General features: G+C 65.8%; 109 protein-coding genes and 1 tRNA gene (2 of these 110 only partly in view). 48 read left to right on the forward strand and 62 right to left on the reverse strand.

What is annotated here, in order from left to right; all coding sequences use genetic code 11:
- The 4 genes from ACSQ3Q_RS07945 to ACSQ3Q_RS07960 form a co-directional block, all read left to right on the forward strand.
- Nucleotides 1-212, forward strand: partial view of an HpcH/HpaI aldolase/citrate lyase family protein gene (locus tag ACSQ3Q_RS07945; protein WP_436133859.1) — the 3' portion only. 856 nt of this gene lie to the left of the window's left edge; the window shows 212 of its 1068 coding nt (coding positions 857-1068); its start codon lies off the left edge, out of view; it ends in the stop codon at nt 210-212.
- Between the two features lie 37 nt (nt 213-249).
- The gene (locus tag ACSQ3Q_RS07950; protein WP_436133860.1) at nt 250-876 is read left to right on the forward strand and encodes a hypothetical protein; all 627 of its coding nucleotides are present in this window, start codon (nt 250-252) and stop codon (nt 874-876) included.
- Between the two features lie 144 nt (nt 877-1020).
- Complete coding sequence (gene acnB, locus ACSQ3Q_RS07955) at nt 1021-3630, forward strand: bifunctional aconitate hydratase 2/2-methylisocitrate dehydratase (protein ID WP_436133861.1); 2610 nt, start codon at nt 1021-1023, stop codon at nt 3628-3630.
- 156 nt (nt 3631-3786) lie between these two features.
- A complete protein-coding gene (locus tag ACSQ3Q_RS07960) occupies nt 3787-6393 on the forward strand; it encodes an ankyrin repeat domain-containing protein (protein WP_436133862.1) in 2607 nt (868 codons plus the stop codon).
- 324 nt (nt 6394-6717) lie between these two features.
- Here ACSQ3Q_RS07960 and ACSQ3Q_RS07965 read toward each other — a convergent pair whose 3' ends face one another.
- From ACSQ3Q_RS07965 to cyoA, 7 genes are all read right to left on the reverse strand, one after another.
- A complete protein-coding gene (locus ACSQ3Q_RS07965; protein WP_436133863.1) occupies nt 6718-7269 on the reverse strand; it encodes a response regulator transcription factor in 552 nt (183 codons plus the stop codon).
- A 30-nt stretch (nt 7270-7299) separates the two neighbouring features.
- Nucleotides 7300-8637, reverse strand: coding sequence for an ATP-binding protein (locus ACSQ3Q_RS07970; protein ID WP_436133864.1), 1338 nt, complete (start codon nt 8635-8637; stop codon nt 7300-7302).
- A complete protein-coding gene (locus ACSQ3Q_RS07975; RefSeq protein ID WP_436133865.1) occupies nt 8634-9461 on the reverse strand; it encodes an SURF1 family protein in 828 nt (275 codons plus the stop codon). The genes ACSQ3Q_RS07970 and ACSQ3Q_RS07975 overlap by 4 nt, the downstream gene beginning before the upstream one ends.
- Entirely contained in the window at nt 9458-9886 is a 429-nt protein-coding gene (cyoD, locus tag ACSQ3Q_RS07980; RefSeq protein ID WP_436133866.1) for a cytochrome o ubiquinol oxidase subunit IV, read from the reverse strand. Before cyoD ends, ACSQ3Q_RS07975 begins: the two co-directional genes overlap by 4 nt.
- Nucleotides 9887-10531 carry a cytochrome o ubiquinol oxidase subunit III gene (cyoC, locus tag ACSQ3Q_RS07985; protein ID WP_436133867.1) on the reverse strand — a complete coding sequence of 215 codons (645 nt, stop codon included), beginning with the start codon at nt 10529-10531 and terminating at the stop codon, nt 9887-9889.
- On the reverse strand, nt 10524-12530 hold the full coding sequence (gene cyoB / locus ACSQ3Q_RS07990) for a cytochrome o ubiquinol oxidase subunit I (RefSeq protein ID WP_436133868.1): 2007 nt from the start codon (nt 12528-12530) through the stop codon (nt 10524-10526). The genes cyoC and cyoB overlap by 8 nt, the downstream gene beginning before the upstream one ends.
- Nucleotides 12531-12597: 67 nt before the next feature.
- Nucleotides 12598-13656 carry a ubiquinol oxidase subunit II gene (gene cyoA / locus ACSQ3Q_RS07995; RefSeq protein ID WP_436133869.1) on the reverse strand — a complete coding sequence of 353 codons (1059 nt, stop codon included), beginning with the start codon at nt 13654-13656 and terminating at the stop codon, nt 12598-12600.
- Nucleotides 13657-13908: 252 nt separating this feature from the next.
- Here cyoA and ACSQ3Q_RS08000 point away from each other — a divergent pair, with 252 nt between their 5' ends.
- The gene (locus tag ACSQ3Q_RS08000; protein ID WP_436133870.1) at nt 13909-15249 is read left to right on the forward strand and encodes an MFS transporter; all 1341 of its coding nucleotides are present in this window, start codon (nt 13909-13911) and stop codon (nt 15247-15249) included.
- A gap of 293 nt (nt 15250-15542) precedes the next feature.
- Here the strand turns inward: ACSQ3Q_RS08000 and tolA are convergent, their stop codons facing one another.
- The 12 genes from tolA to ACSQ3Q_RS08060 all read right to left on the reverse strand — a co-directional run bounded on the left by tolA (nt 15543) and on the right by ACSQ3Q_RS08060 (nt 25504).
- Entirely contained in the window at nt 15543-16538 is a 996-nt protein-coding gene (gene tolA / locus ACSQ3Q_RS08005; protein WP_436133871.1) for a cell envelope integrity protein TolA, read from the reverse strand.
- 33 nt (nt 16539-16571) lie between these two features.
- Entirely contained in the window at nt 16572-17000 is a 429-nt protein-coding gene (locus ACSQ3Q_RS08010; RefSeq protein ID WP_436133872.1) for an ExbD/TolR family protein, read from the reverse strand.
- 4 nt (nt 17001-17004) lie between these two features.
- Nucleotides 17005-17721: a protein TolQ gene (tolQ, locus tag ACSQ3Q_RS08015; RefSeq protein WP_436133873.1), complete on the reverse strand. Its 717-nt coding sequence runs from the start codon at nt 17719-17721 to the stop codon at nt 17005-17007.
- On the reverse strand, nt 17718-18137 hold the full coding sequence (gene ybgC / locus ACSQ3Q_RS08020) for a tol-pal system-associated acyl-CoA thioesterase (RefSeq protein WP_436133874.1): 420 nt from the start codon (nt 18135-18137) through the stop codon (nt 17718-17720). The genes tolQ and ybgC overlap by 4 nt, the downstream gene beginning before the upstream one ends.
- Nucleotides 18138-18172: 35 nt before the next feature.
- On the reverse strand, nt 18173-19369 hold the full coding sequence (locus ACSQ3Q_RS08025; RefSeq protein ID WP_436133875.1) for a pyridoxal phosphate-dependent aminotransferase: 1197 nt from the start codon (nt 19367-19369) through the stop codon (nt 18173-18175).
- 140 nt (nt 19370-19509) lie between these two features.
- Nucleotides 19510-20076, reverse strand: coding sequence for a transcription antitermination factor NusB (nusB, locus tag ACSQ3Q_RS08030; RefSeq protein WP_436133876.1), 567 nt, complete (start codon nt 20074-20076; stop codon nt 19510-19512).
- Nucleotides 20073-20537, reverse strand: coding sequence for a 6,7-dimethyl-8-ribityllumazine synthase (ribH, locus tag ACSQ3Q_RS08035; RefSeq protein ID WP_436133877.1), 465 nt, complete (start codon nt 20535-20537; stop codon nt 20073-20075). The genes nusB and ribH overlap by 4 nt, the downstream gene beginning before the upstream one ends.
- Before the next feature lie 6 nt (nt 20538-20543).
- Nucleotides 20544-21665, reverse strand: coding sequence for a bifunctional 3,4-dihydroxy-2-butanone-4-phosphate synthase/GTP cyclohydrolase II (gene ribBA, locus ACSQ3Q_RS08040; RefSeq protein WP_396503981.1), 1122 nt, complete (start codon nt 21663-21665; stop codon nt 20544-20546).
- A 171-nt stretch (nt 21666-21836) separates the two neighbouring features.
- Nucleotides 21837-23525 (reverse strand): DUF2235 domain-containing protein, encoded by a 1689-nt coding sequence (locus ACSQ3Q_RS08045; RefSeq protein WP_436133878.1) that lies wholly within the window; start codon nt 23523-23525, stop codon nt 21837-21839.
- Nucleotides 23526-23647: 122 nt separating this feature from the next.
- A complete protein-coding gene (locus ACSQ3Q_RS08050; RefSeq protein WP_436133879.1) occupies nt 23648-23941 on the reverse strand; it encodes a 2Fe-2S iron-sulfur cluster-binding protein in 294 nt (97 codons plus the stop codon).
- Between the two features lie 71 nt (nt 23942-24012).
- The gene (locus ACSQ3Q_RS08055) at nt 24013-24651 is read right to left on the reverse strand and encodes a DUF938 domain-containing protein (RefSeq protein WP_436133880.1); all 639 of its coding nucleotides are present in this window, start codon (nt 24649-24651) and stop codon (nt 24013-24015) included.
- 571 nt (nt 24652-25222) lie between these two features.
- Complete coding sequence (locus ACSQ3Q_RS08060) at nt 25223-25504, reverse strand: DUF427 domain-containing protein (protein ID WP_436133881.1); 282 nt, start codon at nt 25502-25504, stop codon at nt 25223-25225.
- 436 nt (nt 25505-25940) lie between these two features.
- Here ACSQ3Q_RS08060 and ACSQ3Q_RS08065 point away from each other — a divergent pair, with 436 nt between their 5' ends.
- Together ACSQ3Q_RS08065 and gshA are read left to right on the forward strand one after the other, a co-directional pair.
- Nucleotides 25941-26849, forward strand: a complete 909-nt coding sequence (locus ACSQ3Q_RS08065) for an SDR family NAD(P)-dependent oxidoreductase (RefSeq protein ID WP_436133882.1) — start codon at nt 25941-25943, stop codon at nt 26847-26849.
- Nucleotides 26850-26923: 74 nt separating this feature from the next.
- Entirely contained in the window at nt 26924-28450 is a 1527-nt protein-coding gene (gshA, locus tag ACSQ3Q_RS08070) for a glutamate--cysteine ligase (protein WP_436133883.1), read from the forward strand.
- Between the two features lie 188 nt (nt 28451-28638).
- Here the strand turns inward: gshA and ACSQ3Q_RS08075 are convergent, their stop codons facing one another.
- On the reverse strand, nt 28639-28809 hold the full coding sequence (locus ACSQ3Q_RS08075) for an oxidoreductase-like domain-containing protein (RefSeq protein ID WP_436136961.1): 171 nt from the start codon (nt 28807-28809) through the stop codon (nt 28639-28641).
- A 68-nt stretch (nt 28810-28877) separates the two neighbouring features.
- On the reverse strand, nt 28878-29129 hold the full coding sequence (locus tag ACSQ3Q_RS08080; RefSeq protein WP_436133884.1) for a hypothetical protein: 252 nt from the start codon (nt 29127-29129) through the stop codon (nt 28878-28880).
- A 199-nt stretch (nt 29130-29328) separates the two neighbouring features.
- On the opposite strand from ACSQ3Q_RS08080, the gene ylqF reads away from it, so the two are divergent.
- A complete protein-coding gene (gene ylqF / locus ACSQ3Q_RS08085) occupies nt 29329-30297 on the forward strand; it encodes a ribosome biogenesis GTPase YlqF (protein ID WP_436133885.1) in 969 nt (322 codons plus the stop codon).
- Nucleotides 30298-30405: 108 nt separating this feature from the next.
- Nucleotides 30406-32721, forward strand: coding sequence for a putative bifunctional diguanylate cyclase/phosphodiesterase (locus tag ACSQ3Q_RS08090; RefSeq protein ID WP_436133886.1), 2316 nt, complete (start codon nt 30406-30408; stop codon nt 32719-32721).
- 134 nt (nt 32722-32855) lie between these two features.
- Here the strand turns inward: ACSQ3Q_RS08090 and ACSQ3Q_RS08095 are convergent, their stop codons facing one another.
- The gene (locus tag ACSQ3Q_RS08095) at nt 32856-33002 is read right to left on the reverse strand and encodes a hypothetical protein (RefSeq protein ID WP_436133887.1); all 147 of its coding nucleotides are present in this window, start codon (nt 33000-33002) and stop codon (nt 32856-32858) included.
- A 168-nt stretch (nt 33003-33170) separates the two neighbouring features.
- On the reverse strand, nt 33171-33620 hold the full coding sequence (locus ACSQ3Q_RS08100) for a RidA family protein (protein WP_436133888.1): 450 nt from the start codon (nt 33618-33620) through the stop codon (nt 33171-33173).
- A gap of 158 nt (nt 33621-33778) precedes the next feature.
- Here ACSQ3Q_RS08100 and soxR point away from each other — a divergent pair, with 158 nt between their 5' ends.
- Nucleotides 33779-34276 carry a redox-sensitive transcriptional activator SoxR gene (gene soxR, locus ACSQ3Q_RS08105; protein ID WP_436133889.1) on the forward strand — a complete coding sequence of 166 codons (498 nt, stop codon included), beginning with the start codon at nt 33779-33781 and terminating at the stop codon, nt 34274-34276.
- Nucleotides 34277-34429: 153 nt separating this feature from the next.
- Nucleotides 34430-35452, forward strand: a complete 1023-nt coding sequence (locus tag ACSQ3Q_RS08110; protein ID WP_436133890.1) for an OmpA family protein — start codon at nt 34430-34432, stop codon at nt 35450-35452.
- A gap of 867 nt (nt 35453-36319) precedes the next feature.
- On the opposite strand, the gene ACSQ3Q_RS08115 is transcribed toward ACSQ3Q_RS08110, so the two are convergent.
- Nucleotides 36320-39532, reverse strand: a complete 3213-nt coding sequence (locus ACSQ3Q_RS08115) for a WD40 repeat domain-containing protein (protein WP_436133891.1) — start codon at nt 39530-39532, stop codon at nt 36320-36322.
- Between the two features lie 125 nt (nt 39533-39657).
- On the opposite strand from ACSQ3Q_RS08115, the gene ACSQ3Q_RS08120 reads away from it, so the two are divergent.
- Nucleotides 39658-40593, forward strand: a complete 936-nt coding sequence (locus tag ACSQ3Q_RS08120) for a succinylglutamate desuccinylase (RefSeq protein WP_436133892.1) — start codon at nt 39658-39660, stop codon at nt 40591-40593.
- Between the two features lie 97 nt (nt 40594-40690).
- Here the strand turns inward: ACSQ3Q_RS08120 and ACSQ3Q_RS08125 are convergent, their stop codons facing one another.
- From ACSQ3Q_RS08125 to ACSQ3Q_RS08140, 4 genes are all read right to left on the reverse strand, one after another.
- Nucleotides 40691-41230: a DUF924 family protein gene (locus ACSQ3Q_RS08125; protein ID WP_436133893.1), complete on the reverse strand. Its 540-nt coding sequence runs from the start codon at nt 41228-41230 to the stop codon at nt 40691-40693.
- Between the two features lie 107 nt (nt 41231-41337).
- Nucleotides 41338-41556: a hypothetical protein gene (locus ACSQ3Q_RS08130; protein ID WP_436133894.1), complete on the reverse strand. Its 219-nt coding sequence runs from the start codon at nt 41554-41556 to the stop codon at nt 41338-41340.
- 172 nt (nt 41557-41728) lie between these two features.
- Nucleotides 41729-42658 carry a DMT family transporter gene (locus ACSQ3Q_RS08135; protein ID WP_436133895.1) on the reverse strand — a complete coding sequence of 310 codons (930 nt, stop codon included), beginning with the start codon at nt 42656-42658 and terminating at the stop codon, nt 41729-41731.
- A 229-nt stretch (nt 42659-42887) separates the two neighbouring features.
- Nucleotides 42888-43400, reverse strand: coding sequence for an MgtC/SapB family protein (locus ACSQ3Q_RS08140; RefSeq protein ID WP_436133896.1), 513 nt, complete (start codon nt 43398-43400; stop codon nt 42888-42890).
- Nucleotides 43401-44028: 628 nt separating this feature from the next.
- Between ACSQ3Q_RS08140 and ACSQ3Q_RS08145 the strand changes: the two genes are divergently transcribed.
- On the forward strand, nt 44029-44619 hold the full coding sequence (locus tag ACSQ3Q_RS08145) for an NAD(P)H-dependent oxidoreductase (protein WP_436133897.1): 591 nt from the start codon (nt 44029-44031) through the stop codon (nt 44617-44619).
- 33 nt (nt 44620-44652) lie between these two features.
- Here ACSQ3Q_RS08145 and ACSQ3Q_RS08150 read toward each other — a convergent pair whose 3' ends face one another.
- Nucleotides 44653-45603, reverse strand: a complete 951-nt coding sequence (locus tag ACSQ3Q_RS08150; protein WP_436133898.1) for an NAD(P)H-dependent flavin oxidoreductase — start codon at nt 45601-45603, stop codon at nt 44653-44655.
- Between the two features lie 68 nt (nt 45604-45671).
- Entirely contained in the window at nt 45672-46466 is a 795-nt protein-coding gene (locus ACSQ3Q_RS08155) for a pseudouridine synthase (RefSeq protein WP_436133899.1), read from the reverse strand.
- 242 nt (nt 46467-46708) lie between these two features.
- On the opposite strand from ACSQ3Q_RS08155, the gene ACSQ3Q_RS08160 reads away from it, so the two are divergent.
- Both ACSQ3Q_RS08160 and ACSQ3Q_RS08165 read left to right on the forward strand, forming a co-directional pair.
- Entirely contained in the window at nt 46709-47302 is a 594-nt protein-coding gene (locus ACSQ3Q_RS08160) for a DUF6151 family protein (RefSeq protein ID WP_436133900.1), read from the forward strand.
- Between the two features lie 178 nt (nt 47303-47480).
- Nucleotides 47481-47816: an ankyrin repeat domain-containing protein gene (locus ACSQ3Q_RS08165; RefSeq protein ID WP_436133901.1), complete on the forward strand. Its 336-nt coding sequence runs from the start codon at nt 47481-47483 to the stop codon at nt 47814-47816.
- Nucleotides 47817-47935: 119 nt separating this feature from the next.
- On the opposite strand, the gene ACSQ3Q_RS08170 is transcribed toward ACSQ3Q_RS08165, so the two are convergent.
- The gene (locus ACSQ3Q_RS08170; RefSeq protein WP_436133902.1) at nt 47936-48400 is read right to left on the reverse strand and encodes a TerB family tellurite resistance protein; all 465 of its coding nucleotides are present in this window, start codon (nt 48398-48400) and stop codon (nt 47936-47938) included.
- Nucleotides 48401-48538: 138 nt separating this feature from the next.
- On the opposite strand from ACSQ3Q_RS08170, the gene ACSQ3Q_RS08175 reads away from it, so the two are divergent.
- The gene (locus ACSQ3Q_RS08175; protein ID WP_436133903.1) at nt 48539-49456 is read left to right on the forward strand and encodes a DHH family phosphoesterase; all 918 of its coding nucleotides are present in this window, start codon (nt 48539-48541) and stop codon (nt 49454-49456) included.
- 75 nt (nt 49457-49531) lie between these two features.
- Here the strand turns inward: ACSQ3Q_RS08175 and ACSQ3Q_RS08180 are convergent, their stop codons facing one another.
- Entirely contained in the window at nt 49532-50824 is a 1293-nt protein-coding gene (locus tag ACSQ3Q_RS08180; RefSeq protein ID WP_436133904.1) for an MFS transporter, read from the reverse strand.
- A 233-nt stretch (nt 50825-51057) separates the two neighbouring features.
- Nucleotides 51058-51495, reverse strand: coding sequence for a thermonuclease family protein (locus ACSQ3Q_RS08185; RefSeq protein ID WP_436133905.1), 438 nt, complete (start codon nt 51493-51495; stop codon nt 51058-51060).
- 545 nt (nt 51496-52040) lie between these two features.
- On the opposite strand from ACSQ3Q_RS08185, the gene ACSQ3Q_RS08190 reads away from it, so the two are divergent.
- On the forward strand, nt 52041-52592 hold the full coding sequence (locus ACSQ3Q_RS08190; RefSeq protein ID WP_436136962.1) for a DUF2242 domain-containing protein: 552 nt from the start codon (nt 52041-52043) through the stop codon (nt 52590-52592).
- 112 nt (nt 52593-52704) lie between these two features.
- Here the strand turns inward: ACSQ3Q_RS08190 and ACSQ3Q_RS08195 are convergent, their stop codons facing one another.
- Nucleotides 52705-53238 carry an RBBP9/YdeN family alpha/beta hydrolase gene (locus ACSQ3Q_RS08195; protein ID WP_436133906.1) on the reverse strand — a complete coding sequence of 178 codons (534 nt, stop codon included), beginning with the start codon at nt 53236-53238 and terminating at the stop codon, nt 52705-52707.
- A gap of 154 nt (nt 53239-53392) precedes the next feature.
- Here ACSQ3Q_RS08195 and ACSQ3Q_RS08200 point away from each other — a divergent pair, with 154 nt between their 5' ends.
- Nucleotides 53393-53839 carry an Lrp/AsnC family transcriptional regulator gene (locus ACSQ3Q_RS08200; protein ID WP_436133907.1) on the forward strand — a complete coding sequence of 149 codons (447 nt, stop codon included), beginning with the start codon at nt 53393-53395 and terminating at the stop codon, nt 53837-53839.
- A gap of 92 nt (nt 53840-53931) precedes the next feature.
- On the opposite strand, the gene ACSQ3Q_RS08205 is transcribed toward ACSQ3Q_RS08200, so the two are convergent.
- Nucleotides 53932-54474 (reverse strand): dihydrofolate reductase family protein, encoded by a 543-nt coding sequence (locus ACSQ3Q_RS08205; protein ID WP_436133908.1) that lies wholly within the window; start codon nt 54472-54474, stop codon nt 53932-53934.
- A gap of 141 nt (nt 54475-54615) precedes the next feature.
- Complete coding sequence (locus ACSQ3Q_RS08210) at nt 54616-55506, reverse strand: LysR family transcriptional regulator (RefSeq protein WP_436133909.1); 891 nt, start codon at nt 55504-55506, stop codon at nt 54616-54618.
- A 115-nt stretch (nt 55507-55621) separates the two neighbouring features.
- On the opposite strand from ACSQ3Q_RS08210, the gene gstA reads away from it, so the two are divergent.
- Nucleotides 55622-56230 carry a glutathione transferase GstA gene (gene gstA / locus ACSQ3Q_RS08215; protein ID WP_436133910.1) on the forward strand — a complete coding sequence of 203 codons (609 nt, stop codon included), beginning with the start codon at nt 55622-55624 and terminating at the stop codon, nt 56228-56230.
- A gap of 11 nt (nt 56231-56241) precedes the next feature.
- On the forward strand, nt 56242-56943 hold the full coding sequence (locus ACSQ3Q_RS08220) for a glutathione S-transferase family protein (RefSeq protein WP_436136963.1): 702 nt from the start codon (nt 56242-56244) through the stop codon (nt 56941-56943).
- A gap of 3 nt (nt 56944-56946) precedes the next feature.
- On the opposite strand, the gene ACSQ3Q_RS08225 is transcribed toward ACSQ3Q_RS08220, so the two are convergent.
- Complete coding sequence (locus ACSQ3Q_RS08225) at nt 56947-57492, reverse strand: pseudouridine synthase (RefSeq protein WP_436133911.1); 546 nt, start codon at nt 57490-57492, stop codon at nt 56947-56949.
- Nucleotides 57493-57747: 255 nt separating this feature from the next.
- Nucleotides 57748-58590, reverse strand: coding sequence for a peptidoglycan DD-metalloendopeptidase family protein (locus ACSQ3Q_RS08230; protein WP_436136964.1), 843 nt, complete (start codon nt 58588-58590; stop codon nt 57748-57750).
- Between the two features lie 246 nt (nt 58591-58836).
- Here ACSQ3Q_RS08230 and ACSQ3Q_RS08235 point away from each other — a divergent pair, with 246 nt between their 5' ends.
- Nucleotides 58837-60132, forward strand: coding sequence for a phospholipase D-like domain-containing protein (locus ACSQ3Q_RS08235; protein WP_436133912.1), 1296 nt, complete (start codon nt 58837-58839; stop codon nt 60130-60132).
- 84 nt (nt 60133-60216) lie between these two features.
- Here the strand turns inward: ACSQ3Q_RS08235 and ACSQ3Q_RS08240 are convergent, their stop codons facing one another.
- From ACSQ3Q_RS08240 to ACSQ3Q_RS08250, 3 genes are all read right to left on the reverse strand, one after another.
- Nucleotides 60217-60870: a nucleotidyl transferase AbiEii/AbiGii toxin family protein gene (locus tag ACSQ3Q_RS08240; protein ID WP_436133913.1), complete on the reverse strand. Its 654-nt coding sequence runs from the start codon at nt 60868-60870 to the stop codon at nt 60217-60219.
- 52 nt (nt 60871-60922) lie between these two features.
- Complete coding sequence (locus ACSQ3Q_RS08245; protein WP_436133914.1) at nt 60923-61432, reverse strand: helix-turn-helix domain-containing protein; 510 nt, start codon at nt 61430-61432, stop codon at nt 60923-60925.
- A gap of 91 nt (nt 61433-61523) precedes the next feature.
- Nucleotides 61524-61772, reverse strand: a complete 249-nt coding sequence (locus ACSQ3Q_RS08250; RefSeq protein ID WP_436133915.1) for a hypothetical protein — start codon at nt 61770-61772, stop codon at nt 61524-61526.
- Between the two features lie 254 nt (nt 61773-62026).
- Between ACSQ3Q_RS08250 and ACSQ3Q_RS08255 the strand changes: the two genes are divergently transcribed.
- Nucleotides 62027-62812 (forward strand): transporter substrate-binding domain-containing protein, encoded by a 786-nt coding sequence (locus ACSQ3Q_RS08255; RefSeq protein WP_436133916.1) that lies wholly within the window; start codon nt 62027-62029, stop codon nt 62810-62812.
- 146 nt (nt 62813-62958) lie between these two features.
- On the opposite strand, the gene ACSQ3Q_RS08260 is transcribed toward ACSQ3Q_RS08255, so the two are convergent.
- The 5 genes from ACSQ3Q_RS08260 to ACSQ3Q_RS08280 all read right to left on the reverse strand — a co-directional run bounded on the left by ACSQ3Q_RS08260 (nt 62959) and on the right by ACSQ3Q_RS08280 (nt 66940).
- A complete protein-coding gene (locus ACSQ3Q_RS08260) occupies nt 62959-63441 on the reverse strand; it encodes an SRPBCC family protein (protein WP_436133917.1) in 483 nt (160 codons plus the stop codon).
- Between the two features lie 169 nt (nt 63442-63610).
- Complete coding sequence (locus ACSQ3Q_RS08265) at nt 63611-63928, reverse strand: DUF2322 family protein (protein ID WP_436133918.1); 318 nt, start codon at nt 63926-63928, stop codon at nt 63611-63613.
- Between the two features lie 123 nt (nt 63929-64051).
- Entirely contained in the window at nt 64052-64381 is a 330-nt protein-coding gene (locus tag ACSQ3Q_RS08270) for a hypothetical protein (protein ID WP_436131139.1), read from the reverse strand.
- Nucleotides 64382-64445: 64 nt separating this feature from the next.
- A complete protein-coding gene (locus ACSQ3Q_RS08275; protein WP_436133919.1) occupies nt 64446-65432 on the reverse strand; it encodes an FHA domain-containing protein in 987 nt (328 codons plus the stop codon).
- On the reverse strand, nt 65429-66940 hold the full coding sequence (locus ACSQ3Q_RS08280) for a S1 family peptidase (protein WP_436133920.1): 1512 nt from the start codon (nt 66938-66940) through the stop codon (nt 65429-65431). Before ACSQ3Q_RS08280 ends, ACSQ3Q_RS08275 begins: the two co-directional genes overlap by 4 nt.
- 81 nt (nt 66941-67021) lie before the next feature.
- Here ACSQ3Q_RS08280 and ACSQ3Q_RS08285 point away from each other — a divergent pair, with 81 nt between their 5' ends.
- Nucleotides 67022-67969: a M14 family metallopeptidase gene (locus tag ACSQ3Q_RS08285; protein ID WP_436133921.1), complete on the forward strand. Its 948-nt coding sequence runs from the start codon at nt 67022-67024 to the stop codon at nt 67967-67969.
- A gap of 162 nt (nt 67970-68131) precedes the next feature.
- On the opposite strand, the gene ACSQ3Q_RS08290 is transcribed toward ACSQ3Q_RS08285, so the two are convergent.
- From ACSQ3Q_RS08290 to ACSQ3Q_RS08310, 5 genes are all read right to left on the reverse strand, one after another.
- Nucleotides 68132-68479 carry a HepT-like ribonuclease domain-containing protein gene (locus ACSQ3Q_RS08290; RefSeq protein WP_436133922.1) on the reverse strand — a complete coding sequence of 116 codons (348 nt, stop codon included), beginning with the start codon at nt 68477-68479 and terminating at the stop codon, nt 68132-68134.
- A complete protein-coding gene (locus ACSQ3Q_RS08295) occupies nt 68476-68766 on the reverse strand; it encodes a nucleotidyltransferase family protein (protein WP_436133923.1) in 291 nt (96 codons plus the stop codon). Before ACSQ3Q_RS08295 ends, ACSQ3Q_RS08290 begins: the two co-directional genes overlap by 4 nt.
- 261 nt (nt 68767-69027) lie before the next feature.
- A complete protein-coding gene (locus ACSQ3Q_RS08300) occupies nt 69028-69345 on the reverse strand; it encodes a hypothetical protein (protein WP_436133924.1) in 318 nt (105 codons plus the stop codon).
- A gap of 306 nt (nt 69346-69651) precedes the next feature.
- Nucleotides 69652-70065, reverse strand: a complete 414-nt coding sequence (locus ACSQ3Q_RS08305; protein ID WP_436133925.1) for a hypothetical protein — start codon at nt 70063-70065, stop codon at nt 69652-69654.
- 303 nt (nt 70066-70368) lie between these two features.
- Complete coding sequence (locus tag ACSQ3Q_RS08310) at nt 70369-72204, reverse strand: glutamine--tRNA ligase/YqeY domain fusion protein (RefSeq protein WP_436133926.1); 1836 nt, start codon at nt 72202-72204, stop codon at nt 70369-70371.
- A 172-nt stretch (nt 72205-72376) separates the two neighbouring features.
- Here ACSQ3Q_RS08310 and ACSQ3Q_RS08315 point away from each other — a divergent pair, with 172 nt between their 5' ends.
- The 6 genes from ACSQ3Q_RS08315 (at nt 72377) to ACSQ3Q_RS08340 (ending at nt 76649) form a co-directional block, all read left to right on the forward strand.
- Entirely contained in the window at nt 72377-72721 is a 345-nt protein-coding gene (locus ACSQ3Q_RS08315) for a hypothetical protein (protein ID WP_436133927.1), read from the forward strand.
- Between the two features lie 240 nt (nt 72722-72961).
- Nucleotides 72962-73432, forward strand: a complete 471-nt coding sequence (gene aroQ / locus ACSQ3Q_RS08320; protein WP_436133928.1) for a type II 3-dehydroquinate dehydratase — start codon at nt 72962-72964, stop codon at nt 73430-73432.
- 29 nt (nt 73433-73461) lie between these two features.
- Entirely contained in the window at nt 73462-73884 is a 423-nt protein-coding gene (arfB, locus tag ACSQ3Q_RS08325; RefSeq protein WP_436133929.1) for an alternative ribosome rescue aminoacyl-tRNA hydrolase ArfB, read from the forward strand.
- Nucleotides 73885-74025: 141 nt separating this feature from the next.
- Nucleotides 74026-74847 (forward strand): dioxygenase family protein, encoded by an 822-nt coding sequence (locus tag ACSQ3Q_RS08330; RefSeq protein WP_436133930.1) that lies wholly within the window; start codon nt 74026-74028, stop codon nt 74845-74847.
- Between the two features lie 48 nt (nt 74848-74895).
- Entirely contained in the window at nt 74896-75567 is a 672-nt protein-coding gene (locus tag ACSQ3Q_RS08335; protein ID WP_436133931.1) for an alpha/beta hydrolase, read from the forward strand.
- A gap of 179 nt (nt 75568-75746) precedes the next feature.
- Nucleotides 75747-76649 carry a DUF3014 domain-containing protein gene (locus ACSQ3Q_RS08340; RefSeq protein ID WP_436133932.1) on the forward strand — a complete coding sequence of 301 codons (903 nt, stop codon included), beginning with the start codon at nt 75747-75749 and terminating at the stop codon, nt 76647-76649.
- Between the two features lie 76 nt (nt 76650-76725).
- Here the strand turns inward: ACSQ3Q_RS08340 and ACSQ3Q_RS08345 are convergent, their stop codons facing one another.
- A complete protein-coding gene (locus ACSQ3Q_RS08345) occupies nt 76726-77919 on the reverse strand; it encodes an MFS transporter (RefSeq protein WP_436136965.1) in 1194 nt (397 codons plus the stop codon).
- A gap of 128 nt (nt 77920-78047) precedes the next feature.
- Here ACSQ3Q_RS08345 and ACSQ3Q_RS08350 point away from each other — a divergent pair, with 128 nt between their 5' ends.
- Entirely contained in the window at nt 78048-79061 is a 1014-nt protein-coding gene (locus tag ACSQ3Q_RS08350) for an AraC family transcriptional regulator (protein WP_436133933.1), read from the forward strand.
- 25 nt (nt 79062-79086) lie between these two features.
- Here the strand turns inward: ACSQ3Q_RS08350 and ACSQ3Q_RS08355 are convergent, their stop codons facing one another.
- Nucleotides 79087-79551 carry an Lrp/AsnC family transcriptional regulator gene (locus tag ACSQ3Q_RS08355; protein WP_436133934.1) on the reverse strand — a complete coding sequence of 155 codons (465 nt, stop codon included), beginning with the start codon at nt 79549-79551 and terminating at the stop codon, nt 79087-79089.
- 101 nt (nt 79552-79652) lie between these two features.
- On the opposite strand from ACSQ3Q_RS08355, the gene mdeB reads away from it, so the two are divergent.
- Nucleotides 79653-82352, forward strand: coding sequence for an alpha-ketoglutarate dehydrogenase (mdeB, locus tag ACSQ3Q_RS08360; RefSeq protein ID WP_436133935.1), 2700 nt, complete (start codon nt 79653-79655; stop codon nt 82350-82352).
- A gap of 109 nt (nt 82353-82461) precedes the next feature.
- Complete coding sequence (locus ACSQ3Q_RS08365; RefSeq protein ID WP_436133936.1) at nt 82462-82908, forward strand: GNAT family N-acetyltransferase; 447 nt, start codon at nt 82462-82464, stop codon at nt 82906-82908.
- Nucleotides 82909-82956: 48 nt separating this feature from the next.
- Here the strand turns inward: ACSQ3Q_RS08365 and ACSQ3Q_RS08370 are convergent, their stop codons facing one another.
- The 6 genes from ACSQ3Q_RS08370 to ACSQ3Q_RS08395 form a co-directional block, all read right to left on the reverse strand.
- Nucleotides 82957-83787: a zinc-dependent peptidase gene (locus tag ACSQ3Q_RS08370; protein WP_436133937.1), complete on the reverse strand. Its 831-nt coding sequence runs from the start codon at nt 83785-83787 to the stop codon at nt 82957-82959.
- Between the two features lie 36 nt (nt 83788-83823).
- The gene (locus ACSQ3Q_RS08375) at nt 83824-84636 is read right to left on the reverse strand and encodes a UDP-2,3-diacylglucosamine diphosphatase (protein WP_436133938.1); all 813 of its coding nucleotides are present in this window, start codon (nt 84634-84636) and stop codon (nt 83824-83826) included.
- A gap of 88 nt (nt 84637-84724) precedes the next feature.
- On the reverse strand, nt 84725-85231 hold the full coding sequence (locus ACSQ3Q_RS08380; protein ID WP_436133939.1) for a peptidylprolyl isomerase: 507 nt from the start codon (nt 85229-85231) through the stop codon (nt 84725-84727).
- A 47-nt stretch (nt 85232-85278) separates the two neighbouring features.
- Entirely contained in the window at nt 85279-85860 is a 582-nt protein-coding gene (locus tag ACSQ3Q_RS08385; RefSeq protein WP_436133940.1) for a peptidylprolyl isomerase, read from the reverse strand.
- Complete coding sequence (locus ACSQ3Q_RS08390) at nt 85857-87140, reverse strand: L,D-transpeptidase family protein (protein ID WP_436133941.1); 1284 nt, start codon at nt 87138-87140, stop codon at nt 85857-85859. The genes ACSQ3Q_RS08385 and ACSQ3Q_RS08390 overlap by 4 nt, the downstream gene beginning before the upstream one ends.
- A gap of 76 nt (nt 87141-87216) precedes the next feature.
- Complete coding sequence (locus tag ACSQ3Q_RS08395) at nt 87217-88338, reverse strand: L,D-transpeptidase Cds6 family protein (RefSeq protein ID WP_436133942.1); 1122 nt, start codon at nt 88336-88338, stop codon at nt 87217-87219.
- A gap of 215 nt (nt 88339-88553) precedes the next feature.
- Here ACSQ3Q_RS08395 and cysS point away from each other — a divergent pair, with 215 nt between their 5' ends.
- From cysS to ACSQ3Q_RS08430, 7 genes are all read left to right on the forward strand, one after another.
- Entirely contained in the window at nt 88554-89933 is a 1380-nt protein-coding gene (cysS, locus tag ACSQ3Q_RS08400) for a cysteine--tRNA ligase (RefSeq protein ID WP_436133943.1), read from the forward strand.
- A gap of 47 nt (nt 89934-89980) precedes the next feature.
- Entirely contained in the window at nt 89981-90652 is a 672-nt protein-coding gene (locus ACSQ3Q_RS08405; protein ID WP_436133944.1) for a DNA-3-methyladenine glycosylase family protein, read from the forward strand.
- 106 nt (nt 90653-90758) lie between these two features.
- Nucleotides 90759-91736 carry an acetyl-CoA carboxylase carboxyltransferase subunit alpha gene (locus tag ACSQ3Q_RS08410; RefSeq protein ID WP_436133945.1) on the forward strand — a complete coding sequence of 326 codons (978 nt, stop codon included), beginning with the start codon at nt 90759-90761 and terminating at the stop codon, nt 91734-91736.
- A 177-nt stretch (nt 91737-91913) separates the two neighbouring features.
- Entirely contained in the window at nt 91914-93764 is a 1851-nt protein-coding gene (locus ACSQ3Q_RS08415) for a methyl-accepting chemotaxis protein (RefSeq protein WP_436136966.1), read from the forward strand.
- 133 nt (nt 93765-93897) lie between these two features.
- Nucleotides 93898-94863, forward strand: a complete 966-nt coding sequence (gene tilS / locus ACSQ3Q_RS08420) for a tRNA lysidine(34) synthetase TilS (protein WP_436133946.1) — start codon at nt 93898-93900, stop codon at nt 94861-94863.
- An 88-nt stretch (nt 94864-94951) separates the two neighbouring features.
- Nucleotides 94952-96220 (forward strand): aspartate kinase, encoded by a 1269-nt coding sequence (locus ACSQ3Q_RS08425; RefSeq protein WP_436133947.1) that lies wholly within the window; start codon nt 94952-94954, stop codon nt 96218-96220.
- A 42-nt stretch (nt 96221-96262) separates the two neighbouring features.
- A tRNA-Ser gene (locus ACSQ3Q_RS08430) sits at nt 96263-96355 on the forward strand.
- Between the two features lie 191 nt (nt 96356-96546).
- Here ACSQ3Q_RS08430 and ACSQ3Q_RS08435 read toward each other — a convergent pair.
- The 3 genes from ACSQ3Q_RS08435 to ACSQ3Q_RS08445 are packed head-to-tail and all read right to left on the reverse strand — an operon-like array spanning nt 96547 to nt 99121.
- A complete protein-coding gene (locus tag ACSQ3Q_RS08435) occupies nt 96547-96972 on the reverse strand; it encodes an RNA-binding S4 domain-containing protein (protein WP_436133948.1) in 426 nt (141 codons plus the stop codon).
- A complete protein-coding gene (locus ACSQ3Q_RS08440) occupies nt 96969-98438 on the reverse strand; it encodes a sensor histidine kinase (protein WP_436133949.1) in 1470 nt (489 codons plus the stop codon). Before ACSQ3Q_RS08440 ends, ACSQ3Q_RS08435 begins: the two co-directional genes overlap by 4 nt.
- Nucleotides 98435-99121, reverse strand: a complete 687-nt coding sequence (locus ACSQ3Q_RS08445; RefSeq protein ID WP_436133950.1) for a response regulator transcription factor — start codon at nt 99119-99121, stop codon at nt 98435-98437. Before ACSQ3Q_RS08445 ends, ACSQ3Q_RS08440 begins: the two co-directional genes overlap by 4 nt.
- A 124-nt stretch (nt 99122-99245) precedes the next feature.
- On the opposite strand from ACSQ3Q_RS08445, the gene ACSQ3Q_RS08450 reads away from it, so the two are divergent.
- The 9 genes from ACSQ3Q_RS08450 to ACSQ3Q_RS08490 form a co-directional block, all read left to right on the forward strand.
- On the forward strand, nt 99246-100205 hold the full coding sequence (locus tag ACSQ3Q_RS08450) for a Bug family tripartite tricarboxylate transporter substrate binding protein (protein ID WP_436133951.1): 960 nt from the start codon (nt 99246-99248) through the stop codon (nt 100203-100205).
- Nucleotides 100206-100301: 96 nt separating this feature from the next.
- The gene (locus ACSQ3Q_RS08455; protein WP_436133952.1) at nt 100302-100820 is read left to right on the forward strand and encodes a tripartite tricarboxylate transporter TctB family protein; all 519 of its coding nucleotides are present in this window, start codon (nt 100302-100304) and stop codon (nt 100818-100820) included.
- A gap of 281 nt (nt 100821-101101) precedes the next feature.
- Nucleotides 101102-102619: a tripartite tricarboxylate transporter permease gene (locus ACSQ3Q_RS08460; protein WP_436133953.1), complete on the forward strand. Its 1518-nt coding sequence runs from the start codon at nt 101102-101104 to the stop codon at nt 102617-102619.
- 190 nt (nt 102620-102809) lie between these two features.
- Nucleotides 102810-103523 (forward strand): DUF2325 domain-containing protein, encoded by a 714-nt coding sequence (locus tag ACSQ3Q_RS08465; RefSeq protein ID WP_436133954.1) that lies wholly within the window; start codon nt 102810-102812, stop codon nt 103521-103523.
- A gap of 134 nt (nt 103524-103657) precedes the next feature.
- Nucleotides 103658-105169, forward strand: coding sequence for a sigma-54 interaction domain-containing protein (locus ACSQ3Q_RS08470; RefSeq protein WP_436133955.1), 1512 nt, complete (start codon nt 103658-103660; stop codon nt 105167-105169).
- Nucleotides 105170-105321: 152 nt separating this feature from the next.
- Nucleotides 105322-106518, forward strand: a complete 1197-nt coding sequence (locus tag ACSQ3Q_RS08475) for a substrate-binding domain-containing protein (protein WP_436133956.1) — start codon at nt 105322-105324, stop codon at nt 106516-106518.
- 184 nt (nt 106519-106702) lie between these two features.
- Nucleotides 106703-108175 carry an extracellular catalytic domain type 2 short-chain-length polyhydroxyalkanoate depolymerase gene (locus ACSQ3Q_RS08480; protein WP_436133957.1) on the forward strand — a complete coding sequence of 491 codons (1473 nt, stop codon included), beginning with the start codon at nt 106703-106705 and terminating at the stop codon, nt 108173-108175.
- 244 nt (nt 108176-108419) lie between these two features.
- Entirely contained in the window at nt 108420-109205 is a 786-nt protein-coding gene (locus tag ACSQ3Q_RS08485; RefSeq protein ID WP_436133958.1) for an ABC transporter ATP-binding protein, read from the forward strand.
- A protein-coding gene (locus ACSQ3Q_RS08490; protein WP_436133959.1) for an ABC transporter ATP-binding protein crosses the window boundary here: on the forward strand, nt 109202-109744 show its 5' portion. It continues 255 nt past the right edge of the window; the window shows 543 of its 798 coding nt (coding positions 1-543); the start codon lies at nt 109202-109204; the stop codon falls past the right edge of the window. The genes ACSQ3Q_RS08485 and ACSQ3Q_RS08490 overlap by 4 nt, the downstream gene beginning before the upstream one ends.

A 109744-nucleotide genomic window follows, 5' to 3' on the forward strand; every position in this document is an offset into this window, starting at 1 on the left:
CGCCGCAGCAGGATGATATTGAGAGTGCTTCAAAAATAATAGCGGCTGCCGCTGATGCTGATTGGGCTCCGATCAGCATGAACGGCACGCTGCATGATCGCGCCAGCTACCGGTTTTACTGGCAGGTCCTCGAGCGCGCCCACAGCACAGGGCGCGCACTTCCCCTCGCCGTGCGCCATTGGTTCGGCGCTCCGGCCGCCGCTTTGTCGTGAATTTTCATTCGTCAACATTTCCCCACGCAGGACTTCCATGAAATTGTTTATTGCCTCTGCCCTGATGCTGCTGGCCCCCGCCCTTGCCCTGGCGCAGACGCCTGCCAAGCCCGAAACCAAGGCAGCGGCCAAATCTGAGGCCAAGGCTGCTGCCAAGCCTGCGGCAAAGTCGGACGCGAAGTCTGCCAAGGGCTCCGAGAAGGCGTCTGCCAAAAAAGCCGTGGCCAAGAGCGAGCCCACCAGCAGCCGTACGCAGCTCAAGAGTGCGACCAATCAGGTGGCCGCCGGCATCATTGCTGCCGAGGCTGCACTGTCGCCCGCAGAGCTGGCCATTGCCGACCGCGTGCACACAGGCCGCATGCCCTGCGAGCTGGGCGCTTTCGTCACGGTGACGGCAGAGCCTGCGACACCGGGCCACTTCCATGTGGAAGGCAAGGGCTTCAAGTACTTCATGTCGCCCGTTGCCACCACCACGGGCACCGTGCGCCTGGAAGACCAAAAGGGCGGCGCGGTCTGGCTGCAGATCGCCAACAAGTCCATGCTGATGAACCAGAAAGCCGGCCAGCGCCTGGCCGACGAATGCATGAGCCCCGAACAGCAATTGGTGGCAGAAGCCATCAAGAAGAACCCGCCTGTCAGCGTGCTGGAGCCCATCTCCAAATAAGGCCAAGCCTGCCGACGACGTTCGCGACAAAAACAAGAACACGAATGCCTTGAACCGCCTGCGGCCCGCCGCGCTGTCGTCTTGACGGTGCTGGCCGTGGCCCATGTCGCCCCACTTTAGATAGAACGCAACCGGAGAAAAATGATGTTGAATGCCTACCGTGAACACGTGGCCGAGCGCGCCGCCCTGGGTATCCCGCCGCTGCCGTTGACCGCCCAGCAAGTGGCTGCAGTGATCGAGCTGATCAAGAACCCGCCCGCTGGCGAAGACGCCTTCCTGCTGGACTTGCTCACGCACCGCGTGCCCCCGGGCGTGGACGATGCAGCCAAGGTCAAGGCCAGCTTCCTGGCCGCCGTCGCGCACGGCGACCTCCAGGTGGCCCTGATCTCCAAGGCCAAGGCCACTGAGCTGCTCGGCACCATGGTGGGTGGCTACAACGTGCACCCGCTGATCGAACTGCTCGACGACGCCGAAGTGGCGGGCGTGGCTGCCAGCGCGCTCAAGAAGACGCTCCTGATGTTCGACTTCTTCAACGATGTGGCGACCAAGGCCAGGGCGGGCAACGCCAAGGCCCAGGAAGTGATGCAAAGCTGGGCCAACGCCGAGTGGTTCACTTCGCGCCCCGAAGTCGACAAGAAGATCACCGTCACCGTGTTCAAGGTGCCCGGCGAAACCAACACCGACGACCTGTCGCCCGCACCCGATGCCTGGAGCCGTCCCGACATCCCGCTGCACTACCTGGCAATGCTCAAGAACACCCGTCCTGACGCGGCTTTCAAGCCCGAAGAAGACGGCAAGCGCGGCCCGATGCAGTTTATCGATGACCTGAAGAAAAAGGGCCACCTGGTGGCCTACGTGGGCGACGTCGTGGGTACCGGTTCCTCGCGCAAGTCGGCCACCAACTCGATCGTCTGGGCCACCGGCCAGGACATCCCGTTTGTGCCCAACAAGCGTTTTGGCGGCGTGACGCTGGGTGGCAAGATTGCGCCCATCTTCTTCAATACGCAGGAAGACTCCGGTTCGCTGCCGATCGAAGTGGACGTGTCCAAGCTAGAAATGGGTGATGTGATCGACGTGTTGCCCTACGACGGCAAGATCGTCAAGAACGGCGCCACCGTCGCCGAATTCCAGCTCAAGAGCGACGTGCTGTTCGACGAAGTGCGCGCCGGCGGCCGCATCAACCTCATCATCGGTCGTTCGCTGACAGCCAAGGCCCGTGAATTCCTGGGCCTGCCAGCGTCCACCGTGTTCCGCCTGCCGACTCCTCCCGTGGCGACGAATGCCGGCTTCACGCTGGCGCAGAAGATGGTCGGCCGCGCTGTGGGCCTGCCTGAAGGCCAGGGCGTGCGCCCCGGTACTTACTGCGAACCCAAGATGACGACGGTGGGCTCGCAAGACACCACCGGCCCGATGACGCGCGACGAGCTCAAGGACCTGGCCTGCCTGGGTTTCTCGGCCGACCTCGTGATGCAATCGTTCTGCCACACGGCGGCTTACCCCAAGCCCGTGGACGTGAAGACGCACCGCGAACTGCCTGCGTTCATCTCCAACCGCGGCGGCGTGGCCCTGCGTCCAGGCGATGGCGTGATCCACAGCTGGCTCAACCGCCTGCTGCTGCCTGACACCGTGGGCACTGGCGGCGACTCGCACACGCGTTTCCCCATCGGCATCTCGTTCCCTGCGGGCTCCGGCCTCGTGGCCTTCGGCGCCGCCACCGGCGTGATGCCGCTGGACATGCCTGAATCCGTCCTGGTGCGTTTCAAGGGTGAAATGCAGCCTGGCGTGACCTTGCGCGACCTGGTGCATGCGATTCCGCTGTACGCCATCAAGCAAGGCCTGCTGACCGTGGCCAAGGCCGGCAAGATCAACGCCTTCTCGGGCCGCATCCTGGAAATCGAAGGCTTGCCAGACCTCAAGGTCGAGCAGGCGTTCGAGCTGTCCGATGCGTCGGCCGAGCGCTCTGCCGCTGGCTGCACGATCAAGCTCAACCCAGAGCCGATCAAGGAATACCTGACGTCGAACGTCGTTCTGATGAAGAACATGATCGCCGACGGCTATGCCGACGCCAAGACGCTGCAGCGCCGCATTGAAAAGGTCGAAGCCTGGCTGGCCCAACCCGACCTGCTCGAAGCCGACAAGGACGCCGAATACGCCGCCGTGATCGAGATCGACCTGGCCGACATCAAGGAACCCATCGTCTGCTGCCCCAACGATCCGGACGACGCCAAGTTCCTGTCCGAAGTCTCGGGCACCAAGATCGATGAAGCCTTCATCGGTTCGTGCATGACCAACATCGGCCACTTCCGCGCTGCAGCCAAGCTGCTGGGCGGCCAGCGCGACATCCCCGTCAAGCTGTGGGTGGCACCGCCCACCAAGATGGACGAGAGCGAGCTGATCAAGGAAGGCCATTACGCGGCCTTCGGCACGGCCGGTGCGCGCACCGAAATGCCCGGCTGCTCGCTGTGCATGGGCAACCAGGCGCAGGTGCGCGAGGGCGCGACGGTGATCTCGACCTCTACCCGCAACTTCCCCAACCGCCTGGGCAAGAACACCAACGTGTTCCTCGGCTCGGCTGAACTGGCGGCCATCGCCTCGCGCCTGGGCTACCTGCCTTCCAAGGAAGAGTACCTCAAGGAAATGGGCGTGATCGACGCCGACAAGGCCAGCGTGTACCGCTACATGAACTTCGACCAGATCGAAGAGTACGCAGAGGCCGCCAAGGCTGCGCCTGCGTCGGCGGCAGTCGCGTGCTGATGATGTTGGCAGGGCGCGAGCCCGACTAAAAAATGCGGCCCTTCGGGGCCGTTTTTTTTGGATGTGGTCTTTGAGAACACGACCGTCACAGAACTGACACACCCTCGTCACTAAGCTTGCGGCATCACCACAACAACAAAAAGAAAAGGAGGGGCCATGGCATCCACGATGGGTCGCGCTGGTGCGCTGATGATCAGCGCGGTTTTCGCTGTCGCTTTTGGTCTGGGTGGATATTTCGCCGGTTTGCAACCGTTGGCCCAGACGCTGCAGACCGCGTGGCAGGTGCGCAGCTGGCAACCGGTGCCAGCGCGCGTGCTCAGTGCCGAGGTGCGGCAACGCAGCGACAGTGAAGGGGGCACCACGTACGAAGTGCAAGCCCGCTACCGGTACCAGTTCAGTGGTGCCAGCCATGACGGGGCCCGGGTGGGGCTTGAGCCGCCCGGGCATTCCGACAGCGACCACGACTGGCACCAGCAATGGCACCGACGGCTTCAAACGGCGCAGGCCGCGAACCAGTCCATCACGGTCCGGGTCAATCCCCGCAACCCTACGCAAGCCCTGATCGATCCGGCCGTCCGCTGGCAGCTGCAAATTTTCCGCGTTCCGTTTGCGCTGGTCTTTACCGGGGTGGGGGTGGCGGCGGCTTGGGTCTTTGTGCTGGTGTTGCTCGGCCGTGGCAACGTGTTTGGCATGGGGCCCACAACGACAGAGGGGCGCTCGGCGCAGCCTGCCCAGCCAAAAAGCTCGCTGCACGGAACCGCGGCGGCGGCCTGGTTCTTCACCTTTTTCTGGTGCGGCATTGCGTTCCCGATGGCAGCCATGGTCTGGTCGCAAAAGGCTGCGCCGGGTTGGGCAAAGGGATTCATCAGCATCTTCGTCATGGTGGGCGTCGTATTGCTTTATGTGACGGTGGTGCAGACGCGAAAGGTGTGGCAATACCGCGGCTCTGCGTTCACCGCGCGGCCCCGCCAGCCGCAGGCGGGGGCCGTGGTGCAGACCACGCTGCAGCTGCCCGCAAGGGCGGTGGCCCAGGCGCCCGTGCAGCCGCAGCGGTATGACAGTGCGGATGCGGCGAAGCAGCCTTTGCGCCTGCAGCTGGCCCAGTACCGGGTGGACGAGTCAAGCTCCGGCTCGCCCGAGCGCAGGGTGCAGGTGGTGGATGGTGCCACGGTGCTTCAGCCCACCTCAGAAGGTGGCGTGCAGCTGGTGGCGCAGTTTGAAGTGCCACCGGACGCCGCGGCGCACGGCGCCCTGCGCTCGCGCGAGCGGGTGGACTGGCGGGTGGAGCTGCTCGATGCCGCAGGCGCGGTGGAGTTGTCGTACCCATTGCCGGTGCAGGCTGCGCCCCCGGGGCCGCAGGGCACCGCAGCCGACGACAGGTTTGACCGTTGGGTGGCCGCGGGTGTGATGCGCGAGGAACCCATCCTGATACCGGAAGAGCTCGGGCGCGACTCGGCAGAAGACGATGGTGCCATGGCGCACTGGCCCCCCGGTGCTGTTCTGCAGGAAGGGCTCGATGCTTTGCAAATCCGCTTTTCGCAACATGCCTGGCGTTGGTGCGCGGCCGTAGCCCTGGTGGTGATGGCAGCCGAGTGGCTGATCAACGGGCGTGTGGGCGCAGACGGCGTAGTGCTTCCACGGTCGCTGGGCGGGGTCGGGCTGACGGTGGCCTTGCTCGCGTTTGCGCTGCATGCTGCCACCCGGCACTGGACACTGTGGGTGCAGGACGACGGCATCGTGTCGCAGCGCGGCTCGTGGCTGTGGTCAACGCTGAAAACCGCACCGGGCGACGCCACCAAGGCGATGGTGCACAAGCTGCTGTTCTCCGTCGGCGGTGGGGGCAACTCCAACGAGTTTCGCGCTATATATGCACGCAACTCACAGGGGGCGATGGTACGGCTGACCCCGGGCTTGCCGGGGGCTCAGGCTGCAAACGCCGTCGGGCAGGTCATCGCGCAGGCATGGAGCGACCGGCGCGGCAGGTTTGCCGCAGGGGGAACACGCCCCTTGCAACGCGACGGCTCGCGCCCTGCCTGGGGGTGGGTGCTGATGGCGGGCCTGCTGCTGGCCTTGTGGTGGGGGCCGCTTGTGCAGCCGCCCACGCAGGGGCGGCCGTTGGGTGGCGCCACTTCAGCGCCCACCGCAGCGCCAGTGCGGGTATGGGCCGCAGTCGACACGCGCCTGCTGGACGCGCAGGACGCCGGCGACGCCGCCGCGCTGGAGCAGGCGCTGCGCGACGGGGCCAACCCCAACCTGGTGGCAGACAACGGCTCTTCGATGCTCATGCTGGCTTCAAGCCGCGGCCAACTGGCGCACGTGAACCTGCTGCTGCGCGCCGGGGCGCACCCGGATCTGCGCCAGACGCAAAAAGACAGCGAGCGCGGCGACACGGCGCTGCTGCGCGCCTTCTATGGCGGCCATCTGGCAGTGGCGCTGCGGCTGGTGCAGGCGGGCGCGAGTCTGCAGGCGCGCAACCGCTGGGACTGGGGGCCCGTGCACATGGCGGCGCAAAGCGGCTGCGTGCCGTGCCTGCAGTGGCTGGGCGAACAGGGCCAGGCCTTGGACGATCCCGCGCCTGCCAGCCGGGGCGAAACGCCGGCCATGCTGGCTGCGGCCAGAGGCCACATCGAGGTGCTCACGTGGCTGGAAAACGCCGGGGTGGACCTTTTGCGGCGGGATCCGCACGGCCAGCGGGCCGTGGACTGGGCCCGCTTTGGCAAGCAGTCGGATGCCGAACGTTGGTTGATGGAGCCCCAGCGCTGAGTGGCGCCCGGGCTGGCACTGCACGCGGTGCAGCGTTGCGCCGAAATGCGGACTCGGCCGGCCCCAATGACCTATTGCTATGCTATTTGTAGCAATAAAGTCATGTGTATCAAGCGCTAGGCCCTAATTTATGGCTAAAACCATTGCCACAGAGACGCTGTCGCACCGCGCAGCCTTAATGTGGGCGGGTGTTAGCCCCCGGCGCCAGACCGGACCGGACCGGACCGGACCGGCGCGGCGTGCAGGCTGTCGAGCCGTCGCCTTGGCACCGCAGCTCACGCGGCCCGCGAACCAGTGGTCGCTGACGCGATGGCTTGAGCCCCGCTATCGCACCTGCTTCTTCTCCAGCTTGCGCATCAGCGTGCGCCGGTGCATCCCCAAGCGCCGCGCCGCCTCCGACAGGTTAAAGCCCGTCTCCGCCAGGACCTCGTTGATGCGTTCCCACTCCAGCGTCTTGATGGAGCTGGAGCGGTTGGTCAACTCCACCTCCGCGTTGCCGGCCTTGAGGCCAAACGCGGCCTCGATGTCGTCGGTGTTGGACGGCTTGGCCAGGTAGTGGCAGGCGCCCAGCTTCACGGCCTCCACGGCCGTGGCAATGCTGGCAAAGCCGGTCAGCACGACGATGAGCATGTCCGCGTCCGCTGCATGCAGCCGCTGCACGCAGGCCAGGCCCGATGCCTCGCCCTTGAGCTTGAGGTCCACCACGGCGAAACCCGGTGTGTGGTCGGCCAGCAGCGCCTCGACCTCCGGCAGGCTCGCAGCGTGCAGCACGCGGTAGCCGCGCCGCTCGAACGACCGCGTGAGCGTGCGCGCAAAAGCCTCGTCGTCTTCCACGATCAGCAGCAGGCGTTGGTCTTCGTCGAGTTCGGTGTCCATGGGTGTTTCCTGAAGGCTTTGGTCAGGCTCTCAGCCCTTGGGGTCGGGCAGAGCGACCGCCGCCAGCGGCAAATCAATCGTCACTTCGGCGCCGCCCTCGGATCGGTTGCGGGCGCTGACACTGCCGCCCAGCGTGCGCGCGACATTGAGCACCAGGTACAGGCCCAGCCCGCGGCCGGGGCGGTTCTTGGTGGACTGGTACGGCGTGCCCAGCTTGGCCAGCATCTCGGGCGCAAAGCCCGGCCCGGCATCTTGCACGGTGATGCGCAGCACATCGGCATGCCGCGTCACGCCTAGGCGCACCCACTCGGGCGAGGCGTCACGGGCATTGTCCAGCACGTTAAAAACCATCTGCTTGAGCGTGGTGTCCGACACCATGGGCGTGTCGGCGCCAAAGTCGTTGTCGTACACAAAGCTCGGCATCGACCGGGTGCCGCGCCATTCCTCGGCCAGCGCATCGACAAAGGTGCGCACGGTGGTCTGCACCGATTCCTCGCCGCGGGCCTCGCCGGCCGACAGCAGGATGCCGCTCACGATCGCCTTGCAGCGCTGCACCTGGGTCTGCATCTCGTGAATCTCTTCCTGCAGCGCCGGGTCGGCGGCCAGGCGTTTGTCGTGCTGCCAGTCGCCCAGGATCACCGCCAGGGTGGACAGCGGCGTGCCCAGCTCGTGCGCGGCGCCGGAGGCCAGCAGGCCCATGCGCACGATGTGTTCTTCTTCCACCCGGCGCCGGCGCGCGGCGGCCAGGCGTGCATCGCGCTCGCGCAGGTTCAGGTTGATGCGCGTGATGAACACCACCACCAGGGTGGCGTTGAGCATGAAACACACCAGCAGCCCGATCACGTACAGGCTGGAGAGGCCCTGGTGCAGGTCCTGCGGCAGCTCCAGCGGCAGGTGGTGCCTGGCCAGCACGGCAAAACACGCCAGCGTGATGGCCACGATGGACCAGATGTACGCGCCGCGCAGCAGCACCGCGCCCAGCGTGATTTGCAGCAGGTACAAAAAGACAAACGGGTTGGTGGTGCCGCCGCTCAGGTACAGCTGCACGGTGAGCACCGCCACGTCGATCAACAAGGCCAGGAACAGCTCGACATTGCGCACCACCACACCGGTGCGCAGGCGCAGCAGGCTCACCACGTTGAAGAGCGCAAGGCAGCCCACCACCATCAGCATCTCGTGCACCGGCAGCGTGAGGTTCAGGCTGTAGTGCGCCATCTCGATGGTGAACACCTGCCCGACCATGGCGATCCAGCGCAGCTCGATCAGCTGCTGCAGGTTCTTGATGCCGGCGGCCGCGTCGGGCGCACGCGCAGCGCGCGGCGTGGGCGCTGCGGTGCTGCTGTCTGGGCGAGAGGAGGGCGGCGTCATGGACGAGGGCCGGGCGTTGCTGTGCGGTCGGGGATGCCACGCAAGCGGCGCTCGTAGCGTGCCACATACCAGGCGGCACCCGCAACCATGAGGGCCAGGCCGTACCAGGTCAGCGCATAGACCAGATGGCTGTTGTGAAACCGGACCACCGTCAGGCCAGCCCGCGGCCAGGCGGTTTCTGTGGCCGCGGCGGCGGTGGCGCCTTGCTTAGTTACCGGCAGCCCGGCGTCGATGAAAAACGGAGCCAGGTGCGTAAGCTGCAGCGCGTGGCCGATGGCGGCCACGTCGCGCGAATACCAGCGTTGCTGCGCCGGGTCGTTGGTGCGCAGAAAACCGCCGGCGGGCTCGGTTATGCGCAGCAGGCCCTGCACGGCAGTAGATGCGGCGGCGGATGCGGTCAGCGGAGTGGCAAGCCACTGCGCGCGCTGGTCCTGTGGCACAAAACCGCGGTTGACCAGCACCTCTGTGCCATCGTCCTGCTGCAGCGGGGTGATGACCCAGAAACCTGCACCCAGCTCGGTCACCGCCTGCGTCAGCACGGTCTTGTCGCCCAGCCACTGGCCGCTCAGCGAAACCGGCAAATATTCGTGGTCGGCGGCGTTCACCCGCGGCCACTCACTGCGCGGCGGCAGCGCCGCGGGGGCTGCATGCACACGCTGCTCTACGCGCTCCATCAAGGCCAGCTTCCACACACGGCGCTGGACCTGCCAGGTGCCCAGCGCCAGAAAACCCAGAAACAAGGCGACGCCCACGACCGCGAGCACCACCTGGCGCAGCCGCCGGGAACGGGCGCCCGGGGCCGAGTGTTTGGGGGCCTGGGTCAAGGCGTGGAGTGCCCCGGCGAAGCTTCATGCACCGGCGGCGTGGGCGTGGGGTGCGCGGGCATCATGTTGGCGTTCATGTGGAACATGACCCACAGCGTGCCACTGATCGCAATGGCCACGAACACCACGGTAAAGATAGTGGACAGCAGCGTCCAGCCGCCCTCGACCTTGCCGTTCATGTGCAGGAAATACACCATATGCACGAGGATCTGTACCACCGCGAAGCCGCCCAGCACGAGGACGGCGGTGTTGCGGTCGGCGATCACCTTGGCCATCACCAGCCAAAACGGAATCGCAGTGAGGATGACCGAGAGCACAAAACCGATGGCGTATTCGCGCAGGCTGCTGTGTGGCCCTTCGTCACCATGGTGGTGATCGTCATGCCCGTGGGCATGCTGGGCGTCGTGTGTGTGTTGTGCGCTCATTTACAGCACCCCCATCAGGTACACAAAGGTGAAGACACCGATCCAGACCACGTCCAGAAAGTGCCAGAACATCGACAGGCACATCAGCCGGCGCTTGTTCTCGTGGATCAGCCCATGTTTGCCAATCTGGACCATCAGCACCACCAGCCAGATCAGGCCGAAGGTGACGTGCAGCCCGTGCGTGCCCACCAGCGTGAAGAACGCCGACAGGAAGGCGCTGCGCTGGGGCGTGGCGCCCTGGTGGATTAGATGGGCAAACTCGTACAGTTCCAGGCCCAGGAAACACAGGCCGAAGAAACCCGTGACTGCCAGCCACAGCAGCGTGCCTTTCACGTCGCCGACCTGCTTGCGCAGCATGGCAAACCCGAAGGTGATGGACGACAGCAGCAGGAAGGCCGTGTTGATGGCCACCAGCGTGAGGTCGAACAACTGCGCTCCGGTGGGGCCCGCCGCATAGCTGCGGCCCAGCACACCATACGTGGCGAACAGCGCAGCAAAGATGAGGCAGTCGCTCATCAGGTAGAGCCAGAAGCCCAGCGCCGTGCCGTTTTCGGGATGCGGCTCGTGCGCGGGGTGGTACTGGCGCAGCGGCAGTGCCGCGCTGGCGGCGCCTGCTGCGCCAAGGGTGGTACGGATATCAGACATGGCTGGCACGCAGTTGTTGGGTGCGGATGTTTTCCGTCTCCGTCACTTCAGAGACGGGGATGTAGAAGTCGCGCTTGTAGTTGAAGGTGTGGACGATGGCCACCAGGATCACAGCCGCAAACGACACGCCGGCCAGCAGCCACATGTGCCAGATCAATGCAAAGCCCAGCACCAGCGACAGCGCAGAGATCACGGCACCCGAACCGGTGTTGGCCGGCATGTGGATGGAGGCAAAGCCGGTGAGCGGACGCTGGTAGCCGTGCTTCTTCATGTCCCACCAGGCATCGATCTCATGCACCACGGGCGTGAACGCGAAGTTGTAGTTGGGCGGCGGCGACGACGTGGCCCACTCCAGCGTGCGTGCGTCCCATGGGTCGCCGGTCACGTCGCGCAGCTCGTCGCGCTTGAGGTAGCTCACCACGATCTGGATCAGGAAGCAGGCAATGCCCGCGGCAATCATTGCGGCGCCGATCGCGGCGATCACGAACCAGATCTGGAGGGACTGGTCTTCAAAGTGGTTCGCACGCCGTGTCACGCCCATCAGGCCGAGCACGTACAGCGGGCCGAAGGCCACCCAGAAACCCACCACCCATAGCCAGAAGGAGCGCACGCCCCAGGTGCGGTCGAGCTTGTAGCCAAAGGCCTTGGGGTACCAGTAGTTGATGCCGGCAAACAGGCCGAACAACACGCCGCCGATGATCACGTTGTGGAAGTGGGCGATCAGGAACAGGCTGTTGTGCAGCACGAAGTCGGCCGGTGGCACGGCCAGCAGCACGCCGGTCATGCCGCCGATGGCAAAGGTCACCATGAAGGCCACGGTCCACATCATGGGCAGCTCAAAGCGGATGCGGCCCTTGTACATCGTGAACAGCCAGTTGAAGATCTTCGCGCCCGTGGGGATCGAGATGATCATCGTCGTGATGCCGAAGAAGGTGTTCACGCTCGCGCCCGAACCCATGGTGAAGAAGTGGTGCAGCCACACCAGGTACGACAGGATGGTGATCACTACGGTGGCGTACACCATGGAGGTGTAGCCGAACAGGCGCTTCTTGCAGAACGTGGCCACCACTTCCGAGAAGATGCCGAAGCACGGCAGGATCAGGATGTAGACCTCAGGGTGGCCCCAGATCCAGATCAGGTTCACGTACAGCATGGGGTTGCCGCCCAGGTCGTTCGTGAAGAAGTTGGTACCGACATAGCGGTCGAGCGACATCAGCACCAGCGCTGCCGTGAGCACGGGGAACGACGCCACGATGAGGGCGTTGGTGCACAGCGCCGTCCAGGTGAAGACGGGCATCTTCATCAGGTTCATGCCTGGCGCGCGCATCTTGATGATGGTGACGATCAGGTTGATGCCGGACAGCGTCGTGCCCACCCCCGCAATCTGCAGCGCCCAGATGTAGTAGTCGAGACCCACCCCCGGGTTCTGCGCCCCCAGGTTGGACAGCGCCAGCCAGCCAGCGGTCGAAAACTCGCCCAGGAACAGCGACACCATGACCAGCACGGCGCCGGCCGTGGTCATCCAGAAGCTGAAGTTGTTGAGGAACGGGAACGACACGTCGCGCGCACCAATCTGCAGCGGCACGAGGTAGTTCATCAGGCCCGTGACCAGCGGCATGGCCACGAAGAAGATCATGATCACGCCGTGGGCGGTGAAGATCTGGTCGTAGTGGTGCGGCGGCAGGTAGCCCATGTTGTCGCCAAAGGCCATGGCCTGCTGCAGCCGCATCATGACGGCGTCGGCAAAGCCGCGCAGCAGCATGATGAGGCCGAGGATCATGTACATGATCCCGATCCGCTTGTGGTCGATGCTGCAGATCCAGTCGCGCCAGAGCGGGCCCCACAGGCGGAACTTGGTGACGCCAGCCAGCACCACGAGGCCGCCCAGCACGGTGGCGATGAAGGTCCACAGCACGATGGGCTCGTGTGCCATGGGGATCGAGTCCCAGGTGATTCGGCCCAGGGCCCAGTGGGTGTCAGTAACGGTGACGGAGGACATATCGGGTCTCTTTTGGAGGTTGCCAGCAGCGCCAGAGGCGGCTGCCGGCTCGGCAATCAAGGACGGGTCATTGGGCGGCAGTGGCCGCGCGGGGGGCGTGGCGGGCTTCCAGGGTGGCGACCACCTGGGCGGCGTTTTGCGAGGTGCAGACGTCCTGCGGCAGGTTCAGCCCCATGGCACGCACATAAGCGTCGCCACCGTTCTCGTCGATGGCCATCATGTGGTGCATGCACATCTTGCCGTCCTCGACGCAGCGGTTGAGCACCTTGTCGTACAGACCGTCTTCCACGCTGGCAAAGCGCTGCACCGGGTCCCGTTCGCTCGGCTTGGCCAGGTCCATGTAGGCCTTGCGCGTCAGCGGCTTGCCTTCGGATTTGTTTTTGGCCACCCAGGCTTCAAAGTCGCCCTGGCTCAGGCCATGGAACTTGAAGGTCATGCCCGAGAAGCCCGCGCCGCTGTAGTGCGTGGCCAGGCCGGAGAACACGCCGGGCTTGTTGATCACGGCATTGAGCTCCGTCTGCATGCCCGGCATCGCGTAGATCATGCCGGCCAGGTCGGGCACGTAAAACGCGTTCATTGTGGAGGTGGCCGTGAGCTTGAAAAGGATAGGGCGGTCCACCGGCGCCGCCAGTTCGTTCACCGTGGCAATGCCCAGCTCGGGGTAGAAGAACAGCCACTTCCAGTCCATGGCCACCACCTGCACTTCCAATGGCGTCGACTGGGCGTCGAGTGGCTTGGCTGCAGAGATGCGGTCGAGCGGGCGGTAGGGGTCGAGCTTGTGGGTGCCGATCCAGGTCAATGCCCCCAGGGCGATGATGATCATCAGCGGCACGGTCCAGATCACCAGCTCCAGCGTGGTGGAGTGGTGCCAGTCCGGGTCATAGTCGGCCTCGGTATTGGCCGCGTTGTTGTGCCGGTACTTCCAGGCAAACCACAGGGTGAGGGCGATCACCGGCACGATGATGATCAGCATGAGCAGCGTGGCCTGGATGACCATGTTGCCCTGCTGCGCAGCGACGTCGCCCGCCGGGTTGAGGACGACCGCCTTGCTGCAGCCAGCCAGGGCGCCCAGGGCCGGGACAGCGGCCAGCCAGGCGAAGGCACGGGGTAGAGAGGTGTGGGGCATGGTAGGGCGCAATCGGTGCGTTTTTTAGGGGTAAACGCGGATAACGGAATAGCGCTGAATGTAATAGCCCTAGCTTTTTTGTACATTGGACATTTTGTCCAAGGTCAAACCGTGGCAAGTTGGCGGGGGGCCAGCGGTGTGCCATTTCGTCCCATGTCCCGCAGCCGCCAAGGTGAAACCGCACTTGTTTGCAATCGAAGTTGCGTGTAGAACGAAAATATCCACTTCCAACCACGACAAGGAACCCTGTTCATGAGCAGCCCCGCCTCTGCCACCTACCCCGCGGCCGGCTTTGAAGAAAACGCCGCGTCCCTCTCCCGGGCGGATACGCATGAAGACGTGACCCCCAGCGAAATTGCCGTGGGCGTGATCATCGGGCGCTCGTCCGAGTACTTTGACTTCTTCGTTTTCGGGATCGCCTGCGTTCTCGTCTTCCCCTCGTTTCTGTTCCCCTTCCTCTCCCGCCTGGATGGCACGCTGATGGCCTTCGCGCTGCTGGCGGTCGCCTTCGTGGTCCGGCCCATTGGCACCGCCATCTCCATGGCCATCCAGCGGCGATGGGGGCGGGGCACCAAGTTGACCATCGCGCTGTTCCTGCTGGGCGTGTGCACGGTGGGCATGGCGTTCCTGCCGGGCTACAAGGATGTGGGCATGGTCGCGATCGTGGCCCTGCTCATCCTGCGCATCGGCCAGGGTTTGGCGCTGGGGGGGTCGTGGGATGGCCTGCCATCGCTGCTGGCCATGTCGGCCCCCCGGGAGCGCCGCGGCTGGTTCGCCATGATCGGCCAGCTGGGCGCGCCCGTAGGCTTTGTGATGGCCGCCGGACTGTTCGCCTATCTGTACAGCAGCCTCAGCCTGCAAGAGTTTTTGGCGTGGGGCTGGCGCTACCCGTTCTTTGTGGCCTTTGCCGTGAACGTGGTGGCGCTGTTCGCCCGACTGCGCCTGGTGGTGGGCCAGTCGTATACCGAACTGCTGCAAGAGCGTGAACTGCAGCCCGTGCCCGTGAGCCGCGTGGTGCGCGACGAAGGCAGCAACGTGCTGCTCGGCGCTTTTGCGGCGCTGGCAAGCTTTGCGTTGTTCCATCTGGTGACGGTGTTTCCGCTGTCGTGGATCACGCTGTATTCCGAGCAGCCCGTAACGCAGATCCTGGGTGTGCAGATCGTGGGAGCGTTCCTGGCGGCTGGCGCCATCATGGTGTCGGGCTGGCTGTCGGACCACCTGGGCCGCCGCAAGCTGCTGGGCGGCATGGCCGTGCTGATTGGTGTCTTCAGCTTCATGGCGCCGGTGCTGCTCAACTCCGGTGAGGTGGGCAGCACCATGTTCCTGCTGCTGGGTTTTGTGCTGCTGGGCCTGTCGTACGGCCAGGCTTCGGGCACGGTCACGGCCAACTTCTCGCCCCAGTACCGCTATACCGGCGCCGCGCTCTCGGCCGATCTGGCGTGGATCATTGGCGCCGCGTTTGCGCCGCTGGTGGCGTTGTACCTGTCGTCCCGGTTTGGGCTGCTGGCGGTGACGGTGTACCTGCTGTCGGGTGTGGCCTGCACGCTGGGCGCGCTGAATCTGAACCGGCGCATGGAGCGTCGCGACCGGTAACGGGCTCGTGTCGGGACTGACTTGGTAGTTTGCTATTGAAAATATAGCTACCAGCGCTTATCCATCAAGCGCTGACGGCCAAAAAGGGCTTATATCAATAGTGCCGCGGCTCTACTTGGGGCTGCGGTGACCCGCTCGGGCTGGGCCTGTCGAGGCCAGGGCAGTCTTTTGCGGGCAGCCTCTCGGTCTTCGACAAGCGCAAGGCGAGCGGCCGGTCCGAGGCAAAAACTCAGTCAAGCACAGAAGTAAAAAAGCGCCCGGTTCAACCGGGCGCTTTTCTTTTTGGGGGAGGCTCAGTCCTGTGGCCTGAAGCCAATGGTCAGCGAGGGCGGCACGCGCCCATCCACATCGCGCGGCAGGGTCTCCGTCTTGTCCAGGGCCCGCAAAACCGCGTCGTCCCAGGCCTTGTTGCCGCTCGACTGCACCAGGCGCTTGCCCACGATGGTGCCGTCGGGTGAAAGGCGCACCTCCACCTCCGCACGCGGGTTGCCCGAGATCGCGTCGGGATAGACGATGTTGGGCTTGACCTTGGCCGCCACCTTGCCGCCGTAGCTGCCCGAGGGGCCCGCACTGCGCTGGGCCGTGCCCGTCGCGGTTTCGCCGCCGGTCGCGCCTGCCATGCCCTGGATGCGGCGCATATTGTCTTCGCGCAGCTTGGCCAGTTGTTTGTCGTCCGCCTCGGCTTTGCGCTTGGCAGCTTCTTCCGCCTTGCGCTTGTCTTCGGCCAGCTTCTTTTGTTTGTCCTGCTCGGCCTTCTTCTGCTCGGCCAGCTGCTTTTCGCGCTGTTCCTTTTCCTTTTCCTTGTCTTTCTCTCTGTCTTTTTCTTTTTGCAGGCGCTCTTTTTTCTCCTGCTCCAGGCGGTCGCGGCGTTCGTCTTCCTTGCGCTCACGTTCGCGCTTTTCGCGTTCCTGCTGCTGCTCGCGCGCCTTCTTTTCCTGCTCCAGGCGCTTCTTCTCGCGCTCAATCGCAATGTCGGCTTCCCGCGTGTCGGGGGGCTCCACCGCACGTGGCGGCGGTGGGGGCGGTGGCGGGGGTGGTGTGCGGACTTCCGGCACCGGTGGGAGTGGCGGGGGTGGCGGGGTCTCTGCGGCGCGCGGTGCGGCCTGCTGGGGCACGGCCGCCCAGAGCTCGGCTTCCACGGCGGGCAGGTCTGCGCTGCTCTTCCAGTTCACGCCCCAGGTCAGGGCGCCGATCAGCACCGCGTGCACGAGCACTGCCAGCGTGATGGCGCGCATCCGAGCGGGCGGGCGCGGCGGAGCAAACTGGTCGCGGTCGTTGTGGGCTTGCATGGCGTAAGTGAGAGCGGCTGGCGCAGGTTCGGTTCAACCGCCTTGTTTGACGGACAGACCCACGCGTTGCACGCCCGCCTTTTGCAAGGCGTCCATGGCTTTCACCACGCTTTCGTATTGCACACCCTTGTCGGCGCTGATCACGACCGCACTGGCGCTGTCAGCGCCCTGGGCCTTCTGCCAGCGGCTGGCGGCCTCGCCCACCTCGCGCTGGCTCAGCGTGCGTGTGGCGTCGGGTGTCTTGAACTGCAGCGAGCCGTCCTTGTTGACGATGACCTGCGCGACCACCTTGGGCATGTTCTTGCCCTTGCCCACGCTGGGCACGTCCACCACGCCGGGCGTCAGCATGGGCGCAGTCACCATGAAGATGATGAGCAGCACCAGCATGACGTCGATGAACGGCACCATGTTGATCTCGTTGATGGTGCGGCGGCCCCGGCCGCGGGAAGCCATGGCGGGCATGGTGTCAGTGCCCCGAGGCCGTGTGGCCGGTGGAGGGCGCGGGCTGGGCACCCAGGTTGCGCTGCAGGATGTTGGAGAACTCTTCGATGAAGGTCTCCTGGTGCGTGGCCACGCGGTCGATGTCACGCGCAAAACGGTTGTAGGCGATCACGGCGGGGATGGCGGCAAACAGGCCGATGGCCGTGGCCACCAGGGCTTCGGCAATGCCGGGGGCCACGGTGGCCAGCGTGACTTGCTCCATGCCGGCAAAACCGGTGAACGCATGCATGATGCCCCACACGGTGCCGAACAGGCCTACGTAAGGGGAGACCGAACCCACCGAAGCCAGGAAGGAAAGGCTGGACTCCACCACGTCCATCTCGCGCTGGAAGCTCGCGCGCATGGCGCGGCGTGCGCCGTCGAGCAGGGTGCCCGGGTCCACGATGCGGCGCTCGCGCAGCTTTTGGTATTCGCGCATGCCGCTGGCAAAAATGCGTTCCATGGGGCCGGCCTGCTTGGCGTTCTGCGCGGCGCTGGCGTACAGGTCATTGAGGCTGGTGCCCGACCAGAATTCGCGCTCGAAATCTTCGTTGAGCGTCTTCACACGCTTCAAGGAAAACAGCTTGCGGAAGATGGCCGCCCAGCTGGCCACCGACACGCCCAGCAGCAGCAGCATCACGAGTTGCACCACCCAGCTGGCGTGCAGCACCAGGGAGATGATGGACATGTTTTGGGAGTTCATGGTGTGAGTTGTTCCAGAAGGGTGCTCGGTATTCTTGCGGGGCGCATCGTTGCTGCATCCACCCATCCAATGCGGATGGTGCCTTCGGTCAGCAAGGTGGCGCCTTGGTCGTTCATCTGCTCTGGTTTCAGGAGCGCTCGCTGCACTATTGTCAGCGATGCCCGGCCTGCGACCTGCAGGCCGGCGGTAACAATGAGTTCATCATCCAGGCGTGCGGGGCGGTGATAGCGCAGCTGCGCATCGGTTACGACAAACATGCCGCCCGTTTGTTCCTTCAGAAGTTGCTGGCCCACGCCCAGCGAGCGCAGCCACTCGGTGCGCGCGCGCTCAAAGAACTTGAGGTAGTTGGCATAAAACACGATGCCACCCGCATCGGTGTCTTCCCAATACACGCGGATCGGAAATTCAAACGCCATGGTGTTTTGGCCCGATGTTCATTGCTCGCGCTGTCTTATCCGAGAAGCTTGCGCAACCGATCTACCGACTCCTGCAGCTGCGCCATCGAGTTGGCTGTCGAAAACCGGACGAAGCGCTCAGGCTCCGCCGTGCCAAAGTCGCGGCCCGGCGTCACGGCAATGTGCGCGCGGCGCATGACTTCAAACGCGAAGTCCCAGCTGCAGTTCTTGCCAGAAGGGACGCCCAGGCGCTGCGCGGCCTCGGTGCAATCGGCCCAGGCATAGAACGCGCCGTCGGGCATTACCGGCACCGCAAGGCCCAACGACTGCAGTGCGGGGATGAAGAAGTCGCGCCGGGCCTTGAACTCGGCGCGGCGGCGCTCGTATTCGGCAATGCTCTCGGCCTCGAAGCAGGCCAGGGCCGCATGCTGCGCCACCGTGCTGGCGCAGATGAACAGGTTCTGCGCCAGGCGCTCCACCACGGGCACCATGGCCTCCGGCACCACCATCCAGCCCAGGCGCCAGCCCGTCATGTTGAAGTACTTGCTGAAGCTGTTGATGCTGATGATGTTGTCGTCGATGGAAAGCGCCGTGTGGCCGAACTCTTCTTCGTACGACAGGCCCAGGTAGATCTCGTCGATGAGCGTGATGCCATCGTGCGCACGCACCACTTCATGAATGCGGCGCAGCTCGCCAGGCGCAATCGAGGTGCCGGTGGGGTTGGACGGCGACGCGAGCAGCACACCGCGCGTCTTCTCCGTCCAGGCGGCGCGGACTTTCTCGGCGGTCAGCTGGTAGCGCTCGGCCGCCGTGGTGGGCAGCAGCACGGCCTTGCCTTCGGCAGCGCTCACGAAGTGGCGGTTGCAGGGGTAGCTCGGATCGGGCATGAGGATCTCGTCGCCCGACTCGATGAGCGCCAGGCACGCCAGCTGCAGCGCGGCCGATGCACCTGCCGTCACCACGATGCGGCGTGCGGGCACGTTGACGCCAAAGCGGCTTTGGTACCAGCCGCTGATGCGCTCGCGCAGGGCATCCAGGCCCAGGGCGTTGGTGTACTGCGTCGCGCCGCTGTGCACGGCGCGGGCTGCGGCCTCTTGCACCAGGGGCGGCGCGGTGAAGTCGGGCTCGCCGATGTTCAGGAAGATCATCGGCTCGCGCGTGCCCGCCACCTCGCGCGCCAGGGCCTGCGCGGCCTTGGCGACTTCCATTACATAAAACGGTTCGATGCGCTCGGCGCGCGTGGAAAACTTCATGGCATGGGTTCCGTGGCGCCCGTCAGGGCCGGGCAGCGCGCTGCACAGCAGCAACGCGAAGGGAAAGGTGCTTAGCAGCGACTACCAAAAGCGTGCGAGGCGACAAAGCCAGCCGCGCCGTGCCGGCCGTACTGCGCCCATCAATCAGCTGCCGGACCGCTTGGGGCAACAGCACTTCCGCCGCCACCCGCAGCCTTGTCAGCCGCGACTTCGACGGCGCGCAGCTTGGGTGCCAGGCCGTTGAGCACGGCGTTCACATATTTGTGGCCGTCAGTGCCGCCAAACTCCTTGGCCAGCTCGATGCACTCGTTGAGCACCACACGCCAAGGCACGTCCAGACAGTGCTGGAACTCGTACACGCCAATCCACATCACGGCGTGCTCGATGGGCGAAATCTCCGCCATCTTGCGGTCCAGCAGCGGCGTGATCAGCGCATCCATCGCAGCGGCGTTGGCAATCGAGCCATGGAGCAGTGCGTCGTAGTGCACCGAGTCGGCTTTGTGGAACCCTGCCAGGTTGCGGGTGAAGGCGTCGATGGATTCGGCGTCGTTGCCACCCACCAGGTGCTGGTACAGCGCCTGCAGCGCGAACTCGCGTGCGCGGCTGCGGTTGGACTTGGAGGCCGCCTTGCGCGCGCCCGTGGTCTTGAGGCCGGTGCGGGGCTGCTTTGGTGGCCGGCTGTCGGAAGGGGTGTTCATATCGCTCATGACAGTTCGTCCAGCAGGTTGGCCATCTCGACCGCCACACGGGCTGCGTCCACGCCCTTGTCGGTCTGGCGTGCGATGGCTTGTTCCATGTTCTCGGTGGTGATGATGGCGTTGGCAATCGGGATCTGGTAGTCGAGCGCCAGGCGTGTGACGCCCGCGCCCGATTCGTTGGCCACCAGCTCGAAGTGGTACGTCTCGCCGCGGATGATGCAGCCCAGGGCGATCAGCGCGTCGTATTCGTCGGCCTCGGCCATGGCCTGCAGGGCCACGGGCACTTCGAGCGCGCCGGGCACGAGCACGTGCTTGATGTTCTTTTCTTGCACGCCCAGGTTCAGCAGCTCTGCGCGGCAGGCGGCGGCCAGGGCGTTGGTGATGCCTTCATTGAAGCGGGCCTGCACGATGCCGATGTGCAGTTTCTTGCCGTCGAGGCGGTCTGCCGTGCCTTTTTCTGCGCCAAACATATTGCGTTATTCCTTGGGGATGAAACCGGTGATCTCGAGGCCGTAGCCCGCCATGCTGGGCATGCGGCGCGGCTGGCCCATGAGGGCCATGCGGTGCACGCCGCACTCGCGCAGAATTTGTGCGCCCACGCCATAGGTGCGCAGGTCCATGCGGCCGCGCTCGGGGGCTTGCGCTGCGCGGGCCGTGCCTTCGAACTGGGCGAGCAGCTGGTCAGCCGTCTCGCCGCAGTTGAGCAGCACCGCCACGCCCTTGCCCTGCTCGGACAGATATTGCAGGCTGGTGTCGAGGCTCCACGAATGCATGGAGCGGTTGACCTCCAGCGCGTCCAGCACCGACAGCGGCTCGTGCACACGCACGGGCACCACGTCGTCGGCGCCCCATTGGCCCTTGACCAGGGCCAGGTGCAGCTCCTTGCTGGGCTTGTCGCGGAAGGCGTGGGCGGTAAACGCGCCAAAGGCCGTCTGCAGCACGCGTGTGCCCACCTTTTCGACCAGCGACTCATTGCGGCTGCGGTATTCGATGAGGTCGGCGATGGTGCCGATCTTGAGGCCGTGCTCGGCGGCAAAGAGCTGCAGGTCTGGCAGGCGCGCCATGGTGCCGTCGTCTTTCATGATCTCGCAGATCACCGACGCGGGGCTGCAGCCGGCCATCACGGCCAGGTCGCAGCCGGCTTCTGTGTGGCCTGCGCGCATGAGCACGCCTCCTTCGACCGCCTGCAGCGGAAAGATGTGGCCGGGCTGCACCAGGTCGGCGGCCACGGCGTTGGGCGCCACGGCGGCCTGCACGGTGCGGGCGCGGTCGGCGGCCGAGATGCCGGTGGTCACGCCTTCGGCGGCTTCGATGGAGACGGTGAATGCTGTGCCCATCTTTGTGCCGTTGCTCGCCACCATGGGCGGCAGGCGCAGGCGCTCGCAGCGCTCGCGGCTCAGGGTCAGGCAGATCAGGCCGCGGCCAAAGCGGGCCATGAAGTTGATGGCCTCGGGCGTCACGTGGTCGGCGGCCAGGACCAGGTCGCCTTCGTTTTCACGGTCTTCTTCATCCACCAGGATGACGATGCGCCCGGCGCGCATCTCGGCCACGATGTCCTCGACGGGCGAGATCGGCACAGGGGTCAGGGGGGAGGTCATGGAGACGGGCTTTCGGTGAGCGGCGCGGGTGGCGTGACCGCACGCTGATCCGGCCACGGCCCGGTAGAGCCGATTCCAAAGAGCGTGCAGTGCGGCGCCAGCCGCACGGTGCGGGAGCGCTCTGCGCCCCAAAGCGTGGATTTTAGTGCAGTTGGGGCGCGGCGACACGGGTCACGCGGGCGGGCGGCCACCCTTGCGCCCGGCCAGGGCGCCAGCCATGATCACCCAGGCCAGCACCAGCAGGGACAGCAGTTTGATGGTGCTGGCCCCGGTCAGCACCGTAGGCCAATGCGGGAGGTGCATGTGCAGGGTGGCGCAGTTTTCCACCAGGTCCGACACCACCAGAAGGCCCATCGTCCAGTGCGCATGGCGGTAGAGCCAGCCCAGGGCCCGGCCCGGCGGCACGGCCCGCGCCACGCGCCGCCGCAGGGCCCACGCCACCGGGTAGGCCAACCACAGGGTGTAGCTGGCAAGCAGCGCCCAGTCCCAGGTGATGGCGCGGCGCACGCCCTCGGTGCCTCCGCAGGCCACACCCCAGCCGTTGTGCCAGTGGGCCGACACTTGAAAGCCCGACGGCAGGGCCTGCACCCACCCCGGCGCTGCGCCCAGGTCACAGGCGGCGCGGTCTATCTGGAATGTGATGGCAAACAGCACCACCGTGGCGACCGCCAGCGCCATGCCCAGCCAGCGCCAGGGCTGCGTGCGGGGGACGGTTCCCGCGGGCACGGCGCCACCCACCGGCTGGGCCGTGGGGTCGATGAAGTCGTCAGCAAAGCGCTCGCGCGCGTTGAGACCCGTCCAGACCCAGTAAGGGCAGTCGTAGGCCTGATCGTGCATGGCGGTGAGCGGGTTGCCGGGCTGCAGCCGGCTGCGGTCTACGCGCAGGCCCTGGGCCAAGGCTTCGTCCACCATCCATGCCAGGGTGAGGTTGGACAGCCCGTCGCGCGCATACGAGCCGCCCACATCGCTGTGCACACCGCGGAACCAGCGCTGGTCGTAACTGCGCCAGGCCTGCTCCTCGCTGGTGAAGTGCGGATCGGTGTAGCGCCGCGGCGCGTACTTGCTGCGCGATTCGTGCAGCGACAGGGCGTGGCGCACGTGGGTAAAGCGTTTGCAGGCGAAATCGGTGGAGTTGCTGATCTTGATCCCGCCCAGCAGGCCGCTGCCGATGGCCTCCACCGTGTCCCACACTCCCACAAAATGCACCAGCGGCGTGCGGCCGAGCGAGAAGTTGTCGATCACATCCCGCGCGAAGGACTCGCGGCTTTTGGTGCCGGCCTGGTTCTTTCGGCCGCTGGGCGCGAAGTAGGTGCGCACCAGGGTCTCAATGAGCGGCAGGCCCTCGGTGTGGATCAGGCCGTACATATTGAGCATGCCGGCCACCGCCCGCGCCGTGAACGCGCCGCGCGAGAAACCAAACAGGTAGATGCGGTCGCCCCGCTGGTAGGTGTTGACCAGGAACCGGTAGGCCTCGGCGATATTGGGGAACACGCCGCTGCCCAGTGCCAGCCCCGCCAGCTGCCGCAGCTGGTTCTTGGCCTTGGACACGATGCCGTCCGCCGGAAACTCGTTCGTCGTGCCCACGCCGGGGTCGTAGTAGACCAGTTGCGTGGGCCCGCTGCCCGAGGGGTCATGGCCTTTGCCGAGCATGCGCAAAAGCTTCACCACGTTGGTGTCCTGCGGGTTGCCCAGGATGTTGCCGGTGCCGTCGAACAGCAGCACGAGGTTGCGGCCGGGGTGGGCTGCCCATTGCGTGTTTGCTGCGATGCACTCGGCCAGGACGGCCTCGCGGGTCGGGGCGTGGGTGCCGCCGCCCGGGGTGTGTACGGCTGGCGCAGCCGGCGTCTCTGGGGCGTTCATGGCGTCCTCCCTCCCGTGGCGATGAATGTGGAGAGATTCTGGGCGAGGAACGTGCGCCGCAGCAAGCGGGCCGCTCACCCGGCCGCGACGCTGGCCCCGGGGTCAGACCATGGTGGCTGGCGTCAGAAGCTGAACGCTTCCAGCCGCACGTCGCTGGTTGGATAGGCCACGCAGGGCAGCACGCAGCCTTCGGCCTTTTCTTCAGCGGTCAGGCCGGGCCATTCGATGGCGTAGCGCACCTCACCTTCGGTCAGCATGCCGATGCAGGTGCGGCAGGTGCCGTTGCGGCAGGAGCTGGGCCAGTCGATGCCGCCTTGCTCCATGGACAACAGCAGCGGCTGCTCGGGCCAGGCGTCGCACTGTTGGCCATCGGGTTCAACCTTGGCGATGAAGAAGGGGGCGGCAGGAGTGGTCATGGAGGCTCAAGCGGTCGGTCAGTCAATCAGCCAACTAACTAGTTAATCATTCAATCAGTCAAAACAACGCTTCACGCGTCTGGGGCGGTGGCGCGTGACCATACCAGCAGGAGGTTGTTGGCGGGCAGGGCGTGGCGCTGTTGCAGTGCCAGCCCGGCGTCGGCGGCGGTCGCTGCGACGTCTTCGATCCGGCGGATGCCCCAGGCGCTGTCCTGCGCGCGCAGGCTGGCGTCAAAGGCCAGGTTGCCGGGGGCCGTGGGCACGGCGTCTTCCAGATACGGCCCGTAGGTGACGAGCCGGCCCCCCGGCGCCAAGTGGCGCGCTGCCCCCTGCATCAGCCCGGCGCAGCAGGCCCACGGGGCAATGTGCAGCATGTTGGCGCAGTAGATCAGGTCGAACCCGGCACCGAAGGCCTCGCCCTCGGCCGGCCACCGCGACTGCACCACGTCGAGCCGAACCGGCGCGCGCACATTGCCGGCCCCGGTGCTGGCGGCCCAGCCGGTGATGGAGTCGAAATGCGTGCCCTCCAGGTCGGTGGGCTGCCAACTCCAGCCCGGCAGCGCAGCGGCAAAGTGTGCTGCGTGCTGGCCGGTGCCACTGGCGATCTCGAGCGCGCTGCCTTGCGGCCGCAGCAGGGCGAGCAGGCACGCAAGGATGGGCGCGCGGTTGCGCTCGGCGGCTGGGCTATGGTGGAGGGCGGGGTTGAGCATATTTAAGGCCCTAGCGCTTGTTCTATAAGCACTTGTAGCTATCAATTAAGGAGCAAGAGGCGGCGGTTCCGGTCGCTTTGGCCTTCCGCATTGCACCGCTGTAGCTGCCTTGTTTTTGAGCACCACAACGATATGTCTTGTAAATCAATGACTTATGGATGTCATACAAGGCTTGTTCAGGCTTATCCACAGGATTGTCCATCGTCGACAGGGATAACACAGTGTTTTTGCACCCTTTGGGGCGGGTTGCTGACCGCGTTATGGCGCTGGAGCCGGTGTGCCTATTTTTTGTGCGTTGCAATTAATACTCATATGAATCAATAACTTAACTGCATCATACAAAGCTTGTGCCCACTTATGCACAGGATTGTCCAGTGCTGGCAGGGATAACCGGAGGCTGGTTTGTAACTCTGTGCTTAAAAATTAAGCAGCGTAGTGTCGTTCTTTATGAATCAACCACTTGCAGTTGTCATACAGGGCTTGTCAAAACTTATCCACATGATTGTCCAGTGCAGGGAGGGACAACCTTCCGGCGCCGCCAGCCGTGTGGGCGAGGCCCCGGACAAATGCCTCAGGCGGTGACCTTCACACCCTTCCAGAACGCCACGCGGCCCCGGACTTCGTCGGCTTCGGGCTTCGGGTCGGCATAGAACCAGGCGGCGTCGGTGTTCATCTCGCCGTTGACCAGGAGCGATAGGTAGCTGGCCTGGCCCTTCCAGGCGCAGGTGGTCTTGTGGTTGCTGAAGGTGAAGTAGTCGCGGTTAAGCGCGCTTTCGGGAAAGTAGTGGTTGCCTTCAACCACCACGGTGTCGTCGCTCTCGGCCACGACCACGTCGTTCCAGACTGCTTTCATGGGGTTTCCTTTGTCAAAATGCCTTGTAGCGCTTGATACGTAAGCGCTGGCTGCTATGAAATTGTGATTTTTGGTGCACCGGTTTTTTGGGGTGGCGGCCCCCCGGCCTGATTTTTGGCCCTGAGCACCTTACCCGATTGCAGTCCCGGATGATCGGTGGCTTGCGTTGTGTAACGGAATTTCCGTTGCGAGGGGAGGGTGTGGCGGCTGTGCGGGGTGCCGCAGGGGGACGCAGCTTTCGGCCCACCCCGGCAACAGAGGAACACGCTCCGCCGTCCAACGCCCCGGCCGTGGCTTGAGCCCTCGGCCCCATCGAAGTCCGAAGTCGCGCGCGCAACCACCCCCCGCACCCAACTCGCTTACAGTCCCCCGCGCAGCGTGCCTGCGTGGCACCCACCCGCATCCTTTCCAACACAAACCTACAGGAGCAGCATTCATGGCTATCGACTTCAACGGCCGCGTGGCCATCGTTACCGGCGCAGGCGGGGGCCTGGGCCGCCAACACGCGCTGGCCCTCGCAGCGCGTGGCGCCAAGGTGCTGGTCAATGACCTCGGCGGCGCGGTGGATGGCAGCGGCAGCACGGTGTCGGCCGCGCAGGCCGTGGTCGACGAGATCCGCGCAGCTGGCGGCGAGGCCCTGGCCAACGGCGCATCCGTCACCGACTTCGCAGCGGTCGAGGCCATGGTGCAGCAGGCCATCGACGCCTGGGGCCGGGTGGACATCCTGGTCAACAACGCCGGCATCCTGCGCGACAAGTCGTTCTCGAAGATGAGCATGGACGACTTCCGCCTGGTGGTCGACGTGCACCTGATGGGCGCAGCCCACTGCTGCAAGGCCGTGTGGGCGCACATGGTGGCGCAGCAGTACGGCCGCATCGTGATGACCACGTCGTCCACCGGCCTGTATGGCAACTTCGGCCAGGCCAACTACGGCGCGGCCAAGCTGGCCCAGGTGGGGCTGATGCAGACCCTGGCCATCGAAGGCGCCAAGTACAACATCCACGTGAACGCCCTGGCGCCCACGGCCGCCACGCGCATGACCGAAGGCCTGATGCCCCAGGAGGTGCTGGATGCCTTGAAGCCCGAGGCCGTGGTGCCCGCCATGCTGGTGCTGGCGCACGAGAGCGCGCCCACGCGCACCATCCTGTGCGCCGGTGCAGGCACATTCGAGGCGGCCCACATCACCCTGACCCAGGGCATCCACGTAGGCATCGGTGCTGACGTGCCCGAGCAATTGGCGGCCCGCCTGGCCGAGGTGACCGAGCGTGCGGGCGAGCAAGTACCACAAAGCGGCGCTGCCCAGGGCACCAACGAGGTCGGTAAGGCCATGGCGTCGAGGGTTTAAGCCAGGTCCGTACGTGCAATCGTGCTCCGTGCTAAGTTCCGGGCCGACAGAAGAAGACGGATCGGTATAAAGATATGAGCAAATTGCACGAGAGACTGGCGGCCTACCCCGCGGACGCCCTGGGAGGGATTCGCCGCGGCATTGAAAAGGAAGGCCTTCGGGTGCTGCCCCACGACGGCCTGGCCCTCACGCCGCACCCGGTGGCGCTGGGCTCGGCCCTCACGCACCCGCTGATCACGACCGATTACAGCGAATCGCAACTGGAGCTCATCACCGGCGCCCACAAGGGCGTGGACCAGTGCCTTGATGAGCTGACCGAGGTGCACCAGTTTGTGCACCACACCCTCAAAGACAGCGGCGGCGAGCTGCTCTGGGCGTCCAGCATGCCCTGCGGGCTGCCCACCGACGAGACCATTCCCATCGGCCGCTACGGCAGCTCCAACGTCGGCCGCGCCAAAAGCGTTTACCGCATGGGCCTGGGCCACCGCTACGGCCGGCGCATGCAGACGATCTCGGGCATTCACTACAACTGGTCGCTGCCCGGCGTGGACAGCGAGCAGTATTTCTCGCTCATCCGCAACTTCCGCCGCAATGCGTTTGTGCTGCTGTACCTGTTTGGCGCATCCCCCGCGCTGTGTCCCTGTTTTGTGGCCGGGCGCGAACATGGTTTGCAGCAACTGCCCGGTGGCAAGGCGCTGTACCTGCCGCACGCCACTTCCCTGCGCATGGGGCGCCTGGGCTATCAAAGCGACGCGCAGGCCACGCTGGCCGTGAGCTACAACGGCCTCAAGGGCTATGCCAATTCGCTGCACGAGGCGCTGACCAAACCCTATCCCGCCTACGAAATGCTGGGCGTGCGCAACCCCGGTGGTGACTACAACCAGCTGGGCACGAGCCTGCTGCAGATCGAAAACGAGTTCTACGGCACCATCCGCCCCAAGCGCACCGTGCGTACCGGCGAGCGCCCACTGCACGCCCTGCGCGAGCGCGGGGTCGAATATGTGGAAGTTCGCCTGATGGACCTGGACCCGTTCGTGCCCGTGGGCATCACGGCGTCGACCATGCGGCTGCTGGACGTGTTTTTGCTGCACTGCCTGCTGTCCGACAGCCCGCCCGACACGCCGGCCGAGATCGCTGAACTGAAGCACAACCAGCACCTCACGGCCGAACGCGGCCGCGAGCCCGGGCTGCAACTGGCGCGCAACGGCCAGAGCGTGGCGCTGGCCGACTGGGGTGCCGAGGTGCTGGCCGAATGCGCGCCGCTGGCCGCCGCGCTGGATGCCACGCACGGCACCGACGACTACAGCCGTGCCCTGCGCGATGCGCTGGCCTTGATGGCCGCCCCCGCCGATACGCCCTCGGCCCGAGTGCTGAAGGCGATGCACGAGGCGCACGACAACCGTTTTGAAGACTTTGCGCGCCAGTCTTCGGTGGCCGCGCGCGATGCACTGCTGGCCCTCCCTTGGTCTGCAGACCAGCAGGCGCGCTACCTGGCCCTGGCCGACGAATCGGTGGCTGCGCAAAAGGCCATCGAGGCGGCGGACACGCTGCCGTTTGAGGCCTGGCTGGAGCAGTACATGGCGGTGAAGGAACTGGGGTGATGCAGCCTTCAGGAGTGGTTTGCTCCTGATTTAATAGCTGCTAGCGCTTATGCATCAAGCGCTGGCGGCCAATTTGGCTTGATTTTTGAGGTGGTTGTGTCTCTGTGCGCCACGAGATTGTGGATGGGCGGGTGACACAGGCGCCCTGGCTTCCACAGGCTCAGCCCGAACGGCGCGGAAGTCGGGATTCACGCTTCCAACCGCAGCAACGCTTCCTGCCGCCAGTACTCGGCGGCGTTCAGAAAACCCTCCCACACGCAGCCGTTGCAGCCGCGCCCGCAGCAGGTCGTGGGCTCCGGCGGCGGGTTGCGCAGGGCGATGCCGGCCGCCTGCGCCCGGCTCTGCAGGGTCTGGAACATGACCTGGGCCGAGGCGCCGTCCACAGCGCGGGCGGGCAGGGCAGGCGTGTGCAACGGAGCGGCGAGTGTCACGGTTGCCCGCGCCCAGCCTTGGCGCGCCGCAGCGCGAACTGTACCACAAAGGCCACACCCAGCGCCAGCGCAAACCAGCCCACCAGCGCGGCTTGGCCCATCAGTTCGCGCACGCTGGTCGAGCGGGCCACATACGGCGCCAGCAGAATCACCAGGCCGATCAGGGCGCAGGTCACGCCCTTGAACAGCACTTCCTTGTCGGCCTTGGCGATCGCGGCCTTGCGCGGGGCGGGTGTGGGGGTGGGCATGGTGGTCAAAAAAGGCGCAGCGGCCAGGAGCGGGAAGACCGCGATTATCCTTGGCGCCTTCACGCCGCTCTTTGGGCGGCCCGCGCCGACACCGGTCTGCTGCACGCCAAGCCCGCCCACCCGCAGCCAAAACACCGGCCGCCCGGCAATCCGGCGGCGCCGACCCGACAACCCGACAGACACACAGAAAGAATCCCGCATGGCCATCCAGTGGTTCCCCGGTCACATGCACCTGACCAAGAAAGCCATCACCGAACGCATCAAGGACATTGACGTGGTGATCGAGGTGCTGGACGCGCGCCTGCCGGGCTCCAGCAGCAACCCGCTGCTGGCCGAGCTCACCGGCCACAAGCCGACGGTGAAGATCCTGAACAAGCAGGACGTGGCCGACCCCGCGCGCACCCCGCTGTGGGTGGACTGGTACAACGCCCAGAGCGAAACCCGCGCCGTGCCGCTGGATGCATCCGACGCGGCACCCGCGCGCAAGCTGATCGATGCCTGCCATGCCCTGTCGCCCAACCGCGGCGGCATGGCCAAGCCGATGCGGGTGCTGATCTGCGGCGTGCCCAACGTGGGCAAGTCCACGCTGATCAATACGCTGTCGAACAAGCGCCAGGCCAAGACGGGCGACGAGGCCGGCATCACCAAGATCGAGCAGCGCATCACCCTGGCGGACGACTTCTACCTGTGGGACACCCCCGGCATGCTGTGGCCGCGCATCATCGTGCCCGAGAGCGGCTACAACCTGGCCGCCAGCGGCGCGGTGGGCCGCAACGCCTACGACGAAGAACTGGTGGCGCTAGAGCTGCTGCGCCGCCTGCAGGCGGACTACGCGCCGCTGCTGGAGGCACGCTACAAGCTGGGCCTGCCGACCGGCGCCATGGCCACGATGCAGGACGACGAGCTGCTCAATGCCATCGGCAGAAAACGCGGCGCCATGCTGGGCGGCGGCCGCGTCAACCTGCAAAAGACGGCCGAAATCCTGATGACCGACTTTCGCACCGCCATCCTTGGGCGCATCACCCTGGAGACGCCTGCCGAGTTCGAGGCTTGGCGCGCCGCCGGCCTGGCCGAAGATGCCAAGCGACAGGCGAAGAAGGACGCGCGGACCAAGTCCAAGGGCAAAGGCTCGGGCGTGCGCGAGCCCTCGTCGGGCGACGCACCGTAGCGGGCAGAGCGGGGGCGGGGCGCGCCCCGTAACCAAAAGTTCGATAGCTGCGGTATATCGGGGTACCATGCCCCAACATGGCTCTCATGGCCGCCAACACATGACCGCATGACCGCAGCTGCAGCAGTTCCGCCCGGGCCTTTCGATCGAAACGATGCCACCACTGCACTGCTGGTGCGCACGGGCTCGTGGACGGCCATGGTCACGGGCACGCTCATCTCCGCGCTGCTGCTGCTTGACCAGCCCATCAGCTGGCCCCAGGTGCTGCTCAATTTCGCCGCTGGCGCCATGGGCGCAGTCGCCCTGCTGCTGGGCCGCGCGGGCCGCTGGCACCAGGCGGCGCTGGTGCTCATCTGGGGCGTGTGGGTGGTGGTGTCGATGGTGGCGGCGTTCAACGGCGGCCTGCGCGGCCCGAGCCTGCTCAACTTTCCGGTCCTCATCGTGTTCTCGGGCTGGATTCTCGGCACCCGGCCCACACTGGCGCTGACCGGGGCCACGGGCGCGTTGTTCCTGTTTTTTGTCTGGAGCGACCTCAACAACTGGCTGCCCGCGGCGCGCTATGGCAACCGGGCGGCGTATGTCACGTACCTGAGCGGCATCCTGGCCGTGACGGCTGCGGCCACGCTGCTGTCGCGGCGCAGCTACGTACGGCGCACGCGCGAGGCGGTGCACACGGCATCCAGCCTGGCCGCCCGCGATGCCGAGTTGCGCAAGCTGCTGCGCGCGGTGGAGCAAAGCCCCGAGAGCATCGCCATCACGGACCTCGAAGGGCGCATCGAATACGTCAACGCCGCCTTTCTGGCGCGCACGGGGTACGCGCTCGACGAGGTGATCGGCCAGCCATCGTCCACGGTGTCGAGCAACGGCATGGCGCTGGTGCAGTGGATGAGCCTGCGCGACACGCTCTCGCGGGGCGAGAACTGGGCGGGCGAGCAGGTCAACCGGCGCAAGGACGGCGGCACGATCACGGAGGCCGTGGTGGTGGCCCCCATCCGCCAGCCCGACGGCCACATCACCCACTACGTCGAGATCAAGCAGGACATCACCGAGCGCCGGCGGGCCGCGGCCGAGATCCATCGCCTTGCGCACTTCGATGCGCTCACCAGCCTGCCCAACCGGGTGATGCTGATGGAGCGCCTGGGCGCCTTGCGCTGGCGCGGCGCGGCCGGGGCGCAGCCGCTGCATGCCCTGCTGCTGCTTGACCTGGACCGGTTCACCATCTTCAACGACGCCCGCGGCAGCGAAATGGGCGACCGCCTGCTGCGCGCCGTGGCGCTGCGGCTGTCGCAGACGCTGCCTGCGCAGGGCCTGCTGGTGCGGGTGGCGGGCGATGAGTTCGCCATCGTGCTGCACGACCTGGGCGCGCTCCCGCCCCAGGCCAGCCGCCGCGCGCTGACGTTTGCCGAGCAGGTGCAGTCGTTGCTGCTGCAACCCATGCGCCTGGAGGGCTATGTGGGCGAGGCCCAACTGGGCGCCAGCGTCGGCATCACCCTGTACCCGCAGAGCGCAGAAGACACGCCCCACGAGGCCCTGCGCCGCGCCGGCACCGCGCTGCACCGCGCCAAGCAGGCCGGTGGCGGGCGGGCAGCTTTCTTTGAGCAGGGGATGGGCGAGGCCGCGGAGCAGCGGTTTGTGGTCGAACGCTCGCTGCGCCAGGCAATTGCGGCCGATGAGCTGCGGCTCTTTTTGCAATCGCAGGTGGACGTGCAGGGCCGGCTGACCGGCGCCGAAGTGCTCGTGCGCTGGCAGCATCCGCGCGACGGGCTGCTGACGCCCGGCGCCTTCATTTCCATCGCCGAAGAGTCCGACCTCATCGTGAGCCTGGGCACCTGGGTGCTGGCCCGTTCGTGCAAGCTGCTGGCGCTGCCGGTGATGCGCGAGCGCCGCCTGCGCCTGTCGGTCAACCTCAGCGCGCGGCAGTTCCGCCAGACCGGCTTCATCGCGCAGCTGCGCTCGCTGCTGCAGTCGTCGGGGGCCGACCCCACGCTGCTCACGCTGGAGGTGACGGAAGGCTTGGTGATCGACGACTTCGACGAGGCTGTCGCCAAGATCCGCGAGCTGGCCGCGCTGGGCGTGGAGTTTTCGCTAGACGACTTCGGCACGGGCTATTCCTCGCTGGCCTACCTCAAGCGCCTGCCGATCCAGGAACTCAAGATCGACCGCTCGTTCGTCCACGACGCGCCCACCAACGCCGACGATGGCGTGCTGGTCGAAGGCATCCTGTCGGTGGCCCGCCACTTCGGCCTGCGCGTGGTGGCCGAGGGCGTCGAAACGCGCGAGCAAGCGGACTTCCTGTGCCAGCGGGAGCCGGGCATCGTGTACCAGGGCTACCTCTTCGGGCGGCCCGAGCCCGACGTGGACTGGCTGGCCCGCCTGGCGGATGAAGCCGACCCGGCTGACCCGGTCGGGCCGACGCGGGCGTGAGCCCAAACTTCGGAATTCACAAGCAAAAATAGCTGCCAGCGCTTGTCTATCAGGCGCTGGCAGCTATTGTTTTTATAGCAATCGCGGGGTGCGGGCGGAGGCTGTGTTCACGCCCGCGCCGCGTTGCTACACGGTCACTTGTTCTTCTCTTTGCCGCGTGGGATCACGGACGTGACGGGGGGCATCGGGCGGTCGGAGCTGCCGCTGCCTTCCTTGGGCAGCGAAGTGTCCTTTTTGGGTTTCTTCGCCATCTTGTTGCTGCGTTGTTCGCCTTTGGCCATGGAGCCTCCTGTAAGGGTTAGGGATGGGACGGTGCAGGATGGTACGTCACAAACCACCCGCTCCGGGCGCTCAGGGGGCTTCGGAGGTTCTGGGCGCAGCCATGCGATGCAGTCTGTCACGATGGATCCATTGCAATGCGGTGGCTTGGCACACCGCAGCGCGGTGGCTCACGCCGCCGCCACCGCGGTGGCCTCCACCTCTACGAGCATGCCGTCGAGCGCAAGCCGGGGCACGGGGATCAGCGTGCACGCTGGTGCGGCACCGTCGGGCCAGAGGCTGCGCACCGCCTGACTCAGCAGCGCGAGCCGCTGCTCGGTGTGGTCGACCACCAGCACGGTGAGCTTGGCCACATCGTGCAGACCGGCATCCGCCGCACCGAGGGCTGTGCGCAGGTTGGTAAACGCCTGGCGCAACTGCTCGCCAAAGTCGGGCGAGATCTGGCCTGCTGCGTTCTCGCCACCCTGGCCCGCCACAAACACCGTGCGCGCCTGTGCGGGTGCGATCACCACATGGGAGTAGCCATTGGGGCGTGGGTCGTACAGACCGGGCGGGTTGATAAAGCCGAGCGCAGCGGCTGCGGGCGCAGGGCGGGGGATGGGGGCGGTGTCAGGGCGCATGGTGCACAAGTCCATCAGTAAAAGGTAAGAAGAAAAGGGTGGGGTGCCTGCATTGCCCGAGCGAGCCAGCGGCAGTGAGCAATGACGGCCGCTGCAGTATCAAACCTCAAGTTATATTGAGGTCAATACCCGGTGAGAAAACCCTTGCAGGAATTGCCATGAAACCCCACAAACCCGCCATCACTGCCATCCCCGTCACCCGCGGGCCCGCCAGCGAGGCACCTGACCTGTCAGTGGGCGAGGTCGCCAGCCGCAGCGGCCTCGCTGTCTCGGCGCTGCACTTCTATGAATCGCGCGGTCTCATTGCCAGCGTGCGCAGTGCCGGCAACCAGCGCCGCTATCCGCGCTCGGTGCTGCGGCGCGTGGCGGTGGTCAAGGTGGCCCAGCGCATGGGCGTGCCATTGGCGGAAATCGCCCAGGCGCTGCAGGCCCTGCCCGACAGCCGCACGCCCACCGTCTCCGACTGGCGGCGGCTGTCGGCGCGCTGGCATGCCGATCTGGACGAGCGCATCCGCACGCTGACCGCGCTGCGCGACCAGCTAGACAGCTGCATCGGCTGCGGCTGCCTGTCGCTCAAGGTCTGCCCGCTGCGCAACGCGCAGGATGTGCTGGCCCAGGAAGGGCCGGGGCCGCATTTCGGGGCGGTGGATTCGTGATCTTTTGCGCACGCCGGGCCTCGCCATATGCCCAGTGGTCTGAGCACCGCAGGTCGGCCGGGGGTGCTCGCCTATGATCCCATCGCCGCCCACACGCGGGTGTTGCGCCCGCGGTGGCAGGGCGCCAGGATTGGTTTTCAACCGGAGATGTTCATGACCATGAAACTGTTTCGTCGGTGGGGCGCCTCGCTGTGCCTTGCGTTCCTGGCCGTGGCCAGCCACACGTCAGCCAGCGCGCAGGACCTGGCCGGCGCCAAGGACCACCCGGCCGTCAAGCGTTTTGGGGGCAGCACCATCGTGGGTTATGAGGTGCGCAACTTTGATGGGGTGGAGTTCCAGACCTCGACCTTCAAGGAGTTCGATCTGCAGACCTACAAGCGGCGCTATGCGCAGCCGCCGTTGGCGCTGGAGGGCAAACTTACCCGCCTGTGGTACGAGGCGCCCGGCGCCACCCGGTCGCTGGAGCTGTTTCGCAACTACGCCAACGACCTGACGGCGAACGGCTTCACCGCGCTGTACGACTCCACCCGCGACAGCGCGGCCGGCAGCTACAACAACTTTCTGGCCAACTTCAGCAGCGGCCAGCGCGACCTCATCAAGAACAACCGCAGCGAATACGTGATGTACGCGGCCGACTCCAGCACGGTGCGCACCGGCACCTTCCAAAAGGGCAACACCACCGTGCGCGTGATCACCATCGACTGGCCCAAGGAAGACGCCACCTACAAATCCAGGCAGGGCGCCTATGCGGCCGTGGACATCCTGGAGACCAAGGCCATGGAGCAGAACATGGTGGTGGTCAGCGCGTCGGACATCAGCAAGTCCATCACCGCCAACGGCAAGGTCGCCATCTACGGCATCCTGTTCGACACCGGCAAGGCGGATGTGAAGCCCGAATCCAAACCATCGCTCGAGCAGATCGCCGCGTTCCTGAAGGCCGAGCTGGCCGTCAAGTTGCACGTGGTGGGCCACACCGACAGCGTGGGCGGGTTTGACAGCAACCTGGCACTGTCCAAGCGGCGTGCGGAGGCGGTGGCTGCGGCACTGGCCAAAGACTATGGCATTGCCGCCAATCGCATGGTGGGGAACGGCGTGGCGTCGTTGGCGCCTGTGGCAAGCAATAGCAGTGATGAGGGGCGTGCGAAGAATCGGCGGGTGGAGTTGGTGCTGCAGTAGCTGTTGCCGAAGGAGTGGCTGGCGCTTCAATGCATGTTGAGCGGCCGTGGGGGCGTCAGCAAATAGGTGCTTGGGCCAAAGGCGATAGTGACGGTCAGTCTCCAATCCGGTCATTGATGTGTACCCACCCGTTGGTTACAACGCCAAACGTGTCAGTCGAGAGCCCTCGCTCTGCGGGTTGCAGGCTATAGTTTGCTGGTATTTTTTACTTGGCTATTTCGACAGCTCTACGCTTGGAAATCCAGGCTCTAAGCCTCTTTGAGGAGGAATGAATGTCCAGAATATCACGCACGGTTCAGCTTATTCCGCAGGTGCTGCGGTCTAAATCACGGTAGGCCTCGGAACCCAAACATGTGGTTCGCCTCATCTGTTGGCGCTGTCATTGAAGTCATCGGCCTCATTGGCGCGCTTCTCCTAGCAATGGCTCAAGCTGGCTCTGGGTCCGGCGTCGTTCTCGTCTTCGCGCCCCTTGCGTGGTTGGTAGCGCTACTTCGCATACGCGGCACGCTTTGGTTGTACTCCGACGTCGCGAGCAAGTTGCGCCGCACTTCTTGGAGTGCACTGACCGGTGTTGGATGGGGCGCACTCCTCTCAATCCTTCTTACTGCGCCGAACAGCTCATTCTTCGTCGTTGTTTGTGCCGCTTGCGCAGTAGCCAGTGGCTTTGCCGCTTTCGCAGCGCCGAGTCGTCGACCTGAAACCGAGGCCTAGCCTCTCGCTCAGCGCAAGCCGTTAAGCGTTCGCTTCGCTAGCAGCCACCGGCCGATCCTGGCACCTCCAGACGAATTCAAGTTCACGATTCGCCCGTTCCTTGGCCTATGCCTCCGGCGCTCGCTAGGTTCCCCGACTGGGCTATTCCCTTGTCACCTACCACCGCAGCGGCGCCGCTTCGCCACTCCAAAAGATCCATCGGCCCACCTCCACATACGGCGAAGTGCCGATGGAATACGGGTCCATGCCCGTCTCTGCCTGCTGCAGCAGCACCAGGTAGCCGCCGTAGCTGCCCACCAGCAGCTGGCTGCCGTCGGGCGAGACATCCACGGCGCTGATGGTGCTGCCGATGTGGTGGCGCCACAGGGCGTTGCCGCTGTCGTCGCGGGCGTGCAGGTAGCCGTTGGCATCGCCCAGGATGACCATGCCCGGCAGCGTGGCCGATGCGTAGACGCGCCACTCGGTGTTGATCGGCGTGCCTTCGGTGTCCTGTGCATCGCCCACATGCGTGGCCACGGTGCAGCCGTTGTAGAAGTGGCAGGAGTTGACCCACAGCTGCGTGCCGTCGTGCGTAAAGCGTGCGTGGTGGGGGTAGGACGACAGAGGCTCCATCGTGCGCAGCAGCCGGCCGTGCGCATCGAGCAGGACGTGCGCGCTGTCCTGGTCGCCGAGTGCGATGTACTTCTCGTCGGGCGATAGCGCCATGTGCAGCATGTCCAGCGCGAGTTGGCTGGGGGCGGTGTTTTTCGCCTCAGCGCTGCCATCGCCATGGCCCTCGCCGTCCAGGTCTTCATCTTCTTCTTCTTCGTCCTCCTCGTCCTCGTCCTCTCTGCGCTCCGAGCCCTCCTGCATCTGGTTCTTGGGCCAGCTGTAGGGGCCGTCCTCGTCAAACTCCTGCGGGTGAATGCGCTGCACGCCCTCGGGCGTGAGCAGGTACACGCCGGTGGGGTTGCGCAGCAGCGCGCGCTGGCCGTCGTTGAAGGGGATGACCTCGTCGCAGCGCTGGCCCAGCGTGCCGCCGGCCAGGCCCAGCGATGCAGGCAGCCCCTCATTGCCCTGGGGCAGCGGCCACTGCGCGATCTGCGGGCCGCCCAGGCCCTGGTGCGTGGTGATGCGTGTGCCATCGCTCAGCGCAAAGCAGCGCCCATCGTGGGAGCGGCCCATGCCCTTGAGTGCGGGCAGCGGTGTGAGCATGTGGCCCTGCAGCCGCACCCATTGCGCGTCGTCGCTCCACTCAGCGCCGATGTGCGCCACCACACCGTCGCCATCCGGCAGCCAGAACACCGGGCCGATGAACTGCCCTTGGTCGCTCGCCAAATGCACATAGGCGTCGGGCGCAAACGCAAAGCGCTGGCGAAACCGCTCTGACAGGTCTTCGTCTGCATGGCCGCTGACCACCCGGGCGAGTTGCAACACGGTGGCTGCACTGGCCTTGCGCAGGTCTTCGGGCAGGTTGTCGCTGTCCTCGTCGTCGTCGACAGGGCCATCCTCGTCGGCACCGTCGCCCGCCGCACTGGAGTCCCTGGCCTGCGCTTCGCGCTCGGCGGCTTCCATGGCGAACTGGTGGTTGCGGATCGCGGCGACATAGGCTTGCCCGTCGGCCTGCCACTGTGCGGACAGCAGCATCAGCTCGGCAGGGAACACGGCCGCGTCGGGCAGGTCGGGTGCTAGCGGGGGCGTGGTCAGAAGGTGGACAGCGGCCTCGATGCGCGAAGCCTCGGCTTGGTCGACCAGCTTCTTGGTCTGTACGGCTTGCTCATCCTCATGGGCCTCGCGCAGTGCGGCTTCCACCCGACCATACAGCCGCAGCAGCCGCGCAATGTGGTCGGCGGCGCCGCGTGGCAGCGGCTGGCGGTGCTCGCTTTGCCGCTGCACATAGGTGAAGTCCACTAGCGCCGGGCCTGCACGGGCTTCGTCGATCTCGATCTGGTAGCAGGCGTGGGCGTCGTCCTCGGGGTCGCCCGGTGCGTCCTCGCCGTTTTCGTAGCTGAGCTTGAGCGCACGGCCCCAGGGCTCGCCCTCGTGCATGCAGGGCTGGCGTGCACCCACCCAGACATCGTCGTACCAAGTGCCGTCCTTGTCGCTGTCCCACCAGTCGTTGTACACGTCGGTAAACACAGGCAGGCTGGTCAGGCGCTCGATGCGCTGCGCCGTGAGCTCGGCCTCCAGCCGCCGGTGCAGGGGATACCCCGCGCGCGACTGGCCCACCGCACGGCGCACGTAGTCGAGCACCCCGCGCCAGGCCTTCTCACAGGCCTCGCGGGCCTCCGCGTCGGCGTCTTCGTCCAGCGCCACCCACTCGCCCGGCACGCCCTCCTCGTAGGGTCGGTACGCCAGCGACAGCTGCGGGGTGGTCGGCACGGAGCGGCGCAGCACGCGCGCGGCCAGCCGTGGCAATGTGCCCTGGACTGCGGGCTCCTGGGTAACGCCGATGTAGAAGTCCCAGGTCTTCCACACGGTGATGTAGATGTTGTCGTCGCGCTGGTCGCCTTCGCCGTCGATGTGGCGGCGGCACAGCGTGAAATCGGTCTGGCCGAACCAGCCATAAGCCACCTTTTCCTTGCGGCCCATCACGGGCGAATTCACAGCGGCCAGGATGTTGGCCACGCTAATGGCTTCGTCGGCGAACAGGTCGGAAGCCACGGGCAGGTCGGCTTTGATGTCGCCGCTGCTGCGCACCGGGCTTTCGCCAGCGCGCACGGCAGCCACTACTTGGTCACGGTCCAGCAGGCCGGCCACGCCGGCCTCACCATCGTCGATGCCGCCAAAAAACTCCGGCGCAAACACCAGTCCTGCTGCCTCGGCGGAAAACTCCACCAAGCTGGGCACACCGCGCACCTCGTCCAGCAAAAACTCCACCTGCTCGGGCCCGCTGATGCCCACGTGGTATTCATCCGTGAACAGCGCCACCCGGGCCGTGAGCCCGCCGCGGACGGTGAGATCGCCATGGTTGTAGTCGCCCCACAGCAGGTCGGCCACCTGCAGCGCGCCCTGCACATACAGCAGTTGGCCGCCCACCACGGCGTTGCGCACACGGGCATCGCCCAACACGATGAGGTGCGTGGCCCCATCGGTGTCGTCGCAGGTAAGCGCACCGTCGATCTGTAGATGTCCTTCGATCAGGATCAGAAAAGGCTGGTTTGCAGGGGCCGGGTTGGTGTTGCCGCCGTGCAGCAGCGCCCGCAGCGGGCTCCCGCTGGACAGGGGCGCATCCAAGTGCAGCTCGGGCACCTGCACATCGCCTGTGATCCAGAGCACGACTTCCGTGGCCAGGGCGTCTGGCTCCTCTGCAAAACGTTGTGCGATCCAGCTGTCGGCGGGGAGCAAGGCAGCCACGTCGGCCAGCGGGCAAAGTCGGGTGGTGGACATGGTGCGTTGGAAATTAGTGGCGAGGCTGGGCAGCTGGCGGGCATCGTACACGGCGGTCTTCGGGGGTTATGCGTTTGCGCACACAATGATGTGCTTACTTATCAATAAGCCCATTTGATTCGCCCATGACGCAAAACCCACCCTTGTTTGAAGTTCTGCCCCGCGACCTGTCCGCCTACCGCCAGGGCAATGTGGGCATCGACTATGTGCACCGTTTCGAGTCAGGCCAGCCTGGGCCCCACGTGCTCATCAACGCGCTCACGCACGGCAACGAGATCTGCGGCATGGTTGCGGCCACGCACCTGCTGGACACAGGCGTGCGCCCGCGCATCGGCACGCTCACCGTCAGCTTTGCCAACGTGGCGGCCTACGAGTCGTTTGACCCGGCCCGCCCGTTTGAAAGCCGCCAGCTGGTGCACAACCTTAACCGCGTGTGGTCGGTGGCCGAGCTCGATGGCAGCGAGCAAAGCCCCGAGCTGCAGCGCGCCCGCGCCCTGCGCCCGGTGGTCGCCGCGGCCGACCACATCCTCGACATTCATTCGACCAGCCAGGATGTGGAGCCGTTCTGGGTGTACCCCGCCTACGCACGCAACGCGAGCGCGGCGCTGGCATTGGGCCGCCCACCGGTGCACCTGGTAATGCCCAACGGCCTGGGTTCCGGCACGCCGCTGATCCAGCACGGCCACCATGGCCAGGCAGACGGCGAGGGCGTGGCCCTGGTGGTGGAGTGTGGACAGCACTTCTTGCAATCGGCAGCCGACATCGCCACGGCCGTTGCGCTGGACTTCATCGCGCACTTTGGTTTGATCGATGCGCCAGCGCAGCGGCCAGCGCCCGGCCCGCAGCGCCGCTACGAGCTGATGGAGACCTGCATGGTGCGCACGCCCGAGTTCCGCTTTGTGCGGCCGGTGCAAGGCTTTGAGGTGTTTGCGAAAGGCGAGCTCATCGCCACCGACGGCCCGCACGAGATCCGCGCGCTGTGCGAGGACTGCACGGTGCTGATGCCCACGCGCGAGCCCATCGTGGGGCGCGAGGCGGTGTACCTCACCCGGCCGCTGTAGGGCTGCTACAGCGCCGGTTCAAGGACTCTTCACAACGGGCTTAGCCTCTTCGCGGATGTGTCGTCGGCAAGCTCCCCACCATGGTGGCCGGTGGAGATCAGAACGACGAACCGGGCTGCGCCAGAAACGCGATTTCCTGCGCGGTGGAGTCGCGCCCCAGCACCGCGTTGCGGTGCGGGTAGCGGCCAAAACGCGCAATGATGTCGCGGTGGCGCACCTCGAAGTCCAGGGCGTTCTCAAGCCCTGGTTGCTGGAACAGCGACATGGCCTGAGCGTGGATGGTGCTCGACTCGCTGTGCATGTAGGGCATGTAGGCAAACGCGCGCTGCGGCGGCGGCAGTGCCTGGTCGTGCTGGCCGGCTACCAGCTCTTGGGCCAGGGCGAGGGCCAGCGGGTCCTGCGCAAACGCCATCGGCGCGCCGCGGTGGATGTTGCGCGAGAACTGGTCGAGCACCAGGATCTCGGCCAGGCGCCCGCACGCCGTGCTGCGCCAAGTCCACAGCTCGCACAGGCGGGCGGATTCCCAGGTAGCGCCAAAACGCTCGCGGATGGTGGCGTCGAGCGCATCCTCCTGGGCGAAGTGCTGGGCGGGCGTGAGTTCTTCGAACCAGAAACGGAGGATGTCGTCGGCTTGCATGGATGGAATTTCGAATGAAATTGGCTGCCAGCGCTTGATCCTATTGTGCCGGAAGCTATAAAAAGAGTAGCGAGAGCGCCTCCTGCAACACCGCGCGCTCTTGTCGTCTATCGCTCGTCGAGTCGGATTTTGCCGTCGCGCACGTATTGGTTGAACTGGTCCTTGGGGATGGCGGCGGAGCCTACGGCGTCGTTGTCGGCAGTCCAGCTCAGCGTGGTGCTGTCCTTCGACGCGTCGAGTTCGACGGGGCCCTTGGGGATGGTCAGGGGTGCACCGTCGCCTGGGGTGTAGGTGACGTGGCCTGCAATGGTGGCGTGTTGGGACATGGGGATCGCTCCTTGGCGGCGAATGCCGCAGTACTGTGATCACCCGATTTCACCCTGGTCACCGCCGCAGCGGTGTAAGACCATGCCCTGCCTCGGCGCGGGCGCTGGGCAGGTCTGCGCTGGGCGCTGTAAGAGCCTGTTGGCGATTTCCTGCGAGATCGTCAACGGCCTCTCAGGGCGGCAGCACCGCCTGTGTGCGCTCTTGCCGCACCAGGTAGAGCCCGCTGCCGATGATGATCGCGCCGCCCAGCAGCGTGGAATAACCCGGCACCGCCTGCCACAGCACCCAGTCAAGCCCCATGCCCCAGGCCAGGGCCGTGTATTCAAACGGTGCCACGACCGACGCCTGCCCGTGCCGGAACGCCTCGGTGATGGCCAGCTGCCCCAAGAACCCGGTCACCGCCAGGCCCGCCACCAGGGGCCAGTGCGCCTGTTGCACGCCCACCCACTGGGGCCAGGCCAGCGTGCCCGCGCCCAGCGCCAGGAACGCGGTGGTCCAGAACACCAGGCTGGCGCTGGAGTCCGTGCGGGTCAGCACACGCCCGGTGATTGCCGACACGGCGTAGCAGCAGGCAGCGCCCAGCACCGCCAGTGCGCCCAGCGTGAAGAAGGCGTCCTGGCTGGGCCGCAGCGCCACCAGCACCCCGGCCATGCCCAGCGCAATCGCTATCCAGTGCGCGGGGCGTACCTTCTCGCGCAGCACCACGGTCGACAGCGCGGTGATGAGCAGCGGCGCGATGAAGAACAGCGTGTACGCCTCGGCCAGACCCAGCTCCTTGAGGGCATAGGTGAACAGCCCGAGCATGGTCACGTTGAGCACGCCGCGCAGCAGGTGCAGCGGCCAGCGCACCCGCAGCAGCCCGGCGACATTGCCGCGCCACAGCACGTACAGCGTGACCAGCGGCAGCGCGCCCCAGCCGCGCAGCGCCGCCACCTGCATGGCCGGGTAGCTGGCCGACAAGGTCTTGAGTAGCGCATCCATCAACGAGAAGAAACCCACGGCCGCCACCATGGCGACGATGCCGCGCAGGTTGGCCGCGGCTGCGGTGTGCGCGGCCGTGTGGGCTGCGCTGTGTTCGGGCGTGGTGCCGGCCTGCGTCATGGGCGCGCCGCCTTGCGGCTGCTGCCAGCGCCAAAAGACGTCTTCATGAAGGGAGCGGAAAGTGTGCGCGCCGTGGGCGGGCGCAACGGGGAACACTGCGGTGGTGGGCTGTGCATGGGCGATGCCGGCGGCGGCAGTGTGCGCCGCGGGCCCTCGGGGGGGATAAGGGCCAAAAAGTGTAGCGCACGCGCAGCGCTCCGGGCGGCGCAAAAGCGCCTTCTCCCCCCCTCTATTCCGATTCGCGCTGCGGCTGCGTGCCCGGTCGCGCCACCTTGTCGTGCACCAGCGGCACGGCCCACAGCACTACCAGTGCAAGCAGTGTGCTCAGCACTGCCGTGGATTCACGCCCCAGGCCCGCTGCCACGCCGATGGCGGCCGTGAGCCAGATGCCGGCCGCAGTGGTCAATCCCTTGACCTGGCTTTCGGCATCGCCCTTGAGGATGGTGCCCGCGCCCAGAAAGCCCACGCCCGCGATGATCCCCTGCAGCACCCGGCTGTTGTCGGCCGGCTCGATGCCTGCCTGCTGCGCCACCAGCACGAACAGCGCGGAGCCCATGGCCACGAGCATGTGGGTGCGCACGCCCGCCGCCTTGCCGGCATGCTCGCGCTCCCATCCAAGAGCCCCGCCCAGCAGCCCCGCCATGGTCAGCCGCACGACGATGCGTGTGGCCTGCTCGGCGTCGGTGATGTCCGAGAACTCGGACGCGACGGTGCTGGTGATCTCGTGCCAGATGTCAGCCATGGTGGGTGTCCTTGTGGCTGGGGTTGCACAGGACGCACGGCGACGGGGTGGGAAGCGATGACGGTGAAGGTGGCATGGTCTGTGGGGAGTTGGGGACGGGTGGAGCAGCGGGCGGTAGCGACGGCTGTGGTGGTGGACTGTGCCGCCGGCGCGGGGCAGCGTCTACCAGTGGCCGGCGGGCACTCGGGTAGGACGATGCCGACGCGCTGGCCCCACGGCTTCCATCGACGAGGATCGAAAAATAGAGATAAAAATGCCTCTAGCGCTTATTAATAAAGCACTTTTAGCTATAAAAATAGGAGCATATGCATGGGGCGGCATGCTGCACTGCACACCAAGCTTTACATCCTTGAACCCGGCAATCCCGTCCCGCGGCTTGCGTGCCAAGGTAGCGCGTGTCACGATTTGCCGGGGCTGGGGAGCCCTTGCACGAAACCCTTGCACCGTGAGCATCCGAGGCGGATCTGCGCTGGGCAAATGCTTGTGCTGGCACGGGCTATTGCTGCGCTTTGCAGCCATCCGGGTTCGCCGGCCTACTGGCCACCCGATTCGTGCACAGGCCCCCTGGTGCGCCACCGTTGCCCAGGCCGCCGCCGCAGGGCCGGGGCAGCCCTGTGAGGAGTTCGCCATGACGCCGCAGCGCATTGTTCTGATCCAGGGCCACCCCGACGCCGGCGCGCCGCACCTGTGCCATGCCCTCGCAGAGGCCTATGCCAAGGGGGCCATCGAGGCCGGACACGAAGTACGGCAGATCGACGTGGCCACCATCGACTTCGCGCTCTTGCGCAGCCAGCACGAATGGGAGCTGGGCCTGCTGCCCGCACGCTTGCGGCCCGCGCAGGACGACATCAGCTGGGCGCGGCACATCGTGCTGTTTTTTCCGCTGTGGCTCGGCGACATGCCGGCGCTGCTCAAGGGATTTCTGGAACAGGTGGCCCGGCCCGGGTTTGCGTTTACCACCGAGGGCAGCAACCCGTTTGGGCGCAAAGGCCTCACCGGCCGCAGCGCACGCGTGATCGTCACCATGGGCATGCCGGCCATCGTCTACCGCTGGTACTTTCGCGCGCACAGCGTGAAGTCGCTGGAGCGCAATATCCTGGGCTTTGTCGGCATTGCGCCGGTGCACGAAACCCTGGTGGGCAGCGTGGAACAACTGGGCGAGGAGGGCGTGGCCAAGTGGAAGGCGCGCATGCGTGCGCTGGGGGCCAAGGCGGGATAGTCCGCAGGGCCGGCCACTGCGCTGCAACGCCCCTCAGCCAAACGACCGCGCTGCCGCCAAGGCGCCCATGCGCTGGCTGATCGCAAAGAACTCCTGCACCGTCTCTTCAATGATCTGCTGCGCCGTCTTGATGGAATCGATGAGCCCCGCAGTCTGCCCCGCCAGCGCAGGCGCAGCCTCCATGTCGCCGTCAAAGTACACGCGCTGGATGCCTTCAAAGCTGTCGGCGGGCATCAGGCCCGCCTCGTGGATGGCCTGGGTGCGCCGGGATTTGAGCGCGCGGATACACGGGCTGGCCTTGGTGTTGAGCATCCAGGTGCCGGTCACGCCCGCATCGACGATCGCGTTCTTGTAGTTGGCGTGCACCGGGCTTTCGGCGCAGCTGACAAAACGCGTTCCCATCTGCACCGCCTCGGCCCCCAGCGCAAAGGCCGCCGCCATGCCGCGCCCATCGCAGATGCCGCCCGCGGCCACCAGCGGCACGTCCACCCGCGCGCGAATGGCCTGCAGCAGCACCAGGGTGGAGACCTCTTCGGGGTTCTTGAAGCCGCCGCCTTCACCGCCTTCGACCACCAGGCCGTCAATGCCCGCCTCCACACACTTGAGCGCGGTATCCACCGTGGGCACCGCGTGGTACACGGTGATGCCCGCATCCTTGAGCGGCGCGATGAACTTGGCCGGGCTGCCCGCCGAGGTGGTCACAAACTTCACGCCCGATGCGCAGACAAAACGCAGCATGGCGTCGTCCTTCAAAAAGCGGATGGGCAGGTTCACGCCAAACGGCAGGCCCAGCGCGCTCATCTTCGTGATCTCGGCCTGGCAGTTGGCCGTCTCGCCGGAAGACGTCTCGATGATGCCCAGCCCGCCCGCGCGGGACACCGCCGAGGCCAGCTGCGTGCGCGCGATCCAGCCCATGGGCGCCTGGATGATGGGGTAGCGCGCGCCGGTGTGGGCAAGGACGCGGTTGGCGGCGGGTGGGGTCATGAACGGAGTCTCCTGATTTTTGGAGAGCCATTATTTCGATGGGCGTGCGGTCGCCCGTGTCGCCGGCGTTACGGTGCTTTGGGTGTGCCGGGTGTCTCGTCCCAAGGCAACCGCGCAAACAGGCTTTGCCAGTCGGCGCTGGGGCTGGAGTTGGCATTCTCATCAGCGGTTTGCCCGGTGCCCCAGCCAGCAGGCCCCGGCCATTGCAGCCCGCTATCAAACGCCATGGCAACGCCCGACACCGGGTGTGGCACCGTCAGCTGCCATGCATGCAGCCACAGCCTTTGCTGCCCCAGCCGGTCGGCCCACCAGCGGTTGAGGGGGCCTTTGCCGTGTGTCGCATCGCCCAGGATGGGATGCGCCAGGTGCTTGAGGTGGCGCCGGATCTGGTGGCGCCGCCCGGTGGTCGGAATGGCCTCGACCAGTGAGGCGCGGGTGGTGGCAAAACGCGCATCGCTGGCCTCGGGCAGCGTGAGTTGCGCCAGGCGCCGAAAGCGCGTGTGGGCCTCCTGCACGGCCGCATCGGCCGGGGCATCGTCGGGCTTCAAGGCATGGTCCACCTCAATGGCCTCGGGCGCCCAGCCGCGCACCATGGCCAGGTAGCGCTTGTGCGTGGCGCCGTGCTCAAAGGCCTGTGACAGCGCGCGCGCCGCGTCGCTGTGCAGCGCCATCACCAGCACGCCGCAGGTGCCCTTGTCGAGCCGGTGCACGGGGTACACATGCTGGCCCAGCTGGTCGCGCAGGGTCTGCATCACAAACCGCGTTTCGCCCGCATCCAGCCCCGTGCGGTGCACCAGCCAGCCCGCAGGCTTGTAGACGGCCACCAGGTGCTCGTCGCGCCAGAGGATGTGCAGAGGGGGCATGGAAGAAGGGGGCGAGAAAGAAAAAGGAGCGGTGGCGGCGCAGACAGGGGGCCCGCTTGCGCGGTAGCCCGGCCGATGCGGGGCCGTTGCCGTTGCCGGTACGCGCGCAAAGGCTGGTGCAGCAGCATGGCTTTTTACTACACGCGGCGTGGATGGCGCCCGTGTGGCACTTGCCCTGCACACTGCGGACAGATTCTGGCAGCAGGGGCGGTAAGCTCACCGTCCACCAGAGAGAGGGCCCCATGAACCATCGCTTTCAATGCCAGTGCGCCAAGGTCATCGGCGAGGTGGCCGACACGCGCTCCGCCATCCACGCCATCTGCTACTGCCGGGACTGTCAGGGCTACGCCCACCACCTGGGGCAGTCTGATGCCGTGCTGGATGCCCTCGCCGGCACCGAGGTGGTGGGCACGCATGCGCGCAATGTGTCGTTCACCCGCGGCACCGACCAGCTGGCCTGCGTGTCGCTGTCTGAGGGGGGATTGCTGCGCTGGTACGCGCGCTGCTGCAACACCCCCTTGGCCAACACCGGGCGGGACTGGCGGATGCCCTACGTGGGGCTGGTTCACTTGTGCTTGCGTGGGGGCGGTGCGCCGCTTGCGCCCGCGTTTGTACCGGTGCAGATGCACCTGGAGACCGCCAGCGCCAAGGGCACACCGCCCCGCATGGGCTGGAGCAAGGTGCGGGCCCTGTTGGGCTTCATGCCGGGCATCGTGGCATCGCGCTGGAGTGGCAGCTACCGCCGCACGCCGTTCTTTACCCCGACCGGTGCGCCAGTGGTGGCGGTGCGCGTGTTGTCTGCGGCCGAGCGTGCGCAGGCCATGGCCGCGGTGTAGCAGATTCCCTTTGCATGCCAGAATGCCCGCGATTCGCCCTGGGAGCCCAGGCATACGTCGGTAGGGCTGTGTGCAGAGGGTTGCCTGGATCGATACATCAGCCCGCGCGCTATCGCGCTGCCGAGTACCCGCAAAGCATGTGCCGCAGCTGGCCCACGCTGAACAGAAAGGACCAACGATGTCGGCAGGAGACTGGAAAGACATGTACGCCGCCGCCGTGGCCGGCGACCTGGCGCTGGTGCGCCACCACATCGGCGCAGGCGTCAACCCCAACTACCAGCACCCTGAGATTTTGTGTACGCCGCTGGTGGCCAGCCTGATCCACGGGCACCACGAGATAGCGCACTACCTGCTGGCCCACGGCGCCGATCCGCACCTCAAGTCCGACTTTGACGACATGACACCCCTGCAGGCCGCGCGCCGCTACCAGCGCAGCGAGTTCATTGCGCTGCTGCAGGCCCGGGGCGCCAAGGAAGAGCGCAAACCGTTCTGGTGGCGCTGGCTGCCGGTGTAGCGACCAAGCGCCTGCCCACAGACGGTAGAGCCCGCGCAGCCCAGGCCAGCGGCCGCCGTGCAAGGGCCGCCCCGCCGCACGGGCGGCGTCCCCCTCGGGGGGAAGGCGCCGAAGGCGACTCAGGGGGGGCTTACTTCCTTCGCGCGCATCTTGGCGGCAATGTATTCGCCGTGTGTCACATGCAGCAGCCCCGCCACCTTGCTGATGGTGTGCATCTCGTTCTCGTCCAGGCGCGTGTCGGCGTACGCCACCTGCCACATGGCCTCCACCAGCTGCACCTTTTCTAGCTGCGTGAAATGGTCGTTCAGGCTGCCGGTGAAACGCTGGTAGTCGTAGGCGTTTTGGGAGGTGTTCACGGCCAGTTCCAGCAGGCGATCCACTTCATCGTCTGCCAGCCCGAACTTGCCACGCAGCGCTGTGACCATGGCGGTGCGCTCGGCCGGGTCCATGGCGGCATCAAACCGCACCACCTCCACCAGTAGCACTGCAGCGGCCAGTTGCACTGCGTGGGCGCGCTCTTCGCTGGAGGGGGCGGCGGTGGGCTGCATCAGGCTGTCGAGCAGGTCTTTGAGGGTCTGGAACATGGTGGTGGCCTGGTGGCAAAAGCGAGGTGACGGAGGGGTGGAGGCGAAGCGGGCGGGCTTGGTTCCCAGGCGGGCGGGCAAGGGCCGTGGTCATATAGCGCTCGCAGTGCGCTACCGCCCCGGCGACAATTGCAGGCCATGACGAAGAAAACTATCCTCCCCCTGCAACTGCTGGTTGCCCCCGACAAAAACGATCCCGCGCCGCTGATCCTGTACCACGGCCGCAACTGCCCCGATGGCTTTGGCGCCGCGCTGGCCGCCTGGCTCTACTATGGCGACAGCGCCGAATACGTGGGGCTGGACCACGGCGATATCAAGTCCGCAGACGACCTGCCGCCGCTGCAGGGTCGCGCGGTCTACATCCTCGACTTCTCGTTCGCCACCGAAATCATGACCACCATCGACGAGCGCGCCGCCAAGCTCGTGATGCTGGACCACCACAAGAGTGCCGCCGAAAAGCTCACCGGCTTTGCCTGCCGCTGCGGCGTGGTGCACTTTGACATGAGCAAGTCCGGCGCGCGCCTGGCGTGGGAGTTTTTCCACCCGCACGAACCCATCCCTGCGCTCTTCAAGTACGTGGAAGACCGCGACATCTGGAAGTGGGAATTTGCCGAGAGCGCAGCATTCTTGTCGGCGCTCGACATGGAAGAGCAAGGTTTTGCGCGCTGGCAGGAGATTGCAGGCTTCTCGGAGGGCGAACTTACGCAATTCATGGCCCGCGGCGCTGCCATGGACGAGAAGTACCGCAAGCTCTGCGCCGACATTGCTGAAGGCGCCCAGCCCCTGGTGTTCAACGGCATCGCCGGGCTGATGGTGAACGCACCCGGCATGTTCCACAGCCTGGTGGGCGACATGCTCTCGGCCAAGACCGGCACCTTTGCGCTGATGTGGAGCGCGGGCGAAAAAGGCGTGAAGGCGGGGCTGCGGTCCCAGCGCAATTTCGACTGCATCGCGCTGGCCGAAAGCATGGGCGGCGGTGGCCACGCGCAGGCGTGTGGATTCAAGATGAAGGTGGAGCGGCTGCCCGAACTGCTCACCGGCACCTTCAACGCCTGACGGGGACTGGCCCGGGCCGCGCACTGGGCCAGCGCGCGGCGGAGGTTTCGTCAACGCGTTGTTGACGGCGGCGCCTTACTTGCCGCCCACCGGCACCGCGCCCGTGGCCTCGGCCGCCTCCTCGAAGCGGTCCACCGTGCGCAGCGTCTTGAACGCCAGCATCCAGCCGCCCACCACCCCCAGCGTGCACAGCCCGCCCACCACGGCAGCGGGCACCACGCCCAGCCAGGCGGCGCTGGTGCCGGCGCGGAACTCGCCCAGTTCGTTGGACGAGCCGATGAACAGCATGTTGACTGCGTTCACCCGCCCGCGCATGGTGTCGGGCGTCGAGAACTGCACCAGTGCGCCGCGGATATACACGCTCACCATGTCGGCCGCGCCCGCCACCAGCAGCGCCGCAAACGACAGCCAGAACACCGTAGAGAGCGCAAACACCAGGTTGGCCGCGCCAAAGATCGCCACGGCAATGAACATGGTGCGGCCCACATGGCGGTTGAAGGGGCGCATGCTCAGGTACAGCCCCGCGCTCACTTCGCCCACCGCCATGGCGCTGCGCAGCGCGCCCAGGCCCGTGGGGCCCACGTGCAGCACCTCGTGTGCATAGATGGGCAGCAGCGCCACCACGCCGCCGAGCAGCACCGCAAACAGGTCGAGCGAGATGGTGCCCAGGATGATCGGCCGCGTGCGGATGAAGGTGATGCCTGCGCCAAAGCGCTCGACCATCGTGCCCTGCGTGGGCCCGGGCGCCGTGGCGTGCGCCACCACTACGCGCAGCAGTAGCACCACGCCCAGCGCAAAACACACGCAGCACACGGCGTAGGTCAGCTCGCCGCCGCCCATTGCGTACAGCACCCCGCCCAGCAGCGGCCCGCCAATGCTGGCCACGCGCATGAGCATGCTGTTGGCCGCCATGGCCTGCGCCAGCTGAGACCGCGGCACGATCTGCGGCAGCAGGCTCTGCATGGCCGGGCCCGAAAAAGCGCGCGAGCAGCCGTACAGCACCAGCACCGCATAGATCCCCGCCACGCCGCTGGCCCCGTGGCCCGACAGCCACCACAGCAGCGCGCTGCACACGCCACCCACACACCAGCTGATGGCCAGGATGCGCTTGCGTTCGAACCGGTCAATGAGGTCGCCCGCGGGCAGCAGCAGGCACAGCATGGGCAGGAACTGCGCCAGGCCCACATAGGCCAGCGCCAGCGGCTCGCGCGTGAGGTCATACACCTGCCAGGCCACCACCACGGCCTGCACCTGTGTGGCGACCACGGCCACCACGCGGGCGATCAAAAAGGAAATGAAACCGGAATGGCGGTAGACGCTGGCCGTCTCGGCACCGGTGGCTGTAAGGGGGGATGGGGGGGCTGTCATGAAAACGCGGGCAGGTCGGCCACGGGCAGCGCAGGCTGCAGGGCCGGGTGGAAAAGACCCTGGATGCTAGCGGCTGCGCAGCCCGTTCGCCGCAGGCGGGGGTAAAGATCTGTTGACCTCGACGTCCCGGTTGGCCATGCCGCTACCTGCTGCTGCGATGGCAACGGCGTCGGCGTCCGCATGCCCCGGCAAGGGCTGGGCGGGGCGGGGCGCGGGGTGGCGCGTGTTGCCAGTCAGCGCCAGGCGTGCCGATGCCGGTAGTCCCACGGCGCCTGCGGACGCCGCTGCGACCACAGCCCCGTGCCGCTGCTGCGTGCCTGCTGCTGCAGCGGCACCAGGTGCGGATGCGCATGGGCGTACGCGGTGTACACCCAGGCCAGCCCCGAGCGCACCTGCGCGCTGGCGACGTCGGCGCCGCCACAGCGCACATTGGCCACGGTGCGGCCGTAGCTGTCTTCGTCCACCGGCTGCAGGGTGGCGCGCTGCTTGAAGCACAGCCGCGCAAGGTTCTGCCGTGACTTCTGGCCGAAGGCCTGGCGTGATTCGGGCGCGTCGATGGCCGCTACGCGCACCCTGACCTGCTGATAAGCGCCGGGCGTGCCGCAGCGCGCGGTGAGGGTGTCGCCGTCGCTGATGGCGACGACCAGGCAGAGCAGGGAGGCGATGGGCACGGTGTCTGAAGCGGGGATCAACCGGGTGGGAAGGGAGGATGGACCATTTTTACAGTCAAAATGGCGTCTGGCGCTTGATTTGTAAGCACTTATAGCTATCAATAGTATAGCGATTGGGGCGTGGCGCCGGATTGCCGCTGCAATTTGATACGTTGAGGTGGCTCGCCGGGATGGAGGGTCAGGCAGTGTGGGGCACAGTACCGGCCGCGCGTGCTACGCGGGGGCCAGAACGGCCCGGGGCGCGCGCCGCAGACCTGCTCCGGCCCTCTCGCCGGCAAGGGCGTTGCCCGGGTCGCCGCGCCAGGCTTTCTAGAATCGTCGGGAACCGTGTGTGGCGCGTGCCGTCAGAGCCCCATGGTGCGGCGGCATCCCTTGCCACCGCCCCGCCGCCAAAACCGATGTCCCGATTGGATCCCCAGATGATGACCCCGAAGGAGTTCCCGGCTTTGCATTTGCGCCTTTTGTCTCCCCCCGTTGCTCCCTCTTTCTTGACTACCGTGGCCGCTTCGGCGCCCGCAGCGCGGTATGGCGCATCGCCACGAGGGCTGGGCCGCCGGGGTGCGGCCGCGGGCGCGGCGGCCGTGCTGGCGCTGCTGCTCTCCGGCTGTGTCGGCACCACGCCCAAGACGTTTGGCGTGCAGGAGAGTTTTGGGTCGGTGACCACCTACTCGCGCCTGTTCGACGCCACGCCCCAGCAGACCTGCGAGGCATCGCGCCGCGCGCTGCTCAGCCAGGGCTACATCATCTCGACCCACCAGGCTGAGCTGGTCGAGGGCAAGAAGAGCTTTCAGCCCGAGGCCGAGTCGCACCTGCAGATGGTCGTGCGCGTGGTCTGCGTGCCCGAGGCGGGCGAAGGCAAGGTGAGCCTGGGTTTTGTCACCGCGCTGCAGGACACCTACGCGCTGCGCAAGACCAACAACTCCGCCAGCGTGGGCGTGGGCGCGATCGGCTCGGTGTCGCTGCCGTTTTCGGCCAGCAGCGAATCGCTGGTCAAGGTGGGCAGCGAGACGATCTCCAAAGACACGTTCTACGAGAGCTTCTTCGACCTGGTCAAACGCTATCTGGCGATGGACCAGGCGCAGGCGGCGGGCGGCTGAGTCCGCGCGAGGGGCGACGGGACATCAGCGGCCTCACAGCCACCGCAGGGCGCGCACCGATAGCGTCGGCACCGGCCCGCATCGCTGCCCCGGACAAACCCCGCAGCTTTGCTCACTGTGCGCGCCAGCGCTGCACCTGGTCCCAGCCCGCGGGCCAGTCGGCCAGGCCGCTCTCGGCGTTGATGTGGCCCAGGGGCCCCAGCGTGGTGTGCTCCGCGCCCCACGCCGCCGCGCATTGCGCCGAGAACGCTGGCGTTGAATACGGGTCGTCCGTGCTGCTCATCATCACCACCGGCCCGGCGGCCGGCAGGGCGGCAGGCAGCGGTGCAAACCCGTGCGCATCGGCCGGAAAGTTGGGGCCCAAAGGGTCTGGCACTGCCACCAGCAGCAGCGCCCGCACCGGCCTTGCGTGCCGCGCCGCCCAGTGCACCGCCACCAGGCAGCCCAGGCTGTGCGCCACCAAAACAGGCGGCTCGGGTGCGCGGGCCACGGCGGCGTCCAGCGCCAGCACCCATGCGTCGCACACAGGGTGACTCCAATCGGCTTGCTCCACGCGGTGCACCGCGGGGTGCCGGGCTTGCCACAATGACTGCCAGTGGGCCGGGCCGGAGTTGTAGATGCCGGGGATGAGCAGGACAGGGCGCATTCTCAAAAATCCTTGAAAGAAGAAGTGGCTGAACCGACCCGCCACGATAGGCAGCGCGCGCCGGGCCGGCCAGAGGTCGTCATCGAAAAGCGCGCGGTCAAACCTTGAAGTCATCGCTTGAAGTCGTCGTCATCGCAAAGGAAGGAAGCACCCCGTGGACTTGGACAAGAAAGACCGGCAGATCCTCATGGCCCTGCAGCACGATGCGCGGCAGAGCCTGTCGGCGCTGGGCAAGCAGATCGGCCTGTCGCAGCCCGCCATGAGCGAGCGCGTGAAGAAGCTCGAAGACGCGGGTGTGATCGCCGGCTACGCGGCCCGCGTCAACCTGGCCGCCGTGGGCCTGGGCCTGCAAGCCGTGGTGCGGGTGCGCACCACCCACGAACACATCCCGCGCTACGTGCAGTTGTTCCAGACCATGCCCGAGGTGCTCGATGCCGTGCGCGTGACGGGGGAGGATTGCTTTGTGGTGCGCTGCGCCTTTGGCCAGCCGGCGGACCTGGAGCGCGTGGTGGATGCGCTGGCCGCGCACGGCAGCGTGTCCACGTCGCTCGTGCTGTCGCACCCGGTGTGCAAGTCGGTGCCCGTGGATGCGATGAAATGACCTGGTTTTGGCTTGAATAGTCCGCTAGCGCTTGTCCTGTAAGCGCTAGTAGCTATACAAAATATAGCAATCCGGACTAGAGCGTCTTGCGCCTAAGGCCGAGGCACCTCGTACCGCAGCTCTGCAAAGATGCCACCCAGCGTGGTCGCCGACTGCAGGCGCAGCGTGGGCTGCGCGATCTGGCGCGGCAGCAGCGGCTTGCCCGCCCCCAGCGTGACGGGTGCGATCTGCACGATCAGCTCGTCCAGCAGGCCTGCGTCGCAGAACTGCCCCACCAGTTCACCTCCGCCCACGATCCACACATTGCGCCCCGCCGCGGCCTGCAGCATGGCCGGGTGTGCGGCCCGCACGTCGCCGCACACGAATCGCACATCGGCGCCTGGGATAGGGCGCAATGTGCGCGAGGTGAACACCCAGGTGGGCTGCGCGTAGGGCCAGGGCTGGCCTGCGTCGATGGCGTGTTTCAGCATCCATTCGTAGGTGTGCGAGCCCATCGCCAGCGCGCCCACATCGCGGATGAACGCGGGGTAGCTGGAACCTTCGATCTCGCCAAACTGCAGTAGCCATCCGAGGTCATGGTCGGGCGTGGCAAGGAAACCATCAAGGCTGGAGGCGCCGTAGAACTGGGTTTTCATACGTTGTCGAGCGGGGCTTTTGAAACGGACTGGGCACTGTAAGGGCGGGCTGCTGACAGCGTTGCGGCAGCAGCGAGACGTCTACGCCCGTCTCGGGACATGGGGCACGCAGCCTTCTTCTTGCTGCCCCCCATGCCATCGCTACGGCAGCTGCACCGTATCCGCCAGATGTCCATACACCGCCGCAATTCGCCGCAGATGCCGCGACTCCGGGTGCGTCAGCAGCCACAGCTCGGTCTCGCAGTCGGCCAGCGACCCCGTCAGCGGCTTCAAATCGCTGCGGCCCCGGGCCAGAAAGATCGGCAGCACGCCTACGCCAACGCCCCGGGCCACCAGCTCCATCACGGTGAGCAGGCTGTTGACGCGGTAGGTGGGCTGCGCCTTGGGAAACTGCTTCTTGCGCCAGCGCACGGACGGGTGGTCGGGCAGGGCGTCGTCGGGCGCGATCCAGGGCGCGCGGCCGGCCTCGACGTCCGACAGGGCGAGCGTGCCGGCAGCTGCCGTGTACAGCGCCGCGCGGATCATGCCCAGCTGCCGGCCCACCAAGTGCTGCGGCGGGCGCTTGGTGGCGCGCACGGCAATGTCGGTGTCGCGCCGCGTGAGGCTCACCAGTTCATTGCCCGCGTGCAGCTCGTACACCAGCGCCGGGTGCTGCGGCTGCAGCGCCTGCAACGCGGGGGCGATGAGGCCGTGCAGGATGGTGTCGGTGGTGGAGATGCGCACGGTGCCGGTGATCTGCTCGGGCTGCGCCTGCGCGGCGCTGCGGGCGGCCTCCAGCGCGGCTTCCACGCGCTCGGCCTGCTCGGCCAGGGCCTGGGCCAGCTCGGACGCGCGGTAGCCCGCACGCGAGCGTTCGAACAGCGACTGGCCGAGCCCGCGCTCGATGCGCTGGATGGCGCGGAACACGGTGGACGCATCCACGCCAAGCCGCTCGCCGGCCGCGGCCAGCGTGCCGGTGCGCGCCATGGCCAGCAGCACCTCCAGCTCGGCGGCACCCAGGCGGTATTGCGCAGGTGCAATGGATGATTTCATGGTTGCGTATTTTGTTTGCGTGATTGCAATCATAAATTCTGCCTGTCGCCACGCTTCTCAGGGCGTTTCAGGCGATGGTTTTCCTTCCTCTTTTTTGCACAGAAAGTCCCACCCCATGAAGCTCTATTACGCCCCCGGTGCCTGCTCGCTCGCTGTCCACATTGCGCTGCGCGAAGTGGGTGCCACGTTCGATCTGGTCAAGGTCGACCTGGCCCGCCACACCACCGAGGGTGGCGCCAACTTCCTGGACATTTCGCCGCGTGGCTACGTGCCCTTGCTGGAATTAAATGACCGGTCGCGCCACACCGAAGGCGCGGCGCTGCTGCAGTACGTGGCAGACCTGGACCCGGCGCAGGCGTTGATCGGCAAGCCCGGCTCGCGCGAGCGCATGGCCGTGCTGCAGTGGCTCACGTTCATCAGCACCGAACTGCACAAGGGCTTCAGCCCCTGGCTGTGGCACAAGGAGACGGCCGACTCCACGCGCCAGGCCGTCAAAGCCAAGCTGGCCGTGCGGTTTGCAGAGATGGAGGCCGTGCTGGCGCACAGCGAGTTCCTGGCGGGCGCATACAGCGTCGCAGATGCGTATGGCTTCACCATCCTCAACTGGGCGAATCTGCTGGGTATTCCGCTCACGCCGTACCCCCAAGTGCAAGCGTGGATGGCGCGTGTGGCTGCGCGCCCCGCAGTGCAGGCCGCGCTGCGTGCCGAGGGGTTGGCACCGTGAGCGCCGCCGAGATGGCGGGCACACCCGCACTCACGCTGGTCTCGCATGCGCTGTGCCCCTACGTGCAGCGCGTGGCGATCGTGCTGCAAGAAAAAGGCCTGGCGTTTGAACGCCGCACCATCGACCTGGCCCGCAAGCCCGATTGGTTCCTGGCCATCTCCCCGCTGGGCAAGACGCCCGTGCTGCAGGTGCGAGGCCAGAGCCTGTTCGAGTCCGCCGTGATCTGCGAGTACCTGGACGAAGTCGCCATGCCCGCGCTGCACCCGCAGGACCCGCTGCAGCGCGCACGGCACCGCGCGTGGATGGAGTTCGGCTCCACCGTGCTCAATGCCATCGGCGCGTTCTACAGCGCGCCGGATGAGGCCGCGCTGCAGGCCCGCGCAACCGAACTGCGCGCGCGCTTTGTGCAGCTCGAAGAAGCGCTTGCTGAGTTCAGCGTTGCAGGGCCGTACTTTGCGGGGCCGGATTTCGGGATGGTGGACGTGGTGTTCGGGCCGGTGTTCCGGTACTTCGATGTGATCGACGAGCTGCCCGGCGTGGACGAGTTTCAGTGGTGGCAAGGCCTCGCACGCACGCAGCAGTGGCGTGCCGCACTCGCCGCGCGGGCCTCGGTGCGGCAGGCCGTGGCCGCGGACTATGCCGAGGGGCTGCGCGCGTTTTTGCGGGCGCGCGGCTCGGCGCTGTCGCGGCGCATGCAGCCGGTAGCTGCGTAACAACTACAGCGCTTCATCGGCCCAGGTGCCGGGCGCCAAGCCGTCAAGCGTGTGTGGACCGATCGCCGCGCGAATCAATCGCAGCGTGGGGTAGCCCACCGCGGCGGTCATGCGCCGCACCTGGCGGTTGCGGCCTTCGCGGATGGCGAGTTCGATCCACGCGGTGGGGATGGCCTTGCGCTCGCGGATGGGCGGGTTGCGCGGCCACACGTCGGGCGCGGGGGCGAGCAGGCGCGCGCGGGCGGGCAGGGTGGGGCCGTCGTTCAACACCACACCGCTGCAGAGCGCGGCCAGCGCAGCTTCATCCGGGATGCCCTCCACCTGCACCCAGTAGGTCTTCTCCATCTTGAAGCGCGGGTCGGCAATGCGGGCCTGCAGCGCGCCGTCGTTGGTGAGCAGCAGCAGCCCTTCGCTGTCGGCATCCAGCCGCCCCGCCACGTACACACCGGGCAGGTCGATGTAGTCCTTGAGGCCCTGCCACTTGCCCTCGGGCGTGAACTGGCTCAGCACGCCATAGGGTTTGTTGAAGCGGATCAGGCGCGAGGTCATGATGCAGTCGGGAAATATGAATAAAAATGGTCGCCAGCGCTTGATTGATAAGCGCTTCTAGCTATCAAAATAATAGTACTGGTGCTTAGGGGCCTGTGCGGCAGAAGGCATCGAAGCGAAACGTGCGAAAACCGAGGATCGTGTGGTTGACTGACGAGCCCAGGGTGGGCCCCTGGGCGCAGGAGGCAGGACCACACCAGACCGATTTCTCGCGCGGTGCAGCCGATGCTCCTTCTGCCGCGCAGGCTCCTAGCCTCATGCGGGCACGAACAGCGCCGGGTCCACCATCGCGCGGTTCAGCATCACGCCCCAGTGCAGGTGCGGGCCGGTCACGCGGCCGGTGGCGCCCACCTTGCAAAACGGCTGCCCGGCGGCCAGCACATCGCCCACCTGCACATCCATCGCGCTCAGGTGGCAGTACATCGACAGCAGGCCCTGGCCGTGGTCCAGCCACACCGTGCCGCCGTTGAAGAAGTAGTCGCCCACGTCGATCACCCGCCCCGCCAGCGGCGCCACGATGGGCGTGCCCGTGGGCGCGGCAATGTCCATGCCGCTGTGCGGATTGCGCGGCTGGCCGTTGAACACCCGCCGCAGCCCGAACGAGCTGGAGCGGCGCCCCGGCACGGGCACGCGCATGCGCAATGACGGCAGCGCGTGGCCCGCGGGCTGCTCGGTGAACGTGGCCATCACCACCGCCTGGTGGTCGCGCTCGCGCTCATAGCGCGCCTGGTCTTCGGGTGAGAGGTCGACGGTGCGCGGCGAGACCTTGAGGTGCTGCTCTTTGTACTGCTTGTGCGCCACGGTGTAGGGCACGGCGCGCGCACCGCCTTGGGTTGGTACGGTGATGGACGCATCGCCCGGTGCGGCAGCCAGCGGGATGCCGACGATGGCTGTCCACTCGATGGCATCGCCCACCACCAGCAGTGGCACATCCACATCGCCCTGGCGCACCTGCGCCACCGGCCGCGTGGCCGCCGGGCCCAGCGACAGGCGCGCTACGCCGCCGGGCACTTGCAGCGCCTGCGGCCACAGCACGGGCGCCGCGGGCACGGGTTTGGCGTGCAGCAGACCCGCAGGCCACGCCCACAGGCTGCCCACGCCGATCAAGGCTCTGCGGCGGGTGAGGTGATGCAAGGGGCGGTTTGCAAGGACGTGGCCGGGGACGGCGGTGACGTCGGTGCTGTCGGTGCGGGCGGAGAGGGCAGTGAAGGAGCGAGAGATTTCGGACACGGCGGTGGTGAAAGCAACGGTGGAATGCAAAGGCGCTAGCCGGCCATTGTGCCGCCGCAGCGGTGCGGCGTCGGCCTACATCCGGTCACACATCGCCCCACCACAATCGCCCGCATGCCCCACGCCGAGCCCCGCCGCTTCTCCACACCGCTCATCGTCCTGCTCACGGCCTTGGTGACCGGGGCACTGGTGTTGCTGGCTCTCAACTTCACCGCCGGCGAAAAGAAGGTGCAACACGAACTGCCCCGCCTGTACACCACTGCCAGCCCGCAGTTCGAGCGTGCGCTCGGCAGCTTGCTCGGCCCCGGCATCGTGGATGGCAACGAGGTGACCGAGCTCCTGAACGGCGACCAGATCTTTCCGCCCATGCTGGCCGCCATCCAGGCCGCCAAGACCAGCGTCACTTTTGAAACCTACATCTACTGGTCTGGCGACATCGGCAAGCAGTTTGCCGACGCGCTGAGCGAGCGCGCCCGTGCCGGTGTGAAGGTGCATGTGCTGCTCGATTGGGTGGGCAGCGCCAAGATGGAGGACAGCTACCTCACCGAGATGGAAGAGGCGGGCGTGGAGATCAAGAAGTTTCACAAACCGCACTGGTACAACCTGGCGCGGCTGAACAACCGCACCCACCGCAAGCTGTTGGTGGTGGATGGGCAAGTGGGCTTTACGGGGGGCGTGGGTATTGCGCCCGAATGGACAGGCAACGCGCAGAACCCCGACCATTGGCGCGACTCGCACTATCTGGTGCGTGGCCCCGCGGTGGCGCAGATGCAGGCCACGTTTTTAGACAACTGGCTCAAAGTCACCGGCAAGGTGCTGCACGGCGATGCGTACTTTCCGGCCATCAAGCCGGTGGGCACGCAAAAGGCGCAGATGTTCTCCAGCTCCCCGTCGAGCGGCAGCGAAAGCATGCAGCTCATGTACCACCTGGCGATCACGGCGGCCGAGCGCAGCATCGACCTGTCGGTGGCGTACTTCGTGCCCGATGAACTCACGCGCAAGCTGCTGCTGGACGCCCTGGGCCGGGGCGTGCGCGTGCGCCTGGTCACGCCCGGCGAGTACACCGACACCGAGGCGGTCAAGGCCGCATCGCGCGCGACCTGGGGCGAACTGCTGCAAGCGGGTGCCGAGATCTACGAATACCGGCCCACCATGTACCACTGCAAAGTGATGATCGTGGACCAGCTGCTGGTGTCAGTGGGCTCCACCAATTTCGACAACCGGTCCTTCCGCCTGAACGACGAAGCCAACCTCAATGTCTACGACACCAAGTTTGCCCAGCGGCAGACCCAGGTGTTCGAGGACGACATCAAGCGATCACGCCGCGTGACGCATGGGGAGTGGCTGCAGCGCCCGCTGCGCGAGCGGCTGGCGGAGAAGATGACGGGGCTGCTGCGTTCGCAGCTGTGAAGGCGATACGTTCAGCGGTTTGTGTGCGCTGCATGGGCCCTGTGATGCAGGGCTGGTGGTCTTGCATGTGTTGGACGATAAAGCTCATTCGGCAGGAACGATCCGCCGCAATGCCCGGATCCGTTTCCAAACCAAAGCTTTCGCAATGCCCTGCATCGCCATCGCTTGCATGCAGCGTTCCAGCCAACCCGCCCGGTGCTGGATGCGATCAATTGCCTTGCCCAGATCGCGTTCCACGGCTGCGCCGTAGGCTTCTTGCGCCTTGGCCAGTGCTGCGCGCAATGCGGGCAAAGGCAGTTCCATCATGGCCAGGTCGATCACGTCGCGGCTAAAGACCCCGTCGTCGGCTTGCCGATCTGAATTGGCCAACAGTTTGGACGCTGCCAGGTCCAGCGAGGTGAGGGTGCTGACGCCACAGACGACATCCTGTGGTCCGGGGGGCGCCAGCGCAATGCGTCCCTCGCGCACGATCTCGAACTTGATCGCCTGGCCGTCCATTTGCACCTGGGTGCGGATGCCGTACTGGTCTGCCCGGATTTCTCGCAGCGTGATCAAGGGCAGAGCGTGTGGATGGGTCATGGCTGCCAGCCCGTGCGGGCCAGTCAGCAACTGCCGCAGCTCTCGGTAGCCAGCGACATCGGATACCAGGAAGTCGATGTCCACGGACTCGCGGTATTCGCCATGCCGCAGCGCAATGCAGGTGCCGCCCCCAAACAGGCATCCATGCTGGCGCAGCACGGCACTGTCCAGAGACGCGAGCACGTGGGCGATGCGCTGGTGGTGCGGCCTTTCAAACATGGCCGCCGTGGTCGCCTGGGGCGCGGGACGCGAAGGCTATGCGCAGTGCTTCAAGCAGGGTCTTCTCGTTGTCTGCCATGGCGCTTTGATCGAGGTGGCGCGCATTGCGCTCGTAGATGTCCAGAGCTTCTGCGGGCGTGAGGGCGTCCGTGCCGTGCACCTGCCACGCCAGCGCCCGCAATTGGGGGTAGTCGGCCAGCACCACGCGGGCGGGGATCCAGCCTGCTGGGGCCGATGGGTTTGTCGCGTGGTGTGCTTCGTCCGCCCGGTTTCCGAAAGCCGGCTCCAGCCCCAGCGCAGCCATGGCGTTGCACCAGGCCCCCATGGTCACAGAGGGCTCTCCCTTTTCTATGCGATGCAGCGTGACGCGAGAAATACCCGCGGCCTCCGAGGTCACGGTGGCGTTCAGGCGCAGGGCTTTCCGATGGGCGCGAAGCTGCTCACCCAGGGCTTTCAGCTGGCTAGCGGTCTGCTCCGCAATGGCAGGCGTAGGGGATGGCATTTGATTCTCATTATTTTCAAAAATAGCATTTTGTCAAATATGAGAATCACTTTAAGTTGAGGCTAGTGAACGAAGCTGTGGGAAGCGGAAGTCAGTGCGTCACAAACTCGTAGCTCACGGCCTCGCTCTCCACCATGTCGAGCACGTCGTTGAGCTCATCGTCGCTCTCGGTGCTGCTCCAGATGTCTTCGGGGTCAGTGGCAAACAGCGGCTCGATGGCGATGTCCATGAACTTGCCTTCCGCGATCTGGATCACAGGCGTGCCTTCAGAGGTCTCGACCAGGTGCCAGTCATCGGGCACGGTCATTTCGAGTTGGATGGTGACGTTGAGTTTTTTCATGGTGGATCCTTATGGGGCGGTGGAGGGATGAATCGACCGATGGATGAATCGATGGTTCAGTGAATCGACAGTGCGATCCGGCCGTGCAGGGTAACCCAGTGTGCGGCTGAGAACCCGTGGCGCAGCCATTGGGTGTGTGTGGGGCATGTTCGTTGCTTCATCACTGGGGTATTCTTTTCGTGCGTCATTGCAGCGCAGCGCCTGCCGCGCCGCCTTCAAGGCCGCATCCCCACCCCCTCCTGGAGCGCTTCACCATGATCAGCCAAAGAACCCTTGCCCTCGCCGCCGCAGCCCTGGTGGCCAGCCTGTCCTTGTTCAGCCAGGCGGCGCAGGCCGGCCCCCGGCTCGACAAGATTCTGGAGACCAAGGTCATCCGCGTCGGCACGCCAGGCGACTACCGTCCGTTTGCCGTCAAGACGGATGCGGGCCTGTCGGGCCACGACATCGATGTGATCGAGGCCATGGCCAAGGAGCTGGGCGTGAAGATCGAGTACGTGCCGACGTCCTGGCCCAACCTGATGAAGGACCTGCAGTCCGACCAGTTCGACATCGCCGTCGGCGGCATCACGCGCAATGTCTTGCGCATCCGCTTGATCGAAATGCTGCCGGGCTACGCGCCCTTCGGCAAGGTGGCGCTGGTGCGCTCGGCCGATAAAGCCAAATACAACACCGTGGACGATTTGAACAAGCCCACCGTGCGCGTGATCAAGAACCCCGGGGGGACCAACGAAACCTTTGTGCTGCAGAACCTCAAGACCGCCCAGGTCAGCACGCACGACAAGAATGCCGAGATCCCGGCGCTGATCGCCGAAGGGAAGGGCGACGTCATGATCACCGAGACCTACGAAGCGGTGGTCTACAGCAAGGCCGACCCGCGCCTGCACGCCGCATTCTTGGACGCGCCGCTCACGCCCAAGAGCTACCTGGGCTTCATGCTGCCCAAGGACGATGCGGACTACACCCGCGTGATGAACTTCGTCTGGGGCCAGGTGGACAGCCGCGGTGTGCTCAAGCAGGCGGCGGACAAGTGGTTGAAGTGAAGTCGAAGTAAGTCGGCGCAGCGGGCCTGGCCGCGGGACTTGCGCATTACGCAGTACGCAGTGACCGCGGCGGCGCCGCACCTTCTTGCTCACGGCACGGCAACCCACGGGGCCGCCACGCCCATCGCCCCGCGCCGTGGTGGTCGTTACTCCGCAGGAATCTCCGCCTCGATCAGCTGTGCGAGCAACTGCAGCGATTCCTGCCAGCCCAGGTAGCACATCTCCGTCGGAATCACGGCAGGAATGCCCGCCTGCTCCACGGCCAGCTCAGTGCCCACCAGCACCGCCTTGAAGGTGATGGTGGTGCGCATCTCGCCGGGCAGGTTCGGGTCATCGAACCGGTCGGTGTGCACGATGCGCTCGCCCGGCACCAGCTCCACATACGCGCCGCCAAATGCGTGCGTCTGTCCATTGCTGAAGTTGGTGAACTGCATGCGGTAGCTGCCGCCCACACGCGCATCCATGCTCAGCACCCGCCCGGTAAAGCCGTGCGGAGGCAGCCATTTGGCCATGGCGTCGGGGTCCAGAAAGGCGCGGTACACACGCTCTGGCGGGGCGCGGAGCACGCAGTGCAGCGTGACGGTGCCAGTCGTCGTGGCGGCAGCGGCATGGGGGTTGGGGGTCGTCATGGGCGGTCTCCTTGTCGGTGTCTGCAACAGCAGGGTGGATGAAACATGGGCGGCGGTGCGGTCCACCGCCGGCTCACATTCCTACGACGAACGGGCCTGGGCATTTTCGACAACGGGCCGTTAAGAGTCGCGTATTTTTCTCGCCCGGTGTGTCGGCTGGCTTGGCGCGTCAGGCCGCCACGGCTTGCGTGCCAAAGCTCTCGCTGCCTTGCGACCAGGCCAGCAAACGGTCGATGTTGGGGTGCTTGCCCGGGAATGCCTTGGCATCTGCCGTGTGCTCGGCATACCACTCCAGGCCCAGCGCGGCTGCTGCGGGGGTGATGCGGCCGCCATAAAGCGCAGCCAGCGCGGCGTAGACCACCAGGGAGCCCTTCTGGCCCGGTTGGTTTTCGATGGTGGCAATCACTTCACCGTGGGCGCCGAGCAGTTGAAGCGCTGCGAGGTGGGTGGCGGAGGGGAGCTGTTGAAGGCGGTCTGCGAAGTTCATGGAACGAAAAATTTAAATGAAATAGGCTGCTAGCGCTTGATTGGTAAGCGCTAGTAGCTATAAAAATAGGAGCATCTCCGCCGGCGGAGTAGGCGGGTTGCCTGGGCACTCCCACCGGCCGCTTCAAGCTTGCCACACCCCAAACCCCGCTGAGCGCAGGTCGATGCCAATCTCGATCTCCCGGTCCACTGCGTCTTCGTAGCTCATGGGGTTAAAGCCTTCATACAGGTCGGGCAGCAGGCGCAGGCCGTATTGCGTCACGAACCGGTTGGCCTGAATGCCCGCCTTGTGCTTGTCAAACCGCACGTCCGGGTCCAGGCCCGTCATGCCCACGTACACGCAGGGCTTGCCGTCGATGTAGCCCGGGTTGCACCGGCGAAAGCGCGGCTCCAGCAGCACGTCTTTGGAGAGTTCGACGACGTAGACATGGTGGTGGAGCTTGCGGCGGCGCATGGGTGAGATAGGTGAAGGGGGCTTCTAGGCAGCGCCGCGGGCGCGGCGTTCTGCACGGCACTACTTATTCATCATCTTCCGCCTGCCCGTCATCCCGCAGGCGGCGTTCGAGCCTGCTTCGCAGCGACTCGGTCTCTTTCAGAAAGTGCTCCACTGGCACGGCCGGGGCCACGCGCAGGCTCGGCGGGAACAGGCTGCTCATGTACAGCGATTTCGACAGGCGCAGGTTGTTCAGCCACTGCGCACCCAGCCACGAAGGCACGCCCAATGCCACCACGGCTGCCACCGTCCAGGCCAATCCCACGCGGCGGCGCGGCAGCATGGCTGCCAAGTGGGCATACAGCGCCCCGGCCAGCACGATCACCATCAGCACATTGGCAAACCGCGAAAAAAATTCCAGCGAGAAAGCGAAGGCCGCAAGGTGGGCCACCAAATGGACCACGTCGATCGCCAGGGCTGCAGCGCACGCAATGCGCACATGTCGCCAGAACTGCAGCTGGCCGCCGAACACTTTGTTGGCCAGGGCCCATAAGCCCGACCACACGCCCACCATGGCCAGCAGGGTGAGCAGGCTGCCGGGCAGCGACTTCACGTATTGCGACACGTCACGCGCCTCCAGCCATGACGACGTCAGCGCTGCAGCCACCACCAGCGCCATCAAAACTGCGGTGGTGCCCGCAGTGCGCCATGGAAACTTTGGCAAGGGCTGCTCGTCGACGATGGCCGTGTCCGCCAGGCGCAGCGCGATGTGGGTGCGGCCCAGGTCGATGGGGGTGCCGTCGGGCCAGTCAAATCGCTCGCCCTTGCCGTGGTGCTTGCGCTGCAGGCGTGCGCCGTTGCGCGTCTCCAGCACCTCCACCTGCACCGTGCGCGGGGCGTCCGCCGCGCGGTCGATGCGCAGGTGGGTGGGCGCCACAAACGGGTCGTCCAGCACCAGGTCGCAGTCCAGGCCCCGGCCCACCGTCACGGGCCAGCGGGTGATGGGCGCGCGTGCCAGCAGGGCGCCGTGGCGGTCAAAGGCTTCTATCAGGCCCAGGGTCGGCATCATCATGGTGCGGCCTCCCAGCGAAACGCCTGCAGGTACTGGTGTGCGAGCTTCATGCCGTTGTCGAAAGCAATGCCCTGCACGTCGAGTCGGCCCAGCACGCCCTGGGTGGGCTGGTTGACCGAGGCGGCGAGGATGGTCATGTTGTACAGCCCGGGCAGCTTGCGGTAGGCCGACATGCAGACCACTGCGCGCAGCGGCAGGCTGCCGGGGTCGGTATAGCGTTCGGTGCACTCGACCGCCGTCTGGTGGCGGTTGCCGCGAATTTGCAGCCGCTCGTTGGCAAAGCTTTGCGAATACACGCGGGCGAATCGCGCGGCGCCCAAGGTGGGCGCGTTGTAGGCCTCATAGCTCAGGCGCACCGCGCCGGTGTTGAAGTCACCAGCCACCACATCGGTGTCGGCCTGGCACTGCGTACGCTCCAGGTTCAAGCCGGGAAACGCCGGGTCGCGCCCCGAGCCCCAGCACCGCGCCAGCGCATCGTCGGGCACCGGCACGCGGTAGTTGCCGTGGCGCTGTTCGCGAAACGGCGCTTTCAAGAACCGGTCCGTCAGCAATTGCTGGTGCCCCATCAACTGCTTGGTCATCTCGCCATACGCGGGCTGGGTGATGGGCTCGGCGTTGGCGGCGCGCTGCACCAGCGCCTGGGCAAACTCGGCCGGGATCAAAAAGCTGACCTGCTCGCCATCGAGCCGCTTGGCCACGTTGACGCCTAGTACCCGCCCCGCATCGTCCACCGCAGGGCCACCGCTCATACCAGGGTTGAGGGTGCCGCCGAAGAAAATGCGCGGGTAAAAACTGCGCCGCACCAGCCCGTTGTAGGTGCCCTCGGTCACGGCAAAGCCGATGTCCAGGGGATTGCCGAGCGAGTAGATGCGCTCGCCCTGCGCCAGGGCTTCGGTCGCAGGCCGAAAGCTCAGCACCGGCGCCGCTGCCGTGCGGCCCTTGGCGCGCAGCACGGCCAGATCGCGCTGCACATCAAACGCCAGCAGCTCGACCTCGCCCTCCAGCCCTTCCATCGTCACGTACACGCCCCGGTAGCGTTCGGGCTCCAGGGCCAGCTGGCTGGCCACATGGAAGTTGGTGACGATCAGGCCATCGGCAGAGACAAAAAACCCGGAGCCAATCGACGCCTGGGTGTCGGCATTGCGCAGCAGCGTGCGGATCTGCACCAGCTTGTCGCGCGACAGCTCATAAATGCGCCGGGCATCGCGCGAGAGTGCGGCGGCCGGCACTGCCGCGGGTAGGGTTGGTGCCGCGGTAGCGTTGGCGGGTTCGCTGCTGGGTATGGGTGATAAGGGCGGCGCGGGCTTCGTGGCGTGGGCGTTGGGGGCAGCGGGCGCCAGCACTGTAGGCGCTGCCGGCACCGCTGCACCGCCGCCTGCTGCTGGCCGCACCGCTGGGGCGCTCACGTTGGCGGGTGGGGTCACGTTCTGGGCGTGCGCCAACGCGCAGGCCAGCAACAAAACGGCGGGTGTGACGCGCCGCAGCGGCCGGAGGAGGGGGAAGGGCATCGCGGTATTCTATGAACGCGCTGCAAGCGCCGGGCCCGTCTTGGAACTGGCCCCAGCATTCACTGGTAAATCTTCTTTCCTATGCAAGCAATCGACCCCTATCCCATCGGCACGCCCGGCCAACCCTGGGGCGCCGCAGAACGCACCCTCTGGCGCGCGCGCCAGGTGCGCCAGCGCAGCTACGCCGACGACGTGCTCAGCGCCATCGATGCGCTGCGAGACCGGTTTGATGTGGAGCCGTACGGCGAGGTGGCCTATGCCGACGCCCACCACGCGGCAGAGCACTTTCCCCTGCTGGCCATCCGCAGCCGCGGTTGGCAACCCGGCCTGCCCAGCGTGCTGGTCACCGGCGGCGTGCACGGCTACGAGACGAGTGGCGTGCACGGCGCGCTGCGCTTTGTGGATGCACAGGCCGAGCGCTTCGCCGGCCGCGTCAACCTGCTGGTGGTGCCGTGTGTCAGCCCCTGGGCGTACGAGCGTGTCCAGCGCTGGAACTTCGACGCCATCGACCCCAACCGCGCGTTCCGCGAAGACTCGCCCGCGCAGGAGTCTGCGGCCCTCATGCGCTTGGTGGCGCGGCACCAGGCCCCATATGGCCCGTTCTCCGCCCACATCGACCTGCACGAAACCACCGACACCGACGAATCCGAATACCGCCCTGCCGTGGCCGCGCGCGACGGCAAGGTGTTTGAACCGGGCAGCATCCCCGATGGCTTCTACCTGGTGGACGACACCGACAACCCGCAGCCCGCGTTTCAGCAGGCCATCATCGAGGCGGTGGGCCGGGTCACGCACATCGCGCCTGCGGACGACAAGAAAGAAATCATCGGCTCGCCCGTGGTGGCGCCTGGCGTCATCCATTACCCGATGAAGCAGTGGGGCCTGTGCGCGGGCATCAGCGGCGCGCGCTACACCACGACCACCGAGGTGTATCCGGACAGCCCGCGCGCCACGCCGGAGCAGTGCATTGAGGCGCAGGTGGCGGCGGTGTGTGCGGCGGTGGAGTTTGTGTGTGGGGAGCAGAGCTAGCCGGGATGCCGCTGTTTAAGTGACAAATTGGCCGCTAGCGCTTGATGGATAAGCGCTGTTAGCTACTATAAAAGTAGCACTTCTCTCGCGAAGAGTTGGATCGTAGAGCTGACCCTGAACAACCGTTCTGCAGCCGGATTTCCCACCTCGGGAGAGGCTCGTTCAATTGGACGGCAACGCGTCGAGCTGTGACTTCAGCGTTGGCAGTGCGGTCTGAACAGTCTCCCAGACCACTTCGAGGTTGATGTCAAAGTAGCCATGGGCAATGCGATTGCGCATGCCTCGCATGCTGCGCCAAGGTATCTCGGTGTGCTCTTCCGCAAAGGCAGCGTGCTGATCCATCACCTTGGTGGCCGCTTCGCCCAGAACGATCAGGCTCATCACCACTGCTTGCTGGGTCCGTTTGTCGTGCATGAAGTCGGCTTGCGCCATGCCATCCACAAAAGACTGCGCGTCGGCAATGGCCTGCCGCATGTGATCCAGGTAGTCCGGCAGCCTGCTTGCATTCATAGAGGTTTGGCTTCGCTGGCGACGGCGTCACGGAACTTGATGGGCAAGTCTTTCAGCGTGAGCACATCCACCGATACGCCCAACAGCTCTTGCAGCTCGTCTTGCAGGCCACCCAAATCCAGCAGCGTAGCGCCGGGCAATGTATCCACCAGCAGATCCAGATCGCTGCCGTCCTGATCGTCGCCCCGCAGAGCAGAGCCAAACACCCTCGGGTTGGCCACCCGATAGCGCGCCGCTACCTGACAAATAGCATCGCGGTGTTGGCTCAGAGCGAGGGAGGGGCGCATGGCTTTGAGTTTAGCGGTGCAGTTGGTTTTTAGGTCAAATCGGCATCCAGGGCTTAAGGAATAATGGTTATTAGCTATCAAAATAATAGCATATTGGTTTTTGGCGATGTTGTCGCAGGCCTCATCAATGATGGCGAGCCACGCCCATAGTGGCTAACTACGTTCAGCAAAGCTGCCTTGGCGAGGCGTGCCGTCGCAGGCGATACAGCAGCAGTAGACAAGACGAGTCCCCGACGCCAGGCGGAGTTCTGTCAGGCGCTCTTACAGGGTGCTTCCCAAAGCGCTCAGCAACCGGGCGCTCACCTCGGCGGCATCGGGCGTGGAGAACTGCATGTTGTGCTGCCCCGTCAGCGGGCCGTGGCCCGGTTCCATGCGGCCAGCAGCGTCGTAGCCCATGGCCTTGAACTTCCATACCCCTCCGACCAGCTTGAGCGATCCAACATGAGCGCCATCGGCTGCGTGCACGGCCACTATGGCGGCGTCGATGGACACCAACTGCAGCGGCCCCGCCAGCGAGCCGGGCGGCACGGTGCGGTAGGTGGGGGTGAATGTGGGCGGCAGGGGTGGGGTAGGGATCATGGCGGTGGTTGTATCGCAAATGGCGTGGCGCCTGCTGCGCAGTAGCTCGGCCTTTTACGCGCTGGTGTCACGTCGAGAGCTCGCCCTGTGGGTGAGCATGGGCGGCTTGCATCGGCCATGTAATTGGCCTCTAGCGCTTATTTAATAAGCGCTAGCAGCTATGAAAAGCATAGTAAACGCTGGGGAGGACCTCTGAGCGGCGACCATGGGTCGCTGGGCGCTGCCTCTTGTGGCAGTTCTCAATCCTTGAGGCTCACCCCGAGGTGGTCCAGTTTTTTTGCAAACGAGTCCCTGCGTTTCACGGCCTTAAAGCGTGACGTTGGTGCGAAGCAAGGCCGTTCTCAAGTCGCGCGTAGCAGGTTTTGAAATATCCACCTTTTCAACAGCGAGGTCGAACGGTGAGCCTGACCTGATGCTGGTTGGCAATATCTTTTTCGTCGGATTTTTGGCCGGGTACGTGCCTTGACCCGGACACATGCGAACGGAAAACCCGAATTCTTCGAGTACACCTTTCGCATACAACTCTGCCAATTGTTGAAACGTCACGAAGGTGGAACGCTTAACGTCTTTGAATCCTGGCTGGCTGACGTCACGAACGATCTCGAATTTACCTAGTGAATCTCGCTGTGTATCGGTAAACGGATGCAGTAAGAAAGTTTGGCGAACTCCATTTTTCTTGGACACCAGGGTGTGCTCGACGGCGATATCGGTTAGCAGCATATTGTTTTCCTCACTTTTCAAGCTGCAGTTCACACAGCTGCATCATTTGCCATTCCACCTTAAGGCGCAGACCGCATTTTTTTCAGCCCAACCACGGGAGAGCTTGTGCCCCACCCCTTAAGAGTCGCAGTGCTCGACACGGGCAGACCTCGCCCTGAGGGAGTGGACTTTGACTGAACGGCAGCCAATGACGGATCCATATTGCACTGTGACAGACCGATTCAGAGCGGAGCTGTCATCAGTCCCAAAGAAAACGGCCAGCAGATATAGAAATCTGCTGGCCTTCTTTCAATCAGGAGTTAATCACTTCCCCCAAGAATCTTTCAACCCCACCGCCAGGTTAAACACCGGCTTGCCCGCCGCGTGATCCACGCGGTCCGCCACAAAGTACCCGTGCCGCTCAAACTGGAACTTGTCGTCGGGCTTGGCATTGGCCAATGACGGTTCCACGATGGCGGTCACCACCTTCAGGCTGTTCGGGTTCAGGCTCTCGATGAAGTCCTTGCCACCCGCATCAGGCTGGGCGTCCAGGAACAAACGGTCGTACATGCGCACCTCGGCATTCACGCCGTCGGCCACGCCCACCCAGGTGATGGCGGCTTTCACCTTCACCGTGTCGGCGCCGGGGGTGCCGCTTTTGGTGTCGGGCACCACGGTGGCAAGCACTTCGGTGATGTTTCCATCCGCATCTTTAGTGCAACCGGTGCATTCGATGACGTACCCGCCCTTCAGGCGTACCCTGTTGCCAGGGAACAGGCGCTTGTAGCCCTTCGGCGGCACTTCCTCGAAATCTTCGCGTTCGATCCAGACTTCCTTGCCGATGGTGAAGTGGCGCTCGGGGCTTTCCACGCCTTCGGGGGGGTGGGGCAGGGAGGGCAGGGTGCAGGGCTCCAGGTGGCCTGCGCCCATGACCTCGTCCCAGTTGGTGAGCACCAGCTTGACGGGGTTGAGCACGGCCATGCCGCGGAAGGCCTTGAGCTCCAGGTCTTCGCGCAGGCAGCCTTCCAGGGTGCTGTAGTCGATCCAGCTGTCGCTTTTGGTCACGCCGATGCGTTCGGCAAAGGTCTGGATCGACTCGGGCGTGTAGCCGCGGCGGCGCAGGCCGACGATGGTGGGCATGCGGGGGTCGTCCCAGCCGCTGACCTTGTGGTCGTACACCAGCTGAGCGAGCTTGCGTTTGCTGGTGATGACGTAGGTGAGGTTCAGGCGCGCAAATTCGTACTGGCGGGGGGGCGGGCTGGCCAGCAGGCCGCCTTCGGTCAGGCGCTCCAGCAGCCAGTCGTAGAAGGGGCGTTGGTCTTCAAACTCCAGCGTGCACAGGCTGTGGGTGATCTGCTCCAGCGCGTCCTCAATGGGGTGAGCGTACGTGTACATCGGGTAGATGCACCAGGTATCGCCGGTGTTGTGGTGTGTTGCGCGGCGAATGCGGTAGATGGCCGGGTCGCGCATGTTGATATTGGGGCTGGCCATGTCGATCTTGGCACGCAGCACCATGGAGCCGTCTTCGTGCAGGCCGGCCTTCATCTCGCGGAACTTGGCCAGGTTTTCGGCCGGGGTGCGACTGCGGAAGGGGCTGTTCACGCCGGGCTTGCCGAAGTCGCCGCGGTTGATGCGCATTTGCTCGACTGTTTGCTCGTCCACGTAGGCGTGGCCGGCTTCGATCAGGTACTCGGCGGCGCGGTACATGAAGTCGAAGTAGTCGCTGGCCTGGAAGGGCGGGGCGCTGGGGTGGCCGTTCCAGTCAAAACCCAGCCATTTCACCGAGTCGATGATGCTGTCAACGTATTCGGTGTCTTCTTTTTCCGGGTTGGTATCGTCAAAACGCAGGTGGCACACGCCGCCGTAGTCGCGCGCCAGGCCAAAATTGATGCAGATGCTCTTGGCGTGGCCGATGTGCAGGTACCCGTTGGGTTCGGGCGGGAAGCGGGTGCGGATCTTGGCGGGGTCGGGCTGGCCGGCGGCATGGTGGGCGGCGTCGCCCGGGGTGCCACCCCAGCGGCGTGGGGTGTAGGTGCCTTTTTCCAGATCGTTCTCGATGATCTGGCGCAAGAAGTTGCTGGTTTTGATGGCTTCTGGGGGCGCCGCTGTCGCGTTGGCGGGTGCGTTGGCAGCTGGGTTGGCGGGGTTTTGGGTACTCATCGGGCCATTTTAGGCGCCGGTTTCGTGAACGTTTACGCATGGAAACGGGCGCGTATACGTCCAGACACAACGTAAAGACAAATTTATGCCATCCTTTTGCCTACCTGGTGCGTTATGTACCAATGAGGCGAGTCCATTTGGCTGGCTGCCCTCGTTCAAACAGGAGATTTCCATGACGAAAACCCGTTCTATCTATGCCCTGGCCGCCTCGGCTGGCGTGGCGCTGGCTTTGCTGGCTGGCGGGGACGCTGCCCAGGCCCGCGATGTCAATTGGTCTGTGGGTATTGGCGTACCCGGCGTGGTGGTGGGGGCCAGCAATGGCTACTACGCACCCGCCCCCACGTATTACGCGCCACCTCCACCCGTGTACTACGCACCTCCCCGTCCGGTGTACTACGCACCACCGGCTTATTACGCTCCCCCACCCGTGGTGTATTACGGTGAGCGCCATCACCGCCACCACCATCGCCACCACGGCCATGGCAACGGTCATGGTCGCGGCCACTGGGACCGGTAACTTCTAACTTTATTGGCTCAGGTCCGGTCGCCCCAGCGGGCGGCCGGCTTTTGTAACCAACCTCTTGGGCGCTAGTCGCTCACAGGCAGCGTCTTGCACAGGCTGCCTTTTACAGCGGCCCTTCGGGGCCGCTTTTTCTTTGGCGCGTGCGCTGGCCAGATGCCCGGTCAGTGCTGGGCGCGCCAGCAGCATAATCCCGCACTCTGCCCGCTGGCGTGGCAGGCGCAACCCTCGGAGTGCATGTTTGTGAAAACCGTTTTTGTCCTCAATGGTCCCAACCTGAACCTGCTTGGTACGCGCGAGCCTGCCGTGTATGGCGCGCAGACGCTGGCCGACGTTGAAAAGTTGTGCGCCGACGCCTGCGCCCGCCACGGTTTTGCGCTGCGGTTTCACCAAAGCAACCACGAAGGCGCGCTGATCGACTGGATCCACGAGGCCGGCCGGCTGCATGCAGCGGGCGAATTGGCCGGCGTGGTCATCAACGCGGGCGCCTACACCCATACCAGTGTGGCCCTGCACGACGCGACCAAGGGCACGGGCATCACGATGATCGAGCTGCACATCAGCAACGTGCACGCGCGCGAGCCCTTCCGCCACCACTCCTACATGGCCGCTGCCGCCAAGGCCGTGATGTGCGGTTTTGGCGTGCTGGGCTATGGTTTGGCGATCGACGGGCTGGCGCAGCTGCTGCAGCCACAAGCCGCGGCCTGAGCCCGGCGGCCCCACCAGGAGCTTTGTGCGTGGCCACCCTATTGCCGCCGACCCTGGAGGTGCCTGAGGACGAGGTAGAGATCACCGCCATGCGCGCGCAGGGCGCGGGCGGGCAGAACGTCAACAAGGTGTCGAGCGCGGTGCATCTGCGCTTTGATGTGGCGGCGTCGTCGCTGCCTGACGGGGTGAAAGAGCGCCTTTTGGCGCTGCGCGACAGCCGCATCACGCAAGAGGGTGTGGTGGTGATCAAGGCGCAGCAGTACCGCAGCCAGGAGCAAAACCGCACCGATGCACTGGAGCGGCTGAACGCGCTGGTCAACACCGTGGCCGTGCCGCCGCGGGTGCGGCGTGCCACCAAGCCTACTTATGGGTCTAAACAGCGGCGGCTTGAGGGCAAGAGCCAGCGCAGCGAGACCAAGGCTCTGCGCGGCCGGATACGCGACGGCTCGTAAGCGGTGGATGGGGCGCCCGGTGACTGCGCCTGATTGGCATCACGGGTAGAACAATCTGTCTGCGCTTTGGGCCTTGGTAAGGCGGGTTGGCAGTCCTACATTCAAGGCATCACCCACGGATCAAACCCAAAGGCACCTGCCATGTCCGCCACAGCCCACGCCCACCACCCCACCATCCCCGCACTGTTCGTCTCGCACGGCGCGCCACTGTTCGCGGTGGACGCTGGCACCACCGGCCCCGCGCTCACCCAATGGGGCCAGGCCCTGAAGGCGCAGTACCCCGGTTTGCGCGGGGTGGTGATCATGTCGCCACACTGGATCGCACGCTCCCCGCAGGTCATGACCGGCCCACAGCCTGCGACCTGGCACGACTTTGGCGGCTTTCCACCCGCTCTGTACGAACTGCAGTACCCCGCACCCGGCTCGCCCGCGCTGGCGCAGGAGGTACTGGGTCTGTTGCAGGCTGCGGGCGTGGCCGCGCAGGGCGATGCTGCCCGCCCGTTTGACCACGGCGCATGGGTGCCCCTGATGCATTTGTTCCCTGAGGCCGACCTCCCGGTCGTGCAGGTGGCCCTGCCCGTGGGCGCCGGCCCGGCCGAGGTGTATGCACTGGGCGCTGCGCTGCGCAGCCTGCGCGACCAGAATGTCCTGGTGGTGGGTTCGGGCAGCATGACGCACAACCTGGCCGAGTTCTTTGGCGGCGAGCGCGAGGCCGCACCCTATGTGCTGGAGTTCAGCCGCTGGATCGAATCGGCCCTGGCGCGAGGCGACATGAAGGCGCTGCTCAACTACCGCAGCGAGGCGCCGCATGCGCGCCGCGCGCATCCCACTGAGGACCACTTCCTGCCCATCTTTTTTGCGCTGGGCGCGGCTGGTGACGATTTGCACGCCCACTACTTGAGCCGCGAGGTGATGTACAGCATGCTGTCGATGGACGCGTTTGCCTTACAGCCCGCGCATTGACCGCCCCAGCCTTGAACTTCATATCAAAAATGCCCCTGGCGCTTATCCATGCTTGATCTACCGCTCACATTTTTGCAGCGCCCGGCCGCTGCCACCACACCCCGGCCTTGGCTGCTGGTGCTCATGCACGGCGTGGGCAGCAACGAGCAGGACCTGTTCGGCCTGGCGCCGCACATCCCCGAGCGTTTTCATGTGCTGAGCCTGCGGGCGCCGTTTCGCATGGGGCCGGGCGCGCATGCGTGGTTTGACTTCTCCATCGAGCCCAACGGCGAGCGCACCATCAACGAAGCGCAAGAGGCCCAAAGCCGCGCCCTGGTGGCCCAGGCGATCGCCTCGGCGGGCGAACAACTGGGCATTCCGCCCGAGCGCATCGTGGTGGGCGGCTTCAGCCAGGGCGGCATCATGGCGCTGTCGCTGCTGCTGACCCAACCGGCGTTGATGCAGGCCGCCATGGTGTGGCACAGCCGGCTGCTGGCGCAGGTGCTGCCTCTGGCCGCGCCGCCCGATGCGCTGCGGGGCAAGCAGCTGTGGCTGAGCCATGGCACGCACGACGACGTTATCCCGCTGGCCCACGCACAGGCCATCGCGCACCACATGGAGCGTCTGCCTGTGGCGGTGACGTACCGTGAGTTCCCGGGTGCGCACGAGATCCGGCCCTCCGAGCTGTCAGCAACCGTGACTTGGCTCGACTCCCTGGCGGGCACACCCGCTGCCTTCTAGGTCGACCCCTGCGCCTGCCAGCGCGGCAGGTGGGGAGCCGCGTAAGTTCCCGCTGTCGGTACATGGCGTTACGCACGCAGCCGCCTCACCGCTTCCAATGGCACGGTGCCCCGGGGCTGGGAACGCCTTGCGGTGGAACCTCCGAACCGGGCATTGCAACGCACCGCCCCAGGAGGCCCATGCCTGATCACGACACCGCCGAATTCCGACCCACGCCCCCGCGCGCTTCGTCCGCGCCCTGGATCGCTGCCGCGGTGCTGGGCTGCGCGGCTGTTGCAGGCGCCGCGTGGTGGTTCTGGCTGCGGCCCGCAGAGCCGCTCCCGCCCGCGGGCTCACCACCGACCGCCAGCGCGCCTGCGGCACCCGCAGCGTCAGCGCCGATGCCTGAGGCTTCGGGCCCGCAAAACCTGGTCGATGGGCTCGCACCTGCAGATGCCGCACTGCCGCCCCTGGCGGAATCCGACACCCGCGTGGCAGCGTTGCTGGGCGACTTGTTGGGCCGCGACAAGGTGGCCCGTTTCTTGTTGACCGAGGGCTTTGTGCGCCGTGTGGTCGCCACCGTGGACAACCTGGGCCGTGCCCAGGCGCCCGCGCGCATGTGGCCGGTGCAGCCCGCGCCCCAGCGGTTTACCGTGGAGGGTCCGGAAGGCACGCAGACCGTGTCACCCGCCAATGCCGCGCGCTACAGCGCGGTGCTGGACTTTGCCGAGGCCGTGCCCCTGGAGGCTGCGGTGGCGTTGTACGCACGGCTCTATCCGCTGTTTCAGCAGGCGTACGAAGAGCTGGGCTATCCCAAGCGTTACTTCAACGACCGCCTGGTGGCGGTGCTGGACCATCTGCTCCTCACGCCCGAGCCCAAGGGACCGCTGCGCGTGAAGCTGTTGCCGGTGAACACCGAGGTGCCCGACCTGCGGCCCTGGGTGCGGTATGAGTTTGCCGACCCTGCGCTGCAGGCGCTTTCCAGCGGCCAGAAGATTTTGGTGCGCATGGGGCCTGCGAACGAGGCGCGGGCCAAGGTGCTGATCCGCGAACTGCGCCGGCGTGTTGCCACCGGCGAGGTGGCCCGCAAGCCGGTGCCGTAGGCCCGCACCGCAAGGCGTCGCGGCGCCACGCTTTCCAGGTGGGGCGGTGGCCTTGCGGGCTCCACCGCGCAGTGGGTCAGGCCTGTGCGGGGCGTGGGCCGTGGCGCAGGGTCAGCAGGGTGCCCAGCGTCAGCGCCGCCAGCGCAAACGCCGGCCCGCCCAAGGCGCCCACGTGGTCCACCATCAGCCCCCCAAAGATGGCCCCGCTGGCAATGGCGATCTGGAACGCCGCTACCAGCAGCCCGCCTGCGCCCTCGGCCTGGTCGGGCGCGGCGCGCACGATCCAGGTCTGAAAGCCCACCGGGAAGGCGCCAAACGCAAAGCCCCACAGCGTGACCGCCACGGCCGTGATGGCGGCGGACTGCCCGGCCACCAGCAGCGTGGCAGCCAGCACGGCGATGAGCGCACCACCGTAGACGATGGCCTGGCGCTCACTGCGCCCCGCGATCCAGCCGCCCACGAAGTTGCCGAAGAAGCCACCCACGCCGTAGCCCAGCAGCACCGCGGTGATGGTGGCCACCGACAGGTGTGTGACCTGCTCCATCAGCGGACGGATGTAGGTAAACCCTGCGAAGTGCCCCGAGATGACCAGCAGCACCGCCAGCAGCGCCACGCGCACGGGTGGACGGCGCAGCAGCTCACCCAGCACCTTCAGATTGGGGTTGTCGCGCGGGGGCAGGGCGGGCAGGGCCACCAGCTGCACGGCCAGCGTGACGAGGCTGATGCCGCCCGCCGCGATGAAGGCGCTGCGCCAGCCCCACAGGTCGCCCATCCACGCCCCGATGGGCGCTGCGCACACGGTCGCCACCGACACCCCGGTGAGGATGAACGACATGGCCCGCGCGAACAGCGAGGCTGGCACCAGCCGCATGGCCAAAGCCGCCGACATGGACCAGAAGCCGCCCAGCGCGACGCCCAGCAGCACCCGCGCCGCCAGTAGCGTGACCATGCCGCCGGCCAGGGCCGACATCAGGTTGGACAGCACCAGCAGCAGCGTGAAGGCGATCATCACCAGCCGCCGGTCGATGCGGCGCGTGAGCAGCGGCAGCGACGGGGCAGCCACTGCGGCCACCAGCGCCGTCACGGTGACGGCCTGGCCCGCGGCCCCATCGCTCACCCGCAGATCGCTGGCCATGGCGGTGAGCAGGCTGGCGGGCAGGAACTCGGCCGTGACGAGGCCAAAGACGCCCAGCGCCATCGACGCGATAGCGGCCCAGCGGGCCTCCGTGGGCTCGGGGGTGGAGTGCGGGTCGGGCGCGGCCTCGTCAATGACGGCACCGGTGGGCGCATCAAGGCAGGCGGAGCAGGATGGAGAGGAGGACACGGGAAAAGCTTTGGGATGGGTGAAAAGCCATCGTAGGGATAAGATGGCGGCGTTTCCATGCCGTAAAAGCCGAAATGCTTGACTTTTTATCCAAGCCCTTCAATCAGGTGCCGCAGCAGCCTTTTGCGGACCCGCCGGACCTGCTGACCCAGATCCTGCTTGGCCTGCGCCTGGACGGCGTGGAATATGGCCGCTGCGTTCTGTACCCGCCGTGGGCGATTGCCTTCCCGGCGCAGCGCTCGGCGCGCTTTCACTTTGTGGGCCATGGCGGGGCCTGGCTGCGCACGCAGGGCACCGAGTGGCAGCGCCTGAACCAGGGCGATGCGGTGCTGCTGCCACACGGCAGCTTCCATGTACTGGCCAGCTCCCCCGAGGTGCCCCCGGTGGACATCGACTCTCTGGCGCGCAAGGCCGTGTCGGAGAACATCTACCTGGTGGACGGGCGCGATGCCAACAACGCGCACTTGGGCGCCCCTGTGGCGCCACCGCCTCCGCAGGCGCCCGACGTCGTGTTCAGCGGTGCGCTGCGCTTCAACCTCGACCCGCTGCACCCGCTGATGGCGATGATGCCCGCCGTGATGATGGCCGACGACCTGGCGCAGCGCGACACCACCGTGCCCGTGCTGCTGGACGCCATGGAGCGAGAGGTGGAGCAGGACCGCATGGGCGCCTGCGCCATCCTCGCGCGCCTGGCCGATGCGCTGGCCGCCAGCATCATCCGCGCATGGGTGGAGTGCAGCTGCAACAACCCCACCGGGTGGATCGCCGCCGTGCGTTGCCCGCGCGTGGGCAAGGTGATCGCCGCCATCCACGCCGACCCTGAGCGCGACTGGAACGTGCCGCTGCTGGCCGACCTGATGGGCGCTTCGCGCTCGAGCTTTTCCGAGTCGTTCACGCGCACCATGGGGGAGAGCCCGGCGCGCTACGTGGCCAAGGTCAAGATGTCGCAGGCGCGGAGTTGGATCGCACGCGATGGCATGCGGGTGGCGGTGGCGGCCAACCGGCTGGGGTACGAGTCCGAGGCGTCCTTCAGCCGGGCGTACAAGCGAATCGTCGGGCATCCGCCGAGCAGGGCTGCGTCGTTCTGAGTTGCTGTGCGCTCAGGCGCAGCAATCAGCGCGGCAGCGGCAGCGCCGTCTTGTAGCGCACCTGTTTCAGCGCAAAGCTTGACCGGATCTTCTCCACGCCCGGTATGGGCGCAAGGCGCTCCAGGATGAAACGCTCCAGCGCCGAAATGTCCGGCACGGCCACACGGATCAAATAGTCGCTGTCGCCGCTCATCAGGTAGCACTCCATCACCTCGTCGTGCTCGGCAATGCGCTGCTCGAAATCACCGAGCGCCTCCTTGCTTTGTGTCTTCAGGCTGATGCTGATGAACACGTTGAGCCCCAGCCCCAGGGCAGCCGCGCTGGCCAGCGCCACATAGCGGCTGATGACGCCGCTGGCCTCCAGCGCCTTCACCCGCGCCAGGCAGGGCGAGGGCGACAGGTGCACACGCCGCGCCAGCTCCACGTTCGACAGCGAGCCGTCGGCCTGCAGCTCGGCCAAAATGCGCAAATCCAGGGTGTCCAGCTTCATGTGCTGCAGTTTACGGGTTGCGCCGCAGTAAATGCCGCTGGCGTTGCGCGGGCCGTGCACAACGGCAACTCATTTGGGCACCGCGCCACTACAGTGGCAGAATGAACGCACCCACTCCCCACAGCCTGCTGCTGGAGCAAAAGCAACAACAGCATTCAAACCCTGTGTTGGCCACCGACACGGACCCCGAAGAAACCGCCGAATGGCGCGATGCCTTCCTGGCCCTGGTGGCCACCGAGGGCCCGGAGCGGGCACGGCACATCCTGCAGGAGCTGGTGCGCCTGGCGCGCGCACAGCGCATCGGCTGGCACCCCGACCTGAACACGCCGTATGTGAACACCGTGGCGGTGCAGGACCAGCCGGTGTTTCCCGGCGACCTGGCGGTGGAAGAGCGCGTGGCCTCCATCGTGCGCTGGAACGCGCTGGCCATGGTGGTGCGCGCCAACCAGGCCTATGGCGAACTGGGCGGCCACATCGCCAGCTACGCCAGCGCGGCCGACCTGTTCGAGAGCGGCTTCAACCATTTTTTTCGCGCCCGTGAAGGCGTGGGCGAGGGGCAGCACCGGGGCGACCTGGTGTTCTTTCAGCCGCACAGCGCTCCCGGTGTTTATGCGCGGGCGTTCCTTGAGGGTCGACTGTCCGAGCAAGACCTAAAACACTACCGCCAGGAACTCGCCGCGCCGGCTGCAGGCGCGCAGGGCCTGTCGAGCTACCCGCACCCCTGGCTGATGCCGGACTTCTGGCAGTTCCCCACCGGCTCCATGGGCATCGGTCCCATCAGCAGCATCTACCACGCGCGCTTCATGCGCTACCTCACGCACCGCAACCTGCTCGACTGCAGCCAGCGCAAGGTCTGGGGCGTGTTCGGCGATGGCGAGATGGACGAGCCCGAGAGCATGAGCGCGCTGACCCTGGCCGCACGCGAGGGCCTCGACAACCTGGTCTGGGTGGTCAACTGCAACCTGCAGCGCCTCGACGGCCCGGTGCGCGGCAACGGCCGCATCATCGACGAGCTGGAGCGCCTGTTCGCCGGCGCGGGCTGGAACGTGGTCAAGCTGGTGTGGGGCAGCGACTGGGACGGCCTGTTCGCCCGCGACCTGACCGGCGCGCTGGTGCGCACGCTCGAAGGCACGGTGGACGGCCAGATGCAGACCTTTGCCGCCAAGGACGGCCGCTTCAACCGCGACAACTTCTTCGGCCAGAACCCCGAGCTCGCGGCACTGGCCCAGGGCATGACGGACGAGCAGATCGACCGCTTGAAGCGCGGCGGGCACGACCTGGTGAAGATCCACGCCGCATATGCCGCCGCTGCGCGCCACCAGGGCCAGCCCACGGTGATCCTGGCGCACACCAAGAAGGGCTACGGCATGGGCACGGCCGGCCAGGGCAAGATGACCACGCACAGCCAGAAGAAGCTCGATGAGACCGACCTCATCGAGTTTCGCAACCGCTTCAACCTGCCCCTCACCGACGAGCAGGCCACGAGCCTGGCCTTCTTCAAGCCAGCTGAGGACAGCCCCGAGATGCGCTACCTGCGCAGCCACCGCCAGGCCCTGGGCGGCTACCTGCCGCGCCGCGAGACGGCCTGCGACCCGCTGCCCGTGCCCGCCATCGCAAGCTACGCGCAGTTCGCACTGCAGGCCGATGGCAAGGAAATGAGCACCACCATGGCCTTCGTGCGCATGCTGGGCACCTTGCTGAAAGACGCCACGCTGGGCCCGCGCATCGTGCCCATCGTGGCCGACGAGGCGCGCACCTTCGGCATGGCCAACCTGTTCAAGCAGGTCGGCATCTACAGCAGCGTGGGCCAGCATTATGCGCCCGAGGACATCGGCTCGGTGCTGAGCTATCGCGAGGCGCTGGACGGCCAGATCCTCGAAGAAGGCATCAGCGAGGCCGGCGCCATCGCCAGCTGGACGGCCGCGGCCACCAGCTACAGCGTGCACGGCCTGGCCATGCTGCCGTTCTACATCTACTACTCGATGTTCGGCTTCCAGCGCGTGGGCGATGCCATCTGGGCGGCTGCGGACCAGCGCGCGCGCGGCTTTTTGCTGGGCGCCACGTCGGGCCGGACCACCTTGGGCGGCGAGGGCCTGCAGCACCAGGACGGCAGCAGCCACCTGGTCGCAGCCACCATCCCCAACTGCAAGGCGTACGACCCGGCTTATGCGGGCGAGATGGCCGTCATCATCGACGCCGGCATGCGCGAGATGGTGACCGAGCAGCGCGACGTTTTTTACTACGTCACGTTGATGAACGAGAACTACGCCCAGCCCGACCTGCCCGCCGACGCCGCAGAAGGCGTGCTCCGGGGATGCTATGTTTTTAATAGCTATAAGCGCTTATTGGATCAGCGCCAGCAGCCAATTTCGGCTGAAAAACACGTCACCCTGCTTGGCTCCGGCGCCATCCTCACCGAGGTGGTGAAAGCCGCCGACCTGCTGGCCGCCGAAGGCCTCAACGTGACCGTGATCAGCGTCACCAGCTGGAGCGAACTCGCCCGCGACGGCGTGGCCTGCGAGCAGCGTGCACTGGCGGGTGATGACCAACCCGGTCTGCCTTGGCTGACACAGCAGTTGGCGGGCACACGCGGCCCGGTGATCGCCGCCACCGACTACGTGCGCGCCGTGCCGGAGACGGTGCGCGCGTTCGTGCCCGGCGGGCGTCGGTTCATCACGCTGGGCACGGATGGCTTTGGCCGCAGCGACACGCGGGCGGCGCTGCGGGAGTTTTTTGGGGTGGATGCGGCGGCGGTGGTGCGGGCAGCGCGTTTCGCGGTGGGGGCCACGATCGCCCGGTGAGCATGCAGGGCGCAAGCTTTTCTCAAGGGTGACTGCAGACAGGGCGGCAAGCGTGGTGCATTACGCTTGCCGCCCTTTCTGTTTTGTTTTGGGGCTGACCCGCTTCTCTATGACCCAACCCTTTGCCACTGCGGTCCTGACCGCTGCGAACATCGCGGATTGCGCAGATCTTTACCTGGGCGTGTTCAATGCTCCACCCTGGAATGACGGCTGGGAGCACGGTGCCGTGGTGGAGCGGCTCACGGCGTTCATGGCCTTTCCAGGCGCTCGCGGCCTCGCGCTGTTGCTGGATGGCGCACCGGTTGCGATGGTGCTGGGGTGGAAGGAACGATGGGTGAACGGGTGGACGTTTCACATCAAAGAGATGTGTGTGACAAGGCATCTGCAGCGGCAGGGGGCGGGCGCTGTGTTGATGCGTGCGCTGGAGGATGTGTTGCGGACCGAGGGAGTGGTCAGTTTGAATCTGCAGACGCTGGAGGAGACGCCAGCGTTTGGGTTCTATGAAGGGTTGGGGTATCGAAAGGGGCGGGTGGTGATGTTGGGGAAGACGATTTAGTTTTGCCCGTATTTTTGTCGCCGGATGCGAGGCTTGGCCTGGCTCTCGCTAGACCGCGACGGCAGGTCGTTTGAAAAATGCATCCAGCACCGGCATCAGGCCTGGAAACTCCTGCGCAAACCGACCCCGGTTCACAAAGTACGCCTCGCAGGCCACGGCAAAAAATTCGGACGGTGACGTGGCGCCGTAGGCGTCCAGCCAGGGGCGCTCTGCGCCAAAGCGATCGGCCAGGATGACGCGCTCGCGGAACTGCTCGTAGGCTGGGGTCCAGGCAGACCACCAGGCCTCATATGCCGCGCGCCCTGTGCGTGTGCCCATGAAGCCCGCTGGCAAAGGGGGGCAGCCATTGGGCTGGCCGCTGCGCATGTCCAGTTTGTGCACGAACTCGTGCACCACCACGTTGTGCCCGCGCTCGGTGTTTTCGCGCCCGTTGGAGGCGTGCGCCCAGCTCAGCATGATGGGGCCGCGCTCCATGGCCTCGCCCAGCAGCACCTGGGCTTGCTCGTGCACGACACCGGCTTCGTCCACGACCTGCCGGCGTGCCACGGCCTCGCCGGGGTGCAGGACCACGGTGACGAAATCGTCGTACCAGTCGAGCGCCTTGGCCGGGTCGCCCCAATACAGCAGCGGCAGGCAGGCTTGCGCCGCGATGTCGATCGCCATGGCGTCGGTCACCACCATGCCGTGGGCGCCGTGAAATTGTTTGTCGTTCAGGAACAGCGCGCTCAGCACGCGCAGTTTGGACTGGTCGTGCAGCGACAACGCTGCAAGAAAAGGGTAGCGCGAGAGTGTCTCCAGCCAGAGCGTGGCGGAGATGTCGGGCACGGGTGCAACGGTGGCGCGGACGCGGCTCCAGAGCCGGTTGAGAAGGGGTGGCATGGCGATCAGGCGGCAGGAGGTCTAGCCCCGCGCAGTTCAGGATCGCTCGTACATGGGGGCCAGCGGGAGGCGTTCCAAGCCCGCGGCGGTCAAACGCAGTGTTTCCACGCGGGGGGGCAATGCAGCGGCGTCCCAGTCGCTTAGTACCACACGCTGCAGCCCGGGTGCGAGTGGATGCTCCGCCGGGCGGTGTGTGTGACCGTGGATGAGCGTGTGTGCGTCTGCAGACTGCAGCCAGGCGACGGCAGCAGGGGTGTCCACGTCGGCATAGATGACACCCGACTGCTTGCGTGCCTCGCTCTCCTCGCGAATGCCGCGTGCCTGCGCACGGCGCGTGGCCAGGGGCTGGGCCAGAAAGCGCGCTTGCCATTCGGCACTGCGGGCCTGCACCCGAAAACGCTGGTAGTCGACGTCATCCAGGCACAGCAGGTCGCCGTGGCTGAGCACCCAGCGCTGGCCGCCAAAGACCAGCACGGTCGGGTCGGCCAGGCCGGTGATGCCGCAGTGGGTGAGAAACGCCGCGCCCGCCAGAAAATCGCGGTTGCCGTGCATGAAGTGCACGGGCAGGCGCTTTGACGCTGCCCGCAGCGCCGCACAGCCCTGCGCTTCAAAGCTGCCGACCTCGCTGATGGCGTCGTCGCCCACCCAGACTTCGAACAGATCACCCAGGATGAAGAGGGCGTCGGCTGTTGTCGTTGCGAGGTAGTGCTCGAACGCGGCCACCGTGGCGGGCTCGCTGGTCTGCAGGTGCAGGTCCGAAATGAAATCGACCATGCGCCAGTGCGAGGGAGCAACGAGCTCCTCGAACCGGGGCACGGTCACTGTTTGACGAGGCGCTGAGGCCGGCATGGCCAGCTTCAGTCGCCGCCGGGCCGCCCCAAGGCGACTGCTGCCCCCTCGGGGGGCAGCGCAGCACACGAAGTGGCAAGCGTGGGGGTCACAGTGCTATGGCCTTTTCGATGATCACGTCTTCCTTCGGCACGTCGTCGTGGAAGCCCTTGCGGCCCGTCTTCACGGCCTTGATCTTGTCGACCACGTCCGTGCCACCGACCACCTTGCCGAACACTGCATAGCCCCAGCCCTGGGCCGAAGGTGCGGTGTGGTTCAGGAAGCCGTTGTCGGCCACGTTGATGAAGAACTGGGCGGTGGCCGAGTGCGGGTCGCTGGTGCGGGCCATGGCCACGGTGTAGTTGGCGTTCTTGAGGCCGTTGTTGGCTTCGTTCTCGATGGGCGCATCCGAGGTCTTTTGGGTCATGCCGGGCTCAAAGCCGCCGCCCTGCACCATGAAGCCAGGGATCACACGGTGGAAGATGGTGTTGTTGTAGTGGCCCTTGTTCACGTACGACAGGAAGTTGGCCACCGACTTGGGGGCCTTGGCTTCGTCGAGTTCGAGGGTGATGACGCCGTAGCCGGCAATGTGCAGTTCGACTTGGGGGTTGCTCATGGCAAGGTTCTTTCGATCTAATGAATTAACAAATCAACAAAAAGGGATTACTTCACCAGCGTGGCGGAGTTGATGGTGACAGGCGTGTTGGGCACGTTCTGGTGCGGCCCCTTGTTGCCCACGGCCACGGCCTTGATCTTGTCGACCACGTCGGTGCCGCTCACCACCTTGCCGAACACGGCATAGCCGTGGCCGTCGGGGCTGGGGGCGTTGAGCATGGCGTTGTCCTTCACGTTGATGAAGAACTGCGAGGTGGCCGAGTTGGGGTTGCCCGTGCGCGCCATGGCGATGGTGTAGGTGTCGTTCTTGAGGCCGTTGTTGGCTTCCAGCGCGATCGGGGGCTTGGTGGGCTTTTGCTGCATGTCGGCAGTGAAGCCGCCGCCCTGGATCATGAAGCCGTTCATCACGCGGTGAAACACCGTGCCGTCGTAGTGCTTGTCGTTCACATAGGCAAGGAAGTTCTCGACCGTCTTGGGCGCCTTGGCGGGGTCGAGTTGCACCACGATGTCGCCCATGGACGTGGCCAGCTTGACCTTGGGGCCATCTTGCGCCTGTACGTTTGCTACAGAAAACGTAGCTGCTAACGCAATACTGGCAAGCGCCAGGGTCGAATTTCTTCTGGAAATCATCCAATCACTCCTTCGAAAAATATCTGCCATTGTTGGCCCCGGCGCGCCCAGTATTGGCGCTTGACGGGACCGGTGCGGGCGCCTTCGGCGACTTCGCCGAACGTTACCACCATGGTGTCGGCGGAATCTGTCCACCGCAGGTAAGACTTGTCCTTGAGGTGGAGTTCCCGGCCCCGCAGCGCGCGTGTCTCGGCCTTGAGCACCTGGGTCCACTCTTCGAGCGGCTTTTTTCGGTAGGTCTGGAAGTCGGGCGCATAAAAGCCCAGCAGCCGGTTCAGGTCGCCTTCGGTCTTGGCGCTGCGCCAAGCGTTCAGCACGGCGTCGAACGACTTGCGCTCAGCGTGCACGCTCTGCGGCGCCACCCATTGCAGCTGGCGGGCGATCACGACCGGCGTGGAGCGCGGCTCCACCGTGCGCAGGATGCGCTCCAGGTCGGGGTTGGCCAGCACCAGGCAGCCGTCGGTGGCTAGCGGCGCACGCGCGAACTGGTCGGGCGGCGTGCCGTGCAGCCAGATGCCGCCGCCGGTTTTGCCCCGGCTCTGGTCGAGCGGGTTGGGGTAGTTGATGGGCAAGGCGCCTGCGCCGTAGAAGTCCTTGAGCGTGCCGGCGTCCAGCCGGCTGGTGATGAAGTACACCCCCAGCGGCGTGCGTTGGTCGCCTTCGGCTGCTTTTTCCATGCCCAACTTGCCGACCGACGCGTAGTAGTCGGCAATGAGCTGCAGGCCCTTGGGCGTGTTCTCAAACAGATAAAGGCGCGAGCGCGAGGCATCCACCGCGATCGCATGGCGCGAGCGGGGCGACAGCTCCAAGAACTGCGCGGGCAACGTGTTGGCGGGCGGGCGGCTGCGCTGTGCGTCCACGCGCTGGCGCGATTCGTTGCGCAGTTCTTCAAGCGTAGTCGCCGCCTGGATGCTGCGGCTCGAATCGGGCTCGGGCGCGTCGCCCATGCGGCGGATGGGTCGGGTGCGTGCGGTCAGCAAGTCGCCCACGGCCAGCTGCGCGAGCTGGAAGTTGGGGTGGTCGCGCGCCAGGCTTTCTGCCTGGGACAGTGCTTCGCGGTGGCGGCCCTCACCAATGAGTTTGTAGACCGCCAGCAGGCGTGCCTCGGCTTGGCCGTCGCGCAGATCGGCAGGTTTGGAGGCGGGGGTCGGCTCGGCGCTGGCGCGGCGTGGCTTGTGGCTCTGCGCCAGGGCAGAGGCTGCACCCGCCTGCATGAGCGCAGCCAGCAGCAAAGTGCGAGCCACGGCCCGGCGGCGTCGTGCGGTCAGCTCCACCAGCATGGGGTGTGTCAGTGCGAGGAAGGCAGGAATAAAAACGCCCGCGCAACAGGCGCAGGCGCTGTGTCCGGGGCCACGATCAACCGCCCGTCGATTCGCGGACGATGGTCCAGCGGCCGTTCTGGTTCACGAGGTCCAAAGTCTTGCGGCTGGTGACGTTGAGCGCATCGGCGCTGTAGGCCTGGCGAAAGCGCGCGGTCGCCTTGTCGCCGTTGACCGAGACTGCAATGTCGGACACCTGCACGCTGATCTTCGACTTGCCCACGATGCGCGCTTCGCGCTCTTTCTCCCACGCGGCACGGGCTTGGCGGTTGGGAGGGCTGAACGATTTGTCGTAGGCGCCCAGATACGCGGACATGTCCTTGGACGACCAGGCGGCTGCCCAGGCCTGTACGGCCGAAGTGACGGCCTGCACAGTGGCGTCGCTGGCTGCAGGGGCGGCGGGCGCTGGGGCCGGGGTGGCCGCTGCAGGGGGAGCTGCCGGGACTGCGGCAGTGGCGGGAGCAGGCTTGGGGGCTGGTGCAGGTGCAGGTGCAGGAGCCGGCGCAGGAGCTGGTGCGGGGGCTGCCACAGGGGCCGGAGCCGGCGCAGCCGGTGCTGCAGCGGGCCGCTGCGCAACGACGACCGCCGGGGCAGGCGCGGCCGCGGCACCCCCGCGGGCTGGCTTGCCCGTGGTGTCCGCGGTGAAGAGTTCGCGGATCAGCGCCAGCTTGGGCTTGACGGAGTTGGCGTTGGAGGCATCGAGCTGCAGCGCCTTGTTGTAGGCCTGGCTGGCCAGCTTGGCGTAGATGTCGCCCAGGTTCTCATGCGCGGTGGCGTAGCTCGGGTTGGTGCGGATCGCCATCTCCAGCGCCGTGCGGGCCTTGTCGAGCTGGTTCTGGTTGGCGTAGAGCACCGCCAGGTTGTTGTAGGGCTCGGGCAGCTCGGGGTACTCTTCCGTGAGCTTGGTGAAGGTGGTGATCGCCTCCGCCGGCTTGCCCGAATCTGCCTGCGCCACACCGCGCAAGAAGCGCAATTGCGGATCCCGCGGGTTGGCTGCCAGACGCTGGTCGGCCTTGGCGAGGGCGTCTGCCGATTTGCCTGCCTTGATCAGCTGCGTGATTTCCGCGTAGTCATCGGCCTGGGCCGCGCCAGTGCCCAGCAGCGCGGTCAGGGCCAGCAGGCGCAATAGACGTGGAAGTGTGCAGCGGACTTGCTTCATGGATTGGTCAGGGTATTGGGCAGCGGCTCGCCCGGGCGGGGGGCTTATACTGCGGCGGATTGTAGCTGAGGGGGTTGTCATGACGGAACGCTGTTGCCGCGGGTGATTTCGCTGTAGGCCCCTCGCTGGGCCAACCCCTCGCCAGGGGCCTTTGCCCCCAGCTGCCGGGTGAATTTTCATTCACCCACCACCCCATCCCCCGTTACCAAAATCCCATGAGTTTGCGCATCTACAACACGCTGTCGCGTGCATTGGAAGACTTTTCCCCGCTCGAACCCGGCCATGTGCGCATGTATGTGTGCGGCATGACCATCTATGACCTGTGCCACATCGGCCATGCGCGCATGATGATGGCGTTCGATGTCGTGCAACGCTGGCTCAAGAGCAGCGGGCTGCGCGTGACCTACGTGCGCAACATCACCGACATCGACGACAAGATCATCAAGCGTGCGCTGGAGCGGGGCATCACCATCCGCCAGCTTACCGACGAGATGATTGCCGCCATGCACCACGACATCGGCCTCCTGGGCATCGAGCCGCCCTCGGTCGAGCCCCGCGCCACCGAGTACGTGCCCCAGATGCTGTCGCTCATCGGCCAGCTGGAAGGCAAGGGCCTGGCCTACCGTGCGAGCAACGGCGACGTGAATTACTCGGTGCGCAAGTTCGACGGCTACGGCAAGCTGTCGGGCAAGTCGCTCGATGAACTGCGCGCCGGCGAGCGTGTGGCCGTGCTGGACGGCAAGGAAGACCCGCTCGACTTCGTGCTGTGGAAGTCCTCCAAGCCCGAGGAGCCGCCCGAGGCCAAGTGGGACAGCGAATTCGGCTCTGGCCGCCCCGGCTGGCACATCGAGTGCTCGGCCATGTGCGGCGCCACGCTGGGCGAGACTTTCGACATCCACGGCGGCGGCGCGGACCTGCAGTTCCCGCACCACGAGAACGAAATCGCCCAGAGCGAAGGCGCCACCGGCAAGCCGCTGGCCCAGTTCTGGGTGCACAACGGCTTCGTGCGCGTGGACAACGAGAAGATGTCCAAGAGCCTGGGCAACTTCTTCACGATCCGCGACGTGCTCAAGACCTACGACGCGGAGACGGTGCGTTTCTTCATCGTGCGCGCCCACTACCGCAGCGCGTTGAACTACAGCGACGCGCACCTGGACGACGCGCGCCAGGCCCTGAAGCGCCTGTACACCGCGCTGAGCCTGGTGGCGCCGGCCGATGTGGCGAGCATCGACTGGGCAGGCCCGTACGCAGCCCGCTTCAAGGCGGCCATGGACGAAGACTTCGGCACACCCGAGGCCGTGGCCGTGTTGTTCGACCTGGCGGGCGAAGTCAACAAGACGCGCTCTGCCGAACTGGCGGGGCTGCTCAAGGCCCTGGGCGGCTGCCTGGGGCTGTTGCAGGGCGACCCCAAAGCCTTCCTGCAGGCCGGCGCAGGCGTCAACGAAGCCGACATCCAGGCGCAGATCGCAGCGCGCGCCGCCGCCAAGGCCGCCAAGAATTTCGCCGAAGCCGACCGCATCCGCCAAGCCTTGCTCGCCCAGGGCATCGTGCTCAAGGATTCCGCCGCCGGCACGACCTGGGAAGCCGCCCAGTGAGCCCGTCTTTTTGCCGAAATATGTGCCTAGCGCAGGTGGGATAAGCGGTGGCTGCTATTAAAAAGATAGCGGTTGATGCCGCTGCTCCGCCGTTGGCTCTGGCCACGCCCGACTACTGGGCCGAGGCCTGTCGGCATCTGGTCAAAAAAGACCGGGTGATGAAGCGCCTGATTCCGCAGTTTGGCGATGCGGCGCTGCAGACACACGGCGACGCGTTTGTAACGCTCGCGCGCAGCATCGTGGGCCAGCAGATCTCGGTGAAGGCGGCGCAAACCCTGTGGGAGCGCTTCGTTGCACTGCCGCGCACCATGAAACCCGCCAGCGTGCTCAAGCTCAAGATCGACGACATGCGCGCGGCCGGGCTGTCGGCCCGCAAGGTCGACTACCTGGTGGACCTGGCCATTCACTTTGAGAGCGGCAAGCTCCACGTGAAGGACTGGGCGGCCATGGACGACGAGGCCATCATTGCCGAGCTGGTCGCCATCCGCGGCATCGGCCGCTGGACGGCCGAGATGTTCCTCATCTTCTATTTGATGCGGCCCAACGTCCTGCCCCTGGATGACCCGGGGTTGATCGCCGGCATCAGCCACAACTACTTCTCGGGCGACCCGGTGAGCCGCAGCGATGCGCGGGAGGTGGCCGAGGCCTGGAAGCCTTGGTGCAGCGTGGCAACTTGGTATATTTGGCGCTCGCTCGACCCACTGCCTGTGGCTTATTGAACGGCTGACGCCGCCTGACGCGCTTTTACAAAACTCGTTACACGTCGGTTACAGTGCGGGCCTTTCGTGGCCGCTTCTCACCGGCGCGATCCCTAGGAGAAAAACGTTGGCGAAAAAAACCTTTCTGGATTTCGAACAGCCCATTGCGGAACTCGAATCCAAAATTGAAGAACTGCGCTACGTGCAGACCGAAAGTGCCGTCGACATCTCGGAAGAGATCGACCAACTCAGCAAGAAGAGCCAGCAGCTCACCAAAGACATCTACAGCGAGCTCTCGCCCTGGCAGATCACCAAGATTGCCCGCCACCCGGAGCGCCCGTACACGCTCGACTACGTGCGCGACATCTTCACCGACTTCGTGGAACTGCACGGCGACCGCCACTATGCGGACGACCTGTCCATCGTCGGCGGCCTCGCGCGCTTCAATGGCCACCCGTGCATGGTGCTGGGCCACCAGAAGGGGCGCGACACCAAGGAGCGCGCCATGCGCAACTTCGGCATGAGCAAGCCCGAGGGCTACCGCAAGGCCCTGCGCCTGATGAAGACGGCCGAGAAGTTCAAGCTCCCGGTGTTCACGTTTGTGGACACGCCCGGCGCTTACCCCGGCATCGACGCCGAGGAGCGCGGCCAGTCCGAAGCCATCGGCCGCAACATCTTCGAGATGGCGCAGCTCGAAGTGCCCATCATCACCACCATCATTGGCGAAGGTGGCTCCGGTGGCGCGCTGGCGATCAGTGTGGGCGACCAGGTCGTGATGTTGCAGTACGCCATCTACTCGGTGATCAGCCCCGAAGGCTGCGCATCCATCCTGTGGAAGACGAGCGACAAGGCCCAAGAGGCTGCCGATGCCCTTGGCATCACCGCGCACCGCCTGAAGGCACTGGGCCTGGTCGACAAGATCGTGAGCGAACCTGTGGGTGGCGCGCACCGCGACCACAAGCAGATGGCTGCGTTCCTGAAGCGCGCTCTGGGCGATGCTTTCCGCCAAGTGGCTGACCTCAAGACCAAAGACTTGCTGGAGCGCCGCTACGAGCGCCTGCAGGGTTACGGCCGCTTCAGCGACACCAAGGCAGACAGCCGCTGATTTGCCTCCAGTAGGCGGGCGGCGCATGCCGCTTGCGCCTCCCCATAACGGCCCCTCGGGGCCGTTTGTCGTTCAGCGCCAACGCAGGCGGCTGGCGCGGGCTCTCCCGCTGGCGCAAGGCTTGTCAGCAGATGTAGCATGGTCGAGCCCTCCGTGGTGGGGGGCCGGGAGTACCGCATGTCGCTGTTCAAGACGCTCAAAGGTCAGATCCTCGCGCTTTCCACGGCCTGCCTGGTCCTGGCGCTTTTGGTGCTGACCATTGCGAATTTCCTGGTCGCGCGCAGCCAGGCCCAGGCAAGCCTGGTCGAAGAGAGCCTCGCCACCGCCAAGAGCCATGTCGAAACCATTGAGGAATGGGGCCGTGCCAAGGCGATGATCGTTGGTGCGTCGGTGGCGGCGTTTGAAGAGCCCGAGCCCGCCAAGACCTTGGCCTTGCTGCGCGATGCGGGCAAGTTCTCGACGGTGTACTTCGGGTTTGCAGACAAGAAGTACGTCTTTTCTGAAACGCGCAACCTTCCGGCCGACTATGACCCGACCGCCCGGCCCTGGTACAAGCAGGCGACGGTGGCGGGCGGCCCGGTCATTACGCCGCCTTATATCTCGGCATCCGACGGCAAGCTGGTGGTGACGTTTGCCTCGCCCGTGGGCACGGGCGCTGCAGTCAAGGGCGTCGCCGCGGGTGACGTGTCGATGGAGTCCGTGGTGGCCACCGTGGCCTCGGTGCGACCCACGCCGCAGAGCTTTGGCTTCATGGCGTCGAGCGACGGAAAAATCATCGCCCACCCCGACGCGGCGCTCACGCTCAAGCCGTTGACCGATCTGGCGCCCGACCTGTCGGCCGACAAGCTGCAGGCGGCGGCCAAGGCCAAGGAGTTGTTGGGCATCGAGATCGGTGGTCGCAAGCGGCTGCTGACCGTCGTGCCCATCGCGGGCACGTCATGGATGCTGGTGGTGGCGCTTGACGAAAGCGAGGCGCTGGCCCCGATCCGCTCCATGCTCACCACCTCCGTGCTGTCGAGCATCGTGGTTTTGGCCATGGCCGTCGCGCTGCTCGCGGCGGTGCTGACCCAGCGGCTGCGGCGCCTGACCCAGGTGCGCGATGCGATGCACGAGGTGGGCGAGGGCGACGGTGACCTGTCGCGCCGCATCGATACCCATGGCCAGGACGAGCTCGCCCAGATCGCGTCAAGCTTCAACAACTTCACCAGCAAGCTCTCGGGCGTGCTCGGCCAGATCCGCGAAGCCAGCGGCTCCGTGCGCGTGGCGGCCGAAGAGATCGCCACCGGCAACCAGGACCTGAGCGGCCGCACCGAGCTCACGGCTTCCAGCCTGCAGCAGACATCGGCGTCGATGCAGCAACTCACTGAAACCGTCCGGCAGAACGCCGACGCGGCCCGCCAGGCCAACCAGCTTGTGGCCCAGGCCTCGAGCGTGGCCCAGCATGGCGGCGCGGTGGTCGGCAACGTCGTGACTACCATGGAGCAGATCAATGCCGCGTCCCGCAAGATCAACGACATCATCGGCGTGATCGACGGCATCGCCTTCCAGACCAACATCCTCGCGCTGAACGCTGCGGTGGAAGCAGCCCGTGCGGGCGAGCAGGGGCGGGGCTTTGCGGTGGTGGCGGGAGAAGTGCGCAGCCTTGCGCAACGCAGCGCCGAGGCCGCGCGCGAGATCAAGACGCTGATCCAGACCTCGGTAGAGCAGGTCGAGAACGGCTCGCGGCTGGTGCACGACGCGGGCACCACCATGACGGACATCGTCACCTCGGTCCAACGCGTCACGGACATCATGGCCGAAATCACGGCGTCGACCAACGAGCAGAGCACCAGCATCGGCGAGGTCGGGCAGGCCGTCGCCCACCTCGACCAGATGACCCAGCAGAACGCTGCGCTGGTGGAGGAAAGCGCTGCCGCGGCGCAAAGCCTCAAGGACCAGTCGGTGCGCCTGTCGGAGGTGGTGGGCACCTTCCGTTTGTCCACGGACGCCGGGCAGTCGGCTCCGCGCTTGGCACCGCCGGGCCATTGAGGGCTAGGCCTGTAGCTGCTGCGCGGGCTGGGGCGCCGTGATAATCGGCCGCCATGTGCTGCTGTCTTTTTAAGCTGGGTTGTGCCCTGCGTTGCTGCTGTTGCGCCCCTGCCGGGCGGGTTCGGAGCCGGGCGTGACCGTGGCATTTGACGCGGCAATCGAGGCCTTCGCGCCCACACTGCCACTGGCAGTCGGCTTGAGCGGCGGCGCTGATTCCACCGCCCTGCTGCTGGCCTGTGCGCGCCGTTGGCCGGGGCAGGTGCGGGCCCTCCATGTGCACCACGGGCTGCAAGCGGCGGCCGACGAGTTCGAGCATCAGTGCGCCAGCCTGTGCCACGACCTGCAGGTGCCGCTGACCGTGCGGCGCCTCGATGCCCGCCCGGCGCCAGGGCAGAGCCCGGAAGATGCGGCCCGGCAGGCAAGATACAAAGCTTTTGATGCCCTAGCGCTTGATACACAAGCACCTATAGCTATCAAATCAATAGCATTGGCGCAGCATGCCGACGACCAGGTCGAAACCGTGCTGCTGGCCTTGTCGCGTGGCGCGGGCGTGGCCGGGTTGGCCGCCATGCCCGCGCGTTGGGAGCGCGCTGGTGTGCAGTGGCACCGGCCCCTGTTGCAGGTGGCTGCAGCCGACGTGCGCCACTGGCTGCGCGCCCAGGGCTGCACCTGGATCGAAGATCCGACCAACACCGACGAGCGCTTCACCCGTAACCGCATCCGGGCCCAGTTGTTGCCGGCGCTGGAAGCCGCCTTCCCGGCGTTTCGCGACACCTTTGCGCGGTCGGCATCGCATGCGGCGCAGGCCGCAGACCTGCTGGAGGAGCTCGCTCGCGAGGATGCCCTGGCCGTCGGCCTGCCGCCGCAGATCGCGCTGCTGCAGCACATCGGCCGCGCGCGGCAAGCCAACGTGCTGCGCTACTGGCTGCGTGCGGACCACCAGACCACGCCCGCAGCGGCGCAGCTGGCGGAGCTTCTGAATCAGGTGGCAGCGTGCACCACGCGCGGCCACCGCATCCACATCAAGGTGGGGCGGGGCTTTGTAGTGCGAAATGGCCCAAAACTCGATTGGTACAATCCAGAGGTTTTGGTCCCCTAATCTGTACGAAAAACGGCGGCGCGCCAAAACAGTCGTTCTCTTCAACAACTGCGCCGTGGCTTCGGATTCGTCACCTCCCCAAAATCCAATGGCATTGATCGTTCACAAATACGGCGGCACCTCGATGGGCTCTCCGGAGCGCATTCGCAACGTTGCCAAGCGCGTGGCCAAGTGGGCCCGCGCAGGCCACCAGATGGTGGTGGTGCCCAGCGCCATGAGTGGCGAAACCAATCGCCTGCTGGCCCTGGCCAAAGAGCTCGCCCCGGCGCGCGCCACGGATGCATACCACCGCGAACTCGACGCACTGGCCGCCACGGGCGAACAGGCATCGTCGGCGCTGCTGGCCATTGCGCTGCAAGCCGAAGGCATGGGCTCGGTGAGCTACGCCGGCTGGCAAGTGCCCATCCGCACCGACAGCAGCTACACCAAGGCCCGCATCGAGTCGATTGACGACCAGCGCGTGCGCGCCGACCTCGCTGATGGCAAGGTCGTGATCGTCACCGGCTTTCAGGGCATCGACGAACACGGCCACATCACCACCTTGGGTCGTGGCGGTTCCGACACCTCGGCCGTGGCCGTGGCAGCGGCCATGAAGGCGGCCGAATGCCTGATCTACACCGACGTGGACGGCGTGTACACCACCGACCCCCGCGTGGTGCCCGAAGCCCGCCGCCTGCTGACGGTGAGCTTCGAAGAAATGCTCGAAATGGCCAGCCTGGGCAGCAAGGTGCTGCAGATCCGCTCGGTCGAGTTCGCAGGCAAATACAAGGTGCCCATGCGCGTGCTTTCGAGCTTTACGCCCTGGGACATCGACATCAACGAAGAAGCCAAGTCCGGCACGCTGATCACTTTTGAGGAAGACGAAAAAATGGAACAAGCCGTCGTATCCGGCATCGCATTCAACCGCGACGAAGCCAAGATCTCCGTGCTGGGCGTGCCCGACAAGCCGGGCATTGCCTACCAAATTCTGGGCGCCGTGGCCGATGCCAACATCGAAGTCGACGTGATCATCCAGAACGTGAGCAAGGACGGCAAGACCGACTTCAGCTTCACCGTGCACCGCAACGACTACGCCCGTACTGTGGAGCTGCTCAAGGAAAAAGTGGTGCCAGCCCTCGGCGCGCAGGAAGTCGTGGGCGACACCAAGATCTGCAAGGTCAGCATCGTCGGCATCGGCATGCGCAGCCACGTCGGCGTGGCCAGCAAGATGTTCCGCACCCTGAGCGAAGAGGGCATCAACATCCAGATGATCTCCACCTCTGAAATCAAGACCTCGGTCGTGATCGACGAGAAGTACGTGGAACTGGCCGTTCGCGCCCTGCACAAGGCCTTCGAGCTGGACCAGGAAGCCGCCTAACCCGCCAGAAGCGGCCCAGAAATGGGGCATAATAGCCGGATTGGAAACGTGACCGAGTGGCCGAAGGTGCTCCCCTGCTAAGGGAGTATGGGGTGTAGAGCCTCATCGAGGGTTCGAATCCCTCCGTTTCCGCCAGATGCAAAAGCCTCAAGTGATTAACAAGTCGCTTGGGGCTTTTCTCTTGGTCCGTGCGGTAGATGCCATCGAGATATCGGTTGTGCGGGTTGTACGTCCTGCTGCGCGCAGCTGCTTGCCTGCCCGGACCTTCATGCTCGACTCACATCGCCAAGGTGGCGGCATACCGAGCCCACGCAGTCGATCCGCGCTCACTCTTCGGCCGATGCGCTCCAGCGATCACCCCAGCCGCGCGAACCCACGCGTTCCATGTCGCGGCGGTCGCGTTTCGTCGGCCGGCCCTCTTGCAGGGCTGCGGCCGGCTCGGGCGCCAGACGGCGTTGCTCTGCCGCTTTTTCACGCGTGGCGATGCTGTCGGCGGTTTCTTCGTAGAGCTGTTGGGCCACGGGTGCAGGCCCGCGCGCGCCGCTCAGGCCGCGCACGAGCACGGTGCGGGCGACGGGCCCCTGGCGCAGCGCCACGGTGTCGCCGCAGCGCAGGTCGCGGGCGGGTTTGGCCAGTTGGCCGTTGACGGTGACGCGGCCCTTGCTGATCTCCTCGGTGGCCAGGCTCCGTGTTTTGTAGAAGCGCGCACACCAAAGCCATTTGTCCAGGCGCATTGTCTCCAAGGTGTTCATGCCGCCGATTGTGCCGCGTGGCCCGCGGGTGCACTGTCAGAAGAGGGCGTGGCCAGTGGCAGGCGCACAACGGCGTCCAGGCCCGCCACGCGGCTGCCGACCAGGCGGTTTGTGAGCACGATGCTGCCGCCGAGCGCCTGCACGATCTCGTGGCAGATGGCCAGTCCCAGGCCGCTGCCCGCCCGCACGTCCCCCGCCGAAAACGGCTGGAAGAGGCGGGTCGCCAGCTCATCGTCAATGCCCGGGCCGTGGTCGCTGATGGTCAGCGCCACATGGTGTCGGTCGGCGCGCAGGTCCACCGTGAGCTCGCTGCCCAGCGGCGCGTGGCGCACGGCGTTGTGCAGGAGGTTGCGGCTCAATTCACGCAGCATCCACTCGTGGGCTTGCACTGCGGCGGCTTCGGTGTGGATGCCAAAGTCGAGGTCGCGCTGGGCGATGAGCGGCGAGATTTCCAGCGCCACGGTGCGCAGCACATCATCGAGCCGCGAAGTGGGCGGAGTGCTCTGCTGGCGCAACTGCTCGACCTTGGCCAGGGCCAGCATCTGGTTGGCCAGTTGCGTGGCGCGGTCGACCGTGTCGCTGATTTCGTGCAGGGCCTGGCGCGGCTCGACATCGCCCCGCAGTGCCGACTGCACCTGCGTCTTGAGTACCGCGAGCGGCGTTCGCAACTGGTGGGAGGCATCGCGCACAAAACGCTTTTGGTGCCGCAGCAGGTGGCGCAGGCGCTGCATGACCTCGTTGGTCGCATCGATCAGCGGCTGCAGTTCGCGCGGTGTGGATGGCGCGGCAATCGGGCTCAGGTCGCCTTCGGTGCGGCCTTGCAGCTGCTGGCTCAGTTGGCGCACGGGGCTCAGCGCGCGCTGCACCACCAGCACCACGGTGAAGGCGATGACGGCAATCAGCAGTGCCTGGCGCAGCAGCGTGTTGCGCAGGATTTGCAGGGCCAGGGTTTCGCGCACTTCCAGCGTCTCGGCCACCTGGATCACGGCCATGGTGCGCCCTTCAGAGCTGGACACCGGCTGCAGCAGGACGGCCACGCGCACATCGCGGTCGCGAAAGCGGGCGTCATAGAAGTCCACCAGCGCCGCATAAGGGGGCCGGTCGGGGATGGTGCCCCGCCACACCGGCAGCTCGTCAAAGCCCGACACCAGCTCGCCGCGCAGGTTGGAGACGCGGTAGAACATCTGGCTCTGGTTGTCGACCTCAAACGCCTCGAGTGCTGAGTACGGCACGGTCGCACGCAATTGCGCGGCGTCGTCATAACCTTTCACATCGAGCTGCTCGCTGATGCTCTTGGCCGACGCCAGCAAGGTGCGGTCATACGCCGTGTGCAGCGAGGCCAGTGTCTGCTCGTACAGGCTCAGGGTGTTGAAGCCGATGAACAGCGCGACCGGCAGCAGGATGCCCAGCAGCAGGCGGCGTCGCAGCGATGGGTGGCGATGCCGGACCGTCGGTTGCGTACTCATGGGTCGGTCCGCAGCAGGTAACCCAGGCCACGCAGCGTCATCAGGGTCAGGCCCGTGCCTGCGAGCTTTTTGCGCAGGCGGTACACCACCACTTCAATGGCTTCGTACTGCACATCAAGCTGGCCCGGGAACACCAGTTCATACAGCCGCTCCTTGGTCACCGCATGGCCCGGCTGGGCCAGCAGGGCGTGCATCAGCGCCAGTTCCCGCGGGGTCAACTCCATGACCTCGCCCTGGAGGTACAGCGCGCCGCTGTCCCTGTCGTAGCGAATCGCGCCGATCTGCACCGTGCTGGGCGCCAGCGCCACGCCAGGCTGCGGGTCGGCGCTGCGCCGCACCAGGGCGCGCAGGCGGGCCTCAAGCTCGTCCAGGTCAAAGGGCTTGGGCAGGTAGTCGTCGGCTCCGGCGTTGAGCCCCATGACGCGGTCGCCCACGGTGCCGCGGGCCGTGAGGATCAGCACGGGCGTGCGAAGGTTTCGCGCACGGGCTTGTTGCAGCACCTGCAGGCCGTCGAGCCCCGGCAAGGTCAGGTCCAGAATGACCGCGTCGGGCTGCCGGGCGGCCCATTGGCTCAGGGCGGATTTGCCGTCCCCTACGGCCGTCACTTCCATGCCGCGGCGGGTCAGTGCGCGGTGCAAGGTGGCCTGCATGGTGGGGTCGTCTTCAACAAGGAGCAGTTGCATGCGCGGCACCATAGCATCGTCTGATTGCGCGCTCCCTATGGGTGTTTTCCCTGAGTCCGTGGACAGCCGTTTGACAGGCAGCGCGCGCATTATCGAAAGGTTCGCAATACCTCAAGGAGACACCATGCGTCGCGATATGTTTCTGAAGTCCCTGGCTGCCATGGCCGCTGCTGGCGTGCTGCCGGTGTCGGCACAGAGCGCCTCTGCCATCAAGATGATGATCCCCGCCAACCCCGGTGGCGGCTGGGACACCACCGGCCGGGCGCTGGGCAAGGCCATGACGGATGCAGGCGTCGCGTCGTCGGTGTCCTATGACAACAAGGGCGGCGCTGCTGGCGCCATTGGCCTGGCGCAGTTCGTCAACGCCAGCAAAGGCGACCCGAACGCTCTGATGGTGATGGGCGCGGTCATGCTGGGCGGCATCATCACGGGCAAGCCGCCCGTGGGCCTGGACAAGGTCACGCCCCTGGCGCGTCTGACCAGCGAATACAACGTGTTCGTGTTGCCTGCCAACTCGCCTTTCAAGTCCATGAAGGACGTGGTCGACCAGCTCAAGAAGGACCCCGGCAGCGTGAAGTGGGGCGGCGGTTCGCGTGGCTCCACTGAGCACATTGCCGCCGCCATGATTGCCCGCGAAGTGGGCGTGGACCCCGCCAAGATCAACTATGTGGCTTTCCGTGGGGGCGGTGAGGCCACCGCTGCCATCCTGGGCGGTAATGTCACCGTGGGCGGCAGCGGCTACAGCGAGTTTGCCGAGTACATCACCTCGGGCAAGATGCGCGCAGTGGGCGTCACCTCGGGCTCGCGCCTGAAAGGTGTGAATGTGCCCACGCTCAAGGAGCAGGGCATCAACGTGGAGATCGGCAACTGGCGCGGCGTGTACGGCGCCCCCGGCATCACGCCCGAGCAGCGCAAGGCGTTGATCGACGCGCTGGCCAAGACCTACAAGCACAAGGCCTGGCAGGACGTGATGGAGAAGAACGGCTGGACCCCCGCGTGGATGGCCGGCGACGAGTTCTCCAACTTTGTGGATTCCGAGTTCGCCAGCATGCGTGCCACCATGGCCAAGTCTGGAATGATCTGATCGGAAGCGAGATAGCTAGGTAACACATGGGCTGCGTGCCCCCGGCAAGGGGGGCCGCGGCCTTGTTGCCTACCGCTCGGTGCGAAGGAAAAAAACATGACACAACAACATTCATCGCGCTCCAAGCCCTTGCAGACCCTGATAGGAGGGGGCTTGGTGGTGCTTGCGCTGTTTCTGGCCTGGGGCGCCAGTTCGGTCAGCTCGGACGCCGGATACGGCGGCGTGGGCCCCAATTTCTTCCCGTGGGTGGTCAGCATTGCCTTGCTGATCTGTGGCGTGCTTTGTATGGTGCACGCGCTGACCGGCGGCTTTCGTGCGCTGGAGGAAGGCTCGGGCGACGAGCGCGCCCACTGGAAGGGTTTCATCTGGGTCTCAGCCGGGCTGCTGCTCAACGCCTTGCTGATCACCACGCTGGGCTTCATCCTGAGCTGCACCCTGTGCTTCGTGCTCTCGGTGCGCGGCTTCAAGAGTTCCGAAGGCGGGCTGGACCTGCGGCTGCAGGCCTGGATCAAGGATTCCGCCATCGGTGTGGCCGTGGCCGCCCCGGTCTTCTGGATGTTCACCAAACTGCTGGCCATCAACCTGCCCGGCCTGACCAACACGGGATGGCTATGAGAGCTTGTTCGAAGTCTTTTCATGGGGTCCGCATGACAGCCAACGGTCACGATCTAGGCGCCCACCGCAGCCCATGCTGGCGGCCTGGGCAAGGTGGGCAACGACGAGCGTGGCCGTTGGCTGCCATGCCCTTAGGGTTGCCCCGCAAAGGCAGCGTCTGCGGCGTTGCCCATCCTCGCCGCACATCGGTGCGGCTTGCGGTGGGCGCCTTGCATCCACTGCCTTTGCGGGGCAACGGACCCCATGAAAAGACTTCGAACAAGCTCTAAGGCCTGCACGCTATGGAAACACTCAATCTTCTGATGCAGGGGTTTGCCACCGCTGCCACTCCCATCAATCTGATGTGGGCCTTTGTAGGCTGCATCATCGGCACCGCCGTCGGCGTGTTGCCTGGCATCGGTCCGGCCGTCGCAGTGGCCATGCTGCTGCCCATTACCGTGAAGGTCGAGGCCACCGCGTCGATGATCTTCTTTGCCGGCATCTACTACGGCGCCATGTACGGCGGCTCCACCACTTCTATCCTGCTCAACACCCCGGGTGAGGCCGGGTCCATGGTGACGGCCATGGAGGGCAACAAGATGGCCAAGAACGGCCGTGCCGGCGCGGCGCTGGCAACGGCGGCCATCGGCTCGTTCGTGGCGGGCACGATTGCCACGGTGCTGGTCACTTTCTTTGCGCCGCTGGTGGCCGAATACGCCGTGCGCCTGGGCCCGCCTGAATATTTCATGCTGATGGTGCTGGCCTTTACCACTGTGAGCGCGGTGCTGGGCAAGAGCACGCTGCGTGGCATGGTGGCGCTGTTTGTGGGTTTGGCCATGGGCCTCATTGGCATCGACCAGATCTCGGGCCAGGCGCGCTACACCGGCGGCGTGCCGGAGTTCATGGACGGCATCGAAGTGGTGCTGATCGCCGTGGGCCTGTTTGCCGTGGGCGAAGCCTTGTACAACGTGATGTACGAAGGCAAGTCCGACGAGACGCAAAACCGCCTGACGAGCACGCACATGACCAAGGAGGAGTGGAAGCGCTCCTGGCCGGCCTGGCTGCGTGCCACGTTCATTGGCTTTCCGTTCGGCACTATTCCCGCGGGCGGCAGCGAGATTCCTACCTTCTTGAGCTACGCAGCAGAAAAGAAGCTGAGCAAGAACAAGGAAGAGTTCGGCACCACCGGTGCGATCGAAGGCGTGGCGGGCCCCGAGGCCGCCAACAACGCAGCCATCACAGCCACGCTGATCCCGCTGCTCACGCTGGGCATTCCTACGTCCAACACCACCGCCATCCTGCTCGGTGCATTCCAGAACTACGGCATCCAACCGGGTCCGCAGCTGTTTGACACCAATGGTGGCCTGGTGTGGGCGTTGATCGCGTCCATGTACATCGGCAACGTGATGCTGCTCATCCTGAACCTGCCTCTGGTGGGCCTGTGGGTGAAGCTGCTCAAGATTCCCAAGTCCTATCTGTACGCCGGCATCCTGGTGTTTTCGACCCTGGGTGTGTACGGCATGCGCCAAAGCGCGTTTGACCTGGTGCTGCTGTACGCGATTGGCCTCTTGGGTGTGGTGATGCGGCGCTATGACTTCCCGGCCGCGCCCGTGGTCGTGGGCATGATCCTCGGGCCTCTTGCCGAGGCCCAAATGCGCAATGCGGTGTCGATCGGCGAAGGCAAGTGGACGATTTTCCTGGAGCGTCCGGGCTCGCTGACACTGATCATTGTCGTGCTGGCCGTGCTCATCGTGCCGCGCCTGCTGCGCCGCTGGACTGCCCGCAAAATGGCATCGGCACAGGCACAGCCGCAATCCTGACGCAGGCCCCGCCCCAAGAAAAAAACCGCGCCTCCCAGCGCGGTTTTTTTCGTTTTTCAGCAGCGTTGAGTTGCAAGCCAGGCACCCAAGGCCCTGACGTTCTTGGATCCCCTCCCCACCAGGAAGCTTGCTCAACAAGGGCGCGATTCTACCATAAAATGCGAATCATTCTTATTTGCAAGGATGGTGCATGCATTCACTTCCGCAGGAGTTTCTGGCCGTGTGCCGCCAACTGGGCGAAGCGCAGCAGCGCTGCAGCGCCACCCTGGCTGCACAGGCCCGGCAGATCGAGGCCTTGACCGCCGAGATCGTGCGCCTGCGCGGCGCGATCGTGCTGCGCGACACCCGCCTGGGCCTGGCGCGCGAAGAGCTGGAGCAACTCAAGGCCGCGACCCCCGGGCTGCCCCGTCGCAAGGCCATGGCGCGGCACATAGGTGTGTTGGCCGAGCGCATTGCCACCCTGTCTCGGGAGCGCCTGCGTTGGCGGCACGTGGGCCCATCGGACAAGGGCGGCGCTTGCACGCCGGACGGCGCCGTGGAGGAGGGCGCCCTAGCGGGTGATCTCGCAGGCCGACCGACGCCGACGCCGACGCCGACGCCGTCTGACCTGCATCTGCCAACCCGCGCGGCCGTCCCCCCAACACCGGTAGACACTGCGCTCGACGCCCATCTGGCCGCCGCCGACCTCGTGATCTGCCAGACCGGCTGCATCAGCCACGACCAGTACTGGCGCGTGCAGGACCACTGCCGCCGCACCGGCAAACCCTGCATCCTGGTGGACCAACCCCTGGCTGCGCGCGAGGCCGAAGTGTGGGCCACCCTCCGGCCGCAGGTGCAGCTGCAGATGAAGCCGCCCCAGCGATCCCAAGGTGTCGAGTCCGAGTCGGCTCACCCATGGTTCTGAATAAAAATAGGCTCTAGCGCTTGATTGATAAGGCTTTATTGCTATTAATAAGATAGCAAATGTCCTGGGCGCCACGCCCGCTTACCACCATGCCCGCACCGCCTCGCGCTGCGCCGCCGCGCTACCATCCGCGAATGCCCTTGCTCACCGACGATGCCCCCGCCCTGCCGCTGGACGCCCAGGGCATCCTCGAGTTGGCGGCGCGGTCCATGTTCCAGCTGTTCTCCAGCGTCAGCCAGGGCATGTTCCTGGTAGACCGCAGCGGGCGCATCGTGTGGGTCAACGAGGGCTATCAGCGCTTTCTGCCCGACCTCGGTTTTTCTTCCGTGGACCAGTTCGTCGGGCGCACGGTCGAAGAGGTGATCCCTAACACGCAAATGCGCCGCGTGCTGGAGACCGGCCAGCCCGTGCTAATCGACCTGCTCACCAACAAGGCCGGCACCTTCGTGGTCAGCCGCATCCCGCTGCGCGACGACGCCGACCGCGTGATTGGCGCCATCGGCATCGTGCTGTTCGACCACCCCGAGACCACGCTGCAGCCGCTGATCAGCAAGTTCGCGCTATTGCAGCGCGACCTGGACGACGCGCGCCGCGAGCTGGCCAGCCAGCGCCGGCGCAGCCTGGTGGTGACGGGCGATGGGGAGCGGCGCTCCAAGTACACCTTTGCCAGTTTTATCGGGTCGAGCCCCGCCGCCGCCGAGGTCAAGCGCCAGGCGCGGCGTGCGGCGCAGTCCAGCAGCCCGGTCCTGCTGCTGGGCGAAACCGGCACGGGCAAGGAGCTTTTGGCCCACGCCATCCACGCGGCATCGAGCCGGGCGGGCGGTCCGTTTGTCAGCGTCAACATCGCCGCCGTGCCCGACACGCTGCTCGAGGCCGAGTTCTTCGGCGTGGCGCCCGGTGCCTACACCGGTGCATCGGCCAAAGGGCGCGACGGCAAGTTCAAGCTGGCCGACGGCGGCACGCTGTTCCTCGACGAAATCGGCGACATGCCACAGAGCCTGCAGGCCAAGCTGCTGCGTGCGCTGCAAGAGGGAGAGATCGAACCCCTGGGCTCCAACAAGCTCGTGCCCTTCAACGTGCGCATCCTGGCCGCCACATCGCGCGACCTGGCCGCGCTGGTGCGCGAAGGCAAGTTCCGCGAAGACCTGTTCTACCGCCTCCATGTGCTGCCGGTACGCGTGCCGCCCCTGCGCGTGCGGCGCAGCGACATCCCTGCATTGGTCGAAGCGTTGGGCGAGGACCTGGCCCTGCGCAACGGCACCCCGCCGCCCGAACTGTTGCCCGAGGCGCTGGCGCTGCTGGCCGGCCAGCCCTGGCGCGGCAACATCCGGGAGCTGCGCAACGTGCTCGAGCAGGCCGTGATGCGCTCGGATTCCCAGTCCATCGACGCCGCGCAGCTCGAACGCATCCTGCGCGAGGCGGGCGTGGAGCCCGCCGCGCCGGCGCCTGTGCAAGACGCGCCGTTGGTCTCCGAGGCGGACGATGAGAGCCGCTACCTGCGTCCGCTGGCCGAGCAAGTGGCAGAGCTTGAGCGGCGTGCCATCGCGGCCGCCATGAAAGCGCACAGCGGCAACAAGCTGGCCACCGCGCGGCAGCTCGGAATTTCACGTGCCACGCTCTATGGACGCCTGGAAAACCCTGAATAAATTTCAGTCAATTGTCTGAATGTTGGGCAATTAAGTTGTATGAATTTCAGGCGGTGTCGCTCAGGTGTCAGCTTGAAAGCCATACGAATCAATAGTTTGCGCGTTGGCACGAAGCGTGCAATGTTGAGGCATCACTACAAGGAGACATCGCCATGCATCGTCGCACTCTGGTCGCACTCGCCGCCGCTGCCGTTACCGCCGCCACGATTTCCGCCCCCGCGTTTGCCCAGTCGTCTGGCGAGATCCGCATCGCCCATATCTACAGCAAGACAGGCCCGCTGGAGGCCTACGGCAAGCAGACCCAGACCGGCCTGCTGATGGGCCTGAACTACGCGACTGGCGGCAGCATGACGGTCAATGGCAAGAAGCTCGTCGTGATCGAGAAGGACGACCAGGGCAAGCCCGACCTGGGCAAGAGCCTGTTGGCCGCGGCCTACTCCGACGACAAGGCGGACATTGCTGTAGGCCCGACATCCTCGGGCGTCGCGCTGGCGTTGCTGCCCGTGGCCGAGGAATACAAAAAGATCCTGCTAGTGGAGCCCGCCGTGGCCGATGCGATCACCGGCGACAAGTGGAACAAGTACATCTTTCGCACCGGCCGCAACAGCAGCCAGGACGCCATCTCCAACGCTGTAGCCATCGACAAGGCCGGCGTGACCGTGGCCACGCTGGCGCAGGACTATGCCTTCGGCCGTGACGGCGTGAAGGCCTTCAAGGACGCGCTCAAGAACGCCAAGCTGGTGCACGAGGAATACCTGCCCACCACCACCACCGACTTCACTGCCGGTGCGCAGCGCCTGATCGACAAGCTCAAGGACGTGCCCGGCCGCAAGGTCATCTTCATCATCTGGGCCGGCGCGGGCAACCCCTTCAAGATCGCCGACATGGATCTGAAGCGCTACAACATCGAGATCGCCACCGGCGGCAACATCCTGCCCGCTATGGCCGCGTACAAGAACTTCCCCGGCATGGAAGGCGCCACCTACTATTACTTCGGCATTCCCAAGAACCCAGTGAACGAAGCGCTGGTGGCGGCGCACTACAAGGAGTTCAAGACCCCGCCCGACTTCTTCACCGCCGGTGGTTTCAGCTCCGCCATGGCGCTGGTCACGGCGCTCAAGGCCACGGGGGGCGACACCAACACCAACAAGCTCATCAAGACCATGGAAGGCATGAGCTTCGAGACGCCCAAGGGCAAGATGACCTTCCGCAAGGAAGACCACCAGGCCATGCAAAGCATGTACCACTTCAAGATCAAGGTGGACCCGGCCTTCGCCTGGGGCGTGCCTGAGCTGGTGCGCGAGATCAAGCCTGAAGAAATGAACGTGCCGATTCGCAACAAACGTTAAGCGATAGGCGTAGCAACCAAACACGGTTGGCGTGGCCTGGCGTGCGGCACCCACAGTGCAGCGCGCCGGGGTTCATCCCGCAGGGGCGGCCGCCCCTTTTTTTCCAGTGAATTGATGCATGAACCCCCGGGTCTACACGGGGGCTGGGTCAGACTTTCTCAAAATTATTTGGAGACAAGACAACATGGCTTTCAATTTCATCCGGGCGGCCGCAGCAGGAGCTGCCATCGCGCTGTGCGCAGTCGGCAGCGCATCGGCTGCCGTCAATCTCCCCGCACTCAAGATCGACAAGACACAGACCACCGTGTCAGGCCTTTCGGCCGGCGGCTTCATGGCTGTGCAGTTGCACGTGGCGTACTCCGCCACCTTTGCCAAGGGCGCGGGCGTGGTTGCGGGCGGGCCGTTCTACTGCGCCGAAGGCTCCATCGTCAACGCCACCGGGCGCTGCATGGCCAGCCCCGCGGGCATCCCCACCAGCACCCTGGTGAACACCACCAACACCTGGGCGAGCCAGGGCGTCATCGACCCTGTGGCCAACCTGCAGAACTCCAAGGTCTACCTGTTCTCGGGCACCCTGGACAGCGTGGTCAAGCCCGGTGTGATGGACGCGCTGCGCACCTACTACAACAGCTTCGTGCCGGCCGCCAACGTGGTCTACAAGAAGGACATCGCGGCCGAACACGCCATGGTCACCGACGACTACGGCAACGGCTGCTCCACCAAGGGCGCGCCCTACATCAGCGACTGCAACTTCGACCTGGCCGGCGCCATGCTGCAGCACCTGTATGGCACCTTGAGCCCGCGCAGCACCGCTGCGCTGCCCGCGGGCAACTACGTCGAGTTCAACCAGGGCCAGTTCATCACCAACCACGGCATGGCCACCACTGGCTGGGCCTACATTCCCCAGGCCTGCCAGGCCGGCGGCACCGCCACCTGCAAGCTGCACGTGGTGCTGCATGGCTGCAAGCAAAACATCAGCGATGTGCAGCAGCAGTACGTGCGCAACACCGGCTACAACCGCTGGGCCGAGACCAACAACATCGTGATGCTGTACCCGCAAACCAGCACCGCAGCCACCAACAGCTGCTTTGACTGGTGGGGCTACGACAACGCCAACTACGCCAAGAAGTCCGGTCCACAGATGGTCGCCATCAAGGCCATGGTGGACCAGGTCTCCAGCGGGGGCGGCACCAACCCGCCGGTGGGCCTGCCTGCCCCCACGGGCGTGAGCACCTCGGGCGCTACCGCCAACAGCATGGTGGTCGGCTGGGGCAGCGTCTCGGGCGCTGCCAGCTACAACGTGTACCGCAACGCCAACAAGGTCAACGCCCTGCCGGTGACCAGCACCAGCTACACCGACACCGGCCTGGCTGCCTCCACCACCTACAGCTGGACGGTGCGTGCCGCCGATACCAACGGCGCTGAGGGCGCGACATCGGCCGCCGCGTCGGGCACCACGCTGGCCGCCCCCGGCGGCGGAGCCACTTGCACCACCGCCAGCAACTACGCCCACACCATGGCAGGCCGTGCCTACGTGGCTGGCGGCTACACCTTTGCGCTGGGCTCCAACCAGAGCATGGGGCTGTGGAACATCTTCGTGAACAACACGCTGAAGCAGACATCTCCGAACTACTACGTCATCGGCAGCTGCCCTTGATCGCTCGGGCATGCAACGCGACAGAGAATGAATTGAAATGAAGTAAACGCTTGGCGCCTTGCCTGCAGGGCAGGGGGCCAAGCCCAGAGATCCAGAGCGCCTCACAAAGCTCAGCGCAGCGGTTTGGGCTAGGCGCTGCGCCGCAGGCAGTACGCAAGTACGACAAGGCGCAGCAACGACGCCCAAAGAGCTTTTGAGACGCTCTAAAAGAGAGAACAAAGACCGTGAAAGTGAAGCACTACCCATGAGCACCTTGTCCACCAAGGACTTGACCATCCGCTTCGGCGGCCACGTGGCGGTCAACGCCGTGACCTGCTCTTTTGAGCCCGGCACGCTGACCGCCATCGTGGGCCCCAACGGCGCGGGCAAGACCACGTACTTCAACCTCATCTCGGGGCAGCTGCGCGCCTCGGCGGGCAGCGTCACGCTGGGTGGGCGGGAACTCACCGGGCAATCGGTCTCGGCACGCACCCATGCGGGCCTGGGCCGGGCGTTTCAGCTCACCAACCTGTTCCCCAACCTCAGCGTGCTGGAGAACGTGCGCCTGGCCGTGCAGGCCACGCGCGAGGGCAAGCACCGCCGGGGTCTGAACCTCTGGAGCATCTGGAGCGACCACCGCGACCTGATGGACCGCGCCCGCGCCATCCTGCAGGCCGTGGCCATGCTCGACCGCCAGGACACGCCGGTGGCCAGCCTGCCGCACGGCGACCAGCGCAAGCTTGAGGTGGCGCTGCTCATGGCGCTGGAGCCGCAGGTCTACATGTTCGACGAGCCCACCGCCGGCATGAGCCACGACGAGGCGCCCGTGATCCTGAACCTGATCCGCGAACTCAAGAAGGACAAGACCAAGATCATCCTGCTGGTGGAGCACAAGATGGACGTGGTGCGCGAGCTGGCCGACCGCATCATCGTGCTGACCAACGGCACGCTGGTGGCCGACGGCCCGCCGGCCGAGGTGATCGCATCGCCCGTGGTGCAAGAGGCCTACCTCGGCGTTGTCAAAGAACCCGGGAAGGAGGCGGCAGCATGACCATCACCACAGCCACCACCAGCGCCGCAGCAACGACCGCGACTGCAAGCACAGCGACACACGCGGCTGCTCCCTCCAACCTGCTCGAACTCAAAGGCGTACACACCCACATCGGGGCGTACCACATCCTGCACGGCGTAGATCTGGCGGTGCCCAAGGCGCAGCTCACCATGCTGCTCGGCCGCAACGGCGCCGGCAAGACGACCACGCTGCGCACCATCATGGGCCTGTGGCATGCGTCCAAGGGTTCGGTCCACTTTGCGGGCAAAGACATCACTGCAATGAACACCCCGCAGATCGCGGGCATGAACATCGCCTATGTGCCCGAGAACATGGGCATCTTCTCGGACCTGACCGTGAAGGAAAACATGCTGCTGGCCGCCCGTGGCGCGAAGAATGCAGCGCAGATGGACAGCGCGCGGCTCGAATGGATCTTCCGCTTGTTCCCTGCGGTAGAGAAGTTCTGGAACCACCCGGCCGGCAAGCTCAGCGGCGGGCAAAAGCAGATGGTGGCCGTGAGCCGCGCCATCGTCGAGCCG

The sequence above is a fragment of the Acidovorax sp. LjRoot129 genome (genome assembly GCF_964253765.1).
Lineage (GTDB): Bacteria > Pseudomonadota > Gammaproteobacteria > Burkholderiales > Burkholderiaceae_C > Acidovorax.

Excerpts from the sequence above, each read along its gene's own strand:
- ACSQ3Q_RS08295 (WP_436133923.1), bottom strand. The coding sequence starts at position 68,766 with ATGCGCCCCTCCCTCGCTCTGAGCCAACACCGCGATGCTATTTGTCAG.
- aroQ (WP_436133928.1), top strand. The coding sequence starts at position 72,962 with ATGTTTGTGAAAACCGTTTTTGTCCTCAATGGTCCCAACCTGAACCTG.
- ACSQ3Q_RS08125 (WP_436133893.1), bottom strand. The coding sequence starts at position 41,230 with ATGCAAGCCGACGACATCCTCCGTTTCTGGTTCGAAGAACTCACGCCC.
- ACSQ3Q_RS07970 (WP_436133864.1), bottom strand. The coding sequence starts at position 8,637 with ATGACGCCGCCCTCCTCTCGCCCAGACAGCAGCACCGCAGCGCCCACG.
- ACSQ3Q_RS08255 (WP_436133916.1), top strand. The coding sequence starts at position 62,027 with ATGATCAGCCAAAGAACCCTTGCCCTCGCCGCCGCAGCCCTGGTGGCC.
- ACSQ3Q_RS08150 (WP_436133898.1), bottom strand. The coding sequence starts at position 45,603 with ATGACCCCACCCGCCGCCAACCGCGTCCTTGCCCACACCGGCGCGCGC.
- ACSQ3Q_RS08425 (WP_436133947.1), top strand. The coding sequence starts at position 94,952 with ATGGCATTGATCGTTCACAAATACGGCGGCACCTCGATGGGCTCTCCG.
- ACSQ3Q_RS08290 (WP_436133922.1), bottom strand. The coding sequence starts at position 68,479 with ATGAATGCAAGCAGGCTGCCGGACTACCTGGATCACATGCGGCAGGCC.
- ACSQ3Q_RS08130 (WP_436133894.1), bottom strand. The coding sequence starts at position 41,556 with ATGTCCCAACACGCCACCATTGCAGGCCACGTCACCTACACCCCAGGC.
- ACSQ3Q_RS08445 (WP_436133950.1), bottom strand. The coding sequence starts at position 99,121 with ATGCAACTGCTCCTTGTTGAAGACGACCCCACCATGCAGGCCACCTTG.
- ACSQ3Q_RS08380 (WP_436133939.1), bottom strand. The coding sequence starts at position 85,231 with ATGAGCAACCCCCAAGTCGAACTGCACATTGCCGGCTACGGCGTCATC.
- ACSQ3Q_RS08120 (WP_436133892.1), top strand. The coding sequence starts at position 39,658 with ATGACGCAAAACCCACCCTTGTTTGAAGTTCTGCCCCGCGACCTGTCC.
- ACSQ3Q_RS08395 (WP_436133942.1), bottom strand. The coding sequence starts at position 88,338 with ATGAAGCAAGTCCGCTGCACACTTCCACGTCTATTGCGCCTGCTGGCC.
- ACSQ3Q_RS08475 (WP_436133956.1), top strand. The coding sequence starts at position 105,322 with ATGCATCGTCGCACTCTGGTCGCACTCGCCGCCGCTGCCGTTACCGCC.
- ACSQ3Q_RS08250 (WP_436133915.1), bottom strand. The coding sequence starts at position 61,772 with ATGAAAAAACTCAACGTCACCATCCAACTCGAAATGACCGTGCCCGAT.
- ACSQ3Q_RS08090 (WP_436133886.1), top strand. The coding sequence starts at position 30,406 with ATGACCGCAGCTGCAGCAGTTCCGCCCGGGCCTTTCGATCGAAACGAT.
- ACSQ3Q_RS08210 (WP_436133909.1), bottom strand. The coding sequence starts at position 55,506 with ATGAAATCATCCATTGCACCTGCGCAATACCGCCTGGGTGCCGCCGAG.
- ACSQ3Q_RS08375 (WP_436133938.1), bottom strand. The coding sequence starts at position 84,636 with ATGCCGGCCTCAGCGCCTCGTCAAACAGTGACCGTGCCCCGGTTCGAG.
- cyoB (WP_436133868.1), bottom strand. The coding sequence starts at position 12,530 with ATGTCCTCCGTCACCGTTACTGACACCCACTGGGCCCTGGGCCGAATC.
- nusB (WP_436133876.1), bottom strand. The coding sequence starts at position 20,076 with ATGAGCGATATGAACACCCCTTCCGACAGCCGGCCACCAAAGCAGCCC.
- ACSQ3Q_RS08220 (WP_436136963.1), top strand. The coding sequence starts at position 56,242 with ATGGCGGGCACACCCGCACTCACGCTGGTCTCGCATGCGCTGTGCCCC.
- acnB (WP_436133861.1), top strand. The coding sequence starts at position 1,021 with ATGTTGAATGCCTACCGTGAACACGTGGCCGAGCGCGCCGCCCTGGGT.
- ACSQ3Q_RS08165 (WP_436133901.1), top strand. The coding sequence starts at position 47,481 with ATGTCGGCAGGAGACTGGAAAGACATGTACGCCGCCGCCGTGGCCGGC.
- ACSQ3Q_RS08465 (WP_436133954.1), top strand. The coding sequence starts at position 102,810 with ATGCATTCACTTCCGCAGGAGTTTCTGGCCGTGTGCCGCCAACTGGGC.
- tolA (WP_436133871.1), bottom strand. The coding sequence starts at position 16,538 with ATGCAAGCCCACAACGACCGCGACCAGTTTGCTCCGCCGCGCCCGCCC.
- gshA (WP_436133883.1), top strand. The coding sequence starts at position 26,924 with ATGAGCAAATTGCACGAGAGACTGGCGGCCTACCCCGCGGACGCCCTG.
- ribBA (WP_396503981.1), bottom strand. The coding sequence starts at position 21,665 with ATGACCTCCCCCCTGACCCCTGTGCCGATCTCGCCCGTCGAGGACATC.
- ACSQ3Q_RS08000 (WP_436133870.1), top strand. The coding sequence starts at position 13,909 with ATGAGCAGCCCCGCCTCTGCCACCTACCCCGCGGCCGGCTTTGAAGAA.
- ACSQ3Q_RS08155 (WP_436133899.1), bottom strand. The coding sequence starts at position 46,466 with ATGCCCCCTCTGCACATCCTCTGGCGCGACGAGCACCTGGTGGCCGTC.
- ACSQ3Q_RS08440 (WP_436133949.1), bottom strand. The coding sequence starts at position 98,438 with ATGAGTACGCAACCGACGGTCCGGCATCGCCACCCATCGCTGCGACGC.
- ribH (WP_436133877.1), bottom strand. The coding sequence starts at position 20,537 with ATGTTTGGCGCAGAAAAAGGCACGGCAGACCGCCTCGACGGCAAGAAA.
- ACSQ3Q_RS08305 (WP_436133925.1), bottom strand. The coding sequence starts at position 70,065 with ATGCTGCTAACCGATATCGCCGTCGAGCACACCCTGGTGTCCAAGAAA.
- ACSQ3Q_RS07965 (WP_436133863.1), bottom strand. The coding sequence starts at position 7,269 with ATGGACACCGAACTCGACGAAGACCAACGCCTGCTGCTGATCGTGGAA.
- ACSQ3Q_RS08115 (WP_436133891.1), bottom strand. The coding sequence starts at position 39,532 with ATGTCCACCACCCGACTTTGCCCGCTGGCCGACGTGGCTGCCTTGCTC.
- cyoD (WP_436133866.1), bottom strand. The coding sequence starts at position 9,886 with ATGAGCGCACAACACACACACGACGCCCAGCATGCCCACGGGCATGAC.
- tolQ (WP_436133873.1), bottom strand. The coding sequence starts at position 17,721 with ATGAACTCCCAAAACATGTCCATCATCTCCCTGGTGCTGCACGCCAGC.
- ACSQ3Q_RS08450 (WP_436133951.1), top strand. The coding sequence starts at position 99,246 with ATGCGTCGCGATATGTTTCTGAAGTCCCTGGCTGCCATGGCCGCTGCT.
- ACSQ3Q_RS08170 (WP_436133902.1), bottom strand. The coding sequence starts at position 48,400 with ATGTTCCAGACCCTCAAAGACCTGCTCGACAGCCTGATGCAGCCCACC.
- ACSQ3Q_RS08335 (WP_436133931.1), top strand. The coding sequence starts at position 74,896 with ATGCTTGATCTACCGCTCACATTTTTGCAGCGCCCGGCCGCTGCCACC.
- ACSQ3Q_RS08045 (WP_436133878.1), bottom strand. The coding sequence starts at position 23,525 with ATGAACGCCCCAGAGACGCCGGCTGCGCCAGCCGTACACACCCCGGGC.
- ACSQ3Q_RS07950 (WP_436133860.1), top strand. The coding sequence starts at position 250 with ATGAAATTGTTTATTGCCTCTGCCCTGATGCTGCTGGCCCCCGCCCTT.
- ACSQ3Q_RS08095 (WP_436133887.1), bottom strand. The coding sequence starts at position 33,002 with ATGGCCAAAGGCGAACAACGCAGCAACAAGATGGCGAAGAAACCCAAA.
- ACSQ3Q_RS08390 (WP_436133941.1), bottom strand. The coding sequence starts at position 87,140 with ATGCTGGTGGAGCTGACCGCACGACGCCGCCGGGCCGTGGCTCGCACT.
- ACSQ3Q_RS08330 (WP_436133930.1), top strand. The coding sequence starts at position 74,026 with ATGTCCGCCACAGCCCACGCCCACCACCCCACCATCCCCGCACTGTTC.
- ACSQ3Q_RS08435 (WP_436133948.1), bottom strand. The coding sequence starts at position 96,972 with ATGAACACCTTGGAGACAATGCGCCTGGACAAATGGCTTTGGTGTGCG.
- ACSQ3Q_RS08350 (WP_436133933.1), top strand. The coding sequence starts at position 78,048 with ATGCTTGACTTTTTATCCAAGCCCTTCAATCAGGTGCCGCAGCAGCCT.
- ACSQ3Q_RS08135 (WP_436133895.1), bottom strand. The coding sequence starts at position 42,658 with ATGACGCAGGCCGGCACCACGCCCGAACACAGCGCAGCCCACACGGCC.
- ACSQ3Q_RS08025 (WP_436133875.1), bottom strand. The coding sequence starts at position 19,369 with ATGAAGTTTTCCACGCGCGCCGAGCGCATCGAACCGTTTTATGTAATG.
- ACSQ3Q_RS08055 (WP_436133880.1), bottom strand. The coding sequence starts at position 24,651 with ATGCTCAACCCCGCCCTCCACCATAGCCCAGCCGCCGAGCGCAACCGC.
- ACSQ3Q_RS08385 (WP_436133940.1), bottom strand. The coding sequence starts at position 85,860 with ATGATTTCCAGAAGAAATTCGACCCTGGCGCTTGCCAGTATTGCGTTA.
- ACSQ3Q_RS08460 (WP_436133953.1), top strand. The coding sequence starts at position 101,102 with ATGGAAACACTCAATCTTCTGATGCAGGGGTTTGCCACCGCTGCCACT.
- gstA (WP_436133910.1), top strand. The coding sequence starts at position 55,622 with ATGAAGCTCTATTACGCCCCCGGTGCCTGCTCGCTCGCTGTCCACATT.
- soxR (WP_436133889.1), top strand. The coding sequence starts at position 33,779 with ATGAAACCCCACAAACCCGCCATCACTGCCATCCCCGTCACCCGCGGG.
- ACSQ3Q_RS08485 (WP_436133958.1), top strand. The coding sequence starts at position 108,420 with ATGAGCACCTTGTCCACCAAGGACTTGACCATCCGCTTCGGCGGCCAC.
- ACSQ3Q_RS08245 (WP_436133914.1), bottom strand. The coding sequence starts at position 61,432 with ATGCCATCCCCTACGCCTGCCATTGCGGAGCAGACCGCTAGCCAGCTG.
- ACSQ3Q_RS08280 (WP_436133920.1), bottom strand. The coding sequence starts at position 66,940 with ATGCCCTTCCCCCTCCTCCGGCCGCTGCGGCGCGTCACACCCGCCGTT.
- ACSQ3Q_RS07960 (WP_436133862.1), top strand. The coding sequence starts at position 3,787 with ATGGCATCCACGATGGGTCGCGCTGGTGCGCTGATGATCAGCGCGGTT.
- ACSQ3Q_RS08270 (WP_436131139.1), bottom strand. The coding sequence starts at position 64,381 with ATGCGCCGCCGCAAGCTCCACCACCATGTCTACGTCGTCGAACTCTCC.
- ACSQ3Q_RS08175 (WP_436133903.1), top strand. The coding sequence starts at position 48,539 with ATGACGAAGAAAACTATCCTCCCCCTGCAACTGCTGGTTGCCCCCGAC.
- ACSQ3Q_RS08140 (WP_436133896.1), bottom strand. The coding sequence starts at position 43,400 with ATGGCTGACATCTGGCACGAGATCACCAGCACCGTCGCGTCCGAGTTC.
- ACSQ3Q_RS08075 (WP_436136961.1), bottom strand. The coding sequence starts at position 28,809 with ATGTTCCAGACCCTGCAGAGCCGGGCGCAGGCGGCCGGCATCGCCCTG.
- ACSQ3Q_RS08225 (WP_436133911.1), bottom strand. The coding sequence starts at position 57,492 with ATGACCTCGCGCCTGATCCGCTTCAACAAACCCTATGGCGTGCTGAGC.
- ACSQ3Q_RS08365 (WP_436133936.1), top strand. The coding sequence starts at position 82,462 with ATGACCCAACCCTTTGCCACTGCGGTCCTGACCGCTGCGAACATCGCG.
- ACSQ3Q_RS08060 (WP_436133881.1), bottom strand. The coding sequence starts at position 25,504 with ATGAAAGCAGTCTGGAACGACGTGGTCGTGGCCGAGAGCGACGACACC.
- ACSQ3Q_RS08285 (WP_436133921.1), top strand. The coding sequence starts at position 67,022 with ATGCAAGCAATCGACCCCTATCCCATCGGCACGCCCGGCCAACCCTGG.
- ACSQ3Q_RS08080 (WP_436133884.1), bottom strand. The coding sequence starts at position 29,129 with ATGCCCACCCCCACACCCGCCCCGCGCAAGGCCGCGATCGCCAAGGCC.
- ACSQ3Q_RS08370 (WP_436133937.1), bottom strand. The coding sequence starts at position 83,787 with ATGCCACCCCTTCTCAACCGGCTCTGGAGCCGCGTCCGCGCCACCGTT.
- ACSQ3Q_RS08315 (WP_436133927.1), top strand. The coding sequence starts at position 72,377 with ATGACGAAAACCCGTTCTATCTATGCCCTGGCCGCCTCGGCTGGCGTG.
- ACSQ3Q_RS08340 (WP_436133932.1), top strand. The coding sequence starts at position 75,747 with ATGCCTGATCACGACACCGCCGAATTCCGACCCACGCCCCCGCGCGCT.
- ACSQ3Q_RS08100 (WP_436133888.1), bottom strand. The coding sequence starts at position 33,620 with ATGCGCCCTGACACCGCCCCCATCCCCCGCCCTGCGCCCGCAGCCGCT.
- cysS (WP_436133943.1), top strand. The coding sequence starts at position 88,554 with ATGAGTTTGCGCATCTACAACACGCTGTCGCGTGCATTGGAAGACTTT.
- ACSQ3Q_RS08065 (WP_436133882.1), top strand. The coding sequence starts at position 25,941 with ATGGCTATCGACTTCAACGGCCGCGTGGCCATCGTTACCGGCGCAGGC.
- ACSQ3Q_RS08050 (WP_436133879.1), bottom strand. The coding sequence starts at position 23,941 with ATGACCACTCCTGCCGCCCCCTTCTTCATCGCCAAGGTTGAACCCGAT.
- cyoA (WP_436133869.1), bottom strand. The coding sequence starts at position 13,656 with ATGCCCCACACCTCTCTACCCCGTGCCTTCGCCTGGCTGGCCGCTGTC.
- ACSQ3Q_RS08010 (WP_436133872.1), bottom strand. The coding sequence starts at position 17,000 with ATGCCCGCCATGGCTTCCCGCGGCCGGGGCCGCCGCACCATCAACGAG.
- ACSQ3Q_RS08415 (WP_436136966.1), top strand. The coding sequence starts at position 91,914 with ATGTCGCTGTTCAAGACGCTCAAAGGTCAGATCCTCGCGCTTTCCACG.
- ybgC (WP_436133874.1), bottom strand. The coding sequence starts at position 18,137 with ATGGCGTTTGAATTTCCGATCCGCGTGTATTGGGAAGACACCGATGCG.
- ACSQ3Q_RS08145 (WP_436133897.1), top strand. The coding sequence starts at position 44,029 with ATGACGCCGCAGCGCATTGTTCTGATCCAGGGCCACCCCGACGCCGGC.
- ACSQ3Q_RS08265 (WP_436133918.1), bottom strand. The coding sequence starts at position 63,928 with ATGAACTTCGCAGACCGCCTTCAACAGCTCCCCTCCGCCACCCACCTC.
- cyoC (WP_436133867.1), bottom strand. The coding sequence starts at position 10,531 with ATGTCTGATATCCGTACCACCCTTGGCGCAGCAGGCGCCGCCAGCGCG.
- ACSQ3Q_RS08235 (WP_436133912.1), top strand. The coding sequence starts at position 58,837 with ATGCCCCACGCCGAGCCCCGCCGCTTCTCCACACCGCTCATCGTCCTG.
- ACSQ3Q_RS08275 (WP_436133919.1), bottom strand. The coding sequence starts at position 65,432 with ATGATGATGCCGACCCTGGGCCTGATAGAAGCCTTTGACCGCCACGGC.
- mdeB (WP_436133935.1), top strand. The coding sequence starts at position 79,653 with ATGAACGCACCCACTCCCCACAGCCTGCTGCTGGAGCAAAAGCAACAA.
- ACSQ3Q_RS08160 (WP_436133900.1), top strand. The coding sequence starts at position 46,709 with ATGAACCATCGCTTTCAATGCCAGTGCGCCAAGGTCATCGGCGAGGTG.
- ACSQ3Q_RS08455 (WP_436133952.1), top strand. The coding sequence starts at position 100,302 with ATGACACAACAACATTCATCGCGCTCCAAGCCCTTGCAGACCCTGATA.
- ACSQ3Q_RS08355 (WP_436133934.1), bottom strand. The coding sequence starts at position 79,551 with ATGAAGCTGGACACCCTGGATTTGCGCATTTTGGCCGAGCTGCAGGCC.
- ACSQ3Q_RS08480 (WP_436133957.1), top strand. The coding sequence starts at position 106,703 with ATGGCTTTCAATTTCATCCGGGCGGCCGCAGCAGGAGCTGCCATCGCG.
- ACSQ3Q_RS08205 (WP_436133908.1), bottom strand. The coding sequence starts at position 54,474 with ATGAAAACCCAGTTCTACGGCGCCTCCAGCCTTGATGGTTTCCTTGCC.
- ACSQ3Q_RS08300 (WP_436133924.1), bottom strand. The coding sequence starts at position 69,345 with ATGATCCCTACCCCACCCCTGCCGCCCACATTCACCCCCACCTACCGC.
- ACSQ3Q_RS08310 (WP_436133926.1), bottom strand. The coding sequence starts at position 72,204 with ATGAGTACCCAAAACCCCGCCAACCCAGCTGCCAACGCACCCGCCAAC.
- ylqF (WP_436133885.1), top strand. The coding sequence starts at position 29,329 with ATGGCCATCCAGTGGTTCCCCGGTCACATGCACCTGACCAAGAAAGCC.
- ACSQ3Q_RS08180 (WP_436133904.1), bottom strand. The coding sequence starts at position 50,824 with ATGACAGCCCCCCCATCCCCCCTTACAGCCACCGGTGCCGAGACGGCC.
- ACSQ3Q_RS08195 (WP_436133906.1), bottom strand. The coding sequence starts at position 53,238 with ATGCGCCCTGTCCTGCTCATCCCCGGCATCTACAACTCCGGCCCGGCC.
- ACSQ3Q_RS08110 (WP_436133890.1), top strand. The coding sequence starts at position 34,430 with ATGACCATGAAACTGTTTCGTCGGTGGGGCGCCTCGCTGTGCCTTGCG.
- ACSQ3Q_RS08470 (WP_436133955.1), top strand. The coding sequence starts at position 103,658 with ATGCCCTTGCTCACCGACGATGCCCCCGCCCTGCCGCTGGACGCCCAG.
- ACSQ3Q_RS08260 (WP_436133917.1), bottom strand. The coding sequence starts at position 63,441 with ATGACGACCCCCAACCCCCATGCCGCTGCCGCCACGACGACTGGCACC.